The organism is Streptomyces sp. NPDC050546 (genome assembly GCF_044457425.1).
Taxonomy (GTDB): Bacteria; Actinomycetota; Actinomycetes; order Streptomycetales; family Streptomycetaceae; genus Streptomyces.
The window spans coordinates 210766-324979 of record NZ_JBITGX010000006.1 but is presented as its reverse complement, the minus strand read 5'-3'; the positions used below and the strand labels follow the sequence as shown (position 1 = coordinate 324979).

Below are 114214 nucleotides of genomic sequence, written 5' to 3'. Positions count from 1 at the left end.
CTGCTGCGCCTGGAGGTCGGGGCGCGCCCGCAGCGCGGCGGCGACCTCAGCGGCCTTGCCGGGGGCGGCGCTCACCCACCACTCCGTGGGCGCGAGCGCGGCGCTGCCCCGCTGGGCGAGCACGGCGTCGACGGCCCGCAGATCGAGCAGCAGCGCCCCGCCGGTCACGGCTTCTCCCGCCAGGCCGGTGGCGGCGGTCGGCAGTTCCTCGACCGACCGCACGATCCGCACCCGCAGCTCTTCCCCGGACAGCGGTACGTCGACGGTGTCGCCGAGTCCGGCCCCCGAGGCCCGCAGGAAGTCCCGGGTGGCGACGGCGGAGAGACTCCGCGGCGCCTCGGCCCCGGCGGTGTCGAGGCGGACGGTGTAGATCGGCGAGACGCCGTACCCCTCGTCGGCGTAGACACCGGTGCCGTACGACACGGACAGCGGCGCGGACCCCGTGGGCTTCGCGGCCGTACGGGCGAGGACCTCACCGTTCTGCGTCACGGTCCGGCCGCCCCGCCAGCGCGTGCCGTCGGGCAGCGGAACGGGCCGCGCTGAGCCGTCGCGGCCGGTGGCCAGCAGGCGTTCGACGGCGAACCGGTGCTGTTCGGAGCGGCCGGCCGGGGAGGTGTCGTCCAGCTGCAGCCCCGTCAGCCGCAGCGGCCCGGCCGGGGCGGCGCGGCGTCCTGTCGTCGTGGTGTCCAGGTCGAGCGTGACCCGGTGGGCCCGCCCGTCCACCGGGACGTTCCCGGCGCCCAGCCGGTAGGCGATGCCGTACCGGTCCTCGACGACCACCGTGAGCAGGGGCGCCCGGCCGGAAGGGGAGCGGCCCGTCCGGGCCTTCGTGTCGGTGATCCGTACGTCGAGGGCGACCCGCCGGGTGCCGTCGGGCAGCCGTACCGCCCGGTTCTCGTCCTCCGTGGGCGGGGCCAGTGACCGCAGCAGCTTCACCGGGGGCTCCTCGGCGAGATCGCCGCGCATCAGCATCCCGTCCCCGGCGTGGGCCGTGTCCAGGGCGAGGACCGTGGCCTGACGGCCGCCGGACAGGGCGAGGGCGGCGCGGTGCGCGGGAGCGGCCTCCCGGGCCCCGGGCAGCGCGGCGTAGAGACCGGTCTGCCCGGGGCTGCCCGGCCGGTGGTCGAGGACCCGGACGGCGGCGCCCGTCCTGAAGTCGGCCTGGTCGTCCTGTGACCGGTCCCAGGACGCGCCGTGCCCGATCGCCAGCATTCCGGTCGCCACGGCGATGACCAGCAGCAGCACCGGACCCGCCCCGCGCAGCGGACGCCGGCTGAACTGCCACCCCGCCAGTGCCGAGGGCAGCCCGCGCCCGCTCGCGGACCGCCGCTCCGCGAGCCGGGCCGCGAGCGGCAGCAGACGCAGCGTCAGAACCGTGCCCGCCAGCAGCGCCAGCGCGGGCGCCGCGACCAGCAGCGGATCGATGCCCAGCTCCCCGGCCCGGTCCCGGCTCAGCACTCCGCCGCCGGTCGCGTCGGTCTGCCGGCCGAGCTGCCAGTACGCCACACCCGCGATCAGCAGCAGCGCGACATCCGCTCCGGCGCGCACGGGCGCGGCCGACGTCGCGGCCCGGACGCGCCGCAGCCGTACGGGCGTGCCCGCCGTCGCCGCCAGCGCGGGTGCCACGACCGCCACCGCGCACGCCGCCGCGACCCCGGCCGCGACCAGCCAGACCCGGCCCGCCGGGACGGCGTCGAGCCGCAGCCCGATCCGGTCGAGCGAGGACCACCGGGCCAGCAGCCGGGCCAGCGGGCCGGACAGCAGCGCGGCACAGACGGCGGCCGGCACCGCGAGCAGCAGCGCCTCCAGCCCGGCGAGTCCCGCGATCCGGCCGCGTGATCCGCCCCGGGCCCGCAGCAGTTCCGTCTCGCCCGCCCGCTCGGAGTCCAGCAGCCGGGCCACCAGCAGCAGCGCGTACCCGGCCAGCAGCACCAGCTGCACGGAGACGATCAGCAGCGTCGACCGGGCCACCAGCAGGGCCCGCCCGGTCCGGTCGAGCAGCTCGGGCAGCTCGGTGCGCACGTCCGCGTCGCCCCCGAGTGCCGGGTCCTCGCGCAGCGCCCCGGCCGCGCGCACGGCGGCCGCGCGGAGCGCGCCGATGCCGTCGGTGGTGACGGTCCGGTAGTCGGCCGTCGCCACCCAGCCGGTGCCGTCCTCGGAGACGCGGCCGGAGGCGAGCACCGAGGCGTCGGCCAGCAGCGGCCCGTACGTGGTGAAGGCGACGGTCCGCACGCCCTGGCCGCCGAGGACGTCCGCCTGCCAGTAGGGATCGGAGCCGTCGGCCGCCCGGTACACGCCGGTCACCCGTATCCGCAGCGGCTCGCCGCCCAGCCGGTCGGTGAGCGTGACGCGCGCTCCGGCCCGCAGTCTCAGCCGGTCGGCCGCCGGCTCGGGCAGGGCGACCGGCACGGCTTCACCGCGAGCCACCGGCTCGGGGCCCGGCAGGCTGCCCGAGACCAGCCTGATCCGCGACCGGTCCAGCGCGGCGAGGTGCGTGAGGTCGGGCTCCCCGGCGCGGGTGTCGGCGTCCTGGAGGGAACGGGGCAGCGCGTACGGCCCGGACCGCTCCAGCGTCCGCACGGTCACCGGCAGCCCGCCGAAGGCCTCCCGCGCCCCGCGCGCCACCGTCCGCCGCGCCGCGTCCCGCCCCTCCCGGGGCACGTCCGCCTCGATGACGAGGGAGGCGGGGGCCGCGGCCCGTCCGCCCAGGGTGCCGCGCAGCGCCGCGTCCCCGACGGAGTCGGAGTAGGCCGTGAGGGCGGCGAGCACCGAGGTGGTCAGCAGGACGGCGAGCAGGGCGGCGGTGAGGAGCAGCCGATGCGCACGCAGGCGCAGCAGCAGTAAGCCCGTCACGCTTCACCCACCCCCGTGGCCCAACCGCTTTTCCCAACGCGGCATGCATATCACGGAGTTACCTGCCAGGCACATGCGTTCGAGCGTGGGTTGTTCCACTCTTGACCATCCGGGCCGGTTCCGTATGAGATGCGGTGATGACCGAGAACACCAGCCCGGGGCCCGGTGCCGCCCTCGCCGACGACCCGTCGGGCGAGCCGATGCTGCGGGTGGCGGACCTGCACCATTCCTACGGCACGGGTGCCGCGACCGTGCACGCGCTGCGCGGGGCCTCCTTCACCGTCCGGCGTGGTGAACTGGTCGCCCTCAAGGGCCGTTCGGGCTCCGGCAAGACGACGCTGCTCCATATGATCGGCGGACTCGACTCCCCGCGGAGCGGCCGTGTCGTCGTCGACGGCACCGACCTGTCGGCGCTGAGCGGGAGCGAGCTGCTGGAACTGCGCCGGGACCGGATCGGCTTCGTCTTCCAGTCCTTCGGGCTGATCCCCATCCTCACCGCCGCCGAGAACGTGGGCGTGCCGCTGCGGCTGCGCCGGGCCGAGCCGCGGGAACGCGAGGAACGGGTGGCACTCCTCCTGGCCCTGGTGGGCCTAGCCGGCCACGAGACACAGCGGCCCGCCGAGCTCTCCGGCGGGCAGCAGCAGCGGGTCGCCATCGCCCGGGCCCTCGCCAACCGCCCGGCCCTGCTGCTCGCCGACGAACCGACCGGCCAGCTCGACGCGGCGACCGGTCTGGCGGTGATGGAACTGCTGCGGGCCGTGGTCCGCAGCGAGGGCGTCACGGCCCTCGTCGCCACCCATGACCCCCAACTCCTCGGCCTGGCCGACCGGGTGCTGGAACTGAGCGACGGAGTGGTCGTCGAGGAGTGAGGGCTCCGCCGGAAGTGGGAGGGTAGGGCCATGGTCGCGATCAGTCTGAGCAAGGTCCAGGAGACCGCTCCCGCGCTGGTGAACCTCTACAAGAGCGCCGGCGTCTCCCTCACGAAACACGGCCTCGACGGGCTGCGGGCCGCGGTCTACCTCGTGGTCGACTACTCCGGCTCGATGCGGCCGTACTACCAGGACGGCAGCGTGCAGGCGCTCGCCGACCGGGTGCTCGGGCTGTCGGCGCACCTGGACGACGACGGCACCGTGCCGGTCGTCTTCTTCTCCACCGATGTCGACGCCGAGACCGGGATCGCCCTGGCCGACCACCAGGGGCGGATCGACCGGATCGTGGCCGGGCTCGGGCACATGGGCAAGACCAGCTACCACCTGGCCATGGACGCCGTCATCGACCACTATCTCGACAGCGGGGCGACGCAGCCCGCCCTGGTGATCTTCCAGACCGACGGCGGCCCCGTCAGCAAGCTCGCCGCCGAGCGGTACCTGTGCAAGGCGGCGAGGCTTCCGCTGTTCTGGCAGTTCATCGGCTTCGGTGACCCGGACAGCAAGCAGTTCGACTTCCTGCGCAAGCTGGACGAGCTGGCCGTGCCGGGCAGGCGGATCGTCGACAACGCCGGGTTCTTCCACGCCGGTGAGGATCCACGGCGGGTGCCGGACGCCGAGCTGTACGACCGGCTGGTGGGCGAGTTCCCGAAGTGGCTGGTGGCGGCCCGGGCGCAGGGGATCGTGCGGCCGGGCTGAGGCCGGCCCGGGCACCCGCTCGTCCCCTTGGCCTATCCGTCGTTACGTCCCATTTGCACCGGCGCGATGCCGTGCCACTCTGGGAAGGATCCGACGGGGAGGCGACGACGTATGGGCGACGACGGCGCACGACGGGTGTACGGGACGGCCTCCGCTCGCAGGAGACCTCCCGCCGGCAAGGGCGAGCAGCTCGCCGACTGGGCGGACGGACGGCTCGGGCTCTACGGGCTGGCCAAGGCCAACATGCGCAAGGTCTTCCCCGACCACTGGTCCTTCATGCTGGGCGAGGTCACCCTCTACAGCTTCATCGTGCTGATCCTCACGGGCGTCTACCTCACCCTGTTCTTCGAGCCCAGCATGCAGGAGGTCGTCTACAACGGCTCCTACACGGAGCTCAACGGCGTGCTCATGAGCAAGGCTTTCGAGTCCACGCTGGACATCAGCTTCGATGTGCGCGGCGGCCTGCTGATCCGGCAGATCCACCACTGGGCGGCGCTGGTCTTCATCACCGGCATGCTGGTGCACATGATGCGGGTGTTCTTCACGGGCGCCTTCCGCAAGCCGCGCGAGCTCAACTGGGTCTTCGGCTGGACCTTGCTGATGCTCGGCATCATCACCGGCCTCACCGGCTACTCGCTCCCCGACGACCTGCTCTCCGGCACCGGCATCCGCTTCGCGCAGGGCGCGATCCTGTCGATCCCGATCGTCGGGACGTATCTGTCGTTCTTCCTCTTCGGCGGGGAGTTCCCGGGCGAGGACATCATCTCGCGGCTGTACCCGGTCCATGTCCTGCTGCTGCCCGGGATCATGCTGGGCCTGGTCGCCGCCCATCTGATCCTGGTCTTCTACCACAAGCACACCCAGTTCCCCGGCCCCGGCCGCAAGGAGCGGTCGGTCGTCGGGATGCCCTTCCTGCCGGTCTACATGGCCAAGGCGGGCGGCTTCTTCTTCCTCGTCTTCGGCGTCCTGACGGTGATGGGCGCGCTCGCCCAGATCAACCCCGTGTGGGCCTTCGGCCCCTACCGCCCCGACCTCGTCACCACGGGCGCCCAGCCCGACTGGTACCTCGGGTTCTCCGAGGGCCTGATCCGGGTGATGCCGGGATGGGAGATCAACCTCTGGGGGCACACGCTCGTCCTCGGCGTGTTCATCCCCTTCTCGCTCTTCCCGCTGATCCTGCTCGCCCTCGGTCTCTATCCCTTCATCGAGGCGTGGATCACCGGCGACAAACGCGAGCACCACATCCTGGACCGGCCGCGCAACGCGCCCGTGCGCACCGGCCTGGGCGTGGCCTGGCTGACCCTGTACGCGGTGCTGCTGATCGGCGGCGGCAACGACATCGTGGCCACCCATCTGCATCTGTCCATCAACGTGATCACCTGGTTCGTGCGGATCGGTGCCTTCGTGCTGCCGGTCGTCGCCTTCATCGTCACGAAGAAGATCTGTATGGGCCTCCAGCGCCGCGACCGCGCCAAAGTGCTGCACGGCAGGGAGACCGGCACGATCAAACGGCTGGCCAACGGCGAGTACATCGAGATCCACGAGCCCCTCTCGCAGAGCGAGCTGTTCACCCTCACCCAGCACGAGCAGAACCCGCCGTACGAGATCGGGCGGGAGGTCGACGCGGGAGGCGTCCGCCGCAAGGTCAAACGGTCCGAGCGGCTGCGGGCCCGGCTCGCGAAGGCCATGTTCGGGATGGACGCGCGGATCGAGAAGCCGACGGTGGAGGAGTACCGGGAGATCACCAGCGGCGATCACCAGCCGCACTGACGACCAGGGCCCGGCACTCCCCGGGGTCGCCCCAGGCGGTGCGCAGGGCCCGGGCCTTGGTCAGCCACAGCGACAGGTCGTACTCCGCCGTGTAGCCGATCGCGCCGTGCAGCTGCAGCGCGGTACGCGCGGTGCCGTACGCCGCCTCGCAGGCGGCGACCTTGGCGGCGGCGACAGCGGCCGGCCGCATGGTCAGCGCGGCGCCGAACACCAGCGGGCGCGCGAACTCCAGGGCGATCTTCGCGTCGGCCAGCCGATGCCGGACCGCCTGGAACGAGCCGACCGGCACCCCGAACTGGCTGCGCTGCTTGACGTAGGCGACGGTTCTGTCGAGCAGTGCGAGGCCCACGCCGAGGGCCTGGGCGGCGGTGGCGAGCCGGGCCCAGACGAGGGCGTGGTCCGTGGCGGTGTCGAGGACTTCGCCGCCGGGTGCGAGGGGGGTGAGGCGGCGGGCCGGGTCGAGGGAGCGACGGACGGGGCCGTGGCCGGGGGAGATCCGTATGTGGTCGTCCGCCCAGGAGAGACGGAGGGTGGCTGCGTCGCCGTCCAGGGCGTCAGCACCCTCTGGCGCCACCGTCGCCATCGTCTCCCCGGACGCCAGTCCCGGCAGCAGCCGCTTGGCGATCCCCGGCCCGGCCCCCGCGAGCAGCACCGCCGCCGTGATCGTCTCGACCAGCGGTCCCGGTACCGCGTGGCGGCCCAGCTCCACGAACGCGACGGCCGATTCGACCGGGCGCGGCCCCAGTCCCTCGTACGCCTCCGGGATCGCCAGCGCGAACACCCCCGCCTCCGCGATCCGGGACCACAGCACCCGCCCGCCCACATGGTCGCCCCGGCTCCAGTCCCGCACCACCGCCGGTGTGTTTGCCGCCGTCAGCAGGGCGTCCAGGGAGGCGGCGAAGGCGCGTTGCTCGGGATCGAGGAGGAAACGCATGGGTGCCCTTTCGGTGTCCCGGGTCAGTGGATTCGGCCTGGTCAGCCGCTCCGGCAGGGCCCGCGGCTCCTCCGGTGCCCTCGGCGTCGGCCGGTCTCGGCCCAGGCGGAGCCCCCGGCCCAGGCGGAGCCCCCGGCCCCGGCGGAGCCCCCGGCCCCGGCGGAGCCCCCGGCCCCGGCGGAGCCCCCGGCATCAGTGGAGCCCCCGGCATCAGCGGCGCCCCTTCGGCAGGCCGAGCAGGCGCTCGGCGATGATGTCGCGCTGGATCTCGTTCGTGCCCGCGTAGAGGGGACCGGCGAGTGCGAAGACGTACCGCTCCGCCCAGTCGGTGTCCGCCATCTCACCCTCCGGGCCGAGGAGGTCGAGGGCCGTCTCCTGCAGGGCGATGTCCAGTTCGGACCAGAAGACCTTGTTGAGGCTCGACTCCGGGCCGACCGCCTCGCCGTCCAGGAAGCGGGAGGCCGCCGCGTAGGTGAAGAGCTGGTAGGCCCGCGCGCCGATCAGGGCGTCGGCCACCCGGTCCCGCGCGGCAACCGGGCCGCCCCGCTCCCGCCACAGTCCGTCCAGCCGCCGCGCGGTGGCGAGGAAACGGCCGGGGGAGCGGAGCATCAGCCCGCGCTCGTTGCCCGCCGTCGACATCGCGATCCGCCAGCCCTGGCCGGGGGCGCCGATCACGTCCTCGTCGGGCACGAAGACCTCGTCCAGGAACAGCTCGGCGAAGGCCGGCTTGCCGTCGAGACGGGCGATCGGGCGGACCGTGACACCGGGGGCGCGCAGGCCGAACATGAGATACGTCAGGCCCTGGTGGGGCTTCGGGGCCTCCGGGTCGCTGCGGAACAGGCCGAACGCGCGGTCGGCGAACGCGGCGCGCGAGGACCAGGTCTTCTGGCCGCTCAGCAACCAGCCGCCGTCCGTGCGCACCGCCCTCGCCCGCAGCGACGCCAGGTCCGAACCGGCCTCGGGCTCCGACCAGGCCTGTGCCCAGATCACCTCGCCGGAGGCCATCGCGGGCAGCACCCGGGCCCGCTGCTCCTGCGTGCCGTGGTCGAGGAGGGTCGGGGCGAGCAGCTGGATGCCGTTCTGACTGACCCGCCCCGGGGCGCCCACCGCGTAGTACTCCTCCTCGAAGAGCAGCCACCGCAGCAGACCGGAGTCCCGTCCGCCGTACACCGACGGCCAGTTGACCACCGACCAGCGGTCCGCGGCCAGCTCCGCCTCCCAGGCGCGGTGCGCGGCGAAACCCTCCGCCGTCTCCAGCGAGGGCAGCGGCTCGCGCGGCACACGCGCGTGCAGCCACTCCCGCGCCTCGGTGCGGAATTCCTCGTCCGCTGGGGAAAACGCGAGGTCCACGATCGCCCTCCTTCCCTAACAAGTGTTTGGTAGGTTAGCGTGAGCCCATGACAGACGTCGAGAGTCCGGCGTACGTGCCCGGTCACGGCCTGCTGACGGGCCGGAGCGCCGTCGTCACCGCGGCGGCCGGCGCGGGGATCGGCGGGGCCACGGCCCGGCGCCTCCTGGAGGAGGGCGCGCGTGTGCTGATCAGCGACGCGCACGTGCGGCGGCTCAAGGAGCACGAGGCGGAGCTGGCCGCCGAGTTCGGCACGGCGTCGGTCGCCGCCGTGCCCTGCGACGTCACCGACGAGACGCAGGTGCGCACCCTCTTCGAGACGGCCGTGCGGGAGCACGGGCACCTCGACGTCGTGGTCAACAACGCCGGTCTCGGCGGCACCGCGGATCTCGTCGACATGACCGACGACCAGTGGACCCGCGTCCTGGACGTGACGCTGAACGGCACGTTCCGGTGTGTGCGGGCAGCCCTCCGCCACATGAAGGGCACCGGCGGCGGCGTGATCGTCAACAACGCCTCCGTCGTCGGCTGGCGCGCCCAGGCCGGGCAGGCCCACTACGCCGCCGCCAAGGCCGGGGTGATGGCGCTGACCCGCTGCGCGGCGGTCGAGGCGGCCGGGTACGGGGTCCGGGTCAACGCCGTGGCACCCAGCCTCGCCCTGCATCCGCACCTGGTGAAGGTGACCACGCCCGAGCTGCTCGCCGAGCTGACCGCACGCGAGGCCTACGGCCGGTACGCCGAGCCCTGGGAGGTGGCCAACGTGATCGTGTTCCTGGCCTCCGGCTACTCCTCGTACATGACGGGAGAAGTGGTGTCCGTCAGCAGCCGGCACGCCTAGGACGACAATGGACCCGTGCCTCCTACGAAGAAGAAGCCCCAGGTGACCGCCGAAGAGCCCCCCGCGACCGCCGCCGCTCGCGACCGCCGCGGCGAACTCCTCGGCACCGCCGCCGAGGTCTTCGCCGAGCAGGGCTACAACGCCACCACCGTCCGCAAGATCGCGGACCACGCGGGCCTGCTCGCGGGCAGCCTCTACTACCACTTCGACTCCAAGGAGTCGATGCTGGAGGAGATCCTGCGCACCTTCCTCGACGAGCTCTGGGACGGCTACGACACCGTCCTGGACGCCGGACTCGGCCCCCGCGAGACGCTTCAGGCCCTGGTCACGGAGTCGTTCCGGGAGATCGACCGGCATCGCCCGGCCGTCGCGATCTACCAGAAGGAGAGCAAGCAACTCGTGGCACAGGAACGGTTCGCGTTCCTCGCCGAGTCACAGCGCAGATTCGAGAAGGCGTGGCTGTCCACCCTGGAGCGCGGCGTCGCCGAGCGGGCCTTCCGCGCCGACCTCGACGTCCGGCTCACCTACCGGTTCGTGCGCGACACGGTGTGGGTCGCCGCGTCCTGGTACCGCCCGGGCGGACAGCACAGCCCGGAGGAGATCGCCCGGCAGTACCTGTCGATGGTGCTGGACGGGATCGCCGTACGCCAATAGCCCATTGTCTGCGAGGGAGTTGTCATGGCCGAGGCCTACATCGTCGAAGCGGTGCGGACGCCCGTCGGGCGACGCGGGGGAGGACTGAGCGCGGTCCATCCCGCCGACCTCGGCGCGCATGCCCTCAAGGAGCTGATGAGCCGCTCGGGCGTCGACCCGGCCGCCGTGGAGGACGTCGTCCTCGGCTGTCTGGACACCGTGGGCCCCCAGGCCGGGGACATCGCCCGGACCTGCTGGCTGGCGGCCGGACTGCCCGAGGAGGTGCCGGGCGTGACCGTCGACCGGCAGTGCGGCTCCTCGCAGCAGGCCGTGCACTTCGCGGCACAGGCCGTGCTCTCCGGCACGCAGGACCTGGTGGTCGCCGGCGGCGTGCAGAACATGTCGATGATCCCCATCGCCTTCGCCACCCGGCAGGCCGCCGAACCCCTGGGGCTGACCCAGGGACCGTTCGCCGGCAGCGCGGGCTGGCGGGCACGGTACGGGGACAAGCCGGTGAACCAGTTCGTGGGTGCCGAGATGATCGCCGCGAAGTGGGGGATCAGCAGGCGCGACCAGGAGGAGTTCGCGCTGCGGTCCCATCAGCGGGCGGCGCGGGCGATCGACGAGGGCCGCTTCGATCGCGAGACCGTGCCGTACGGGGAGGTCACGGCCGACGAGGGCCCCCGCCGGGACACCTCTCTGGAAAAGATGGCCGGGCTCAAACCGGTCCTCGACGGCGGCACGATAACGGCCGCCTGCTCCTCGCAGGTCTCCGACGGAGCGGCGGCGATGCTGCTGGCCTCCGAGCGGGCCGTGCGCGACCACGGCCTCACCCCACGCGCACGCGTGCATCATCTCTCGGTGCGTGGCGAGGACCCGATCCGGATGCTCACCGCCCCGATCCCGGCCACCGCCCACGCCCTGAAGAAGACCGGCATGGCCATCGACGACATCGACCTGGTCGAGATCAACGAGGCCTTCGCCCCGGTCGTCCTGGCCTGGCAGAAGGAGACCGGCGCGGACCCGGACAAGGTCAACGTCAACGGCGGTGCCATCGCCCTGGGCCATCCGCTGGGTGCCACGGGCGTGAAGCTGATGACCACCCTGCTGCACGAACTGGAGCGCACCGGCGGCCGGTTCGGCCTTCAGACCATGTGCGAGGGCGGCGGACAGGCCAATGTGACGATCATCGAGAGGCCCTGAGCCGCGTCAGCGTCTCGTCCGCCTCCTTCATGATCCGCTCCACCAGCTCCGCGCACGACGGCAGGTCGTCGATCACCCCGGCGACCTGCCCGGACGCCATCACGCCCAGGTCCGTACGGCCGTCCACCATCGCGGACCTCAGCAGCATCGGCGTGTTCGCGGCAAGCAGCACCTGACTCCACGACAGGTCCTTGCCGTGCCTCATGGCGAGGCCGTCCCTCAGCATCCCGCGCCAGGTCGTGCCCGACAGCCGGCGGAATCCGGACGCGTGGCGCAGCGCCCGCAGCAACGCGTGTGCCCGCCCCGCCTGCTCCAGGGCGCCGACGAACTCCGTCCGCAGCATGCGGTGCGGCAGCCCGTCGACGGCTCTCGTCACCGTCACATCCCGCACCGTCGCCGCCAGATACCGCGCCTTCACCGCGTCCGGCACGGTCGAGTCGGAGGTGAGCAGGAACCGCGTGCCCATCGCCACACCGGCCGCCCCGTAGGCCAGGGCCGCCACCAGTCCACGTCCGTCGAAGAACCCGCCCGCCGCCACGACCGGTATGTCCACGGCGTCCACCACCTGCGGCAGCAGCACCGTGGTGGCCACCTCGCCGGTGTGCCCGCCGCCCTCCGTGCCCTGCACGAGCACCGCGTCCGCACCCCAGCCCGCGACCTTCTCGGCGTGCCGCCGCGCCCCCACGGTCGGTATGACGATCACCCCGGCCTCCTTCAGCTCGCCGATCAGCTCCCGGGAGGGGGCCAGGGCGAAGGAGGCGACACGAACGCCCTCGTCGATCAGGATCCGGACGCGGTCGCCCGCGTCCGCCGCGTCGGCACGCAGGTTCACCCCGAACGGCGCGTCGGTACGGGCCCGGACCTCCCGTACGGCCGCGCGCAGCTGGTCGGGCGTCATCGTCGCGGAGGCCAGGATGCCGAGGGCACCCGCGTTCGCCGTGGCGCCGACCAGGCGCGGGCCCGCCACCCAGCCCATCCCGGTCTGCACGATCGGATGACGGACGCCGGTCAGCCGGGTCAGCGCCGTCTCCATCACGAGGCGACCTCCCGGGCACGGGTGCCGGCCGGGTCGACGACCTCACGGATCAGCCGCAGCTCCTCGGCGGTCGGTTCACGCGTAGGCGGCACCTCGTCCGGGACGGTCAGCTCGAAACCCGTCGCCTCCCTGACCTGCTCCACCGTGACACCCGGGTGCAGCGAGGCCAGCCGCATCGAGCGGCCGGGGGTGGCGAAGTCGAAGACGCCCAGGTCGGAGACGACCCGTGGGATGCGGTGGTGCCGCGCACCGGCCGCACGGTCGTATCCGACGCCGCAGACCATGTCGACCCGCTCGACGAAGACCCGCCGGGAGTGCCTCGGGATCCAGTAACTGGTCGGGTTGTTGAGCGTGTTGACCGGTGCGCCGCGCACTCCGAGCAGCTGCCGCTTCGGCCGCTCCCAGTCGCCGACGCAGGAGATGTTCTGATTGCCGAACCGGTCGATCTGGCTCGCGCCCATCATCACGTGCCGCCGCCCGCCGGTGACCCAGGCCAGGTGCTGCCGGTACGGCAGCCAGCCCTCCGCCGTCCCGTCCGGGCGGACGAGTGTCGCCTCGCCGTCGGTCAGCAGCAGGTCGGGCGCGAAGGTGAGCCGGGCGAGCCGGGCGCCGACGGAGGGGATCAGCCCCATGGGACTGGCGAGCACCTCGCCGTCGCCCCGCCAGGCCTCGGCGCAGGCGATCACGCAGTACTCGGCGCGGGTGGGCGCCGTCACGGCCCGGGTGGGTTCCGTCATGTCCCGTCCTCCACGGCCGACCGGTACGCCCGCTCGTCCCCGGTGAGGAAGCGGTCCGCGAACTCCGGCCAGGGAGTGGTCGCGTAGGTCTTCTGGAAGGCCTCGTCCCGGCCGTAGTCGGGCGCGCAGGACGTGAAGTGCGCGCCGTTCGGAGCCTCGACGACCCCGGTGACCGTGTGCCGCTTGACCAGCAGGGTCTGAGGCGGGCCCGCCTTCGTCAGCTCGGCCGTGTCGACGATCCGTTCGCAGCTCATGTACGCCGTGTCCGCCGCCTCGCAGAACAGGTCGTCGAAGTAGGGGTCCGGGCCCAGGTACTGGCCGTTGCCCAGCCGGTCGGCGCGGCTCAGGTGCACCAGGGCCGCGTCGAGCCGCAGGGCGGGCATCGCGACGAACGTCTCACCGTCCTCGTACGGCGAAGTGACCGTCCGCAGGTCCGGGTTGACCCGCATCACGTCCGAACCGAGCCCGGCCCGCACCGGCAGGAACGGCAGCCGGTTCGCCGCCGCGCGCAGCCCCCACATGAACATCGCCTCGTCGATCTCCGTCAGGTCGAAGGCGCCCCGCTCGCGGGCCGCGCGGTAGTGGGGCTCCAGGGGGATCGAGTCGAGGGTGACGAAGGCCGCGACCAGCTTCCGGATCCGCCCGGCGGCGGCCAGCATGCCCACGTCCGGGCCGCCGTACGAGACGACGGTGAGATCGGTGATCTCCGACCGCAGCAGCGCTCTGACCAGGGCCATCGGCTTGCGGCGCGATCCCCAGCCGCCGATGCCGAGGGTCATGCCGCTGTGCAGACGGGAGACGGCCTCGTCAGCTGTCATCGTCTTGTCGCTCACCTACGCACCCTCCTTCTCCTTCCCGAAGCCGGCCCGCACCCGGTCGGCCACCCCGCTGAGGCCCGCCTCGAAGGTGAAGCCCTGCTCGAAGCGGTAGCTGCGGCGCACGTCGACCGGATCGATGCCGTTGATGGCCGCCTTGGCCAGGCGCAGCAGCTGCCCGTCCTTCGCGGCGATCTCGCGCGCCAACTCCAGTGCGGCGGACGTCAGTTCCTCGCTCGGTACGACCCGCCACACCGAGCCGTGCGCGTGCAGCTCGGCCGCGCTCGCCGTGCGCGAGGTGTAGTACAGGACGCGCATCAGGTGCTGCGGGACCAGCCGGGCCAGATGCGTGGCCGCGCCCAGGGCGCCCCGGTCCAGCTCGGGCAGCCCGAACACCGCGTCCTCGCTCGCCACGATCGCGTCCGCGTTCCCCACGAGGCCGATACCGCCGCCCAGGCAGAAGCCCCGTACCGCCGCCACGACCGGCACCGCGCAGTCGTACACCGCCGAGAAGGCCTCCCCGCAGGCGCGGTTGGCGCCGATCAGCGCACTGTTCCCGTCCCGCTGTATCTCCTTGATGTCCACGCCCGCGTTGAACCCCCGCCCCTCAGCCGTGAGCAGCACGCACCGGACCTCCGGGTCGCGTCCCGCCGCCCGCACCGCCTCGGCCAGCGCGAACCAGCCGGCCACCGGCAGTGCGTTCACCGGCGGGAAGTCGACCGTGACAACGGCAATGCCCCTTTCCACGCACGAGGTGGAGACACCCATGGCCGCATCAGCTACCTTTCCACCAAACGTTTGTTAGGTGGAAAGGTAGCAGCGAATGGAGCTGGACGGGAAGGTCGCCGTCGTCACGGGTGGCACCCGGGGCGTCGGTGCCGGTATCGCGCGTGCCTTGGCGCGGGCGGGCGCGGAGGTCGTGGTGTGCGCCCGCCGAGCCCCGGAAGTACCACGGCCCGGGACCGAGTTCGTGCCCCTGGACGTCCGTGACCCCGAGGCCGTCCGCCGCGTCCTCGCCGACCTGCCCCGGATGGACGTCCTGGTCAACAACGCGGGCGGCGCACCGCACCGGCTGCTCACCGCGGCCGACGCCGAGCGGCACGCGCGCGTGGTGGAGCTCAACCTGGTGGCTCCGCTGACCGTGTCCCTCGCCGCGTACGAGCATCTGCGGCGCGCCAAGGGCTCGATCATCATGATCGGCAGTGTCAGCGGGGGCCGCCCCTCGCCCGGCACCGCCGCCTACGGTGCCGCCAAGGCGGGCCTGGAGAGCCTCGCCCGCTCGATGGCCGTGGAGTGGGCGCCCGACGTACGGGTCAACACCCTCGTCGTGGGCATGGTCCGCACCGAGCTTTCCCACCTCCACTACGGCGACCAGGACGGCGTCGCCGCCGTCTCCCGCACCGTCCCGCTCGGCCGTCTCGCCGAGCCGTCCGACGTCGGCGCGGCCGCGGTGTTCCTCGCCTCCGACGCGGCCGCCTACATCAGCGGGGCGAGCCTGCTCGTCCACGGGGGCGGGGAGCGCCCCGCCTTCCTGGACGCCGTGACCGCGAACAAGGAGCTGTGAGATGAGCGCGATCCGCGACGGACGTGTCGTCGTCGTCACCGGCGCCGGACGGGGGCTCGGCCGCGCGCACGCCCTCGCGTTCGCCGCCGAGGGCGCCCGGCTCGTCGTCAACGACCTCGGCGTCGGTCTCGACGGCACACCTGGAGCCGACGGCACATCCGGAGTTGACGGCCCATCCGGAGTTGGCGGCACACCTGAAGCCCACGGCACACCTGGAGCCCAGGGCACACCCGGCCCCGGCGACCCGGCCTCCCGGGTCGCCGAGGAGATCCGCGCGGCGGGCGGCGAGGCCGTGCCGCACACCGGTGACATCGCCACGACCGAGGGCGCCGCCTCGCTGATCCGCACCGCCCTGGAGACGTACGGCCGACTCGACACCCTCGTCAACAACGCGGGCTTCCTGCGCGACCGGATGCTGGTCAACCTCGACGAGGACGACTTCGACGCCGTCGTACGCGTCCACCTCAAGGGCCACTTCCTGCCCCTGCGGCACGCCGCCGCGCACTGGCGGACCGAGGCCAAGGCGGGCCGCCGGCCCGAGGCCCGCATCGTCAACACCAGCAGCGGCGCCGGTCTCGTCGGCTCGGTCGGACAGGGCAACTACAGCGCAGCGAAGGCCGGGATCGTCGCCCTGACACTCGTCGCGGCGGCCGAACTGCGCCGCTACGGCGTCCAGGTCAACGCGATCGCCCCCGCCGCCCGGACCCGGATGACGGAGCGCACCTTCGCCGACACCATGGCGGTACCCGGCTCGGGCTTCGACACGATGGCCCCGGAGAACGTCTCGCCCCTGGTCGTCTGGCTCGGCTCGGCCGCGAGCGCCGGGGTGACGGGCCGGGTCTTCGAGGCGGAGGGCGGCCGGATCACGGTGATGGAGGGGTGGCGGCCGGGGCCGAGTGCGGACAAGGGCGGGCGGTGGAGTCCGGCGGAGGCGGGGGAGGTGGCACGCGAGCTGCTGGCGGAGGCAGGAGAGCCCGGGGCCGTCTACGGGGCGTAGGAAGGGCGAGCGTTCCTCCTGCCCCACCGATTCGGCCGGTGGGTGGGCACAGGCCGGGGGTCCGGGGGCGGAACCCCCAGCACACACCCGCGCACCCGCACATCCGCGCATCCGCGCACCCCTACGTGTCGCACTCCAGCACACTCCGGCACAACGCACACCGCGCCCGAACCCGCCCCCGAACCGGCACCCGAATCCGCTGATGACAGACGGGGCACGGGAACGACACCCGCAACCGCCCACCCCCGTCGGGAGAGAACTGGTACCGCACACCCGGCTGCGGCGCAGGCCCCGCCGGCGCGTGCCGCCGGTCCCGGGCGTACCGCCGCCGCCCCGCCCACCCCGCCGCCGTCAGCGGCGGCTGCTGCTCGTCCCGCCGCGCCAGCTCCATCCCCTTCACATACGCCGTGTACGCCTGAGCGCTGGTGAACCACACCGACGGGTCCTCCCCGAAGACCAGCGCCCGCTTGGCCAGCACGTACCCGAACTCCTCCGGCGTCAGATAGCCCAGCTTCTGCGACGACGCCCCGTCCTCCCGGAACGCGTCCAGCAGCAGCCAGCCCGCGCCCAGATACGTCGTCGCCGTGTCCGTCAGGATCTCGTTGTCCCGCACGCCCGGGAAGGACAGGTCGAGGCGGTGCAGATACACATGCATCACCTCATGGGCGAGCGCCGCCCCGATGTCCCGCCGATGCGTACGGAACCGGTCGTTCAGCTCCACGAAGTACTCCGGCCCGGCCGCGAGCTCGACGTTCGCCGCGTGCCGCATCTCCCGGAAGCTCACGATCAGCCTGGCGTCCGGAAGCCGGTAGTGCCGCACCAGCTCGTGCGCCACCCGCTGCGCCCCCAGATACAGGTCGTCGGTGTCGCAGAACGCCACATCGGCGGGGACCACACTGGTCTCGAACGTCTGGACGGTGTCGTACGACAGGCGCTTGTACAACGCCGTGATGGCGGCCCGCACCGTCTCCAGATGCGGGTAGCCGTGCTCGACCGGCCCGTCGTTCGCCACGCCTCACCCCCAAGACGCCCCTGAACCCGGTTCCACTGTACGAAAGTGTGACGGCCACGGGGCCGCGCCGCCGCCGCGAAAACCGGTCGTCCCGCCCGGGCCCCGCTGGCAGAATCCGGGCCGTGACCAGCGAACAGCGCACCGTGGCCGCCGAGCTCCGGGTGGGCGGCCAGGACGACGACCTCGAAGAGCGGCTCGACGAGGAGCTGACCGCCTTCAACACCGCCGCCGCCGACGGCGTCACCACCGAGCCCCTCTCGGTCCGCGCCACGGACGAGACCGGCGAGCTGATCGGCGGCCTCACCGCCTGGACCTGGGGCAGCCTGTGCTCCGTGGACATGCTCTGGGTGCGGGAGGACCAGCGGCACGCAGGCTGGGGCGGCCGCCTGATGCGCGCGGCGGAGGCCGAGGCGGCCCGGCGCGGCTGCACCGACATGATCGTCTCCACATACAGCTTCCAGGCGCCCGGCTTCTACCCGCGGCTCGGCTACCGGGAACGGGCCCGTATCCAGGGCGTGCCCGGCGGACACGAGGACGTCTACTTCCACAAGCGCCTCAGCCCGGCCGAGGAGTGAGACGACGTACGGCCGCCCGGCGTGATCCCCGTAGGCTGACGCCCCATGACCACCAGCAACACCGGCACCGGTGACGTCGACGCCGCCGTCCGCGAGGAACTCGGCCGGCTGCGCGACAGCATCGACAACATCGACGCGGCCGTCGTCCACATGCTCGCCGAGCGCTTCAAGTGCACCCAGCAGGTCGGCCACCTCAAGGCCAGGCACCAGCTGCCGCCCGCCGACCCGGCCCGTGAGTCCCGCCAGATCGACCGGCTGCGCACGCTCGCCGAGAACGCCAAACTGGACCCGGCCTTCGCCGAGAAGTTCCTGAACTTCATCGTCGCCGAGGTCATCCGCCACCACGAGCGCATCGCCGACGAGACGCTCAACGGCTCCGCGCCCGGCGGCAACTGACCCCGGACGACCGCTCCCAGGGGAGTGACACGGCCCTCCGCGCGGGGCATGCTGCGCTGTGCACAGCATGTCAGCTGACGAGCACTGCGCGTCAGTGTCCCGGACTTACTCTGGTCCTCCACGAGGGAGGGGCGTCGGGTCATGCCGTCGGATACCAGGATCCTCATCGTCGACGACCACGAGGACACGCTCTACGCACTGGAAAGCGCCCTGGCCCCCCTGGGCTATCTGCTCGGCCGGGCCACCAGCGGCGACGAGGCGCTCAAGCAGGTGCTCCGCGGCCAGGTGGGCCTGCTGCTGCTCGACGTGCGCATGCCCGGAGTCAGCGGCCTCGAGGTGGTGCGCTACATGCGACGCGTCGAACAGACCCAGCACATCCCCGTCATCCTGCTCACCGGCTTCGGCGCCGACCACGAACTGACCACCGCCGCCTTCCGCCTCGGCGTCGCCGACCTCGTCATGAAGCCCGTGGACCCCTGGGCCCTGCGCACCAAGGTCCGCTACCTCTACGACGCCCAGCAGCGGCACCTCGCCCTGGAGCGGGAAGTGCGCCGGCTGCGCGCCCTCGTACGGGAGCACACCGAGGCCGTGGCGCACCCCCCGCGCCCCGCCCTGCCGCATCCCGACGCGCGCGTACCGACCCAGCGACCCGTGGGGGCGCACGCCGGGGAGCTGGAAAAAGACCGCACCTAGACCGGACATTGGGCACGTACCGATCCGCCTCTGTGCCTTGCCAGTGCCATCAGGCAGCATGTCACGCATGTCCGTACTGACGCGCGACGAAGCGCAGACCCGAGCAGAGCTCCTCGACGTGCACCGCTACACGATCGAACTCGACCTGACCACCGGCGACGAGACCTTCGACTCCCGCACCCTGATCAGGTTCAGCGCCCGCTCCGACGGAGACAGCTTCGTCGAGGTCAGGCCGGACGAGCTGCGCTCCGTCACCCTCGACGGACACCCCCTGGACCCGGAAGCCCTCGACGGCAACCGGCTCCCCCTGAGGAACCTCACCGCCGGCGAGCACGAACTGCGCGTGCACGCGCTCATGCGCTACTCCCGCACCGGCGAGGGCATGCACCGCTTCACCGACCCCACCGACGGCGAGACGTACGTCTACACCCAGCTGTTCCTCGACGACGTCCAGCGCGTCTTCGCAGCCTTCGACCAGCCCGACCTCAAGGCCGTCTTCGAGCTGTCCGTCCAGGCCCCCGAGGGCTGGAACGTCCTCGCCAACGGCATCACCGAACAGACCGAAGGCGTCTGGAAGGCCGCGCCCACGCCGCTGATCTCGACCTACCTCGTCGCCGTCGCCGCCGGCCCCTGGCACTCCGTACGCACCGAGCACCGCGGCCTGCCCTTCGGCCTGCACTGCCGCCGCTCCCTCGCCCCCTACCTGGACGCCGACGCCGACGAACTCCTCGACGTCACGCGCGCGTGCTACGACCGCTACCACGAGAAGTTCGACGAGCCCTACCCCTTCGACTCCTACGACCAGGCCTTCGTCCCCGAGTTCAACGCGGGCGCCATGGAGAACCCCGGCCTGGTCACCTTCCGCGACGAGTTCGTCTACCGCTCCGCCGTCACCGACACCGAGCGGCAGACCCGCGCCATGGTCATCGCCCACGAGATGGCCCACATGTGGTTCGGCGACCTCGTCACCCTCAAGTGGTGGGACGACATCTGGCTGAACGAGTCCTTCGCCGAGTACATGGGCTACCAGACCCTCGCCGAAGCCACCCTCGGGGGCCCTGGGGGGACTCCCACGAGGGAGTGGGGCGCCGACACCTGGACCGACTTCGGCATCACCCGCAAGTCCTGGGGCTACGACGCCGACCAGCGCCCCTCCACCCACCCCGTCGCCCCCGAGGCCGTCGACGACACCGCCTCCGCGCTCCTCAACTTCGACGGCATCTCCTACGCCAAGGGCGCCAGCGCGCTGCGGCAACTGGTCGCCTGGCTCGGCGACAAGGACTTCCTCGCCGGCATCAACACCCACTTCGCCCGGCACAAGTTCGGCAACGCCACCCTCGCCGACTTCATCGACTCCCTCGCCGGCGCCACCGAACGCGACGTCCACGCCTGGGCCGACGCCTGGCTGCGCACCACCGGCGTCGACACCCTCACCCCCCGGATCGCCCCCGGCGAGAACGGCACCTGCGCCCTCACCGTCGACCAGGCGGGCAGCCGCCCCCACCACATCGCCGTCGGCCTCTACGACCGGGACCTCGGCGACGACGGCGGGCACCTCGTCCTGCGCGAACGCCTCCACCTGGACCTGCCGCGGGACGGCGCCCAGCCCCTCGGCAAGCGCCCGGCCCTGCTCCTCCTCAACGACGGCGACCTGACCTACGCCAAGGTCCGCTTCGACCCCGAGTCCTTCGAGACCATCCGCAAGGAGCTGTCCGGCCTGCCCGAACCGCTCACCCGCGCGGTCGTCTGGAACGCCCTGCGCGACGCCGTCCGCGACGGCGAACTGGCCCCCGCCGCCTACCTGGAGACCGCCCGCGCCCATCTCCCGCTCGAGACGGACCTCGCCGTCGTCCAGGGCGTCCTCGCCTTCGCGTCCACGTACATCACGGACCACTACCTCACGCCCGAGGAGCGGCCCGCCGCGCTCGCCACCCTCTCCGACCTGTGCCGCGACCTCATCCGCCGCACCGAGGACGGCGACAACCCCGGCCTGCGTCTGATCGCCGTACGCCACCGCATCGACGTCGCGGCCCACCCCGACACCATCGCCGCCTGGCTCGCCGACGGCACCGTCCCCGGCGGCCCGGAGCTCGACCCCGAGCTGCGCTGGCGCGTCCTCGCCCGGCTCGCCGTCCTCGGCGCCACCGACGAGGCCGCCATCGCCGCCGAACTCGAACGCGACCCCAGCGCCACCGGCCAGGAGGGCGCCGCCCACTGCCGGGCCGCGCTGCCCGACCCGGAGGCCAAGGCCCGCGCCTGGCAGGCGATGTTCGGCTCCGACGACCTGTCCAACTACCTCTTCACCGCCACCGCCGCGGGCTTCTGGCAGCCTGAGCAGGCCGATCTGGTCCGTGCGTACGTGCCGCGCTACTACCCCGACGCGGTGGCTGTCGCCGACCGCCGCGGCCCCGCCATCGCCACGGCCGTCGGCCGCTCGGCCTTCCCCGCCCACGCGGTCGACGCCGAGCACCTCCGCCTCGGCGAGGAGTGCCTGCGCGACGCCGCCCCGATCCCGGCCCTGCGCCGCAAACTCGTCGACCAACTGGACGACCTGGCACGGGCGTTGCGAGTCCGACAGGGCAAGGAGAACTAGGACCGGCGACGTAGGGCACGGGCAGGGCGGCTGGTTCCTTTCGCCGATGCGGCGGGACCGCCGCCCTTCCTAGCCTCGGGGAGGCAAGAACGATCAAGCCCGAGGAGCCCTTCGTGATCGCAGTGACCGGTCCCACCGGAAACGTCGGCCGTGCCCTGGTCGAACGCCTCGTCGCCACCGGACGGCCCGTGCGGGCACTCACCCGAGACCCGCGACGCGCCCGCCTGCCCACCGGCGCCGAAGCCGTACGGTTCAGCCTCGACGAGCCGGCCGCCCTGTTCGACGGCACGACCGAACTGTTCCTGTACGTCCAGGCAGGCGGCGACCACACACCCCGTCTCCTGGCGGCGGCCCGTGCCGCCGGAGTACGTCATGTGGTCCTGCTGTCCTCCGGGATCATCGACTCGGGCGCCGACGAGACCCACCCCATCCACGTCATGCACGCCACCGCCGAGCAGCAGGTCCGCGACAGCGGCCTGGCGTGGACCTTCCTGCGCCCCAACGCGTTCGCCGCCAACGCCTTCCAGTGGGCCCCGCAGATCCGTACCGGTGACACCGTCCGCGGCGTCTTCGCCGACGGGCAGTCCGCCCCGGTCCACGAGGACGACATCGCCGCCGTCGCCGAACGCGCCCTCCTCGACGACGGCCACGAGAACACCGCCCACCGCCTGACCGGTCCGGAGGCGATCAGCAACGCCGGGCAGGTCGAGGCGATCGGCCGGGCCCTCGGCCGCGACCTGCGCTTCGCCGAACTGTCACCCGACGCGGCAGGACCCGAACTGTTCCCGCACGTGCCACCGGACATGCTCCAGGCTCTCCTCAGGAGCTTCGCCGAGTCGGTCGGCACACCACCCGAAATCACCGACACGGTAGGGGAGATCACCGGCCGGCCCGCCCGTCCCTTCACCCTCTGGGCCGAGGACCACGTGGACGACTTCAAGGGCTGAGGCGCTCCGGACCCCAACAGGTTCTCCCCGTACGGAAGTACCTCCACCCGGCTCCGGTCGTTGGGCTTCACGGGCGCGTCGCCCCGCTCCCCGGAGGACGCCCATGAGCACGCCGCCCCTCGCCTCAGGTCCCGAAGGCCCCCGCGCCCTGCGCCCGTTGCTCGACACCGTGCTCGAAGCGCTGGACACCGGCGCCCGGGCACGCGGCGGGCCACTGCCCGCGGGCGGGCCGGACGCGGTCGCGGCGCGGGTACGGGAGGCGGTGGGGGAGCTCCTCCCCGACCAGGGCGACCCGCACGCCCTGCGCGCCCTGATCCACGCGTTCGCCGAGGGCGCCGCCGACCCGGCACACCCCCTGTGCGCCGCCCACCTGCACTGCCCACCCCTGGCCGTGGCCACCGCCGCCGACCTCGCCGCCTCCGCCCTCAACCCCTCCCTCGACTCCTGGGACCAGGCCCCGGCGGCATCGGAACTGGAGACACTGGTCGCGAGGACACTGGCCGGGGAGATCTACGGCGACGGCCGGCAGCAAGCGTCCCGAAGCCCCGACTCCCTCGTCACCACCGGCGGTACCGAGTCCAACCAGGTCGCCCTGCTCCTCGCGCGGGAGACGTACGGCAGGTCCGTGCGGCTGGTGTGCGGGGCCAACGCCCATCACTCGCTCGCGCGGGCCGCCTGGCTGCTCGGCCTGCCCGAACCCGTCGTCGTACCCGCCCCGGCCGGGACGCTCGACCCCGCCGCGCTCCACCAGACCCTCACCCGCCTGCCCGGCCCGCTGCTCGTCGCCGCCACCGCCGGCACCACCGACGCCGGTCTCATCGACCCGCTGCCCGAGATCGCCGCCCGCTGCGCGGCCCACGGCGCCCGGCTGCACATCGACGCCGCCTACGGCGGAGGCCTCCTGTTCAGCACCCGGCACCGCCCCGCGCTCACGGGGCTCGACACCGCCGACACCGTCACCCTCGACCTGCACAAACTCGGCTGGCAGCCCATCGCCGCAGGCCTCCTAGCCGTCAAAGAGCCCCGCGACCTCACCGCCCTGCGGCAGCGCGCCGACTACCTCAACGCCCCCGACGACACCGAAGCCGGCCTGCCGGACCTGCTCGGCAGGTCCCTGCGCACCACCCGCCGCCCCGACGTCCTCAAACTCGCCGTCACCCTCAAGACCCTCGGCCGCCGCGGCCTCGGCACACTGGTCGACCAGATCTGCGCCCGCGCCCGGGAGTTCGCCGCCCTCGTCCACGACCACCCCGGCTTCGAACTCCACGCCCCGCCCGCCATCAGCACAGTGCTGTTCCGGCCCGCGGGCGCCACCGACGCCGGCGTGGCCGCCGTACGCCGCGCGCTCCTCACCGACGGCCGTGCCGTCCTCGGCCGGACCCGCCTCGACGGCCGGCTCTGGCTCAAGGCCACCCTCCTCAACCCCGCCACCGGGCCCGACGACCTGGCCGCCCTGCTGCACCTCGTGGCAGCACGCCGAGCCACCCTCGTGGAAGGACACACCCCCCGATGAACCCCGCGCCCACCCCCGACCCCGCCCCGACGCCCCACCCGCACCACCAGCCCGACGCCCCCCGCGACCTGGTCGGCATCGGCATCGGCCCCGCCAACCTCTCCCTCGCCGCCCTCGCCCACCCGCTCGGCGAACTCGACACCGTCTTCTACGACCAGCGCCCCGCCTTCGACTGGCACTCCGGCCTGCTCATCGAGGGCGCGACCATCCAGGTCCCGTTCCTCGCCGACCTGGTGAGCCTCGCCGACCCCACCAGCCCCTGGACCTTCCTCAACTACCTCAGGTCCCGCGAGCGGCTCTTCCCCTTCTACTTCGCCGAACGCTTCCACATCCAGCGCGCCGAATACGACGCCTACTGCCGCTGGGTCGGCGAGAGCCTCCCCGACCTCCACTTCGGCCACCAGGTCGACGCCGTCCGCTGGAACCCCGAACGCGACGTCTTCGAGGTCGACTTCACCCAGCTAGACGCCGACGGGGAAGCCGAGGCCCTCGGCCGCACCTACGCCCGCAACGTCGTCCTCGGCATCGGCACCGAACCGTACGTCCCCGAACCCCTCAAGCCCCTCGCCCAGGCACCCGGCGTCCCCGTCGTGCACGCCGCCGACTACCTCGACCACCGCGCCACCCTGCTCGCCGCCGAGCACATCACGGTCGTCGGCATCGGACAGTCCGGCGCCGAGATCTTCCTCGACCTGCTGCGGAACAGGCCCGCGGGCCAAGAGAAACTCCACTGGCTCGGCCGCACCGAGGCCTTCGCACCCATGGAGTACTCCAAGCTCGGCCTGGAGCACTTCACCCCCGACCACACCCGCTACTTCCACGCCCTGCCCGAATCCGCCCGCGACCGGCTCCTCACCGGCCAATGGCAACTGCACAAGGGCATCGACACCGCCACCGTCGCCGCCATCCACGACGAGCTCTACCGCCGCACCCTGCACGGCGGCTGGCCCGACGCCGTCCTCACCCCCGGCGTCCACGTCCGCACCGCGGGCCGCGTCGCCACGACCAAGGTGGAACTGCACCTGGAACACGGCAGACAGGACAGCCGCTCCCGGCTCACCACCGACGCCGTCGTCCTCGCCACCGGCTACCGCGAACGCCCCCTCGACCGCGTCCTCGCAGGCCTCGACCCCTACCTGCGCCGCGACAGCCGGGAACGCCCGCGCATCGACGAGGAGTACCGCCTCGTCCTCGACCCGTCCGTCACCGGCACGGCATACGTCCAGAACGCCGAGACCCACACCCACGGCGTCGGCGCCCCCGACCTCGGGCTCGCCGCCTGGCGCAGCGCGATCATCCTCAACTCCCTGACGGGCAGGGAGGCGTACTCCCTGCCGCGCCGCACCGCCTTCACCACCTTCGGCCTCACACAGCGGCAGCAGGTCCCGCCGCCCCGTGAAGCACCGGCACTGACCCCGCTGGTGGACCGAAGGTGATGAAGCTCAAGGCGCTCAGAAGACGGGCGTGCCGTTCCGCGTGAGCTTCCAGTCCACCGCCGCGAACTCGGCCGGGTCGACGGACCCCTTCGCCTTCACCCAGGCGATCATGGTGTTGCGGATCTCGTCCGAGTTCGACCACAGCAGCTTCGACGCGGCGACATGCGGGAAGTTCCCGCCGCCGTTGGCCCGGTAGTTGTTCACCGCGAACACGAACTGCGCGTCGTCCGCGAGCGGCTGCCCCTCGAACCGCACATTCGTCACCCGCGAACCCGCCGGCTTCGCGATGTCGATCTCATAGGCCAGACCGCTCACCACGTCATAGTTGTAGTCCGGCGTGCCGTTCGCGTTCGTCAGCTTCGCCGGATCCACCTGCGCGTCCGGCGCCGTCTGCACGAAGTAGTTCGCCGAGAACTCCAGATACGCCTTCATCTGCGCACCCGTCATCAGACGCGCCTCCAGCGTGTTCTCGAAGACATACAGCCCCGCCACATCCCGGATCGTCACCTCGCCCGCCGGGATCCGGGCACTGCGCGAGAAACACGCCGCCTGCGACAGCACCGGCAGCGAGGCATGCTCCGTGCCCGCCAGCGCCTGCCTCACCGTGTCCGCCTGGATGTGGTTGATCAGATCGATGATCGGCACGTCCTTGTACGGCGCCTCGGCCGACGTCATCTCCGCCGCGTTCGTGCCGATGACCTGGTTGACGTACGCCACGACCTTCTCGTGCTCGTCCGACAGCAGCCGCACGATCTTCCGGTTCTCCTCCACCGTGTTGGAGTTCAGGACCTTCGCACCCACCTTCGCGACCTTCCAGCAGCCCTTCGCCCACACCAGCTCGAAGTCGAACAGCGTCAGCCGCTGCCCCCACTTCAGCGGCTCCGACAGCACGACCCGCTTGCCGGTCTTCTTGTTGGTGACGAAGTACTCGGCGATCTCCGTGTGCGCGTGCCCCACCAGGATCGCGTCGATCCCCGGCACCTGCTCCGCCACCAGACCGGCCGCGTTCTCGATGTACGGCAACTGGTCACCGTAGGACGACGTCCCCGACGAACCGCTGTGCGCCGACACGATGACGACGTCCGCGCCCATCGACCGCAGCTTCGGCACCCACTTCGCCGCCTGCTCCTCCAGACCCGGGAACGTCATCTTGCCCTGCACGTTCGCCTTGTCCCAGATCGCGATCCCCGGGTTGGTCAGACCCAGCACCGCCACCTTCACATCCCGCCCGAACGGCGTACGCAGCCGGTGCATGCTGTACGGCGCGAACGCCGGCCGCAGCGTCTTCGCGTCCAGCGCGTTCGCGCCCAGCAGCGGGAAACGGCACTGCTCCTCGAACTTCCGCAGCACCGGAATGCCGTAGTTGAACTCGTGGTTGCCGAGCGCCGCCGCGTCGTAGGCCATGGCGTTCATGGCCTGCGCCATCGGGTGCACCGGGCCGCCCTTGGCGGTGATCGGGTCGACCTTGGCGTAGTAGTACGACAGCTGCGTGCCCTGGATCGTGTCGCCCGCGTCGATGAGCAGCGTGTTGCGGCGGCCCTTCTCCTCGCGGATCCGGTTCACCAGGGTGGAGACCTTCGCGAGACCGATGTCGTTGTGGTCCTTGTCGTCGAACTCCTTGTCCGTGAAGTAGTCCCAGTTGAAGACGTTGCCGTGCAGGTCCGTCGTCCCCATCACGGTGAACGCGTACCGCTTCTCGCGCCGCTTGCCGCCGCGCCCCTCGGCCGCCTGAGCACCCGGCGCCGTGACCGCACCGGCCAGCGCCACCCCCGCCCCGGTCACGGCGGACTTCCCCAGGAACTTCCGGCGGTTCAACGGCATGTCTGGCTCCCCTTGCGGAATCTGTGAACGACGCGCGTAGATAACGCGCGTAGATTCTGACCCGGTCATGACCGACCGCAACAGCCCCGGCAGGTTGCGATTAGATGACTCAGAACCCCCACTCCACGCCTCCGGCCAGCCACAACATGACAGAGTGGGGCGTATGACCGCGCCCACCGGAGACGCCTCCCAGCCCGCAGTCCCCTACGGAACACCCGACGCACCCCGCATCGCCGTCCGCGGCGAGGCCCGCCTCGAAGTCGACCCGGAGATCGCCCGCATCGGCATCACCGTCGCCGCCCGGGGCCGCGACCGCCGCTCCGCCCTCGACGACCTCACCCGCCGCAACACAGGCGTCCTCGACCTGGTCAAGTCCTACGGCGACGCCGTCGAACGCCTGGAGACCGGCGCCTTCTCCATCACGCCCGAACTCACCAAGCACGGACGCGGCGAGCGCATCCGCACCTACCACGGCCGCGTCCACGTCACCGCCGAACTCACCGACTTCACCGCCCTCGGCGAACTCACCACCCGCCTCGCCGACCTCGAACTCACCCGCGTCGACGGCCCCTGGTGGGCCCTGCGCCCCGACTCGCCCGCCCACCGCGAGGCCAGGAAGAAGGCCGTACGGGAAGCCGTCCAGCGCGCCCGCGAATACGCCGAGGCACTCGACACCACCCTCTCCGCCCTCGTCGAACTCGCCGACATCGGCGCCGAGAACGCCCCGCCGGCCTACCCCCAGGCCCCCGGCCGCATGCGCTCCGCCGCCTACGCCGGCGCCGAGGACACCGCGGCGGCACCCCTCGACCTCGAACCCCAACGCCAGCGCGTCCACGCCCAGATCAACGCCCGCTTCACGATGGTGCCGCCGCGGCTGTAGCCGGATATCCGGAGGCCATTTCGAAAACGCGACCGAAAGATTCCTGCCACCGAGATTCCTGTCGCGGATTCCTGGCGCTCATCGGAGCGCCCTGCCGCACAATTCAACACTTGGCCATAGCGCTTCATTCAAAGTCTGTTGAGTAGTCACCCACGACCAATTCTCTACCGGTCAGTAACTCATAGGCTCACCCTTATGCGCCGAGCAAAGATCGTCTGCACACTGGGGCCCGCCACCGACTCGTACGACCAGATCAAAGACCTGGTCGACGCCGGAATGGACGTCGCCCGATTCAACCTCAGCCACGGCGGCCACGCCGAGCACGAGGAGCGCTACCACCGGGTACGGAAGGTCGCCGACGAGACCGGCCGCAGCGTCGGCGTCCTCGCCGACCTTCAAGGCCCGAAAATCCGGCTCGGCCGCTTCACCGAAGGCCCCGTACTCCTTGAACGCGGCGACACCTTCACCATCACCGTCGAAGAAGGCATCGAAGGCGACGGTCGCATCTGCGGCACCACCTACGCCGGCCTTGCCACCGACGTCACCCCGGGCGAACGCATCCTCGTCGACGACGGCAAGGTCTGCCTCGAAGTCACCGAGATCGACGGCCCCCGCGTCCGCACCACGGTCATCGAGGGTGGCGTCATCTCCGACCACAAGGGCCTCAACCTCCCCGGCGTCGCCGTCTCCGTCCCCGCCCTCTCCAAGAAGGACGAGGACGACCTCCGCTGGGCCCTGCGCACCGGCGCCGACGTCATCGCCCTCTCCTTCGTCCGCAGCGGCCGCGACATCCAGGACGTCCACCGCATCATGGACGAGGAAGGCCGCCGCCTCCCCGTCATCGCCAAAGTCGAGAAACCCCAGGCCGTCGAGAACATCGAAGAAATCGTCGCCGCGTTCGACGGCATCATGGTCGCCCGCGGAGACCTCGGCGTCGAAATGCCACTGGAACAGGTCCCTATCGTCCAGAAGCGCGCGATCAAACTGGCCAAGCGCAACGCCAAACCCGTCATCGTCGCCACCCAGATGCTCGACTCGATGATCGAAAACGCCCGCCCCACGCGCGCGGAAGCCTCCGACGTCGCCAACGCCGTCATCGACGGCACCGACGCGGTGATGCTCTCCGGCGAAACGAGCGTCGGCAAACACCCCGTCGAAACGGTCAGCACCATGGCCCGCATCGTCGAAGCGGCGGAGGAGGACATCCTGGCGAAAGGCCTCCCGCCGCTCACCGAACACAACAAGCCCCGCACCCAGGGCGGAGCGGTGGCCCGGGCGGCAGCGGAGATGGGCGACTTCCTCGGCGCCCGCTTCCTGGTCGCCTTCACCCAGTCCGGCGACACGGCCCGCCGCCTCTCCCGCTACCGCTCCCCGATCCCCCTCCTCGCCTTCACCCCCGACCAGGCCACCCGCTCCCAGCTCAGCCTGACCTGGGGCGTCGAAACCTTCCTCGGCCCCTGCGTCGACTCCACCGACGCGATGGTCGACCAGGTCGACGAACTCCTCCTCCGCTACGGCCGCTGCCGCAAGGGCGACACGGTCGTCATCACAGCAGGCTCCCCTCCCGGCGTCTCCGGCTCCACGAACCTGGTCCGCGTCCACCACATCGCCGAGTAGCCGTCAGTACTTGGGCCCGACGTGGGCGTCCATGAGGGTTACGGAGGCCTTGCGGGCGACGGAGATGTTGCGTGCGTTGGTCTGCTTCCAGTCGACACCCACCTGGTCCAGTGTCGTGGTGAAGAGGCGGATGATGTCGGCCGAGAGGTTGGTGAAGAAGTACCGCGGATACTCGTAGCGCTTCCGCTCACCGCCGACGATCCGGGTCGTCCAGTTGATGATCCGGCAGCCGTCGGAGTGGATGAGCCCGCGGATGAACTCCCAGGGGTGGGCGTCGACGATGGCTTGTTGCCATGGCTCGAGCGCGATCCGGCGTTCGTGTTTCACGCCGGGGCCATGCTGCGGGAAGAGTCTTGGCCAGTGCCTGCTGTAGCTGACCACCGAGACGTATCCCTGAGCCTGCGTGCGGGAAGCGCACCCCGTCGGGTTGATGGCGCGCATCGCGATCTCGCAGGCGTCGATCAGGCCAGGCCATGAGTTCGCGCACGCGATCCTCAGGTAGTACCCGGTGCTGCGAGGGTGGCCGCTGATGCAGCCATCGCCGAGATAGAGGCCGAGCAGGTAGGCATACGCGCACTCATCTGCAGGGGGCCCGGCGTCTGGAAGCGTCATTCGGGGCAGCGGCTCAAGGCGGTCCTGCCAGGAACGGATCGCGGCCCGTGAGATGCCCGTTTCGTGGCTCACTGAGTTCAGGCTGCGGCCCTGGGCCACCAGTGCGAGTGCCCGCTTGCGCGTGCGGAGGTCGTACATGAAAGCCACTGTGAGAGTGCGGTCATGGCGACACACAGCAAAAAGCGGATGTTCACGAGAACGTGGACATCCGCTTGCAAATGGTGACCTTGGAAAAGAAGGAAAAGTGCCCCGGGTCGGACTCGAACCGACACTGTATGGGTTTTGAATCCATTGCCTGCTGCCAATTGGGCTACCGGGGCCCAGGGAATCGAAGGATTACCTCGACCCACTGCCTGACCACCATACCGCAGCTAGGTACGCTCTTGGGAGCAGTACCGGCCTGCCCCGTACCAAGGAGCCCACGTGAGCGCCCCCGAGTCGCCCCAGCCTGTTGACGTGCCCGATGACGACAAGTCGCACGTGCCTCCGCTGACGACCCGTGTCGTCATCGCCGAGGACGAGGCCCTGATCCGGCTCGATCTCAAGGAGATGCTGGAGGAGGAGGGGTACACCGTCGTCGGTGAGGCCGGGGACGGGGAGCAGGCCGTGGAGCTGGCCCGCGAGCACCGGCCGGACCTCGTGATTCTCGATGTGAAGATGCCGAAGATGGACGGTATCTCCGCGGCCGAGAAGATCGCCGAGGAGAGCATCGCGCCGGTGCTGATGCTGACCGCGTTCTCGCAGCGCGACCTCGTGGAGCGGGCCCGGGACGCCGGTGCGATGGCCTACCTGGTGAAGCCGTTCAGCAAGACCGACGTCGTACCGGCGATCGAGATGGCCGTCTCGCGGTTCACGGAGCTGAAGGAGCTGGAGAAGGAGGTCGCGGACCTCACGCTGCGGCTGGAGACGCGCAAGCTGGTGGACCGGGCGAAGTCGATCCTTCAGACGGAGTACGGGCTGACGGAGCCGAACGCGTTCCGGTGGATCCAGAAGACGTCGATGGACCGGCGCATGTCGATGCAGCAGGTCGCGGAGGCGGTCATCGAGGACGCCGAGGAGAAGAAGTCCGGCAAGGGCTGATCAACCCCGCGCAGCACACGAGGCCCGCACCCCATCCGGGGTGCGGGCCTCGTCGTGTGACCGGCTCGTCAGTCCTCGCCGAGGTACGCCTTGCGGACGGACTCGTCGTGGAGCAGGTCCTGCCCGGTGCCGGACAGGACGATGTTGCCGACCTCCATGACGTGGCCTTGGTCGGCCAGGGAGAGCGCCGCCTGGGCGTTCTGCTCGACGAGGAGGATCGTCGTGCCCTGGGACTTGAGCTCGGTGATCGTGGCCATGATCTTCTGCATCATGATCGGGGAGAGGCCCATGGAGGGCTCGTCGAGCATGAGCAGCTTGGGCTGGGACATCAGGGCGCGGCCCATGGCGAGCATCTGCTGTTCGCCGCCGGAGAGGGTTCCGGCGGCCTGCTTGCGGCGTTCCCCGAGGATGGGGAAGAGGTCGTAGGCGCGCTGGATGTCCTTTTCGATGCCTTCCTTGTCCTTGCGGAGGAACGCTCCGAGCTGGAGGTTCTCCGCGATGGTGAGGCGGGGGAAGATGTGCCGGCCTTCGGGGGAGTGGGCGAGGCCGAGGGCGACGATCTTGTGGGCGGGGACCCCGCTCAACGGCTTGCCGTCGAAGAGGACCTTTCCGGATGTCGGCTTCAGCAGTCCCGAGAGGGTGCGCAGTGTGGTGGTCTTGCCGGCGCCGTTGGTGCCGATGAGGGTGACGACCTGGCCGGCTTCGACGCTGAAGGAGATGCCTTTGACGGCTTCGATCTTGCCGTAGGAGACCCGGAGGTCTTCGACCTCGAGGAGTGCGGTCACTTGGCTTCTCCCTTGGTGCTGCTGGTGGTGCTGGGTGCTGCCTCCGCGGCGGCTTCTGCGGCTTCGACCTCGGCGACTTCGGCCTCCCCGGGGTCGCCTTCGAAGGGTTCGCCCAGGTAGGCGGCGATGACGCGTTCGTCGGCCTGGACGACTTCGGAGGTGCCCTCGACGAGCTTTTCGCCCTGGACGAGGACGGCGACGCGGTCGCTGAGGTTGAAGACGAAGCGCATGTCGTGCTCGATGAGGAGGACGGCGATGCCCTTGTCGCGGATGGCGAAGACCAGTTCCTCGGTTGCCCGGGTCTCCTGGGGGTTCATGCCGGCGGTCGGCTCGTCGAGCAGCAGCAGACCCGGCTCGCTTGCCATGGCCCGCGCGATCTCCAGCTTGCGCTGTTCGCCGTAGGGGAGGTTGCGCGCCAGGTGGTCGCGCTTGTGGGCGAGGCCGATGAACTCGAGGAGTTCCATGGCTCGTTCCTCGCTGGCGCGTTCGGCTTTCTTGAAGCCGGGGCCGCGCAGCAGGGCGGACCACAGGCCTTCCTTGGTCCGCGTGTGGCGGCCGACGAGGACGTTTTCCAGGACCGTCATGTTGGAGAACAGGCGGATGTTCTGGAAGGTGCGGGCGATGCCGGCCTGGGTGACCAGGTGGGGCTTCGGGGGGAGGACGGTGCCCTTGTAGGAGACCGTTCCCTCCGTCGGGACGTAGAGGCCGGTGAGGCAGTTGAAGAAGGTGGTCTTGCCGGCGCCGTTGGGGCCGATGAGTCCGACGATCTCGCCGGCGTTGACCGTGAAGTCGACGGAGCGGACGGCGGTGAGGCCGCCGAAGCGCATCGTGACGTCGCGTGCTTCGAGTACAGGTGTGGTCATGGTTCTTACGCCCCCGCCTTGGTGACGGCCGGTTCGTCGGTCAGCGTGGTCTGTTTGGGTACGTCGAGTTGGCCGGTCTCGTGGAATTCGAGCTGGCGCCGGCGGTTGGCGATGATGCCTTCGGGGCGGAAGCGCATCAGGAGGATGAGCGCGATACCGAAGGCGAGGAGCGACTTGTCCTGGAGGAACACCAGCTTCTCGGGCAGCAGGTAGAGCAGGGCCGCGCCGAGGAGGGGGCCGGCGACGGTGCCCATGCCGCCGAGGACGACCGCGGCCAGGAGGAACGCGGAGTTGGGCGGGGTGGAGCCGGCGAACTGGTACGGCGTGGGGACCACGCTGTAGGTGACGTGGGCGCTGACGGTGCCGGCGAGGCCGGCGAGGGCGGCGCCGAGGGCGAAGGCGATGAGCTTGACGCGGAAGCCGTTGATGCCCATGGCGGTGGCGGCGGTCTCGTCCTCGCGGATGGCGATCCAGGAGCGGCCGATGCGGGAGTCCGCCGCACGCGTGTAGACCAGGACCACGATGGCCATGATCAGCACCATGAGCAGGTAGTAGTTGGCGAACCGGCCGAGGGTGAATCCGCCGATGTCGTGGGCCTGGCCGAAGTTGAACCCGAAGAGGTTCAGGTCGGGGATGGCGGGGATGCCGTTGGGGCCGTTGGTGACGTCGGGTCCGGAGTCGCCGTCCATGTTGTTGACGGCGATACGGAAGATCTCACCGAAGCCCAGCGTCACGATCGCCAGGTAGTCGCCGCGCAGGCGGAGGGTCGGGGCGCCGATGAGGACGCCGAAGACCAGGGAGGCGGCGGCGCCGGCCAGGGCGGAGGCCCAGAACGGCAGGTGGACGCCGGAGATGGTGGAGAACTCGGAGCCGGAGACGAGGGCGGCGGTGTAGGCGCCGACGCCGAGGAAGGCGACGTATCCGAGGTCGAGGAGGCCTGCGAGGCCGACGACGATGTTCAGGCCGAGGGCCACGGTCCCGAAGATCAGGATGTTGACGCCGATGTTGGCGTAGTGGTCGTCGGTCTGGGTGAAGGGGAAGGCGATGGCCGCGGCGAAGCCCATGGCGAGGGTGAAGCTGCGGTTGGCCGCGATCAGCGACGAGAACCGGTCCATGAGGCCCGCGGTGTGCACGGCCCACGTGGCGAAGGTGACGACGAAGAGGTAGCCGATGAAGAGTTCGCCGTATTCGGTGTCGATGCCGTAGGTGAAGACGCCGAGGCCGATGATGGTGACGACCGTGATCACGGCTCGCTGGATCCAGGGCGCGGTGGCCTGGGCGGCGGGGATGCGGTCGGGCTTGGCGACGTAGGCCTTGAGGGCCTCCTTGGTGCCGTCGGTGCCGCTCTTCTCCTGGGGGAGGGCGAGGGCGCCGAGGACGGGCAGGAGGGAGGCTATGGCCGCGATCCAGCCGCCGGGTTCGAGGTTGACGACGCCGCCGAGCTTGGCGCTGATGGCGATGACGGTGAACCAGGTGACGGTGAAGCCGCCGAGTGCGGTGAGGACGAGCGGCGCGTTGTTACGGGCGGGCAGCAGCCAGCCGAGTCCGCGGATGCCGTAGGAGGCGAGGGCGAACAGGGCGGTGAGGACACCGGCGGTGAAGGTGAGCCACTGCAGGCCGCCGGGGTAGCCGTTGAAGGTGAGGTCGCCGGGGAACTCGTCGGTCCAGGTCCAGGCGAGGTACGCGGAGGCCGCGGTGGCGATGCCGCCGGCGAGGAGCAGGGCGCGGGCGGCCGTGGTGGGCAGCGGGATGAGGCCTCGGAGTGCGGGCGCCGGGGTGGGGGCGGCGTCCGGGGCGGGGGTCTTGGTCGTCTCGGTCATGTCGTCACGCCCTGTCCGCGACGCGCTCGCCGAGCAGGCCTTGTGGTCTGAAGAGGAGCACGAGGATGAGGAGGCCGAAGGCCCAGACGTTGGCCCAGCTCTGACCGCCGAGCTGCTGCATGCCGGGGATCTCGTCGATGTAGGCGGAGGCGAGGGTTTCGGCGATGCCGAGGACGACGCCGCCGAGCATGGCGCCGTAGATGTTGCCGATGCCGCCGAGGACGGCCGCGGTGAAGGCCTTGAGGCCCATCAGGAAGCCCATGCGGTAGTCGACGTTGCCGTACTTGAGTCCGTAGGCGACGGCGGCGACGGCGGCGAAGAAGCCGCCGATGGCGAAGGCGATGACGATGATGCGGTTGGTGTCGATGCCCATGAGCTGTGCGGTGTCGGGGTCCTGCGCGGTGGCCTGCATGGCCCGGCCGGTCCGGCTGCGGCGCACGAAGATCGCGAGGGCGGCCATGCAGACGACGGCGGCCAGGATCAGGAAGATGTCGGCGTCCTTGATGGTGATGGAGCCGATGTCGTGGGTGGCGTCGAGCCCGGGGAAGGCGCGGGCGCGGTCGGCGCCGGGGTAGAAGTTGCGGACGACTTCCTGGAGGGCCAGGGAGAGGCCGATGGCGGTGATGAGCGGTGCCAGGCGTGGTGCTCCGCGCAGTGGCCGGTAGGCGAACCGTTCCGCTCCGACGGCGATGAGGATGGCCACGAGGGCGCCGCCGATGAGCATCATCGGTACGGCGATGGCCATCGAGGTGCCGTCGGGCAGGATGTAGAAGTAGACCGTGAGGGCGCCGAAGGCCCCGGTCATGAAGATCTCGCCGTGCGCGAAGTTGATGAGCTGGACGATGCCGTACACCATCGTGTAGCCGATGGCGATCAGCCCGTACATCGAGCCGAGAAGCAGCCCGTTGGCCAGCTGCTGCGGCAGGGTGTTCACCGCATGGCCTCCATGTCGCTGGTGGTCGTGTGCACTGGATGTGTGCGTGGTCGTGTGCTGTGGGGGGTGTGGAAACGGGCCGCGCGGTCGGGGTCTTCCTTCCGCGCGGCCCGTGGTGCGGCGTTGTGGCGGGCCGGACTACTTCAGGTCGGCGGTGCCGGTCTCCACGTCCTTCCAGGCACCCTTCTCGACCTGGTAGACCGTCAGCTGCTTGTTGGTGGTGTCGCCGTACTCGTCGAAGGAGATCTTGCCGGTGAGGCCTTCGAAGTCGGACTTCTGGACACCGTCGACGACCTTGGAGCGCAGGTCGTTGATGTCGGTGGGCACCTTGCCGCCGTTGGCGTCGGCCGCGGCCTTGACGGCCTTGATGATGGCGGTGGTGGCGTCGTAGGCGTAGGCGCCGTAGGCGCCGTAGTCGCCCTTGTAGCCCTTGTCCTTGTACGTCTGGATGAACTGCTTGGCGGCGGGCAGGGTGTCGGCGGGGACACCGATCGCCGTGGCGAGGTCGCCTTCGGAGGACTTGCCGGCGGCCTCGATGTAGGTGGAGGCGAACATGCCGTCGCCGCCGAACAGCGGGATCTTGGCGCCGGTGTCCTTGAGCTGCTTGGTGATCAGCGCGGACTCGTCGTACTGGCCGCCGTAGTAGACCAGGTCGGCACCGGAGTTCTTGATCTTCGTGGCGAGCGAGCCGAAGTCCTTGTCACCGGTGTTGACGTGGTCGGTCGCGACGACCTTGCCGCCCATCTTCTTGTACTGCTCGGCGAAGATCTTCGCGAGGCCGGCGCCGTAGGTCTGCTTGTCGTCGACGACGAAGGCCTTCTTTTTCTTCATGCCGTTGTACGCGTAGCCGGCGGCGAAGCTGCCCTGCAGTTCGTCGGTGGTGGCGGTGCGGAAGTACGTCTTGTAGGGACGCTTCTTGTCCGTCTGCCAGTTCTTGCCCTGGGTCAGCTCGGGGTTGGTGTTGGCCGGGGAGATCTGGACCATGTTGGCCGAGGCGAACACCTGCTGCATCGTCTGGGCGACGCCGGAGTTCAGGGGGCCGACGGCGCCGACGGCGGTCTTGTCGCCGACGATGCTGGTGGCGTTGGACTGGCCGGTGGCGGGCTGCGCCTTGTCGTCCAGGGCCTTGAGCTTGAACTTCACGCCCGGGACCCAGTTGTTCTTGTTGGCGTCGTCGACGGCAATCTGGGCGCCGTACTGGATGCCGAGGCCGGTGGTGGAGTTCTCACCGGACAGGGGGGCGTCGACGCCGATGGTCAGCGTGGTGCCGTCGCCGCTGTCTCCGCTCTTGTCGCCGCTGTCGTCTCGGGACCCGCAGGCGGTGAGAGTCAGAGCTCCGGTCGTCAGAACGGAGGTAAGAATCACCAAGGAACGCTGTCGCACGATCAGTCCTTTCACAGGCAGGCCCGCCCTTGGTCGGGGGGTAGTGCCGCGCTGGTACCGAACTCCCGATGGAGCGGTGACTGGCCGTGACTCTAAGCCCGGTGTGGAGGCAGGGTCAGCGGCGTGGGACGGCTTGTGACTTTCTTGTTATGACGCGGTGGATGCCCGGCTTCTCCGGTGGGCTATCTCAGCGGATTTGGCCGTTTTTCTCCGAAGTCCGCATTCTGAGAACCCGCACTTCCGGTTGGCCATGGCCGAGATCGTGCGGTCGGCGGGGCGCAGGTGGCGAGGGCGGGATCGGCAGGGTTCCGGGGGTGGGCGGGGCCGAAGAGGAGGCCGCGGTGTTGTATTGCGCGCGCGTTACGGAGCGTTACGCAAAGAAAGGCGCGGCTCGTGTCCAGGGGGAGTTCCGAACAATTGGAAACAGTTAATTCCACGGTGTCGCAGGGGGTGAACCGGAACCTGCCTGCTTTTCGGGGAAGTTGAGGGGTCCGGCTGTGTGTCTACGCGCGGACGCCGCCGCGTGGGTGTTCCCTCGCGGCGGCGTCGGGCCGAACGGGTCTGCGGGCTGAAACGTGTCTGCGGGTGGATCGGCGCTCGGTGCGGATCAGTGCGCGGCGCGGATCAGTGCCTCGTCGCCCGGGTTCACGTCGCGCAGCATGCAGGTGAGTCGGGCAGTGCACACCCTTTTGTCGCTTTCGTCCGTGATGACGATTTCATAGGTGGCGGTCGAGCGTCCCCGGTGCACGGGCGTGGCCACGCCCGTGACGAGGCCGGAGCGGGCCCCGCGGTGGTGGGTGCAGTTCAGGTCGACGCCCACGGCGATCTTGGAGCTGCCGCCGTGCAGCATGGACCCGACCGAGCCGAGCGTCTCGGCGAGTACCGCGGAGGCCCCGCCGTGCAGCAGTCCGTAGGGCTGGGTGTTGCCCTCCACCGGCATCGTCCCGACGACCCGGTCCGCCGACGCCTCGAGGATCTGGACGCCCATCCGGGTCCCGAGGTGGCCCGCGGAGAACAGGGCCAGGAGGTCCACGCCGAGCGCGGCGTACTCGTCGATGACCTCTTGCGGGAACTTCACATGCTGCTGCTCACCCATGGGGCCGGGCTCCGTTCGTCCTGGTCACTGCGGCTGGCTCTGTGACTGAGCAAACGCTCAGTCGGTGGCCGATTGTTCCAGACGCACCACGACGGACTTGCTGGCCGGGGTGTTGCTGGTGTCCGCGGTGGCGTCCAGCGGTACCAGCACGTTGGTCTCCGGGTAGTACGCGGCGGCGCAGCCCCGGGCGGTCGGATAGTGCACGACCCGGAAGCCCGGCGCCCGGCGCTCCACGCCGTCCTTCCACTCACTGACCAGGTCGACGTAGGAGCCGTCCGCCAGCTTCAGCTTCGCCGCGTCCTCGGGGTTGACCAGCACCACCCGGCGGCCGTTCTTGATGCCCCGGTAGCGGTCGTCGAGGCCGTAGATCGTGGTGTTGTACTGGTCGTGCGAGCGCAGCGTCTGGAGCAGCAGGCGGCCCTCGGGCAGTTCCGGGAACTCCACGGGCGCGGCGGTGAAGTTGGCCTTGCCGGTGGCGGTGGGGAAGCGGCGCTCGTCACGCGGGGCGTGGGGGAGGGCGAAGCCGCGGGCGGAACCCGTCACGCGCGCGTTGAAGTCCTCGAAGCCGGGGATCACCCGCGCGATCCGGTCCCGGATCGTCGCGTAGTCCTTCTCGAACTCCTCCCACGGCGTGGAGCTGTTCTCGCCCAGCACACCGCGGGCCAGGCGGCAGACGATGGCCGGCTCGGACAGCAGGTGCGCGCTCGCGGGCTCCAGCCGGCCCTGGGAGGCGTGCACCATGCCCATCGAGTCCTCGACCGTCACGAACTGCTCGCCGCTGCCCTGGAGGTCGCGTTCGGTACGGCCGAGCGTCGGGAGGATCAGGGCACGCGCGCCCGTGATCACGTGCGAGCGGTTCAGCTTCGTCGACACGTGCACGGTCAGCCGGGCCCGCCGCATCGCCGCCTCGGTGACCTCCGTGTCGGGGGACGCCGAGACGAAGTTGCCGCCCATGGCGAAGAAGACCTTCGCCTCACCGTCGCGCAGCGCGCGGATCGCCCGTACGACGTCGTAGCCGTGCTCGCGCGGCGGTGCGAAGCCGAACTCCTTCTCCAGGGCGTCCAGGAAAGCCGGGGCGGGGCGCTCGAAGATGCCCATCGTGCGGTCGCCCTGCACGTTCGAATGGCCGCGCACCGGGCAGACGCCCGCGCCCGGGCGGCCGATGTTGCCGCGCAGGAGGAGGAAGTTGACCACTTCCCTGATCGTGGGGACCGAGTGCTTGTGCTGGGTGAGACCCATCGCCCAGCACACGATGGTGCGTTCGGAGGCGAGGATCATGCGCAGCGCGTCCTCGATCTCCTTCCGGGTCAGCCCGGTGGCCGCGAGCGTCGCGTCCCAGTCGGCGGCGCGGGCGGCCTCGGCGAACTCCTCGTAGCCGTGCGTGTGCTCCCGGACGAACGCCTCGTCGACCGCGCCCTCCCTTTCGAGGATCAGCTTGTTGAGGATGCGGAAGAGGGCCTGGTCTCCGCCGATGCGGATCTGGAGGAACAGGTCGGTGAGGGAGGCACCCTTGAGCATGCCCTGCGGGGTCTGCGGGTTCTTGAAGCGTTCCAGGCCCGCCTCGGGAAGCGGGTTGACGCTGATGATCCTCGCGCCGTTGGTCTTGGCCTTCTCCAGCGCGGACAGCATGCGCGGGTGGTTGGTGCCCGGGTTCTGGCCGGCGACGATGATCAGGTCGGCCTTGTACAGGTCCTCCAGCAGGACGCTGCCCTTGCCGATGCCGATCGTCTCCGAAAGGGCCGAGCCGGACGACTCATGGCACATGTTCGAGCAGTCGGGGAGGTTGTTCGTGCCGAGCTCGCGGGCGAACAGCTGGTACAGGAACGCTGCCTCGTTGCTGGTGCGCCCTGAGGTGTAGAAGAGGGCCTCGTCCGGTGAGGCGAGGGCGGCGACCTCCTCGGCGATGATGCCGAAGGCGCGCTCCCAGGTGACCGGCTCGTAGTGCGTGCCCCCTTCTGGGAGATACATGGGGTGGGTGAGGCGCCCCTGCTGCCCCAGCCAGTAGCCGCTGCGGCCGGCGAGATCGGCGACCGGGTGCGCGGCGAAGAACTCGGGCGTGACCCGGCGCAGCGTGGCCTCCTCGGCTACCGCCTTCGCGCCGTTCTCACAGAACTCCGCCTTGTGCCGGTGCTCCGGCTCGGGCCAGGCGCAGCCCGGGCAGTCGAAGCCCTCCCTCTGGTTCACGCTCAGCAGCGTCAGCGCCGTGCGCTTCACGCCCATCTGCTGCTGGGCCATGCGCAGTGTGTGCCCGATCGCGGGGAGGCCCGCTGCCGCGTGCTTCGGCCCGGCGACCTGCGGCGCGTCCTGAACCGGATCACTCTTGGGCGGCTTCGTGGCCATCGCACGCTCCCCTTCCACTGCGCTGTGAGCTACCTCTCCGATCCTCCCACGCGGTGCTGACATCGGGTGAGGGCGGGCCCGGGGCGACGCCCCGCGCGGTCGGAGGCGACGCCCGCCCGGTGCCCGCGCGGTCGGGGGTGACGCCCGCCCGGTGCCCGCGCGGTCGGTCGGGGGCGGGGCCGAGTGTCAGTGGGGCGTGGCAGGATCGGGGGCGTGGCAGAGACAGCATCGAAGACGACCGACAAGACCTCCGGCGGCAGCCGCCCGCGACTGATGCTCATGGACGGGCACTCGCTGGCCTACCGCGCGTTCTTCGCGCTGCCCGCGGAGAACTTCACCACCGCGACGGGCCAGCCGACGAACGCGATCTACGGCTTCGCGTCGATGCTGGCCAACACGCTGCGCGACGAGGAACCCACGCACTTCGCGGTCGCCTTCGACGTCTCCCGCAAGACCTGGCGGTCCCAGGAGTTCACGGAGTACAAGGCGAACCGCTCCAAGACCCCGGACGAGTTCAAGGGCCAGGTCGAGCTGATCGGCGAGCTCCTCGACGCGATGGGCGCCGCCCGCTTCGCGGTGGACGGCTTCGAGGCGGACGACGTCATCGCCACCCTCGCCACCCAGGCCGAGGCCGAAGGCTTCGAGGTGCTGATCGTCACGGGCGACCGTGACTCGTTCCAGCTGGTCAGCGAGCACACCACGGTGCTGTACCCGACCAAGGGCGTCTCCGAGCTGACCCGCTTCACCCCGGAGAAGGTGTTCGAGAAGTACGGGTTGACGCCCGCGCAGTACCCCGACTTCGCGGCCCTGCGCGGCGACCCCTCCGACAACCTCCCCGGCATCCCCGGCGTCGGCGAGAAGACCGCCGCGAAGTGGATCAACCAGTTCGGCTCCTTCGCGGACCTCGTCGAGCGCGTCGAGGAGGTCAAGGGCAAGGCCGGCCAGAACCTCCGCGACCACCTCGAGGCGGTCAAGCTCAACCGCCGGCTCACCGAGCTGGAGCGACAGGTGGAGCTCCCCAAGGGCGTCGCCGACCTGGAGCGGGCCGCCTACGACCGCACGGCCGTCGCGGTGGTCCTGGACACCCTGGAGATCCGCAACCCCTCGCTGCGCGAGCGGCTCTTCGCCGTCGACCCCGGCGCCGAGGAGGCCGAGACCACGCCGGTCAGCACCGAGGGCGTGCAGCTGGACGGCACCGTGCTGGCCACCGGCGAGCTGACCGGCTGGCTCACCGAGCACGCCACCGGGCCCCTCGGTATCGCCACGGTCGACACCTGGGCGCTCGGCACCGGCTCGGTCGCCGAGGTCGCGCTCGCCGCGCCCGGCGGACCGGCCGCCTGGTTCGACCCCTCCCAGCTGGACGAGGCCGACGAGACGGCCTTCGCCACCTGGCTCGCCGACGCCGACCGGCTCAAGACCTTCCACAACGCCAAGGGCGCCATGCGGGTCTTCGCCGAGCACGGCTGGAGCGTCGAGGGCGTCACCATGGACACCGCGCTCGCCGCCTATCTGGTCAAGCCGGGCCGCCGCTCCTTCGACCTGGACGCGCTGTCCCTCGAGTACCTGCACCGCGAGCTGACCCCCGCCGCCGCTGCCGACGGCCAGCTCGCCTTCGGAGCGGACGAGGGCGCCGAGGCCGAGGCCCTGATGATCCAGGCCCGTGCCGTCCTCGACCTGGGCCAGGCCTTCGAGGGCCGTCTGGAGGAGGTCGGCGCCGCCGATCTCCTGCGCGACATGGAGCTGCCCACCTCCGCGCTGCTCGCCCGCATGGAGCGGCATGGCATCGCGGCCGACCGTGCTCACCTGGAGGCCATGGAGCAGATGTTCGCCGGCGCCGTCCAGCAGGCCGTGAAGGAGGCCCACGCGGCGGCCGGGCGTGAATTCAACCTGGGCTCGCCCAAGCAGCTCCAGGAAGTCCTCTTCGGCGAGCTGGCCCTGCCCAAGACGAAGCGGACGAAGACCGGCTACACCACGGACGCCGACGCCCTCGCCTGGCTCGCCGGCCAGACGGACAACGAGCTGCCGGTGATCATGCTCCGCCACCGTGAGCAGGCCAAGCTCCGCGTCACCGTCGAGGGCCTGATCAAGACGATCGCCGCGGACGGCCGGATCCACACCACCTTCAACCAGACGGTCGCCGCCACCGGCCGGCTGTCCTCGACGGACCCGAACCTGCAGAACATCCCGGTCCGCACCGACGAGGGCCGCGCCATCCGCCGCGGCTTCGTCGTCGGCGAGGGCTTCGAGTCCCTGATGACGGCCGACTACAGCCAGATCGAGCTGCGCGTGATGGCCCACCTCTCCGAGGACGAGGGCCTGATCGAGGCCTTCACCTCGGGCGAGGACCTGCACACCACGGCCGCCTCCCAGGTCTTCGCGGTCGAGCCGACCGCGGTGGACGCCGAGATGCGCCGCAAGATCAAGGCCATGTCCTACGGCCTGGCCTACGGGCTGTCCGCCTTCGGCCTCTCCCAGCAGCTGAACATCGAGGCGGCGGAGGCCCGCGCCCTGATGGACGCCTACTTCGAGCGGTTCGGCGGCGTACGGGACTATCTGCGCCGCGCGGTCGACGAGGCCCGGGCCACGGGCTACACGGCGACGCTCTTCGGGCGCCGCCGCTACCTCCCCGACCTCAACAGCGACAACCGCCAGCGCCGTGAGGCGGCGGAGCGGATGGCCCTCAACGCGCCCATCCAGGGCACTGCGGCCGACATCGTGAAGATCGCCATGCTCAAGGTGGGCGGCGCGCTGAAGGAGGCCGGACTGGAGTCCCGGATGCTGCTCCAGGTGCACGACGAAGTCGTGCTGGAGATCGCCCCGGGGGAGCGCGCGGCAGCTGAGGAACTCGTCCGCCGCGAGATGGCGAACGCGGTTCACCTCCGCGTACCGCTGGGCGTCTCGGTGGGCGCGGGCGCGGACTGGGAGTCGGCGGCGCACTAGGCGCTGCGCTGCTTGGACCGGGCTGGGTCGGGTCGCGTCGGGCCGGGCCGGGTCGCGTCGGGCCGGGCAGGGAGCAGGGGTGGGGTGGTGCTTCGGGGCCGGGGCTCTTCGGGCGGCCGGAGAAGGCCGCCCCGGCTCCGTCCCGCCTCCGCCGAGGTATCGGCCCTGGCTCGGTCCCACCCCGGTCCCCACCCCGGTCCCACCGGTCCCGACCTCATCCGGGCACCCGCCCCAGCCGAGCCCGGCCCGCCCTGGGCCCACCCTCACCAAGACCATCACTCGCGTGGCCCCCGTGAAGGCGCCCCCGCTCACGACCGTCGCCAAGATGCGGGCATGGGTATACGCACGCTCCTCGGCCGCACGGCACCAGGCGTGGCACTTCCGCCGGTCCGGGTCTACGCGGCCGACTCAAGCACGCTCCGCGTCCCCGCGACCCTCGCCACGGCCCTGCGCCGGACGACGGCGGATCTCCGTAACCGCCTGGCCTTCGGACGCCGGTCCACCGGCTCCGCCGGCCTGCCTACTGTTCTCTCGGAGCCCGGCGACCTGCCCGGCGGTCCCGGGACACCCGGCGAAACCGGCGGAGCCACCCCTCTCCGGGCCTGGTCCGACCGGGCCCGCGGTTACCTGACCCTCGTCCTCACCCTGCTGCCACGGCCGCGCCCCGCGCACACCACCATCACGGTGTACATCGCGACCACCGAGCCCCTCAGCGAGCGGCCGGACGGCTCGGCTCCGTATCGCCGGCACGGTCAGGACCGCCGGGGTCCGGAACCGGGCGCCGCGCCCTGACCGCCACGGCGTACAGCAGCAGCGCCGGGACGAGGCCCGCCCCCGCACCGAAGCACACCGTCGGAATGATCTCCCACGGCTTCGCGGCCGACCCCCAGTAGGCCCACCACCGCGCCGCCCGCTGCACCGCCCCCAGCAGCGCGAAGCCGCCGATCACGGCACCGGCCGCCCAGCGGTCCCGTGCCGCCAGCACCGGGATCCCCACCGGCTCACGCACCGGCGCCCCTCGCAGCGCGCGCACCACGAACACGGCGATCACCACAGCCGCCACCGCCGAACCGCCGTACTGCAGGTACCAGTACAGCGGCGAGCCCGCCACCTCACGGCCCAGCACCGGAAACAGCCGCATCCCCCACCGGTCGAGGTGTGTGAAGGCGTCCCACACGACGTGCGTCAGCGCGCCGAGCACCGCCGACACGTACCACCGCGCCACCAGTGAGGGCGTCACACGCGCGCGTGGCGCCCCGCATCGCACCAGGGCCGCCACCCGCCCCTGCCGAGCCCGCGGCAGCAGCGCCACCAGCGGTTCGCGCATCAGCAGCCAGAGCCCCACCAGCGCCCAGGCGATGAGCACATCGACCGTGAACACCCCCCAGAACGCGTGCGTGACGTCACCGAACTCCATCGCACCGGACAGCACACTCGCCGCGTAGTAGGTCATGTCGGGCGCGAAGGAACCCGCCACGAGGACGGCGGGCACCAGCGGGCCCCGGCCGGTCCCGTCGGTGCGTACGGCGGGCAGTACGGCTGCCGCGTGGCTCAGCGTGAACGGCAACTCTGCTCCTAGTGACGGTCGTTGCCAGGCGATCGGACCGCCCAGTATGCGGGATGCCGAACATCGGCAGCCCGCCACGCTCGCCGCATGACCAACCGGTGAAAACCGGGCACGAACGGGTGCCCGAGCAAAGCAAGTTGCCGTAGGGTCGCCAGGGTCACCGTGCCGGGGCGAGAGACATGACAGCCGGAGGGCAACCACTCGGGCCGGTCGATCGTCACAACAGAGCGAACGCAACAGAAGAGCGCGAACGCAACAGAAGTGCGCGACAGGCAGAGACGGGCGCTGGGGCGTCCACGGGAGGGGTTCACTCTATGGCGGCGCAATTCGGCAGGAGGCTGCGCAAGGGGGCGGCAACCACCGCCGTGGCCGCGGTAGCGGTCGCGGCGCTGTCCGCCTCCCAGGCTCCGGGCGTGAACGACCACGGCAGACAGACCGCGGCGGACGCCACGCCCTCACCCGACGCGAGTGCTTCCGACGGCAGCGCCACCGGCAACTCGCCGTACTACACGGACCTGCCGCCGCTCAAGAGCCCGAACCCGTCCCCGAGCGCCGGCACCGGCCCCGCGGCCCCCGGCGCCACCGAGGCGGGCATCCCCGCGACCGTCCTCGACGCCTACAAGAAGGCCGAGACCGCGCTGAACGAGGCCAAGCCGGGCTGCAACCTGCCCTGGCAACTCCTCGCCGCCATCGGCAAGGTGGAGTCGGGCCAGGCCCGCGGCGGCCGTGTCGCCGCCGACGGCACGACCCTCTCGCCCATCCTCGGCCCGCAGCTCGACGGCAACGGCTTCGCCCTCATCAGGGACACCGACGACGGGGCCTACGACGGCAACAGCTCCTACGACCAGGCCGTCGGGCCCATGCAGTTCATCCCGTCCACCTGGAAGTGGGCGGGCCGTGACGGCAACGCCGACGGCGAGAAGGACCCCAACAACATCTACGACGCGGCGCTCGCCGCCGGCCACTACCTGTGCCGTTTCGACTGGGACCTGTCCGACCAGAACGACCTCGACCGCGCGATCCTCAGCTACAACAACTCGCGGGACTACCTGAACCTGGTCATGCGCTGGGTGGAGTACTACCGCAAGGGCACGCACGAGATCCCCGACGGCACCGGCACGCTGCCCGGCAACCGCAGCGACGACGGGGCCGGGGCGAGCCCCTCGCCCTCCACGCCGAGCACACCGAGCACGCCGACCACCCCGGCTCCGGGCGGCTCGAAGCCCAAGCCCAGCCCCAAGCCCGAGAAGCCCGGCGGCGGCTCGACGACCCCGAAGCCGCCCACCGACCCCGGCGGCACCCCGACCACGCCCCCCTCGACGCCTCCCACGAACACCGACACGGTGGACCACCTGGAGGACGCCGGAACCGCCAAGCTCACCGCCATGGCCGGTGACGCGTTCACCAAGCGGATCAGCACCCGCGCCGAGACGAAGGCCGGCAAGGCCGTCGGCAAGGTAAGGGTCCGCTTCACGATCATCGGCGGTACGGACACCACCTTCACCGGCGGCGAGAACGTGGCCACGGTCGCCACCAACAGCTCCGGCGTCGCCGTCGCACCCGCTCTCCAGGCGGGGGAGAAGACGGGTGAGATCACCGTCCGCGCCACCGTCGTGGGCCGCACGGTCGCCGGCCTCGACTACACGGCCACCGTCACCGAACGCGCAGCCGACGCCCTCGCCCGCACCGGTGACGCCGCGCTGACCTGCGCCCCGGGCGGCGAGTTCGCCGACCAGGTCGAGGTGAAGGCCACATACAAGGGCGCCGTCGCCGACGGCGTCGCGGCCACCGCCACACTGATCAAGTCGGCGGACGACCCGACCGCCGCCGACAAGGGCCCCTACTTCAAGGACGCCGACGGCAAGGCCGTCCGCACCCTGAAGGCCCTCAAGACGGACGCGAAGGGCCTGCTGAAGCTGCCGAAGCTGTACGCGGACGACACCACCGGCACGTTCCTGCTGCGCATCAGCACCGCGGGCGGAGCGACACTCACCGTCGAACTGACCGTGGCGGCGGCCGAGACGTCCTCGCCGAGCCCGTCCGCGAGCCCCAGCGCCTAGTTCTCAGGTAGTACGGACGACGCCCCTCTTGAAGGAGGGGCGTCGTTGTGTGTGCAACGTGTTCTCATCTCCGCCGCGCGTTGCTACGGTGCCGAGAAACCTGACGGTGTATCAGCTCGACGGTGGGGAGGCCCCCGTATGCGCACTCTTGTCGCGGCCGCCACCGGTCTCGCCGTCGCGTTCGCCGTGGTCCTGACGCTGACCGCCCTCGGCTCCCCCTCGGGCGGGACGTCCCCGAAGCCGCTGCTGACGACGGTGCCCGCACACCCCTGACCGCCCGCCCGGGACGGAGGCCGAGATGCGTCGCAAGGCCGCTCTGATCCTGCTCGCCCTCGCCGTGTTCTGCACGGCGTTGTCCCCGCTGCTGCGCTGGTACGCCTTCCCGCGCCTCGCCAAGGTCCCCGCGAACCAGTACCAGGACATGGTCCTGGAGGCCCGCGACGCCACCCTCCTGGACTACGGCACGATGCGGGCGAAGAAGGTCCCCAAGGTCACCATCGTGCAGACCCTCAAGGGCAATGTGGAGGCCTCCGAGAGGATCGAGGAGTCGGCGGGCCGGGACGTCGTCGTCTGGGACGGCCTGTCCTACGTCGTCGGCCCCGACGGCGAGATGGTGTCGAAGATCCCCGAGCGCTACATCTTCGACGCCCACACCCAGGAGCCCGTCCACGCCACCGGCGAGTCGGTCGACGGCGACCCGGTGCGCCGCGAGGGCATCGAGTTCAAATGGCCCTTCCTCACGGAGAAACGGGCCTATCAGTACTTCGACGCCCAGGCCCGCGTCACCGCCCCCATCCACTACCAGGACACCCGCACCTTCCGTGGCCTGGAGGTCTACTACTTCGAGCAGACCATCCCCTGGACCAAGGTGAAGATCCCGAAGACGCTGCCCGTCAAGGGCCTCACCCCGGAGTCGGTCGCCCAGACGGGCACGACCCGCTGGTACACCACGGTCCGCAAGTTCTGGGTCGAGCCCCTAACCGGCGCCCCCGTCTACGGCGAGGAGCTCCACAAGGAGGAACTGCGCGGCGGCGCCCTCCTCGGCGACCGCGACAAGGTGACGGCGTTCGCCGGCCACGTGAAGATGCGCGAGGACTACATCACGCACACGGTCGACCTGGTGAAGTCCCAGCGCCTGCTCATCCTGCTGATGACGTCCTACCTGCCGTGGGGCTCCCTCACCCTCGGCGTCCTTCTGCTGGCCCTCGCGCTGTACCTGGAGGCCCGCGGCCGCCGCCCCGCCGGCCCGGCCCCGGCAGCGGCCGAGGAGCCGTCACAGGTCAGCGCCTGAGCCGGGAGTTGGTGTACCGGGTCGGCTCGGCACCCGCCGGGTCCTCGGGCCACGGATGCTTCGGATACCGCCCGCGCAGCTCCGCCCGCACGCCCTTGTAGCCGTCCCGCCAGAACGAGGCGAGGTCAGCGGTGACGGCGGCCGGCCGCCCGGCCGGGGACAGCAGATGCACGAGCAGCGGCACCCCGGCGACCCGGGGCGACTCCTGAAGCCCGAACATCTCCTGCAACTTCACCGCGAGCACGGGCTGCTCGGGCCGGGAGTAGTCGACGCGGATCCTCGACCCGCTCGGCACGGCCATCCGCTCCGGGGCGAGCTCGTCCAGCCGCCCGGCCTCGCCGGAGGCCCAGGGCAGCAGCCGGGCGAGCGCCTGGCCGGCATCGATCCGTCCCAGATCGGCCCGCCGCCGCGCCCGGCTCAGCTCCGGCTCCAGCCACTCCTCCGCGCGCGCGTGGAGCGCTTCGTCGCAGACATCGGGCCAGGGCTCACCGAGGTGCAGCCGCAGAAAGGCGAGCCGCTGCCGCAGGACCTCGGCATCCGCCGACCACCGCAGCAACCCGAGCCCCTCCCGCCGCAGCCCGTCCAGCAGCGCGCCCCGTACGAGCCCGGGATCGGCGTCCTTCAGCGACCGCACGGCCAACTCCACGGCCCCCAGCCGCTCCACCCGCCGCGCCACGACGTCCCCACCGTCCCAGCACACCTCGTCCCCCTCGTCCAGCAGCGCCCCCGCGGCGAGCCGGGCGATCCCCTCGTCGACCACGGCGCCCGACTGCACACGCGCGTGCCCCTTGCCGACGGGCCGGTCCGCCACGGCGACGGCGACCCAGCCGGCCCCTCGCAGCGCGCTGCCCTCGCCCATCTCGGCCCGGGTCCCGGACACCATGAGGCACGACCCACCGTCGGCCCTTGCGACGCGCTCGGGATAGGCGAGAGCGGCGACGAGCCCGACCCGCCGGTCCTCCGAGGCATCCGCCCACGCCTCGGCCTCCGTCTTTCCCTCTGCCTCTGGAGGGCGGTTACGCGTGGGTGGGTGGGACATCTCAGAGCCGACGGCCCGCAGCCGCCGGACCTCGCGACGCCACCGCGTGGCATAGGCGTCACCCTCACGCCGCGCACGACGCAACGCACTCGCCAGATCGTCGCCGTACTCCCGAGGCGCCTCCTCGCTCAGCAAGGCGACCACCTCCGAGGCCCGATCGACCCCCACGAACGGCACGGAGTCGAGCAACGCCCGCCCCAGCCGCGGATGCAGCCCCAGCCGCGACAGGGCGACTCCCCGCTCAGTCGCCCGCCCGACGGAGTCGACGGCCCCGACAACGCCCAGTACCTCACGCGCCGCCGCCATACCCCCGGAGGGCGGCGCATCCAGCAACGCAAGCCCGGACGCGTCAGGATCCCCCCAGCACGCCACCTGAAGCGCGAACGCCGTCAGGTCGGCCACCTTGATCTCCGGCGAAGGAAAACGCGGCAGCCGCCCGTCCTCGGCCTCCGTCCAGCAGCGGTACACCGCCCCCGGCGCCTCACGCCCGGCCCGCCCCGCCCGCTGCCGCCCGGCGGCCTGCGACGCCCGTACCGTCGTCAGCGCGCTCAACCCGCGCGCGTGGTCGACCCGCGGCTCACGCGCCAGCCCCGAGTCCACGACGACCCGCACGCCCGGCACCGTCAACGACGACTCCGCCACGGACGTGGCCAGCACGACCCGCCGCCGTTCACCCGGGGCGAGCACCGCGTCCTGCACGGCGGCCGGCGCCCGCCCGTGCACCTGCAGCACATCGACGTCCCCAAGGCCCCCGAGCTGCCCGGCCACCCGGGCGATCTCGCCCACGCCCGGCAGAAAACACAGCACGTCCCCGTCCCGCTCGGCCAGTGCCCGCCGCACCACCGACGCCACATGCGTCAGCAGCGCCGGATCGACACGCATACCGTGCGGCGGCCGTACGGGCCGCACCGGCGGCGTCCACACCACCTCCACCGGATATGCCGCCCCCCGGGCCTCCACCACCGGCGCGTCGCCCAGCAGCGCGGCCCACCCCTGCGCGTCGGTCGTCGCCGAGGCGGCCACCAGCCGCAGCCCGGGCCGCAGCGTCTGCCGTACGTCCCACAGGAACGCCGCCGCCGTGTCCGCGTCCAGATGACGCTCGTGGCACTCGTCGAGCACCACCACGTCGACACCGGTCAGCTCCTGGTCCCGCTGCAACCGCTGCACCAGCACACCAGTCGTCACGACCTCCACGCGCGTGTGCCGCCCGACGACCCGTTCCCCGCGCACGGTGTAGCCGACACTCCCGCCGGGCTTCTCACCCAGCAGCCACGCCATCCGCCGCGCCGCCGCCCGGGCCGCGATCCGCCGCGGCTCGGCCACGATCACCCGCCGCTCGGGGCCCTCGTCGAGCAGCCCCGCGAGGGCCAATGGCACCAGGGTCGTCTTGCCGGTGCCGGGCGGCGCCACGAGGACGGCGGTGCCGTGCCCCTCCAGCGCGTCGCCGAGGGCGGGCAGGGCACCACGTACGGGCAGGGCGTCCAGAGCGTCGTAGCGGATCACGCACTCAGTCTCTCCCTCAGCCTCCGGCCGGGGGTGCCCCCGTCTCGCTTCGCTCGCACACGAAGATCGCCGTCCCCGGGATCAGGTTCCCGCGCAGCGGCGACCAACCGCCCCACTCGGACGTGTTCCAGGCCGGCCACTCCGGCTCCACAAGGTCCACCAGGCGGAAGCCCGACGCCGCGACGTCCCGGACCCGGTCGCCGAGCGTCCGGTGGTGCTCGACGTAGACCGCGCGGCCCTTCTCGTCCTGCTCGACGTAGGGCGTGCGGTCGAAGTACGACCCCGACACCGACAGCCCCTCCGGCCCCGGCTCGTCCGGGAAGGCCCAGCGGATCGGATGCGTCACCGAGAAGACGAGACGTCCCCCGGGCCGCAGCACCCGGTGCACCTCCCGCAGGACCAGACGCGGGTCGGCCACGAAGGGCAGGGCTCCGTACGCCGAGCAGACGAGGTCGAACGAGCCGTCCGCGAACGGCAGCGCACCGGCGTCGGCGCACACCAGGGGGAACGGCCCGCCGATGCGCAGCGCGTGCTGCAACTGCCGGTGCGAGATGTCCAGGGCGACCGGCCGGGCACCCTGGCCGGCCAGCCAGCGCGCGCACTGCGCCGCGCCCGCGCCGATCTCCAGGACGTCCTTGCCCTTCAGATCCTCCGGCGGGCCGAGCAACTCGGCCTCCACCTCGTCGAGGCCCTCGGGCCCCCACACGAACCGGTCGTCGCCGAGGAACGTGCCGTGCTCGACCTGGTACTCGTCCGCGTTGCGGTCCCACCACCCACGATTCGCGCGGGAGCTCTCCGTGACCCCGGCGGCACGCCGGGTCGCCTCGGATTCGGACGCTTCGGGCTCTTGGATGATCGGCTCCCTCGTCGTACTCTTCCGTCCAGCCCGCTCCGGCGGCTTCACGAGGGGTCCCGTAGGGCCCGCGTGGCCTCGGAAGACTGGACTTGTGCCGGTTATGCGGCGATCCGCCCCCGGTGGGAGGCTTCGCGCATTGACCCTGCCCGGCTGCCCCCGTATGCTACAAGTTGCGCTGCGGGCCTGCGCACCTCAGACGTAGCAGGCTGCGCTCGCATCTGTATGTATGTCCCCTCGGTTGTCGAGGCGCCACCAGTTGTTCGGTGTGGCGCTTCCTAGGCTGTCCGGCTTCTGCAGAGCGAAACGGGCTCCGGCGTAGCAGTACCTACGACTTCAATGTCCGTACCGGAGCCCTTTCCCACATGACGAGCAGCACCGAGACCACCGCAACGACCCCGCAGGTTGCGGTCAACGACATCGGTAACGAGGAAGCCTTCCTCGCCGCGATCGACGAGACGATCAAGTACTTCAACGACGGCGACATCGTCGACGGCGTCATCGTGAAGGTCGACCGGGACGAGGTCCTGCTCGACATCGGTTACAAGACCGAAGGCGTTATCCCGAGCCGCGAGCTCTCGATCAAGCACGACGTCGACCCCAACGAGGTCGTCGCCGTCGGTGACGAGATCGAGGCCCTTGTTCTCCAGAAGGAGGACAAGGAAGGCCGCCTGATCCTCTCGAAGAAGCGCGCCCAGTACGAGCGTGCCTGGGGCACCATCGAGAAGATCAAGGAAGAGGACGGGATCGTCACCGGTACCGTCATCGAGGTCGTCAAGGGTGGTCTCATCCTCGACATCGGCCTCCGTGGCTTCCTCCCGGCCTCCCTGGTCGAGATGCGCCGCGTCCGCGACCTCCAGCCCTACGTGGGCAAGGAGCTCGAGGCCAAGATCATCGAGCTGGACAAGAACCGCAACAACGTGGTCCTGTCCCGCCGTGCCTGGCTGGAGCAGACCCAGTCCGAGGTCCGCCAGACGTTCCTCACGACCCTCCAGAAGGGCCAGGTCCGTTCCGGCGTCGTCTCCTCGATCGTCAACTTCGGTGCCTTCGTGGACCTGGGTGGCGTCGACGGTCTGGTCCACGTCTCCGAGCTGTCCTGGAAGCACATCGACCACCCCTCCGAGGTTGTCGAGGTCGGCCAGGAGGTCACCGTCGAGGTTCTCGACGTCGACATGGACCGCGAGCGTGTCTCCCTGTCGCTGAAGGCGACCCAGGAAGACCCGTGGCAGCAGTTCGCCCGCACCCACCAGATCGGCCAGGTCGTGCCCGGCAAGGTCACGAAGCTGGTTCCGTTCGGTGCGTTCGTCCGCGTGGACGAGGGCATCGAGGGTCTGGTCCACATCTCCGAGCTGGCCGAGCGCCACGTGGAGATCCCGGAGCAGGTCGTCCAGGTCAACGACGAGATCTTCGTCAAGGTCATCGACATCGACCTCGAGCGTCGCCGCATCAGCCTCTCGCTGAAGCAGGCCAACGAGGCCTTCGGTGCCGACCCGGCCACGGTCGAGTTCGACCCGACCCTGTACGGCATGGCCGCGTCCTACGACGACCAGGGCAACTACATCTACCCCGAGGGCTTCGACCCCGAGACCAACGACTGGCTCGAGGGCTACGAGACCCAGCGCGAGGCGTGGGAGGGCCAGTACGCCGAGGCGCAGCAGCGCTTCGAGCAGCACCAGGCCCAGGTCATCAAGTCCCGCGAGGCCGACGCCGCTGCCGCGGCCGAGGGCGGGGACACCGCGGGTGCGGCTCCGGCCGCGAGCGGTGGTGGCGGTTCGTACTCCTCCGAGGGCCCGGACAACTCCGGCGCGCTGGCTTCGGACGAGGCGCTTGCCGCGCTTCGCGAGAAGCTGGCCGGTGGGCAGAGCTGAACGCCCAATGAGCTGTAGCTCCTGACTGAGGGCCCGCACCCTTCGAGGTGCGGGCCCTCAGTGTTTTCCGGGCGATCGGTCGGCTGCCGGCCTGTGGGGGCTTGTCGCGCGGTTCCCCGCGCCCCTCAGGGCGGTTCCCCGAGCCCTTCAGGGAGGGTGTTGACCCGGCTGCCAAGATCAATGTTCTCCTCCTGCGGGAATGCCCACGGGCGTAAGGGCGTTGTGGAGTACGAACACGAGGAGGAGCGGTCACTGTGCTTGATCCGCAAGGTTTGTACGCATGGGAGCCGAAGGGGCTGGCTGTCGTCGACATGGCGCTCGCCCAGGAGTCGGCCGGTCTTGTCATGCTCTACCACTTCGACGGATACATCGACGCGGGGGAGGCGGGCGACCAGATCGTCGACCGGCTGCTCGACTCGCTGCCCCACCAGGTCGTCGCCCGCTTCGACCACGACCGGCTCGTGGACTACCGGGCCCGCCGCCCGCTGCTGACGTTCAAGCGCGACCGCTGGAGCGACTACGAGGATCCCGCCATCGAGGTGCGGCTCGTGCAGGACGCCACCGGCGCGCCGTTCCTGCTGCTGTCCGGCCCGGAGCCGGACGTGGAGTGGGAGCGCTTCGCCGCCGCCGTGAAGCAGATCGTGGAGCGGCTCGGCGTCCGCCTGTCCGTGAACTTCCACGGCATCCCCATGGGCGTCCCGCACACCCGGCCCGTCGGCCTCACCCCGCACGGCAACCGCACCGACCTGGTCCCGGGCCACCGCAGCCCGTTCGAGGAGGCGCAGGTGCCCGGCAGCGCCGAGTCCCTCATCGAGTACCGCCTGCTCCAGGCAGGGCACGATGTCCTCGGTGTCGCCGCGCATGTCCCGCACTACATCGCCCGCTCGCCCTACCCGGACGCGGCCCTGACGGTCCTGGAGGCCATCACGGCGGCGACCGGACTGGTGCTGCCCGGTATCGCCCACGCCCTGCGCTCCGACGCCCACCGCACCCAGACGGAGATCGACCGGCAGATCCGCGAGGGCGACGACGACCTCACCGCGCTCGTGGACGGCCTTGAGCACCAGTACGACGCCGTCGCGGGCGCCGAGACCCGTGGCAACATGCTCGCCGAGCCGGTGGACATCCCGTCGGCCGACGAGATCGGCAAGGAGTTCGAAAAGTTCCTGGCGGAACGAGAAGGCGACAACTGACCAGGGAGAACGGCGCCCCGAAAGGGGCGCGGGGAACTGCGCGACAAGCCCCCACCGGCCCGCACTGCTCGCACTGCCCGCACCGCCCGTACGGCCTCCAAGCGGAGCGTCTAGGCTGCAAGGCATGCTGAAGGTGGGCCTGACCGGCGGCATCGGTGCCGGCAAGAGTGAGGTGTCCCGGCTGCTCGTCGCATGCGGGGCCGTGCTGATCGACGCGGACCGCATCGCACGGGAGGTCGTCGCGCCGGGAACCCCTGGTCTCGCCGCGGTCGTGGAGGCGTTCGGCGAGCAGGTGCTCGCCCCCGACGGCGGTCTTGACCGGCCCAAGCTGGGCTCCATCGTCTTCGCCGACCCGGAGAGACTCGCCGCCCTCAACTCGATCGTGCACCCTCTGGTGGGCGCCCGCTCCCGAGAGCTGGAGGAGGCCGCCGCCGAGGACGCGGTCGTCGTCCACGACGTCCCGCTCCTCACCGAGAACGGCCTCGCGCCGCTGTACGACCTCGTCATCGTCGTCGACGCGACCCCCGAGACCCAACTCGACCGGCTCGTACGGCTGCGCGGCATGACCGAGGATGACGCACGCGCGCGGATGGCCGCCCAGGCGACGCGCGAGCAGCGCCGGGAGATCGCGGACATCGTCGTCGACAACGGCGTCCCGCTGGAGGAACTGGAGCGCCGAGTGAAGGACGTGTGGGCCGAGCTCGCACGCAGGTCCCACGCGCCCCGGCCGGACCCTCAGGACCGGCCCGCCCCTCAGGAATAGCGGCACCCCGAGGGGGCGTTGAACCCTTCCAGTGAGGGAAGGACTCTGCCGTGCCCGAGACCAGCGGTTCCATCGGACGTACCCCGGAGACGCACGTCATCGACTTCCGCGCCGCCGAGCATCTGCTCGCCGCGCGGGACCCGCGGGGCGCGGTGAAGCTGCTCGACGGAGTCATCGCCGCGCACCCGGAGAACACCGCCGCGCGACTGCTGCGCGCCCGTGCCTTCTTCGCGGCGGCGCAGCTGCGGCCGGCCGAGCTCGAGTTCTCGATCGTCCTGGAGCGCGAGCCGGACAACGCGTTCGCGCACTTCGCGCTCGCCCGCACCTATGAGCGGCAGAACCGCCCCGACCAGGCGAAACGCCATTTCCGTCTGGCGGCAGCGCTGGACCCGAACCCGCAGTTCCAGAAGGCCGCGCGCTTCGACTCGTGAGCGGCTGTTCCGGTCCGTCTCGTCCGTCTCGTCCGCCTCGTCTGTCTCCCCGGCCTCAGGGGTGGTCCTCGGGTGGCCGGTAGGGCGGGATGTCGGGGCCCGGCTGCCAGTGCGGGCCCTGGCGGATGTGTCTGAGGACGACGGCCAGGTCGATCGTGACGACCAGCAGCAGCACACCGCAGGCGATCGCCCAGCCGGGCCGCCCGGCGAGCGTGAACGCGACCGTCCCGAAGAGCGCCCAGACCAGCCCCCACACACTCAGCCAGAAGCGCGCCCGCAGGGCACTGCGCGCGGTCGCCGGTTCACTGCCTGTACGCAACGCGATCTCCACTCCTGCTTGCAACGTACTCTCCGCCGCGGCTACGGACCACCAGGGGCGCCGGTGCCCGCCCGGGCCGAAGCCGGGCCCCGTGCGGGACAACGTTCACCCGGTCGGGTGAAGGCGGCCGGGAGAGGAACTGGCGTGCGGGCGTGGTCCGTTGGACCGGCATGGAGATGAAAATGCGTGAGGGGTACGAGGGGACGGGACCCGGGGCCATCACCCCGGACGGCTGCGCGGTGGAGCTCTACTCGCGACTGCCTGTCGGAGACGAACCCGACATCATCGCGGCGGCGGTGCCCAAGGGCGCGCGCATCCTGGAGCTGGGCAGCGGGGTCGGGCGCATGACCCATGGACTGCTGGAGCGCGGGTTCACGGTCACGGCGGTGGACGAGTCGGCAGAGATGCTGGAGCGCGTGCGCGGGGCGCGGACGATATGCAGCCCCATCGAGGACCTGGAGCTGGGCGAGACCTTCGACGTGGTGCTGCTCGCGTCGTTCCTTGTGCACGCGGGGGACGTCGAGGTGCGGCGGGGCATGCTGCGCACCTGTGTACGCCATGTCGCGGAGGGCGGCAGCGTGCTGATCCAGCGGGAGGGCGCGGACTACCACACGAACGTGCCGCGCGAGCGCGTGGACCCCTGCGGCTTCACCGTGCGGATCGTGTCGGCGGAGCCGGTCGGCGACGGCGTCAACTCGGTGCGCGCGGAGTACGACTTCCCGGACGCGGTCTGGACACAGACGTTCCGCGCACGACCGCTGACCAAGGAGCAGTTCGAGGAGGCGCTGGAGGAAGCGGGCCTGAAGGTGGACCGGTATCTGACGGACGACGGGACATGGGTGAAGGCGGTGCGGGCGGCCTAGGAGCGGGGCGTGCGTAGTGAAGCGGATGCCCCTGGCGGACCTGGAGCGGCGGCCGGAGCATGTCCGGTCCACGGCCAACGTGTTCGGGCTGCCGATGGTCTGCCAGTACGGCGTCGGCGGACCCGGGTTCGGGGCGTGGCGGGAGGCCGGCGTCAAACCGCACCTACGACCGCTGCTACACGGCCAGTTGGCTCGTGAACTGGCTGATCACCGCCCTGTACGCCGGCGACTGGGAGGAACGTGGGTCACTGATACAGGCGTGGGCCGAAGGGCGACAGCCCACCGGTGCGCCGCCCGGGACGGCGGAGATCCTCAGCCGCAACGCCCGGGTCGCCGCCGTGATGACGGACTTCTACCGCGGGGTCCAGGAGGTGAGCAGGACGACGCCCTACCCGGGGGAGAGACTCCGGCGGCTCTGCCCGTGACGGGCGGGGCCGAGCGGGCTTCGGGGGGGCGAACTGGGGGTGCAGAAATTCCGCTGGGCGGCGATGAGTTCGAGGGCGAGCCGCGGTCTACCTCTTCGACACCACCATGGACCGCTTCCACAGGAGACCTTCATGTCCGAGACCGCTGCTCCCGGCACCACCGTTCCCGTCACCGCCGCTTCCGCCTCTGCCGGCGCCGTCGTCGCCGAGTCCGCGACCGCACGCGGGCGGCGTGCCCGGATCGCCCTGCGCGGCCTTCAGGTGCTGCTCGCCCTCTTCTACGCGATCCCGAGTGCCCTGCCCAAGCTGATCGCGCACCCGTCCGCCGCCGAGTCCTTCGAGAAGCTCGGCTGGGGCAGCGCGGGGATGTACACCATCGGAGTGCTCGAACTGGCCGGGGCGGTGGCCCTGTTGATCCCGGTGCTCCAGTCGGTGGCGGCGGTGGCGCTGAGCGCGTTGATGGTGGGCGCGTTCGTTGTGCAGGTAGCCGTGTTCGACGGGCAGTACGCGGCGACGCCGCTCATCCTGATCGTGCCGCTCGCCCTCATCGCCTGGGCGCGGCGGGGGCACAACGCGGATCTGATGCGACTGCTGCGGCGACGGGCGTGACCGGGTGACACCGGGTCGAGTGCGATGCCGGCGGCGTCCGGGAGGGCCGAGGGGCTCGTCCCGGGCGTCGCTGTCGGGTGCTGTGGCCTCTCGTGTCCGTCGGGAGCGGCCATCGGGGCTTGGTCTGGTTCAGAGGCAGTTGTGCTGTCGGAGCCGGGTTCGTCGGAGCCGTGTTCCTCGAGTCCCTGTCCGCCGCGACCGTCGGCTCACGGCGTGGGTTCGCCGATGTCGGTGCCAAGACCGTCACCGGGGCCCGGCAGTCCGCGCAGGCGCTCCATTTCGCGGCGGTCCCGCTTCGTCGGGCGGCCCGCGCCGCGGTCGCGCATGCCGGCCGGGGCGACGGCCTCGCGGGGCGGGGGCGGCGGGGAGTTGTCGATGAAGCACTGGACTGCCACGGGGGCGCCGACCCGCTTGCGGATCAGCCGCGTGACGACGACCACTCGCTCCCGGCCGTCGTGCCGCAGGCGTACCTCGTCGCCGACGCGCACGGCGTGTGCGGGTTTCACGCGGTCACCGTTGACGCGGACGTGCCCGCCGCGGCAGGCGGTGGCTCCCATGGAACGGGTTTTGACGAGACGTACGGACCAGATCCAGCTGTCGACGCGGACGGTCTCGCCGCTCTGTGGCCCGGCCGCGTCGGCGGCGGCGATCGCCTCGGCGACCTTGGGGTCGAGGGCCTTCGCCGCTCCGTCGCCGGAGCTGTTCGCCGCACCTTGTGAAGCCATGTCCCCGACCTTAGTCCTCCGAGTGGTCCGATCGAGCGGGTAATCGGCCTCCGGCAGCATCTACAAAACAAGTTTTGCAAAATGTCTTTTGCTGAATGGCCGCGGCGGCCTACTCTCCCCGGCATGGACAGCGACGAGCACAAACGCGTACTCGACCCTGAGCACGACACCGCAGCCCTGAAGGCCCTCACCCACCCCCTGCGCATTCGGCTGCTCGGGCTGCTGCGGCAGGACGGGCCCGCCACGGCCAGTGAGCTCGCCGCGCGGACGGGGGAGTCGTCGGCGTCGGCCAGTTACCACCTCCGGGTGCTGGCGAAGTACGCCTTCATCGCCGAGGCCGAGCATCGTGACGGGCGGGAGCGGCGCTGGCGGGCGCTGCACACCGTCACGTCCTGGAGCAACGAGGCGATGGAGTCCTCCGAGGCGGGCCGGGCCTTCGTCAGCCTGGCGCGGCGGCGGCAGCTGGAGCACCTGGAGTCGTCCCTCGCCCGGCATGAGGCGGACATGGCCGACGGGCGGCTCGGCCAGGAGTGGGTGGAGGTGTCCGGGATCAGCGACCTCATGCCCCGCCTGACGCCCGGGTCGCTCACCGAGCTCTGGGAAACGATCGCCGGGAAGCTGGAGGAACTGACCGCCCGGGACGCGGACGACCCGCGCGCCGAACACGTGGTGCTCCTCACCGCGGGCCTGCCGCTCGCCCCGCGCGACCACGAGGACGGCGACCACGAGGACGGCGACCACGAGGACGGCGACCACGACGGCACCGGCCACCAGGGCAGCTCATGACGTACCGCACGGACATGAGGCACCGTGCGGACGAGGCGCTCGGTATACGGACGGTTCGCCGCCGTTACGTCACCGTCTGCGTTCTCTTATGGCTGCCGCCGGGCCTCGGTCTCGCCTCGATGGTCCTGCTCCTCGGCGAGCGCGGTATGTCCCTGGCCGCGATCGCGGGGCTCTTCGCCGCCCACTCACTGACCGTGGCCGCGCTGGAGCTGCCCACAGGTGGTCTCTCCGACGTCGTCGGGCGGCGCCCGGTCCTGGTCACGGCCGGTGTGCTGAACATGATCGCCTGCTGTCTGGTCGGCCTCGGCACCACCGTCGGGGTGCTCACCGCCGGCATGGTCCTCATGGGGGTTTCCCGCGCGTTGGCCAGCGGTACCGCCGAAGCCTGGTACGTCGACACCGTCCAGGCGAGTGCGGGACCCGACGCCGAACTGCGGACGGGACTGGCCCGGGGCGGATCCGCGACCTCCGCCGCGCTCGCGGCCGGCCTGCTGCTCGGCGGGGCCCTGCCTTGGCTGCTCGGCACGGGCACCGGCCTCGGTGCCGGGCTGAGCGAAGCGACATCCGGGGTGGTGCTGCCCCTGTCCGTTCCCCTGCTGCTGGGAGCCGCCGTCAGGGTCGTGCTCGTCTGCTACGTGCTGGCCGTCCTGCGGGAGCCGCCGCGCCCCCGGGCCACCCTGCGTTCCGTGCTGCGTGGCGTCCCGGTCACCGTCCTGGACGGGCTGCGGCTGGGCGGACGGGACGCGCTGGTCCGCCGGGTCGTGCTCAGCGCGGCCGCCGCCGGAGGCGCCCTCGGCGTCGTCGAGTTGCTCGTACCCGGCCGTGCCGTCGAGCTGACCGGGGCGAGCGACTCCGGGGCACTGGCCTATGCCGCCCTCGCCTGCGCGGGCTTCGTCTGCTGCGGTGTCGGCAGCCATCTCGCCCCGTTCGCCGCCCGGGTCGCGGGCGGCGGCGAGCGGGCCGTGCTGCTCTGTCTCGGAACGGGGACGATCGGCGTGCTGCTGCTCGCGGTCACCGCCTCCTCCGCCCACGTGCTCGCCACAACCTTCGCGGTCACGGGCTTCTGCGTCTTCTACGTCGGCATCGGCGCCGTGACGCCGAACCAGAACGACCTGCTGCACCGCCGCGTCCCCCGCGAGCGCCGCGCCACCGCCCTGTCCGTCCAGTCCCTCGCCCAGCAACTGGTCGGCGCCCTCACCGGCCTGGTCGTCGGGGTGATGCGGCCGGGCCCGCTGCCCTGGCTGCTGACGGGTGCCGTGCTGCTGTCCGGGGCGCTGCTGTGGCTCCGCCGCGGAGAGGAGCGGGCCGCGCAGGTCACCGCCACCCGCCCGGCCCCTACCGTGGAGTGATGGACAGCAGCGGTCTTCCTCTCCTCGACCGGCGCATCGCGGACTGCCGGGCCTGCCCGCGGCTGGTCTCCTGGCGTGAGGAGGTGGCCCGTGCCAAGCGGGCCGCCTACGCGGACTGGACGTACTGGGGCCGGCCGGTGCCCGGGTTCGGTCCCGCGGACGCCCGGCTGCTGATCGTGGGGCTCGCCCCCGCCGCCCACGGCGGCAACCGCACCGGGCGGATGTTCACCGGCGACCGCTCCGGGGACGTCCTGTACGAGGCCCTGTATGACGTCGGCCTCGCCTCCCAGCCCACGGCCGTGCACGCCCACGACGGCCTTGAGCTGTACGGCGTACGCGTCACCTCGCCCGTGCACTGCGCTCCGCCCGCAAACAAGCCCACCCCTGAGGAGCGGGACACCTGCCGTCCCTGGCTCGTGCGGGAACTGGGGCTGCTGCGTCCGACGCTGCGGGCCGTCGTCGTGCTCGGCGCCTTCGGCTGGCAGGCCGCGCTGCCCGCGTTCGCCGAGGCGGGCTGGTCCGTGCCCCGGCCCCGCCCCGCCTTCGGCCACGGTGTCCGTTACGGCCTCGACGGTCTGGAGCTCTTCGGCTGCTTCCACGTCAGCCAGCGCAACACCTTCACCGGCCGCCTCACCCCCGCGATGCTGCGCGACGTCCTGCGGACAGCCGGGCGGGCAGCGGGCCTCCCCACCGATGGCGGCTAGGGAGCCTCTTCACCGAACAGGTGGCGGACCGTGGAGCTGTAGTTGGTCCGTACGTGCGTGAGCGCGTGCGCACGGGCCCGGTCCGGGTCGCCCGAGGCGATCGCCTCGTACAGCTCGCGGTGCTCGACGAGGAGCTGGGGCCACTCCTCGTTGCGCCGGGTCATCCAGCGCAGCCGGCCGGCGACCGGTTCCAGGGCCTCGGTCAGCAGGCTGTTGCCCGCCATCGCCACGAGGCGGTCGTGCAGCCGGCTGTTGACGTCCGTGATCACCTCGGCGTCCTCGGCCTCGGTCGCGGCGGCGGCGCGGTCGAGGAGCTCCTGGACCTCGGCCAGGTCCTGCGGGGTCGCGCGGGTGGCGGCGAGTCCGGCGGCGTAGACCTCCAGGGCTTCTCGCAGTTCGAACAGTTCCTTGACGTCGGTCGGGGTGAGGCGGCGTACTACCGTGCGTCGGGGTGTCTCGAAGTGGACGAAGCCCTCTGCGACCAGGGCCCGGATCGCTTCCCGGACCGGAACGCGCGAGACACCGAAACGCTCCGCCAGTTCGCGTTCCACCAGGCGGTCGCCGGGACGGAGGCTGCCCGCGATGATCTCCTGGCGCAGCTCGGCCGTGACGCGTTCGCGTACCGCGCCGAGGGGTTCGATCTTCGTCATGGAGCCCATCTTCGTCGACGCGAGGTGTCTTTTACGCAGCGTTAACAAGAGCGACATCGGTCAGAACGGTTGACGGGGAGACCATGGCGCAGTTTGGTATACCAAACACCTCGCAGGGTGGCCCCCCGTCCTGCGGAGCAGTCCTCCGTCGTCCCCTTGCTCGTGGAGGCCCCCGTGTCCCTCGCCGACCGTGCCGCAGAGACCGGCACCCCAGCGTTCGTCCCTGATCCCCGGCTCACCAACGAAGACCTCGCGCCCGCCAAGAAGCGCAACTGGAAGGTCTTCGACCTCTTCGCCATGTGGATGTCCGACGTCCACAACCTCGGCAACTACACCTTCGCCGCCGGACTGCTCTTCCTCGGCATGAACGTCTGGCAGATCTTCACGTCCCTGCTCGTCGGCTTCGTGATCATCTACATCGGCATGAACTGGATGGGGAAGATCGGGCAGCGCCACGGCGTCCCCTTCCCCGTGGTCAGCCGGATCGCCTTCGGCGTCTGGGGCGCCAACATCCCGGCGCTGATCAGGGCCGTGATCGCCATCATGTGGTACGGCATCCAGACCTACCTGGCCTCCGTCGCCGTCAACGTGATGCTGCTGGCCGCCTGGCCGAGCCTGGAGTCGTGGACGCACAGCTCCTTCCTCGGCCTCGACGCACTCGGCTGGGTCTCCTTCATCGCCCTCTGGCTGGTGCAGGCGGCGATCATCAGCCGGGGCATGGAATCGGTCCGCAAGTTCCAGGACTTCTGCGGCCCGGCGATCTGGCTCGTGATGATCGCCCTGGCCGGGTGGATCCTCTACAAGGCCGACTGGACGATCTCCCTGACCTCCACCCCGCACCCGGTCTCCGTCGGTGAGCAGTGGCGCCAGTGGTTCGGCGCGATCGGCCTGGTCCTCGCCACGTACGGCACGCTGATGCTCAACTTCTGCGACTTCTCCCGCTTCTCGCCCGACTACAGGACGGTCAAGCGCGGCAACTTCTGGGGCCTGCCCATCAACTCCACGGCCTTCGTGATCGTGTCGGTCATCGTCACCGCGGGCGCCTTCGAGGTCTTCGGCAAGGAGATCACCGACCCGGCCTACCTGGTCGCCGAGATCGGCAACACCTGGGTGCTGGTGGTGGGCGCGCTGACCTTCGCCATCGCCACCATGGGCGTCAACATCGTCGCCAACTTCGTCTCGCCGGCGTACGACCTCGCCAACGTCTGGCCGCAGAAGATCACCTTCAAGGTCGGCGGCATGATCAGCACGGTCGCGGCGCTGCTCGTCACCCCCTGGAACCTCTTCTCCAACCCGACCGTCGTGAACTACTTCCTCGGCGGCCTCGGCGCCTTCCTCGGCCCGCTGTTCGGCGTGATCATGGTCGACTACTACTGGGTCAAGCGCGGCCGTGTGAACGTGGCGGAACTGTTCGACGCGACGCCCGGCTCCCGCTTCTACTACCGCAAGGGCGTCAACCCCAGGGCGCTGTGGGCGTTCCTGCCCGCGGCCGGTGTCGCCGCCGTCCTCGCGCTGGTGAAGACCTTCAGCGATGTGGCGCCGTACTCCTGGTTCATCGGCACGGCACTCGCGGCCGGGCTGTACCTGGTCCTGTGCCGTAGCGAACGCGCGGCCGGATACACCGCCGAGCGCCCTGCCATGGAGGTCTGAGAGACGTGCGGATCGTCGTCACCAACTGCAACACCACGCAGGAGATGACCGAGGAGATCGTACGAGGTGCCCGGGCCGCCGCAGGCCCGGGCACCACCGTGACCGGACTGACCCCCGTCTGGGGGCCCGAGTCCGCGGAGGGCTGGCTCGACAGCTACCTGTCCGCCGCGGCCGTCCTGGACACACTGCGGACCTACGACGGACCGCCGTACGACGCCGTGGTCATGGCGGGTTTCGGGGAGCACGGGAGGGAGGGCGTGCGGGAGCTGGTGGACGTACCCGTCGTCGACATCACCGAGGCGGCGGCCCATCTGGCCTGCCTCCTCGGCCGCCGCTACGGGGTCGTCACCACGCTGGAGCGGTCGCGCGGCCAGATCGAGGACAGCCTGGAGACGGCGGGCGTGGCGCGGAACTGCGCCGCGGTCGTCGGCACGGGTCTGAACGTGCTCGACCTCGGCGACGAGGAGCGCACGGAGACGGCGTTCCTCGCCGCCGCCGAGCGGGCCTGTGCGGCCGGGGCGGAGGTGCTGGTGCTCGGCTGCGCCGGGATGACCGGGTTGCAGCGGGCGGTCGGGGAGAAGCTGGGCCTGCCGGTCGTCGACGGAGTCGCAGCGGCGGTCAAACTGGCGGAGTCGCTGGTGGCGCTCGGGCTGACGACGAGCCGGGTGGGGAGCTATGCGGAGGCGCTGCCGAAGCGGAGGGTGTGGGGGAGGCCCGAACGGCAGTAGCTCATGACGGGCCGTCGAGGGTGACGTCGTCGCCATGGGCTCCGTAGAACGCCACCTGGCGGGCCATGACCTCCCGCATCGACGTGCCGCGCGGGATGCCGTACACCGTGCCGGGGAAGTCCAGCGCCTCCTGGATCTGCCACAGTTCGTCGTGCTCGCCGGGGGCGAAGAGCCGGGCCCGGGGCGCCCCGGCCGCGATCCAGCCGATGGGCAGGACCGTGCCGGGCGGCAGTACGGAGTTGACGTGCAGCACGCTGTGGATCCGCAGCTCGGAGCCGGTGCTCGCGACGGCCCCCGGGAAGACACAGGCGCCGGTGGCCACGAAGACCTCGTCCTCGAGGGTCGCCCCGTTGACATGGGCGTGCGGTCCGACGAGCACGGCGTCACCGATCACCGCGGGATGCCGGGCACGTCCACGGACCAGCGCGTTCTCCATCACCACGACGTCCGAGCCGACCCGCACCTCCCCGTCCTCGGCGGTGAGCACGGCCCCGTGCAGCACACGGCTGCGCTCCCCGAGGACGACCGCCCCGCACAGGACCGCTGTCGGGGCGACGTACGCGGACTCGGGGACCACCGGGCGCCGCCCGCGGTGCTCGATCAGCATGGAGTTCTCCTCAGGTCGGCGTCCCGTCGGGGACGACGGCTGTCGCCGTAATCTCCACCAGCTGCCCCGTGTACCCGAGGCACGCCACGCCGATCAGCGTCGACGAGTGCGGACCGGTGCTGAGCCCGGACGCCTCGACGATCTCCCAGACGGCGGACAGCACGGCCGTCTCACTGCCCACGACGTACACGTCGGTCGCCACGACATGCGCCAGATCGCTCCCCACGGCGCTCAGTTGCTCCTTCAGGTTGGCGATCACCTGCTCGGCCTGCCGCACCGGATCCCCGGGGCCGACGAGCTCCCCCCTGGCATCCAGCGGCACAGCCCCCGCCAGGAAGGCCAGCTTGGTGCCGGCTTCCACGACGGACGCGTGGGAGTAGGTGGGCGGCGGAAAGAGGCTCGGGACGGTGACGCGCTGGATCACGGATTCTTCCGATCTACGGGCGGCGACAGGACAACCCACCGATCATGCGAGGCCCAGGCAGGTGAGCGCACCCGTATTTCGTTTCACGACGGCCGAACGGTTCCCCTACGCTGCCCAGCCCAGCCCAGCCCAGCCCAGCCCAGCCCAGCCCAGCCCAGCCCAGCCCAGCCCCGCACCCTCCGCCCGCCCGGGAGCCGTCTCGTGCCCACCTTCCTCGACACCGCCGCCGACCGGCTCGCCGCCCTCCCCGCCGTCGAGGCCGTCACCCTCGGCGGTTCCCGGGCCCAGGGCACCGAACGCCCCGACAGCGACTGGGACCTGGCGGTCTACTACCGCGGCGCCTTCGACCCGGCCGATCTCCGCGCGGTCGGCTGGGAGGGCGAGGTGTCCGAGATCGGCGCATGGGGTGGCGGTGTCTTCAACGGGGGTGCCTGGCTGACGATCGAGGGCCGGCGCGTGGACGTCCACTACCGCGATCTGGACGTCGTCGAACACGAGCGGGCGGAGGCCGAGGCAGGCCGTTTCCGCGTCGAGCCGCTGATGTTCCATCTGGCGGGCATCCCGACGTATCTGCTCGTCGCCGAACTGGCGATCAACAAGGTGCTGCGGGGCGAGCTACCGCGTCCCGCCTCCTACCCGAGGGCCCTGCGCGAGCGCGCCCCCGGGCACTGGCACGGCATGGCCACGGCCACCCTCGGCTACGCCAAGGCCGGCCACGCGCCGAAGGGCGCCCTCACCCAGGTCGCGGGCGCGATCGCCCTCGCCGCGACGCAGACGGCGCACGCGGTGCTGGCGGCGCGTGGCGAATGGGTCACGAACGAGAAGGGGCTCGTCGCGCGGGCGGGCCTGCGTGGGGTGGACGAGCTGGTGAGGAGCCTGACGGACGAGCCGGGCGCGCTCGCCCGGACGATCGCTGACGCGGAGACACTCCTGGCCCGGGCCGTGGAGGCGGCGCGGGGCTGACCGTCGCCGCCGTTCGCGTCCCCGATTGCGTTCATAAAGATCCCGGCCCTCCCGCACTCCGTCACGTTCCGGAAACCTTTCTTCCAGGAACCCCCCTTACCGTGGACAGCCACACCCCGCCCGGCCACCGTCGCCCGAAGGCCCACCCCTGCCCTCGACGAGACGACAGGAGCCCCGTGTCCCGGTCCCGCCGTTTTTCCCTCGCGCTGCCGCCCTGGCTCGCGCACGCCCTGCGCGCTCAGCGGGGGCCGGTGCCCTGGAGCGCGGTGACGCGGGGGGCCCTGTCCGCCGGGCCGTTGTTGCTGGTGGCCGTGGAGACGGGGCACACATCGCTCGGTGTCGTCGCCGCCATCGCCGCCATGCTCGCCGGGATCAACGACCGGCCGGGCAGCCGGCGGGTCTCGGTCAAGCGGCTCGGGGTGCCCGCGCTGGGCGGTGCCCTGGGGCTGGTGATCGGGACGTATGCCGGGGACGAGACCGGCGCGGTCGTGCTGACCGTGATCCTCACGCTCGTCGGGCTCGTCGCGGGCGGCATCAGTGCCATCGGGCCCGTGGCGTCCGCCGTCGGTACGCAGTTGCTCGTCGGCGCGGCGATCGGCGCGGGGATGCCCCTGCCCGAGTCGGGGTGGCAGCGCGCGCTGGCCTTCCTCGCCGGGGCGGGCTGGCTGCTCGTGCTCCGGCTCGTGCTGCCGACGCCCGGCTCCCTCGCCGGTGACTTCCGCTTCGACGGGGAGCGGGCGGCCGTGGCCGGTGTGTACGACGCCGTCGCCGGACTTCTCGACGCCGTCGGCGGACCGAACGCCATCCGCCGCCGCGCCGCGCTCACCGCCGCCCTCGACCACGCCCAGGACGCGCTCGCCGGGCCCCGGCTGCGACGGTACGCCTCCTCCTCCACCGAGCGGCGGCTGCACGCGCAGTACGCCGCCGCGCTGCCCCTCGCCGAGGCCGCCACCGCGCTGGCCTGGGCCGAAGAGGCCATATCCGAACGGGCGTCCGAAGGCCCCCGGCGCCTCGCCGCAGCCGTACGCGACAACACCCACACCGGGCCGCTGCCCGCCCCCTCCCGCTCGGCGCCCGCCCTGCGCGCCCTCGACGACGCCCTCCTGCAGGCCGCCGAGGTGTTCGACCAGGGCCGGGGCGGCGATCTGCACACCCGGCCCCGTACCGCCAGGGACCGGTTGCGCGCCGCCTTCGGTACCGCCGGACGCGAGTACGGACTGCGCGTCGCCCTGTGCTTCGGGGCCAGTGCGGCGGTCGCCCAGGCCCTGCACCGGACCCAGTGGTACGGGGAGCACGAGCACTGGTACTGGCTGCCCGCCACCGCCGTCTTCCTCGTCAAGCCCGACCTGGGGCCGCTGGCCTCACGGGTGCTGAACCGGGCCGCCGGGACCGTCCTCGGCGCTCTCCTCTTCGCCGGGTTCGCCGTCGTCCTGCCCCGGCCTGAAGGACTCATCGCGCTGGTCGCTCTCAGCGGGGCGCTGATACCCGTCGCCACCCGGCACTTCGCCGCCCAGACCGCCGTCGTCACCGTCCTGGTCCTCGCCCTGGTCATGGTCGGCGGCGAGGCACAGGCCTCCGCGGGGCGGATCGGCGAAACACTGCTGGCCTGCGCGATCGTGCTGATCGTCGGGCACCTGCCGATGCCCGGACAGCGCGGCGGGGGAGTGCGCGCCCGGCTCGCGGCGGCGAGCCGAGCCGCGTACGCCTATCTCACCCACGTCCTCGACGAGGCCGACGCCCCGCGCATCGGCGGCTCCGGCACCCCCTCCGACCACCGCGCCACCCGCTGGACCCTGCGCCGTGAGGCCTACCGCACCCTGGCCGAGGCCCGCACGGCCATCTCCCTGTCCGCGCACGAACTGCCCGCCCTCGCCCGGCACACCGAGGGCGCGGACGAGGTGGCCGACCTCCTCGAACGCCTCGTCGACACCACCACCGCCTGCGCCGTGCACCTCGACGACACCGGCCGGATCGGCCCCCGCCACACGGAACGCCTCGCCGCCGTCCTCGACGAACTCAACGGACCCGGGGAGCGGGCGGGGATCCGACTGCCCCGGACACCCCTCGCCGGGTAGCGCTCTCGTCGTACGTTGGCGTGATGACGCCTTCTGCCGCGGACGGTCCCGCCGACCTGATCATCAGCGCCTGTACCGTCCTCGTCCACGACGACCGAGAGCGGATCGGCTTCGAGGAGGACGCCGCGATCGTCGTACGGAACGGGATCGTCCAGGCCGTCACGAGCACCGCGGCGGCCGCGGACATGGCCGCTGCCGAGCGGCTCGACGCCCGGGGCCAGGTCGCCCTGCCCGGCCTGATCAACTGTCACACGCACGCGCCGATGGTCGCGCTGCGCGGCCTCGCCGAGGACCTGCCCACCGAGGAGTGGTTCAACGACGTCGTCTGGCCCGTCGAGTCCAACCTGACGGCGAAGGACGTCGAGCTGGGCGCGCGGCTCGCCTGCGCCGAGATGATCCGCGCCGGCGTCACCTGCTTCGCCGACCACTACTTCGCCATGGACGAGGTCGCCGCGGTGGTCGCCGAGTGCGGCATGCGGGCGCTGCTGGGCGAGGCCTACTTCTCCTCGCAGGGTCCCGAGGGCCGGGAGCGGTCACTGGAGTTCGCGCTGCGCCACCGTGGTTCCGCGGACGGCCGTATCACCACCGCGCTCGCGCCCCACGCTCCCTACACGGTCGATGAAACCGACCTCGCGGCCACCGCCGAGCTGGCCCGCGCGCACGGCCTGCCCGTGCACATCCACGCCGCGGAGAACCGCGACCAGACGGACACCAGCCTCGCCCGCCACGGCGTCACCCCGATCGAGGTCCTGGCCCGCACCGGCATCCTCGACACGGACGTGCTCCTCGCCCACGGCACCGGCATCACCGACCTCGACCTGCCGGTCCTGGAGCGGGCGGATGGTCGTACGGCCGTCGCCACCGCGCCCCGCGGCTACCTCAAGTTCGCCTGGCCCGACACCACACCCGTCCGCGCCCTGCGCGACATCGGCGTCGACGTCGGACTCGCCACCGACGGCGCCGCCTCCAACAACTCCCTCGACGTGTGGGAGTCCATGGCCCTCACCTCGCTGGTCCAGAAGTCGGCCGAGGGCGACCCCCGCCGGCTGACCTCCCGCCAGGCCCTGCACCACGCCACCCTGCAGAGCGCCCGTGCCGTGGGACTGGGGGACAGCGTCGGCAGCATCGCGCCCGGCCGGAGGGCGGACATCGTCCTGGTCGACCTCACCGGCCCGCACACCCGGCCCGTCCACGACCTCGCCGCCACCCTCGTGCACAGCGCCCGCTCCTCCGACGTTCGCACCACGATCGTCGACGGACGGATCCTGATGCGCGACCGGCAACTGCTGACGATCGATGTGCCCGCGGTGGCGGGGGAGTTGGAGGAGCGCCTGCCCGCGCTCGTCGACCGGAGCCACGGCCGGCGCATCCAGGAGTACGACACCTGATTCCCTAGGCTGGCCCGCATGGATCCAGCCCACGGCCTCCTCGAGAACCCCCACGACGTGTACCGGCGGCTGCGCGAGAGCGCCCCGGTGCACCGCACAGCCGGCCCCGACGGCAGCCCCGCCTGGCTCGTGACCAGGTACGAGGACGTCCGCGCGGCCCTCGCCGACCCTCGGCTGTCCCTGGACAAGGCGCATGCGAAGGAGGGGAGTTACCGGGGACTCTCCCTGCCGCCGGCCCTGGACGCCAACCTCCTCAACATGGACCCGCCGGACCACACCCGCATCCGCCGCCTGGTCGCACGGGCCTTCACCACGCGCCGCGTCGAACACCTCCGCGCCCCCATACGCCGGACCGCCGACCGCCTCCTCGACGCGCTCGGCCCGCACGGCACCACCGACCTGATCGCCGTCTACGCCGCGCCCCTGCCGATCACCGTGATCTGCGACCTCCTCGGCGTCCCCGACGGCCACCGCCAGGACTTCCGCGCGTGGACCGACGCGCTCGTCGCCCCCGACCCGGCCCGCCCGGCGGCCGCCAAGGAGGCGGTCGTGGCGATGCTCGGCTTCTTCACCGGGCTGATCGCGGCCAAGCGCGCGGAGCCCGCCGACGATCTGCTCTCCGACCTGATCGCGGTCCGCGACGAGGGTGACCGGCTCACCGAGGACGAGCTGATGTCCCTGGCCTTCCTCATCCTGCTCGCGGGGTACGAGAACACCGTCCAGCTCATCGGCAACGCCGTGCTGGGCCTGCTGGAGCACCCCGAGCAGCTCGCGGCCCTGCGCAGCGACCCGGCGCGCATCCCGGCCGCCGTCGAGGAGTTCGCCCGCCACGAGGGGCCCGCCCTGCTCGCCATCCGGCGCTTCCCGACCGAGGACATGACGATCGGGGACGTCACCGTGCCCGCCGGCGAGACCGTCCTGTTGTCCCTGGCCGCCGCCAACCGCGACCCGGCCCGTTTCCCCGACCCCGACCGGCTCGACCTCGGCCGGGACACCTCGGGTCAGCTCGCCCTCGGCCATGGCATCCACCACTGCCTGGGCGCGCCGCTGGCCCGTGCCGAGACCGAAATCGCCCTGGCCGCGCTGCTGGAGCGGTTCCCGGACCTCGCCCTCGCGTCCGACGCCCCGCGGTGGCGCCGCTCCCTGCGCGCCCGGGGTCTGGTCGCGCTGCCGGTGACGTACGCGGAAAAAACTTCCTGAGCCGGCGATGAGTTCCGCCCCTCCCTCCGGTCACCACCCCGGACGGACCGTTGCCGCAGGAGGGTACAGGAGGGGTTCATGTCGTTGCCGGAGATCGTCTCGCGCGACCAGTGGCGCGCGGCGCGCGCGGAACTGCTGGTCAAGGAGAAGGCCGCCACCCGCGCGCGGGACGCGCTGGGCGCCGAGCGGCGCGGACTGCCCATGGTGGAGGTCGACGAGGAGTACGTGTTCGAGGGCGGGGACGGCAAGGCCACCCTGCTCGACCTGTTCGAGGGGCGGCACCAGCTCGTCGTCTACCACTTCATGTTCGCGCCCGAGTGGGACGCCGGCTGTCGCAGTTGCTCGGGATTCCTGGACCAAATAGGGCATCTCGCCCATCTCAAGGCTCGTGGCACGTCGTTCGCGGCCGTCTCCCGGGCGCCCTTCCCGAAGATCCTGCCCTTCAAGGCCCGGATGGGCTGGACGGTGCCCTGGTACTCGTCGCACGGCAGTGACTTCAACCGCGACTTCGAGGTGACGCTCGAGCATGAGGGGGAGGTCGTCGAGAGGCCCGGCCTCAGCTGCTTCCTGCGGGACCGCGAGCGGGTCTTCCACACCTACTCGACGTACGAGCGTGGTCTCGACGGCCTCGGCTCGACGACCAGTCTGCTGGACCTCACCGCGCTGGGCAGGCAGGAGGTGTGGGAGGAGCCCAAGGGGAGGGCGTCGACTCTCGGGGCGCCTGCGGGAAGCGAGCGCATCCGCTATCACGACGAGTACGACGATTGATACGCAAAGTGAGCACATCCGCCAAGAGGCTGAGAGGTTGGTCACACTTGGCGGTGAACGAGTGTCAACTACGTCTCAGAACCGTCACTTCGCGAGCCGTTCACCCCATGGTTGGCGTTTAACTCTACGAGTACAGCGCTACATGGAGGTGCAGGGTGGTGAACGGGCGAACGGTGCTCGAGCGCTTTCCCGCCGGTGGGCCGCGTGGCTCCTGGCCGGCGGAGGAGTTCGCGCAGGCGCGGCGTCTGGAAGGCCTGCCTGCCGAGGTTGTCATGGACCTCGCTACGGACATGTTCCTGGTGATCGTGCGCAGCGGCGACAGCGCCGACGCCACGGCCTGACGGACGGCCCGCGAAAGGCGCGGCTCAGCCCGCCTTCGGCGCCGGCACCTTCGTGACCGGCACGACCTGCGGAGCCGTCGTGGGTGGCGTGACCGTCGTGGGCGGCTTGGTGAACTGCTCCGCCTGGAGCGCGTACAGCTCGGCGTAGAGCCCACCGGTGGCCAGCAGCTCGTCCGGCGTCCCGGACTCCACGAGCCGGCCCTGGTCCAGCACATGCACCAGGTCGGCATGGCGTACGGACGCCAGCCGGTGCGTGATCAGCACGACCGTCTGACCGCTGTCGGCCAGGGCGCGGATCCGCTCGAACACCTCCAGCTCGGCCCGTGCGTCCAGGGCCGCAGTCGGCTCGTCCACGATCAGGATGCGGCCCCTGCGATAGGCCGCCCGGGCGATGCCTAGCCGCTGCCACTGGCCGCCCGACAGCTCGTGCCCGCCGCTGAAGTTGCGGGCGAGCAGCGTGTCGAGGCCGCGCGGCAGATCCGCGACCACCGTCTCCGCTCCGGCCTCGGCGATCGACGCGGCCAGCCGCTCCTCGCACACGGGCGCCGACGTCCGCCCCAGGGCGACGTTCACCCGGGCCGTGAACGGCCATCGCTTGAAGTCCTGCGCCACCATCGCGATCCGCTCGGCCAGCAGGTTCCGGTCGGCGGTCGCCGCGTCCACGCCGTCCCACAGGATCCGCCCCCGCTCCGGGGTGTACAGCCCGGCGAGCAGCTTGACCAGGGTCGTCTTGCCGGAGCCGTTCTCGCCGACCAGCGCCACGATCCGGCCCAGCGGGAGGGCGAGCGTCACGTCGTCGAGAGCGGGGCGGGCCGAGTCGCCCGGGTAGCGGAACGTGACGTTCTCGAAGCGGATCTCGCGCGGGTCCTCCGGCAGTGGCTGCCCGCCCGCGGGGATCGCGCGCTGCGCCGCCTCCGTGTACAGCCGTTGCAGGTCGCCGACGAAGAGCGCCTCCTCGTGCAGCGCGTTGACCTCCACCACGAGCGTGTCGAGGCTCTGCGAGCCGGTCCGGATGGCGATCACGGCCGTACCCGCCACCGACAGCGCCATCGAACCCGCCATCAGCAGTCCGCCGAGCGTCGCGTACGTCGCCGCCGTCGCCAGGCCCGTCCACGCCGCCGCGATCAGGCCGGTGCGGGCGGCGAGCCCGGCCAGGCGGGCCTGCTCGGCCTCGGCCGTCTCCGACATCGCGCGGAAGTGCCGCAGCAGGAACGCGCCCACACCGTGCACCCGGATCTCGGGGGCCGCCTCGGGCTCGATCAGCAGGTTGCCCAGCAGCCGGCCCGCGCGGGCGTGCTGCACCCAGGCGTGGAAGGACTCGTAGCGCCGCCGGGCCACGGTCAGCGCGCTCCAGGCGCTCGGCAGCGTCATGGTCACCAGCAGCGGCAGCAGGGCCGGATGCAGCACGGTCAGCACACCGGCCGCCGCGACCAGCGAGATCATCGCGTTGATCACACGCGTCCCGTACATGATCATCCGGCGGGCGGAGGCGGCGCCGTACTGCGCGGTGTCCAGCAGTTTGTGGAAGGCGTGGTCCTCGATCGCGGCCAGCTCCACGGCCGCGGCCCGCTCCAGGTACCGCTCGGTCGCCACCCGCTCCACCTTGGGCTCCAGGCGGCCGGTGGCGTAGGTGCTCGCGGCCCGCAGCAGCGCCGCGAGCAGCATCACGAGAGCCACCGTGACCAGCGCGGGGACGGCGCCGCGCAGCCGGTCGTCGACCGGCCCGCCGCCCATCAGCCGGGCCAGCACGCTGTTGACCGCCAGCAGGCTCACCGCCTGTGCCACGCCCCGGCCCGCCTCGGAGGCCAGTACGATCCGCGCGGCGCCCCGGTCGGCCTGCCGGGCGAGCCGCAGGCTGGACGTCAGCAGGGACGGCAGCCGGGTGATCATGGCGCGGAAGTTCAGCTCCAGGAACGCGTCGGCGTGCTGGCTCCAGCCCATGTCGTAGCGCAGCGGCCCGCCGAAGAGCAGCCGCTCCGACTCGGACACCTCCGGCGCGGTCCGCTTCTTCCCCACCGTCGACCGACCTCCCCGCTCAGGCCCCGCTCGTGAACGAACGGCCACTATCGCGGGGGCGGAGCCCGCCCGGGCAGGGCGCAGCCTGGGGCGCCGGATGCGCGCGGGCGCACGACCGGACCTGGGGAGGTGTGGGGCGGCGCGGGATCGTCGGGGTGGTGCGTATCCCCCGACCGGGAGGTGCTCGGCGGGTTACGCGCCGGACGAGTCATGTGGGGCCGGCTCTGTGCGTGGGCCGGGGCGTCGTGGGCCGGGGCGCGCAGGGCTGGCTCCGTGCGTGGGCCGGGGCGCGCAGGGCTGGCTCCGTGCGTGGGCCGGGGCGTGCAGGGCTGGCTCTGTGTGTGGGCCGGGGTGTGCTCGGTGAGTGCTGTGCGTTGTCCGACGGGGGCTCGGCCGAGCTGGCAAGTCCTGCTCGGCAGGTCCTACGCGCTGACCGGCCGTGACCACGCCGGAGCCGTCCCCGTCACGCGGCACAGGGCGAGGTACAGCGGTATCGGCGGGGTGTACGGAAGCTTGCCGTCCGGGCGGTGGATCAGCCGGGGGAGTTCCGGAGCGTCCGGGATTACCGCGCCGGTGGCGTACCGCACGGGGGCCGGCCACTCCAGGGCGTGGTCGGAGTCGGCCGGCACCAGCCACCACCAGTGCGTGCCGTCGGCGTAGACGCAGCCCGCGCGGGGCAGCCGGGGCATGACCAGCCGGCCGAGACGGGCGGGAACCGCGACCGCGTCGCAGCCGAGCGGCGCGGTCATGCCGTCGGGCACGGGCAGGCGCAGGGCCGGACCCGGCGTACGCAGTCCGCGCCGGAGGCGGGCGAGTGTGTCCAGGTTCAGTACGCGGCCACCGTGCCCGGACGTCATGCCGCCCCCTGCTCTCGGCGTCGCCCCTGCGCGGGGACCTCCGGCGCGCTTCCCGTGTGACGCGCCTGGCGGACTCCGTCCCCGTCGCCCGAGTCCTCGGACGGACCAGGCTTCGGGCGGGCGCCCCAGCCCAGGTCGTTCCGGGGCTCCGACGGGTCACTCGGGGTGTCCGCCGTGCGCGGCAGCTCGGCCCAGACCAGCATCCCGGGGCCGTGCTCATGGGCACCCCAGGCTGCGCAGAGCGCGTCGACGAGAAGCAGTCCCCTCCCGTGCTCCTCCTCGGGCCGCGTCCGGCCGGCCGCGTGGGGCTGGCCAGGGGCGCAGCCCTCGTCACGCACCGCTATCCGCACCAGGTCGTCGCCGTCGTTCAGCTCGCACACTATGTGCGTGCTCGCCGTGTGCACGATGGCGTTGGTGACCAGCTCGGAAACCACCAGGGCCGCGCTGTCGCACGTGTCCTCGCACACCGACCAGCCGGTCAGCCGAGCCCGCGTCAGGCGTCTGGCCTGAGCGGGAGAACCCGGATGTGCGGCCAGCTCGAAACGGAACCGGCGCTCGGCAGCGGCCTTCTCGGGGCCGACTCCGGCGGCACCGAGGCCGAGAGGGCCTGCGGCGGCGTCTGTTCCTAAGGGCGCGGACGGAATCACGCTTGCCACTATCGCCGCGCCGTGAACACTTGGCAAGTGTCACTCTGAAAAATGCAGAGTGCGCTGTGACGGTCTGGAAGGCCGTGGCACACTGCATCGCAACAGCACCCCGCGCGGCGCCAGTTGAGATCGTCGAAGATTCGTTCGAAACCTTGGTTCGGATCAGCTCTTCGAAAGGGTCTTCGAATGGCGCCGCCGGGCTGTCAGCGTTCTTTTGTGGCCGGCTCGTCAGAACCCTTCATGGAGGTGGAGCGTGAGCGAACCGCGGTCCGCGCCGACGGTCGGTCAGGTCGTCCTCGGCCGACGCCTGTTGGACCTGCGGGAACGCGCCGGGATGAAGCGCGAGGAGGCCGCCCGCATCCTCCGCGTCGCCCCCGCCACGGTCCGTCGTATGGAGATGGCCGAGGTCGCGCTCAAGATCCCGTACCTGCAACTGCTCCTGAAGGCCTACGGAATCTCCGACGAAGAGGCCGGCGCCTTCGTCCAGCTGGCCGAGGACGCGAACAAGCCCGGTTGGTGGCAGCGTTTTCACGACATCCTGCCCGGCTGGTTCTCGATGTACGTGAGCCTGGAGGGCGCGGCAGGCGTCATCCGCAGCTACGAACCCCATTTCGTCCCCGGCCTGTTGCAGACCGAGGACTACGCGCGCGGAGTGCTCCGCTCCGGCGCCATCGGCCAGACCCGGCCCGACGACATCGAGCGCCATGTCGCCCTGCGCATGCAGCGCCAGGACCTGCTCACCCGCGAGGACGCGCCCCGGCTGTGGGTCGTGATGGAAGAGACCGCGCTGCGGCGCCCGGTCGGCGGCCCGGAGGTGATGCGTGCCCAGATCGACAGACTGCTCGAGGCCACGAAGCTGCCCAACGTGACGCTCCAGGTCGCCCCGTTCGCCAATGGGCCGCACCCGGGGACGTACGGGCCGTTCGTGCTGTTCCGATTCGCCATGCCCGAACTGCCGGACATGGTCTACAGCGAGTACCTGACCGGCGCGGTCTATCTCGACGCGCGCGCAGAGGTGGCGACCCATCTCGAGGTCATGGACCGCATGGCGGCGCAGGCCGCTACGGCACATCGCACGAAGGAGATCCTCCGGGATCTCCGCAAGGAGCTGTGAATGGATCGCATCAAGCCGCGCAAACAGGTCTACAACGGCATGCCCGCGCGTGACTTGGGCAGCGAAGGCTGGCACAAACCGTGGAGCGGCGGGAACGGCGGGAACTGCCTGGAGGCGATGAAGCTCGCCGACGGCCGGATCGCCGTCCGTCAGTCCACCGATCCCGACGGTCCGGCGCTGATCTACACCACCGACGAGATGACGGCCTTCATCGAAGGGGCCAAGGAGGGGAAGGCGGACTTCCTGCTGTCCTGACGCGATCTCCTTTGCCGACACTCGACTTTCTGATGTTCGATCTTCTGACGCTCGATCTTCTGATGCTCGACTTTTAGACGCTGGTGCTGAATTGACCACCCTTTGTGCTTTACGGAGTGCCTCATGACCGGGCAGGACCCCACGACGGCCGTCCAGATCGACACGACCAGACCCCATCCCGCGCGGATGTACGACTGGTACCTCGGCGGGAAGGACAACTACCCGGTCGACGAGGAGATGGGCAGGCAGATGCTCACCCTCGATCCGCGGGTGCCGGTGATGGCGCGCGTCAACCGCGCCTTCATGCACCGGGCCACGCGCTGGCTGGCCCGTAACGGCGTACGGCAGTTCCTGGACATCGGCACCGGCATACCGACCGAGCCCAACCTCCACCAGGTCGCCCAGGAGATCGCCCCCGACGCCCGGGTCGTCTACTGCGACAACGATCCCATCGTCCTGGCCCACGCGGCCGCCCTGCTGCGCGGCACGGACGAGGGCGCCACCGAGTACCTCCAGGCCGACGTGCGCGACCCGGACGCCATCCTGGAGGGCGCGCGGAAGGTCCTGGACTTCACCCGGCCCGTCGCGCTGTCTCTCATCGCGCTGCTGCACTTCGTCTCCGACGAGGACGGCGGGCACGAGCTGGTCCGCCGCCTGCTCGCCGAACTGCCCTCGGGCAGCTACCTGGTGATCACCCACGCCACCGCCGACTTCACACCGGAGGAGTCCAGGGCGGCGACCGAGAAGCTCCGCGCCGCAGGCGTCACCCTGGCCCTGCGCTCCCGCGAGGAGTTCACCCGCTTCTTCGCCGGCCTCGACCTCGTCGAACCCGGCGTCGAGGTACCCCACCACTGGCACCCCGAGCTGGGCGAGCCCGTGCCCGGGCAGGACGACGGGGTGATCCCGGGGTACGGGGCGGTGGCGCGCAAGCCGTAGCCCCGGGGGCCTTCGCGCTGCTCGACTGCCGGATCGACCGCCCGGCGTCGCCGATCAGGGCTCCTCGCCGTGGAAGGGATTGGGGAACATCACCCACTTGATTCCGTCGTCGGTGTCAGCGGTATCGGCATCAGAGAGAGGCGGCGAGTCCGAGAGAGGCGGCGAGTCCGAGAGAGGCGGCGAGTCGGAGAGCTCGAAGAGGTCGGTGAGCTCTCCGGGGAGCTGCGCGGGAAGCTCCACTGGTGCCCAATGCGCTTCGTGAGCGAAATCAAGGTCCGGTGGCAGTGATTCAGCGTCACCGAGGTCGATCAACAGCTCATCGAGCATCGCGAAGATGTCATCCATCGGCCCCTCCGCCCGCGGGGAGGGACGGTGGACTCTTGCGCTCGTCAGCCACTTGCCTGGCAGCCGAAATGCGCTGTGTCACGTTTTCGTGGACGCGCTTCACGGACTGGTTCACGTTGGCGTACGCAGTGACAGCCTTGGTCTTCTGCAGCGCATAGACGCTCTTGGCGATTTCCTTGGCCTGCGGATCAATGCCGGCGTAGGAGGCGAGGTCCTCCTGTGTGACGTTGGAGAGAGCCTCGAGATAGGCCTTGTGGCGTGCGGTGACGGTCGCCAGCTCCGGGTCTTCGTAGATCAGGTCGCTGAGTGTGAGCCAGCCGAGAGAGAAGTCGCTGTCGATCGCGGCCCGGGCGGACGACCGCGCGTTCTCCTTGTCCCCCAGGGCCTGATAAGCCCTGCTCATGGTGTAGAAGATCGGCCCGGACTCGCCCGGGGTGTCCCGGCAGACTCCCAGCAGGGCCGGCTTCAGACATCCCTGCGGATTACGCTTCGCAAGGTAGACGCGGGAGATGATGTGCAGCGATGCCGGCTGGCCGGGGTGCGAGCGCAGCTGGGTCATCGCCATGCCGTAGGCCCGCTTCAGCAGCTTGTCGACCAGGGGTAATTCATTCGCCCTGTTCAACGCGCCTGCGGTATTCATGCTTTCCCGCATCAGCAAGGCCACCGGAGACAAGGTGACCGCGGTGCGCACCGCGGTCAGAGCCAATATCTCCCGCTGCATGCGCGCGATGGATTCCGCAAGGACCAGGTTGACGAAAGGGTCGTCAGGAGATTCCCGCAGCCTCTCGGAAAGGCAGTTGATGCCGTTCCGCTCATTGAAGACATCCGAAGGCAGAGAGAGCACGGGCAGGGTGCTCATGGTGCTGCCCAGCCTGGCCATCCCGCGCCCGGTGGCCGTACCCAGCGAGGTGGCGGCGAAGCGCAGCGTCAACTCACTGCGCCTGCGCGAAGCCGTGCGGCCGAGTTCCCTGGCGCGCTGAGCGGCCTTGGCACGTGCGTCCTTCATCCGCTGTACGTACTCCGGATTCGCTGTCTCGGCACGGGACACCCCGGCCGAGACGGCGTCACTCGTCAGCTTGCGCGCTTCGCGCCAGGCCGCGCCAAGAGAGTTCTTGTGATGTGGAGCCATGATCCTCTTCCGGACTTCAGGATTGCGGTGTGCCCAGGTCTCCCGTACCGCTGTCCGGGTCGTGCAGCCTCGCCTTTCCCATCAGGTCCCACATCTTGAAGCCGAGTTCGTCCAGCCGGCCGGAGACATCCTGGGGAAATCCGGAGACAGCGGCCAGGTTCGCGTTGGTGACCACCTTCTCGTAGCCGCCGCTGCGGAGCTTTTCGGCCGCGGCGCTGTACATGTCCTGCTCGGTGGCCGGCCTCGCGGGATCGTTCGCGTACGAATCGAAAAGCTCGGCCATGGACTGCGTGTTCGCCGTCACATTCTTGTCCAGGGCGCTCACGGAACTGACATTGCGCCAGCCCTCCAGCGCTTTGTTGTCCACCAGGTAGAGCTGTCCGTCCTTCTGGACGACGATATCGATTCCGCCCTGATTCGTGCCCGCGATATCAGGTTTGTAGTACAGCACGTCGTAACCCTCGCGCCCCAACGCCTCAGCAGCAGCCTTCTCTCCCGCCAGTCCCTTGGCGAGCCGCTGAGTGGTCTCGTACGCGGACTGCTCCGCCGTTCCGTTCTGGTCCCACTCGGTGAAAGCGCGATCCACTTCCAGGTCCTGCCGGCGCGCCGCGTCCGCGGCTTGGTCGTCCAGACGCTGTTGCCGCAAGAGGTCCTCGGTCGCGTTGGCCTCGATGACGGCCTTGTCCGCCTGGGCCGCGGCGGCCAGTTCATTGGCCGCGGTGGCTCCTTGCCCTGCGGCTGCACCCAGTTGCTGCTCCACTCGTTGCGCTTCGTCCCGCGCGTCGAGTGCCGCTCTGTCTCCCGGATCCGGCTGCTGCGGCGGATCAGGAGCCCTCGCCGGCTCCGGAGGCTCCCAGGCGTCCGGAGGTTCCCAGGCATCGACGGCCGGTCCGGCCGGTTCACTGACAGGAGAGGGGAGATCCGCAACGGGCGGCGGATCGGGCACCTGGGGCGGCTCAGGCGCCGGGAGAGGCGCCGGCTGAGGAGGATCCGGCAGGGGAGGTGGGGGCGGAGGGGGATCCGGCAAGGGAGGCGGGGGCGGGGGCGGAGGTGGTGGGGGTGGAGGCGGAGGCGGGTCAGGCGGGTCAGGCGGGTCAAAAACAAAGTCCGTCACGGATGTCCCCCCGCTTCACGACCGCTCCACGCCACGGGCCGACGCCGTCGCTGTCGTGGGCCCGCGGTTCTGAACAGCAAGCAGGATCCCGTTGCCCGTGATCCGTGACAAGGCGAAACCTCCCTTTCCTAGGAGTGGTCGGGGCGCGTGCTCCACGGCGTACGACTGCCGCGGAACAGCTTGGCGACCGGGCTCCCCCGGGTTGCCCTGCACACTTCGCCGGTGCCGAGGGCATGACGGCGGGACACACCGGGAGGTGAACGCGGTCCGGTGCGCGACGTCAGTACGACTCCCCGTACGCATCAGAGCCCGCACCCGGCGTCGCGGATGACCATGTGACCGGGGCCCGCTTGCGCACGCCGCCGAGCCCGTTGCCGTACGAACGACCGCCGTTCACGGCCTCGCTCACCTCGTGGCAGGCGGGGGCAGCGCGCCGCACAGTGCCTCCAGGGCCGGCCCGTAGGCATGCTCGGACGGAGTCGCGTATCCCACGACGAGGCCGTCGCTCACCGGCATGTCCGTGTCCGGGTGCCGGAACGCGGCGAGGCCGTCGAGGGCGATGCCCCGCCAGGCGGCCGCCTTGACCACGGACGCCTCGGTGCCGGGCGGCAGCCGCAGCACCGCGTGCAGCCCGGCCGCGACGCCCGTGACCTCGACCTGCGGCGCCTGCTCCGCGAGCGCCGCGACGAGCCGGTCCCGGCGGCTCCGGTACCGCTGCCGCATCCGCCGTACATGACGGTCGTACGACCCGGAGACGACGAAGTCGGCGAGGCTCAGTTGGTCGAGGACGCTCACCCACGCCTCGCGCTCGCCCTTCACGGCGAGTACGTCCTCGACATACCGCTCCGGGAGCACCATCCAGCCCAGCCGCACCGCCGGTGACAGGCTCTTGCTCACCGAGCCGATGTGGATCACCCGCTCGGGGTCGAGCCCCTGGACGGCGCCGACCGGCCGGCGGTCGTAGCGGAACTCCCCGTCGTAGTCGTCCTCCAGAACCAGCCCGCCACGCGCGCGTGCCCAGTCGATCACGGCGGCCCGGCGCGCGGGATGCAGCGGCCCGCCGGTCGGGAACTGGTGCGCCGGCGTGAGCAGCACGGCACGCTCCCGCCCCAACCGGTCGACCCGGGCGCCGTGTTCGTCGAGGGGGAGCGGCACGGTTCGCACCCCGGCGCCCGCGAGGACCTCCCGGTGGAATCCGAGTCCGTACGCCTCCACCGCCAGGGGCCCGCGCAGGACACCGCCTCCGAACAGCAGCCGCAGCGCGTGCGCGAAGCCGGAGCAGATCACGATCCGGCCGGGCTCGGTCCGCACGCCACGCGCGCGGGCCAGGTACTCCGTGAGCGCCTCCCGCAGTTCGGCCCGGCCCGCGGGGTCGCCGGGACCGAACACCTCGTTGGGCGCCTGCTGGAGCGCCCTCCGGTAGGAGGCCAGCCAGGCCGCGCGCGGGAACGCCGAGATGTCCGGCGTGCCCTGCAGCAGGTTGTGCCGGGGGCCACGTGCGCGTTCAGGTGTCTTCTTCGGTACGCGAGCGGCCGGACGCAGCGGCTCAGCACGCTCCGCGACCCGGGTGCCCGAGCCCTGACGGGCGGTGAGCCAGCCCTCCGCGACGAGTTCCGCGTAAGCGTCGGCCACGGTGTTGCGGGCGACACCGAGGTCGGCCGCGAGCGAGCGGTACGGCGGCAGCCGCGTGCCCGGAGCGAGCCGTCCGTCGCGTACGGCCTCGCGCAGCGCGCGGATCAGCGCCGTGCGCCGGCCGCCCGGCCCGGACAGCTCCAGATGCAGGTCGGATCCGATCCGTTCCGCGGAATTGACCCACGAATTCGCCATGGGAATGCACCCTACAGCGGGTCTTTGCCGCTCGTAGGTTGATGGACATGACGACGAACACGCACACGACGCGGGCGCACTCCACGGACACGGCACGGCTGGAGTTCGCCCAGTCCGCCCCGAAGGCCTTCCGGGCCCTCATCGCCTTCGACGCCGCCGCCCGTGAGGGCCTGGACCCGGCCCTCGTCGAACTGATCCAGATCCGCGCCTCGCACCTCAACCACTGTGCGTACTGCCTCCACATGCACACCAACGACGCCCGCAAGGCCGGCGAGAGCGAGGACCGGCTGCACATGGTCGCCGTCTGGCGCGAGGCCCGCCACTTCTTCACCGAGCGGGAGCAGGCGGCCCTCGCCCTCACGGAGGCGATGACCCTCGTCGCCGACGCCGGCGTCCCGGACGACGTCTACGCGCGGGCCGCGTCCCTCTTCGAGGAACGGGAACTGGCCCAGGTCCTCGCCGTGATCTGCACGATCAACACCTGGAACCGGGTGGCCCTGTCCACAGCGAAGGTGGCGGGCACGGACGAGCGGTGATCGCCTTCCGGGCGGTCGTCCCTCCAGCCCACCATGGGCCGTTCCTTCCAGCCCGCCATGGGCCGTTACTGCTAGACCACCATGGGCCGGTCGTACGGCCCGATCGGTGACGGCAGCCGCGAACTGCCCGTCAGGTGACGGTCGACCGCTGCTGCCACGGCCCGCCCCTCGGCGATCGCCCAGACGATGAGCGACTGCCCCCGCGCGGCGTCACCCGCGGCGAACACGCCGGGCACGTTCGTGGCGAAACCGGCGTCACGCGCGACGGTGCCCCGGGGCTCCATCGCCAGCCCCAGCTGGTCGACGAGACCGTCCTGCCGGTCGGGCCCTGAGAAACCGAGGGCGAGCAGCACGAGGTCGGCGGGGAGCGTCCGCCCGGTGCCTTCCACCGGGCGGCGCCGCGCGTCCACCTCGACGAGGTGCAGCGACCGCACATGGCCCTCCGCGTCGCCGTCGAAGCGCAGCGTGGACGCCGCGAACAGCCGCGCGTCCGCGTCGGCGACCGGAGCGGTCCGCAGGTCACGGGCCTCCTCGTGCGCGGCGGACAGCCGGTAGATCCGCATCGGATACGTCGGCCAGGGCTCGGCGTCCTCGTCGCGCTCCGCCTCCGGAAGCGCGTAGATGTCCAGCTGGGTCACCGACGCGGCGCCCTCCCGGACGGCCGTGCCCAGGCAGTCCGCCCCGGTGTCGCCGCCGCCGACGATGACGACGTGCTTGCCGGCTGCCGACAGCGGGGAGGCCTCCAGCTCGCCCGCGCACACTCGGTTGGAGAGCGGCAGGTACTCCATCGCCTGGTGAACCCCCCTCAGCTCCCGCCCCGGCACGGTCAGTTCACGCCACGCGGTCGCCCCCGTGGCGAGCACCACGGCGTCGTACCGGGTCCGCAGCTCATCGGCCCCGATGTCCCGCCCGACCGACGTCGACGTACGGAACTTGGTCCCCTCGGCCCGCATCTGCTCCAGCCGCCGCTCCAGATGGTGCTTCTCCATCTTGAACTCGGGGATGCCGTACCGCATCAGCCCGCCGGGCCGGTCCGCCCTCTCGTACACCGCGACCGTGTGCCCGGCCCGGGTCAGCTGCTGGGCCGCGGCCAGCCCGGTGGGCCCCGAACCGATCACCGCGACCGTCTTGCCGGACAGTCGCTCCGGCGGCCTCGGCGGTGCGAAGCCCTCCTCCCACGCCCGGTCGGCGATCGCGCACTCGACGTTCTTGATGGTGACGGCCGGCTGGTTGATCGCCAGCACACACCCCGCCTCACACGGCGCCGGGCACAGCCGGCCGGTGAACTCCGGGAAATTGTTCGTCGCGTGCAGCCGGTCGGCGGCCGCCCGCCAGTCCTCTCTCGACACCAGGTCGTTCCACTCGGGGATCAGATTGCCCAGCGGGCAGGCGTCGTGGCAGAAGGGGATGCCGCAGTCCATGCACCGATCGGCCTGCTTGCTGATGATCGGCAGCAGCGCCCCGGGGACGTACACCTCGTCCCAGTCCCGCACCCGCTCCTCGACCGGCCGCCGCGGCCACTCCTGGCGGGGCGTGGTCATGAAACCCTTGGGATCGGCCATGGCCGTCTTCCTTGCGTGCGCGTCTGGCAGGCCGTGCGTCGTCGGGCGGTACTCCTCCGGCCACGATACGTCCGCCTCCGGGCGGGTGCCTGTCGCCGCGAGCCGTCGGACGAGTGCGATCAGACGAGTGCGATCAGACGAGCGCCGTCACACGAGCGCCGTCACCCGAGCGCCGTCAGACGAGTGCCAGCACGTACGCCAGCGCGGCCCCGGCCGAGGCGGCCGTGCGGATGTGGTTCCACATAGTCCACTCGCGCACATACACCGGCCAGTACGCGGCCGCCTCCGACGTGCCCGGCTCCAGCTTGAGCAGCGCGTCGTTGCGCGGCACGTTCGCGACCATGGTGAGCCCGAACGAGCCGAACAGATACAGCGCGCTGCCCACCAGCAGCTCCACCGTCCCCTCCTCCGGCCACAGCACGAACGTCACCACGGCGATCACCGCGCACAGCACCGCCGACCCGAGGAACACGACCATGAAGGGCGGCGTCACCGCGGCCACGTTGATCGCGTTCATCGCGGCGACCCCCTGCGCGGGCGGCAGCGTGGCGAGGCCCCGCATGACGAAGGTCGAGAAGCCGCAGAACACACCGGCCACCAGGCCGGTCCCGAGCACACCCAGCACCGTCAGTACGAAGTACGGTCCGTCGATCATGTCAGCCTCTCCCACCCGTCGAGCCGGGATCCTGCCCGGCACCCTTCCTCACCACAAGTGCATTCCCGTACGAGCACAGTGACCATGGCCGAGCGGCGCGGGGCCATAAGCGAACGTCCACGATCCCCCGAACGGCCGTGTCCACCGGACCACACGGGGCAGCCGGCCGCCTCGTCGCTTCACGGCCTCGCCGTCGCGACGATCGCGGAGCAAGCGAACCCCCGGCCGGGTCACCCGGCGGAACCGAACCCGGCCTCGGTCCACCCCCTCAGCACCGTCACCACGGCCGCCGCGATCCGCCGCCGCGCCTCGTGTCTCGGTACCCCGCTCATCAGCAGCCGGTCGTACGGCGTGTCGAGATGCCGCACGGACGCCACGACCGCCGAGGTCACCGCACTCTCGGTCAGCGCCCGTCCTGCCGCACTGCGGCCCACCCGCCCGCTGCCCCGCTCCGAGGCGTGTGCGGCGATGGCGTGCGCCCGGCCGGCGGGGCATCCGGGATACAGCCGCCGTATCTCCGCCGCGAAGGCCAGAGCGAACAACTCGTCCTGAGCCGCCCGCCGCCGCGCGTCCCGCACCCGGCGCCGCCGCCGTGCCTCGGCGTCCGCGAGGCACCGCCGCTCGGCCCTCGCCAGCGCCGCCTCCTCGACCAGAACGCCCTGCCGTTCATAACGGCTCTTGCGCCGGTTGAACCGCACGACCACCGCGGACAGCGTGCTCTCCTCCCGTGATCTGCGCGTCAACGCGGTGTCGCCGCTCGGCAGGAACACCAGATGCCCGAGGTCGGCACAGTCGAGGCAGCGCGGTGCGCCGTCCTCCAGGACGAGCAGCGGCAGCGGCCCTCGCCGGCACTCGGCGCAGTACCTGCGCTTGAGAGGCTGGAAGACGAAGAGCCCGGTGAGGGGCGGAAGCATCGCGCGGGGGACCATAGGTGGTTCATTCCCCCTGACGACGGGACGAACTACGTTCGCCACGACCGACCCCGGCCATCTCGACGCCTCCCCGAGGCCTGTCCCTCGCCGGCGCCCGAGGAGCCCGCGGGGGTGGCAGTTCCTGCTCCGGCCTGACGCATCATGGGCCGTGTGCGACTCGAAGCGATCACCTGGGACCGGCTCGGCGACCTGCTCGCCGAACGCCTCCTCGACCTGAAGCCCGCCGACGGCTCTCCCTGGCCCCGCATCGCCCTCGACGGCGCCCCTGCCGCCTGCCCGGGGGATCTCGCCCAGCGTGTCTCCGAGGCGCTGCGCATACGCGGCCGCTCGTCGCTCGTCGTGGGCACGGAGGGCTTTCTGCGTCCCGCCTCGGTGCGACTGGAGTACGGCCACCGGGACGTGGAGGCCTATTACAGCGGCTGGTACGACACCGGCGCCCTGTGGCGCGAGGTGTTCGGCCCTCTCGAAGCCGACGGCGACGGCCGCGTCCTGCCGGACCTGTGGGACCCGGCCGCCGACCGCGCCACACGCAGCCCCTACACCCAACTCCCGCCCGGCGGCGTCCTGTTGCTGCACGGACCCTTCCTCCTTCGGCACTGGTTCCCCTTCGACCTGAGCGTTCATGTCCTGCTCTCCCCGGGCGCCCTGCGCCGCCGCACGCCCGAGGCCGAGCACTGGACCCTGCCGGCCTTCGAGCGCTACGAGCACGAGACGGACCCGGCCGGCGCGGCCGACGTCCTGGTACGCGCCGACGATCCGCGCCATCCGGCGTGGAGCGGTTGAACGGCTGCTCGCCATCGGGTGGACGCCATCGGGTGGACGCCGCCGGGTGGACGCCGTCGGTTGGACACCCTCGGGCGGGCGCCGCCGGGTGGACGCCATAGGGCCTGCGCCTGGGTTCTCTGTGTGGTAGCGACTGGACGGGTTCCGTGTGCGGGCATCCGGTGGCGCGGCGAGAATGAAGGGCGTCGGGACTCGCGGTGCGTCCCGCGCCGCGCCGGCCGTCCGGCATCGGGAGGTACTCCATGACCACCGCCGGAGACATCATGCACCGCGGCGCCCAGTGGATCCCCGCTCACGAAACCCTCGACCGCGCCGCCCAGCTCATGCGCGAACTGAACGTCGGGGCCCTGCCCATCAGTGACGAGAACGAGCGGCTCTGCGGCATCCTCACCGACCGCGACATCGTCGTCGGCTGCGTCGCCGTAGGGCACGACCCCGCCAGGATCACCGCGGGTGAGATGGCCAAGGGCACCCCGCGATGGATCGACGCGAACGCCGATGTCGGCGAGGTGCTCCGTGAGATGCGGGAGCACCAGATCCGCAGGCTGCCCGTGATCCAGGACAAGCGCCTGGTCGGCATGATCAGCGAAGCCGACCTCGCCCGGCACCTGGCGGACGACCAGATCGCCTCCTGGGCCGAGAGCGTCTACTCCACCACCACACGCTGACCCCGCGGGTCACACCCCGCGCGTCACACCCCAAGCGTCACGGCCCGCGTCACAGCCAGCCGCTGCGCCGGAAGGCCCGGTACAGCGTCATGCACGCGACGGATATGACGCCGATGACCATGCCGTAGCCGTACCGCCAGTGCAGCTCCGGCATGTGCTCGAAGTTCATGCCGTACACGCCGCAGACCATCGTCGGCACGGCGATGATCGCGGCCCACGCCGTGATCTTCCGCATGTCCTCGTTCTGCGCGACCGTGACCTGCGCGAGGTGCGCCTGCAGGATGGAGTTGAGCAGTTCGTCGAAGGCGGCGATCTGCTCCTTCGCGCGCAGCAGATGGTCCGAGACGTCGCGGAAGTACGCCTGTATCTCCGGGTCGACCGCTCGGATCGGCCGGGTGGCGAGATCCTCCAGCGGGCGGCTGAGCGGCACCACGGCCCGCTTCAGCTCGAGGAGTTCACGCTTGAGCTGGTAGATGCGCCCCGGGTCGGCGCGCGCACCCGTCTCCGCGAAGACATCCGTCTCGACCTGGTCGATGTCCGCCTGCACCGAGTCCGTGACGGTCAGGTAGTCGTCGACCACGTGGTCCGCGATCGCGTGCAGCACCGCGGAGGGGCCCTTTGCCAGCTGGCCGGGATCGGACTCCAGCTCCTCGCGCAGCGGACCCAGCGAGCCGTGCCGGCCGTGCCGCACCGTGATCACGAAGTCCTCGCCGACGAACACCATGATCTCGCCGGTGTTCACCACCTCACTCGTGGCCGTGAGTTCCTCGTGCTCGACGTAGCAGACCGTCTTGAACACCGCGAAGAGCGTCTCTCCGTACCGCTCCAGCTTGGGGCGCTGGTGGGCCTCGACGGCGTCCTCCACGGCCAGCGGGTGCAGATCGAAGAGCTCTGCGATGCCCGCGAACTCCTGGTCGGTCGGCTCGTGCAGGCCGAGCCAGACGAAGCCCTCCCGGCTCTTGCGCACCCGCTCCACGACATCCACCAGATCGCCGCGCGCGGGGGTGCGGACGCCGTCCCGGTACGTCACGCAGTTCACCACCGAGGAGCCCAGCGGGGAGCGGGCCGGGTGACTCAGGTCGACGCGCGGGCGCCGCCGGGCCAGCCGAGCCACCTTGCGAAGGCCGCCGACCCCGCCGAGGCTCGTGACCTTCCGCAGATTCCCTGCCATGGACATCCGGATCTCCTTGCGTGGAACTCCTCGCGCCGTTCCTGCGCCTTGCCGCGCCAGTCTGCCAGGCCCACGTGAGCTGCGGGTAAGCCTGTGGAAACGACCCATTCCGCTTTGTTCCCGGCTGTGGACGAACGACGCTCCGGTGCCGTTGTTCTGAGACATCGACGCGTGCCGGTGGGGTGCGGTTCTCCTTCCCGGAGCGTCGACGATTAAGAACAAGTCAGACAAATGGGATGATCGCGGCATGACGCGAACCGATGGGCACGTCCTCGACAACGGGCAGACCGAGGCGGCAGAGCACTTCAGCGCATTCTCCGCTCTCTTCGACCCCACGACGTTCCGGCATCTCGAAGCACTCGGCGTCGGATCCGGCTGGCGGTGCTGGGAGGTCGGCGCCGGCGGCCCGTCCGTGGTGTCCTGGCTGGCGAAGAAGGTCGGCCCGACCGGACGCGTCGTCGCGACCGACGCCGACACCTCACGGCTCGCCCGGGGAGCCCGGCCGCCCGTCGAGGTCCGAGTCCACGACCTGGGCACGCAGAACCCGCCGGGGGAGGGCTTCGACCTGGTGCACGCCCGCCTCGCCCTGGTCCACGTCCCCGACCGGCGACGGGCGTTGCGGTCCATGGCCGGCGCTCTGCGCCCCGGCGGGCGCCTCCTCGTCGAAGACGTCGACCCCGCCCTCCAGCCCCTGCTCTGTCCCGACGAGTACGGCCCCGAGCAACAGCTCGCGAACCGGCTGCGGCAGAGCTTCCGCAAGTTGCTCGCCGACCGCGGGACCGACCTCCCCTGCGGCCGCACCCTCCCGCGCCTGCTCCGGGAGGCCGGCCTGACCCGCGTCCAGGCCGACGCCTACTTCCCCATCGCATCACCTGCCTGTGCGGCCCTGGAGTCCGCCACGGTCCGCCAGATCCGCGACCAGCTGGTCACCGCGGGCCTTGCCACGGACCAGGACATCCAGCGGCACCTCATGAACGTCACGTCCGGCGCGCTCGACCTCACGACGCCACCGATGATCTCGGCGTGGGGACGCAAGCGGTAGCCAGGGGTGCTCGCCCGGCGGGTCCCGGCACACCAGGTCGGCCCGTAGCCAGGGGTGCTCGCCCGGCGGGTCCCGGCACACCACGTCGGCCCGTAGCCAGGGGTACTCGCCCGGCGAGTCCCGACACAACAGGCCAGCGCGGGCGCGTGGGACGTCAGCCGGGCAGGGGCGGACCGCAGAGGGCCTTCTGCGCGTCAGCCGGGCAGAGGCGGCCTGCCACCCACCCGCTCCACTGCCCGCGCACCCGCCCGACAGCCCTCCTCCGCTGCCTTCTCCGGCCCGGCGCCCACGAGCAGGGCGCCGAGGAACGTGCCGGTGAAGGCATCACCGGCGCCCGTGGTGTCCCGCGGCGTCGCCGGCACGGCGGGAATGCGGGCGCACACCTTCCCCGCACGGGCCACGAGTGCTCCCTCGCGCCCCTGCTTGGCGACGACCAGCGGGATGCGCAAGCTGAGCTCGGCCGCGGCGGCGGCCACGTCGGCCAGTCCCGTGAGCAGGCACGCCTCGTCGCGGCTGGGCAGCAGTACGTCCACGCCGTCGACGAGCGCCAGGAAACGCTCGACGCCCAGATCGGTGAGGAATCCGGCCGACGCCGGGTCCAGACTCACCGGCACGCCACGCGCGCGTGCGGCCTTCAGAGCCACCGTCACCAGGGCGCGACCCGGCTCGGAGAACAGGAGGTACCCCGACAGATGCAGCCGGGTCACCCCGTCGAGCAGCGCGTCCGACCAGTCGGCGGGTTCGAGCCGCAACGACGCGCCGCTGTCGGTGAGGAATGTCCGCTCCGCCGAAGCGTCCCGGTCCACCAGGCAGATCACCATGCCGGTCGAAGCCAGTGGGTCGATCACGAGGCGCGGGCGCACGCCGTGGGCGGCCAGTTCACGCTCGTGCCAGGCGGCCGCATCCGCGCCCACGCGCCCGAACAGCCGTACCTCCGCCTCACCCCGGTGCGCCGCCCAGCACGCCACGTTGGCGCCCGCCCCGCCCGGCACCGTCCGGATCGAGGCAACCGTGTCCGTGCCCGCCGCGAGCGACCCTCGGTGCCGTGCGACGACATCGGTGATCACATCCCCGACGACCAGCAGCGCCGCGCCCTCCACGGAGCGCTCGTCACGTCCCGTGGAGCGACCAGGGCCGAGACCGGTCCCGGTCTTGATCCCGGCCCTGGTCCCCGCCTCGATCCCGGTCACCGCCGGGCCCAGGCTGCCGCGATCCGCGCCGCCAGGCGCACATTGCCGCGGACCGCCGCCAGGTTGGCGCTCAGCGAGGCCCCGTCGGTGTGCCGCACCAGATAGTCGAGCAGGAACGGCGTGACCGCCTGGCCGGTGACCCCCTCCTCCTCGCACGCCTGCAGCGCGTCCGCGAGCACCCGTGAGTGCAGCTCCGGATCGAGCTGCTCCCCCTCGGGGACGGGATTGGCGACGATCAGCGCCGCCTCCGGCTCCGTGAGCGCGTCCTGGGCCCGCATGACGTCCGCCACCTGCTCCGGCGTCCGCAGCGTCCAGTCCACCGGATGCCCCGAGTCGGACAGATAGAAGCCCGGGAATCTCCCGGTGCCGTATCCGGCCACCGCGACACCCAGCGTCTCCAGCCGCTGCAGGGTCGCCGGCACGTCCAGGATCGACTTCACCCCGGCACACACCACGGTGATCCGGGTCCGCGCCAGCAGACCGAGGTCCGCCGACTCGTCCTGCGTCACCGTCCACTCCCGGTGCACTCCGCCGAGCCCGCCCGTCGCGAACACTCGCACACCCGCCCGCGCCGCCAGCAGCGCGGTCGCCGACACCGTGGTCGCCCCGCTCGCCCCGGAGGCCAGCGCGAGCGGCAGATCGCGATGGCCCAGCTTGCGGATCCCGTCCTCGTTCGCGACCCGCTCCAGCTGCTCCTTGTCCAGTCCGACATGCGGCCGCCCGTCCAGCACGGCGATCGTCGCGGGCACCGCGCCCTCCTGCCGCACGGCCGCCTCCAGCTCCAGGGCCACCTGGAGATTGCGCGGCCGCGGCAGCCCGTGGGCGATGATCGTGGACTCCAGGGCCACCACGGGCTGCCGCGCCTCGAGCGCCGCCCGCACCTCTTCCGACATCACCAGCACCACGCGCCTGCCTCCTGTCAGTCGGTCCTCCCTCATCTCTGGCGGGCGGCGCGCCGGGCCAAACCCTTGCGGGCCGTCGCGGACATCACGAGCCTGGAGTGCATGACGGACCACACAGCACGTCTCGACCACGTCGTCCTCTGGGTGCGCGACCCGGTCGCCGCCGCCGACTTCTACGAGAAGACCGTCGGCATGGAGACGCTCAGGCTCACCGAGTTCACCGCGGGCAAGGTGCCGTTCCCCTCCGTGCGCGTCAACGACGAGACCATCCTCGACCTCATGCCGCTGACCTTCGCGGAACGCATGAAAATGCTGCCCGGAGCCGCCGACAGCGCCGGCCACCCCGTCAACCACGTCTGCCTGTCCCTGCCCCGCGGCGACTTCGACGCCCTTCTCGGCCGCATCGAGGAAGGCGCCGTACCGGTGTCGGAGCTCTCCTACGACTCCTTCGGAGCCCGGGGCAAGGCCACCCGCAGCTTCTACTTCCGGGACCCGGACGGCAACGTCTTCGAGGCGCGGCACTACGACTGACCAGGCCCAAGACCTCAGAAGAGAGGCTCGGGCAGGACTCCCTCCAGGGCGAGCAGCTTCCGCTTGGTCTCCAGGCCGCCCCCGAAGCCGCCGATGCCGCCGCCGCTCTCGACGACCCTGTGGCAGGGCACCACCACCGGCAGCGGATTGGCGCCCATCGCCATGCCCACGGCCTGCGCGGCGCCCGGCTGACCGACCCGCCCGGCCAGATCGCCGTACCCGACGACCGTGCCGAACGGCACGCCCGAGGCCAGTTCCCGCAGGACCTCCCGGTTGAAGCCGGAGATCAGCGACCAGTCCAGCGGCAGGTCGAAGTCGCGTCGCTCACCCGCGAAGTACGCCGCGACCTGACGTATCGCCTCGGCCAGCAGCGGCGAGCCGGGCGCCTCGACGGGCTCGGTGCCGAGGCGCGACGCCAGCCGCTCGACCGCCCGGTCCCGCACCGCGTCCGTGGCATGGAACACGACGCTGACCAGACCCTCGCGGGTCGCGGCCAGCAGCAGCGGACCGATGCCGGTGTCGACGACGCCCCATACGACCCGCTGCTCAACCTGCCCATGGCTGTCCATGCGCCCACCGTACGACCCACCACTGACAACGCCGCCGCGGCGGGAGGGCCGGCAGGTGGCTGCCGGCCGCCGGGGCGGCGGATCACCCGCCCACGGCCTCCCGCACCACGTCCGGCTTGTTGGTGATGATCCCGTCGACGCCGTACCGGGCGACCCGCTGGGCCGTGGCCGCGTCGTCGACCGTCCAGGTGAAGACCTCCATGGGCGCGCCGTGCGGTCCGTCGAACCCCTGGACGGCGGAGACGTACGCCCTGGAGAGCGAGCCGTACGACGGGTTGATCTGGTCGGCGAAACCGGCGTAGGAGGACAGCTCCGACACCGGAGGCGTCCCCAGGAAGCCGGTCTTCACCCCGGGCTTCAGCTTGTGGACCGTCCGCACGCTGTCCGCGCTGAAGCTCTGCACGATCAGCCGGCCCGCCAGATGCGACTTGTCGAGCCAGCCTTCGTTGCTGAGCACCTTGAGCGTCTGGCGCTCTATGCCCGGATACAGCTCCGGGTTCTTGATCTCCAGGAGAAGCTTCTGGCGGTGCCGCTCGACGCGGTCCACGAACTGCTCCAGTGTCGGCACGCGCGCGCCCGCGTGGGCGGGGCCGAACCAACTGCCCGCGTCGAGCCGGGCGATCTCGGCGGCGGTGAAGTCCTTCACCTTCCACGGGGCCCGCCCGGGGAAGACCTCCTCGACGTCAGTGGTGCGCCGCAGGTTGTCGTCGTGGACGACGACGAGCTCGCCGTCCCTGGTCTGCTGGACGTCGTTCTCCACCCACGGGATGCCCAGCTCGGCCGCCTTGTCCACGGCGGCCAGCGTGTTCTCGGGCGCGTACGCGGAAGCGCCCCGGTGGGCGATGACCAGCGGCACCACCCCGGCGTCCGCTGCCCCGGCGGGGGAGACGGGGACGAGGAGAGCGGCGGTCCCCAGGAGTGCGGTGGTGGAGGCGGCGACAGCGCGCGCGTGCATGCGGACTCCTCGCGTGAGCGTTCGGCGACATCACAGACAGATCAACTGTGACAGCAGAGGGTCAACGCGAGAGGGGTGCAGGATGGCCACAGGTTGAACGCAGATGACCCAAGTCCGCTCACTGGTGCCGCACAACTGGGGCAAGGCCGTGTTTCTTTGCCGGAAAGTCGTTCGACCATTCCGGTGGGAGTCATACTCTCTGCGTCAACCCTGACCGCTCGTGCGGTCCTGGGAGGGGGCACGTCAGGAATTCCGGGACGCAAAGGGCGGGAAGGACAGCCGCGCATGCAGGGCACGGTCGACGGATTCAGCTACGGCCTGGTCACACCCCTGGTGGCCTACCTCATGGCCTGCCTCGGGGGCGCCCTGGGGCTGCGGTGCACCACCAGATCCATGCTCGTCGCCCAGTCGTGGCGCCCCGGCTGGCTCGTCCTCGGCTCCGCCGCCATCGGCTCCGGCATATGGACCATGCACTTCGTCGCGATGATGGGGTTCACGGTCCAGGAAACCCCGATCCACTACGACAAGGCCATGACCTTCGCGAGCCTCGCCGTGGCGATCGTCATGGTGGGCGTCGGGGTCTTCATCGTGGGCTACAAGGGCGCCCGGGGAACGGCCCTGTTCACCGGAGGCACCATCACCGGCCTGGGCATCGCGTCGATGCACTACCTCGGTATGGCCAGCATGCGGCTTGACGGGAAGCTCGAGTACAACACCGTCACCGTCGGCATCTCCGTCGCGATCGCCATGTGTGCCGCCACCGCAGCACTGTGGGCGGCCGGCCAGGTCAGGGGATTCCTGTGGAGCGTGGGCGCCAGCCTCGTCATGGGGCTCGCCGTCAGCGGCATGCACTACACCGGCATGGCCGCCCTGGACGTCCACCTCCACGGCACGGGCGAACCCACATCGGGAGAGTCGCCGGCGGCCCTCCTCGCGCCCATGCTGATCGGCCCGCTCGCCTTCCTCCTGCTCGCGGGCGTCGTGGTGATGTTCGACCCGCTGATGGTCATGGGGAAGCCCACCGTCGCCCCCGTCGAGCAGAAGCCCGGCATCCCCGCCCACACCCGCAGCGCCGTCCAGCACTCCGCGCACCGGCTGCGGTTCCGCCCTCGCCGCCCCGTGGAGCACAGCCGACCCCGAACCCCGCAGAAGCGCTGATCGGAGCCCGTTGTCAGTGCGGGGTCGTACGGTGGATTCCATGCGGCCCGTTTCCCAGATCGAACGCACGGTGGCGCCCTTCGAGGTCGTCAGCCCCTACCAGCCGAACGGCGACCAGCCGACGGCCATCGCCGATCTCGCCCGGCGCGTCCAGGCAGGCGAGAAGGACGTCGTCCTGCTCGGCGCGACCGGCACCGGCAAGTCCGCCACCACCGCGTGGATGATCGAGAAGCTTCAGCGCCCCACACTCGTGATGGCGCCGAACAAGACGCTGGCCGCCCAGCTGGCGAACGAGTTCCGCGAGCTGCTCCCGAACAACGCCGTCGAGTACTTCGTCTCGTACTACGACTACTACCAGCCCGAGGCATACGTCCCGCAGTCGGACACCTACATCGAGAAGGACTCCTCGATCAACGAGGAGGTCGAGCGCCTGCGCCACTCCGCGACCAACTCGCTGCTCACCCGCCGCGACGTCGTGGTGGTCGCCTCGGTCTCCTGCATCTACGGCCTCGGTACGCCGCAGGAGTACGTGGACCGCATGGTCCCCCTCAGGGTCGGCGACGAGTTCGACCGGGACGAGCTGCTGCGCCGCTTCGTGGACATCCAGTACACGCGCAACGACATGGCCTTCACGCGCGGCACCTTCCGCGTCCGCGGCGACACCATCGAGATCTTCCCGGTCTACGAGGAGCTGGCCGTCCGCATCGAGATGTTCGGCGACGAGATCGAGGCGCTCTCGACCCTCCATCCGCTCACCGGCGAGATCATCAGCGACGACCAGCAGCTGTACGTCTTCCCTGCCTCCCACTACGTCGCGGGGCCCGAGCGCCTGGAGCGGGCGGTCAACGACATCGAGAAGGAGCTGGGCGAGCGCCTCTCGGAGCTGGAGAAGCAGGGCAAGCTCCTGGAGGCCCAGCGCCTCAGGATGCGCACCACCTACGACATCGAGATGCTCCGCCAGATCGGCTCCTGCTCCGGCGTCGAGAACTACTCGATGCACTTCGACGGCCGCCTGCCCGGCTCCCCGCCCAACACCCTGCTGGACTACTTCCCGGACGACTTCCTCCTCGTCATCGACGAGTCGCACGTCACGGTGCCCCAGATCGGCGCCATGTACGAGGGCGACGCCTCCCGCAAGCGCACCCTCGTCGACCACGGCTTCCGGCTGCCCTCCGCCCTGGACAACCGCCCCCTGAAGTGGGAGGAGTTCCAGGAGCGCACCGGCCAGACGGTCTACCTGTCGGCGACCCCCGGAAACTACGAGCTCTCCCGCGGGGACGGCGTCGTCGAGCAGATCATCCGCCCCACCGGCCTGATCGACCCGGAGGTCGTCGTCAAGCCCACCGAGGGCCAGATCGACGACCTGGTGCACGAGATCCGGACGCGCACCGACAAGGACGAGCGCGTCCTGGTCACCACGCTCACCAAGAAGATGGCCGAGGACCTCACGGACTACTTCCTGGAGCTGGGCATCCAGGTGCGCTATCTGCACAGCGACGTCGACACCCTGCGCCGCGTAGAGCTGCTGCGTGAGCTGCGCTCCGGCGAGTACGACGTGCTCGTCGGCATCAACCTCCTGCGGGAGGGCCTCGACCTGCCCGAGGTGTCCCTGGTGGCGATCCTCGACGCCGACAAGGAGGGCTTCCTGCGCTCCGGCACCTCCCTGATCCAGACCATCGGCCGCGCCGCGCGCAACGTCTCGGGTCAGGTCCACATGTACGCCGACAAGATCACCCCGGCGATGGAGAAGGCCATCGACGAGACCAACCGGCGCCGCGAGAAGCAGATCGCGTACAACACGGAACAGGGCATCGACCCCCAGCCCCTCCGCAAGAAGATCAACGACATCGTCGCCCAGATCGCCCGCGAGGACATCGACACCGAGCAGCTGCTCGGCTCGGGTTACCGCAAGGGGCGCAAGGACGGCGGGGGCGCCAAGGCACCCGTGCCCTCCCTGGGCGGCAAGGCCGCCGACGGGGCCAAGCCGGCCAAGGGCAGGGGCAAGGCCAAGGAGACGGTCCCGACCGACCGCCCCGCGGCCGAACTCACCGAGCAGATCGAGGAGCTCACCACGCGCATGCGGGCCGCCGCCGCGGACCTCCAGTTCGAGATCGCGGCCCGGCTGCGCGACGAGGTCTCCGAGATGAAGAAGGAACTGCGCCAGATGAAGGAGGCGGGTCTGGCCTGACAGCGGGCCGCGTACGCGCAGTGTTGCAACACCGACACAAAGCGCGGACCGGGCTACGTCACTGTCAGTGCCCCTGCGTAGGGTTCTGGGCAACCGCGAATGCGCGGCAACAGGGGACGTTCGAGAGGGGAATCAGCGCGTGACCGTCAACATGACCAAGGGTCAGGCCATCAGTCTGCAGAAGAACGACGGCGGCAGCCTGACCGCGGTGCGGATGGGTCTCGGCTGGCAGGCGGCTCCCCGGCGCGGCCTGTTCGGCTCGCGGACGCGTGAGGTCGACCTCGACGCCTCCGCAGTCCTGTTCGCGGACAAGCAGCCGGTCGACGTCGTCTTCTTCCGCCACCTGGTGAGCGACGACGGCTCGGTGCGCCACACCGGCGACAACCTCGTCGGCGGTGTCGGCCAGGGCGGCGACGACGAGGCCATCCTCGTCGACCTCTCCCGGGTCCCGGTCCACATCGACCAGATCGTCTTCACCGTGAACTCCTTCACGGGCCAGACGTTCCAGGAGGTGCAGAACGCGTTCTGCCGCCTGGTCGACGAGACCAACGGCCAGGAGCTCGCCCGCTACACGCTGGCCGGCGGCGGCCAGTACACGGCCCAGATCATGGCGAAGGTGCACCGCTCGGGCCCGGGCTGGTCGATGACGGCCCTGGGCAACCCGGCCAACGGCCGCACCTTCCAGGACCTCATGCCGACGATCCTGCCCGTCCTCTAAGGCATCAGGAGGCAGCCGCTCGGGGGCGGGCCGGCGAGCGGCACACGACAGCACACAACGACACAGGGGGGACGAAGGCGATGACGGCCGAGCTGGTGCGGGGGCAGAACCACCCGCTCTCCCAGGCCCGTCTCGAGATCCGGGTCTCGGCCGGCACACCGATCGTGACCGCCGCCGCGCTCAGCGACGAGAGCGGCAGGATCCACGACGTGGAATGGGTGGCCCATCCGGGCGCACCCACTCAGCCCGGTCTCGAGGTCTCCCGGCAGGCCGCCGCCGACCACCGCCTCGCGGTAGATCTGGACGCTCTGCCGGAGGCCGTCCACCGTGTCGGTGTGCTGCTCGCCCTGCCCGCGGGCGGGGCGGGCCCGGTCCGCTTCGGTGCCGTCGCCGCCCCGTTCGTCGCCGTCACCGGCCTCGACGGCGGCGAGATCGCGAGTTACACCCTCACCGGCCTGGACACCGAGTCGGCCGTGGTCGCCCTGGAGCTCTACCGCCGGCAGGGCGCCTGGAAGGTGCGCGCCGTCGGCCAGGGCTATGCGGGCGGCCTCGCCGAACTCCTCACCGACCAGGGCCTGCCCCAGGCCCGGCAGCTCGCGGGAGGCATCGACGAGGCGGTGGCCCGAGGGCTGGCCCGCTCGGTGCAGGCACCCCCGCCGCGCACCACGGACGGCGACCGTTCCCGCCAGACAGCGGCCCCGGCCCTCGGCCCGGACCAGGGCGGCACCGCGCCACAGGGCGCCCCCGGCCCCGTACCGCCCGCGTCCCCGTACGGCGCGCAGCCGCCCAGCGTCCCGGGACAGCCCGCACCGCAGTCGCCGTACTCCGGCCCAGCACCGGATCCTTCCGCCGTCACCCAGCCGTCCGGGCCCACCGCGGGGGCCCCGATCGACTACAGCCATCCGCGCCGCCAGAACGCCGCTCCGCCCCCGCCGCCGCCCACCGCACCCCCTGCCGCCCCCGGGCAGCCCGCCCAGCCCGTCGCGGGCGACGCGACCGGCTGGTCCATGGAGGAGCGGCTCTACAACCAGGTGTGGGGCATGTTCGAGGACCTGGCCCGCACCACCGCCGCCTACCGAAGCGCCGTCGACTTCGCCGAGTCCCGTATGGACAAGGAGCTCGAGCAGGTCCTGTCCGACCCGCGCAGCCGGATCGGAGGGCAGGGCGACGCTGCCCGTGAGGCGGCCCACGCCCGGCACGCACAGCTCGTCGCCCAGGCCAGGGAGGCCCTCGACCGGGATCTCTCCCAGCTCACGGCCGAGGCCGACGTCGTCGAACCGGCCCTGCCGCCGGCGTATGCCCGCTGGGACAACCCGGTGTGGCATGCCTACCGGCCGCCGATGGAGATCCCCATGGCGCTGCGCCTGGGCGACCTCCATCTCCCCGAGGCCGACCGGATCCGTATCCCGATGCTGGTCCGGCTGCCGCTGGAGCGCGGCCTGTGGATCGACAGCGGCCACAGCGGATCGTCCGACGGTTCGTTCACCGACTCGCACGCCATGAGGCGTCTCGCCATGGAGACGGCGGTCGCGCACGCGGCCCGGCTGCTCGCCGTCTATCCGGCTGGCGAGTTCACCGTCCATGTCATCGACCCGGCCGGCTCCGGGGCGCAGCCCCTGGCACCTCTCGTGCGGACCGGTGTGCTCGCGGCCCCGCCCGCGCTCGGCGCCGCAGGAGTGGCGGACGTACTGGGGCGGCTCACCCAGCGGGTCGACCTGGTGCAGATGGCGGTACGGGGAGGTGCCGCCGACTCCCTGCCGCCCGGCTTCGACACCTCGCAGCAGCTGCTGATCGTCAACGACTTCCCGCACGGCTTCGACGACCGTGCCGTGAACCAACTGCGCTACCTCGCCGACGAGGGTCCCGCCTTCGGCGTCCATCTGATGATGGTGGCCGACCGTGAGGAGTCCTCCGGATACGGTCCTTTGCTCGACCCGCTGTGGCGTTCGCTGTTGCGATTGACGCCCGTCCCCGACGACCACCTCGCCGACCCGTGGGTCGGTCATGCCTGGACGTATGAGCCGTCACTGGTGCCGCCCGGCAGTGAGGTCCTCCAGCAGGTGCTCAGTCAGGTCGCGGCGGCCCGCACCAAGTACTTGTAAAGCCTCCTGACCTGGGATTTTGATCCTTCTTTTGCCAAGCGCTTTACCTGTTCTTGGTGATTGCGGTACTGTTGTCGGCACGGAGGGGAGTACTCCCTGTCTGCTGCGGCGTACCCGTCAATACGGATCAGGCCAGATCCCGGGGCGTCGGCCCATCCTTGGGTGGAAGAGACCTCCGGCAGCGACGACGCTGACATTTGCCGTTAACGACTGCCGGAGGCGCAGTGGATGTTTCCGTGACCCTATGGGTCCTGACGATCGTGGGCCTCGCCGCCCTGATCGCGGTCGACTTCTTCATCGGCCGCAAACCGCACGACGTGTCGATCAAGGAAGCCGGGATCTGGACGGTCGTCTGGATCGTGCTGGCCGCGCTCTTCGGCCTCGGTCTGCTCATGTTCGGCGGCGGCCAGCCCGCCGGCGAGTTCTTCGCGGGCTTCATCACCGAGAAGTCGCTGAGCGTCGACAACCTCTTCGTCTTCGTCCTGATCATGGCGAAGTTCGCGGTGCCCTCGCAGTACCAGCAGCGTGTTCTCCTGATCGGTGTCCTCATAGCCCTGGTCCTGCGGGCCATCTTCATCGCCGCGGGCGCAGCGATCCTCGCCAGCTTCGCCTGGGTGTTCTACATCTTCGGCGCCTTCCTGATCTGGACCGCCTGGAAGCTCATCCAGGAGGCCCGGGCCGACGAGGAGGACGAGGAGTTCGAGGAGAACAAGCTGCTCAAGGCCGTCGAGCGCCGGTTCGGTGTGGCCGACCGCTACCACGGCACCAAGCTGTGGATCCAGGAGAACGGCAAGCGGGTCATGACCCCGATGCTGGTCGTGATGCTCGCGATCGGCTCCACCGACGTGCTGTTCGCCCTCGACTCCATCCCCGCGATCTTCGGCCTGACCCAGGACCCGTACATCGTGTTCACGGCCAACGCGTTCGCCCTGATGGGTCTGCGCCAGCTGTACTTCCTCATCGGCGGCCTGCTGAAGAAGCTGGTCCACCTCAGCTACGGCTTGTCGATCATCCTGGGCTTCATCGGCGTGAAGCTGGTGCTGCACGCCCTGCACGAGTCCGGGGTGCACGTCCCCGAGATCAGCATTCCGGTCTCGCTCGGTGTGATCTGCTCCGTCCTGATCGTCACCACGATCACCAGTCTGCGGGCTTCCAAGAAGCAGGAGGCGGCCGAGGCGGCGCAGACGCAGAGCGGAAGCGCTCCGAAGGACAGCATCGACGTCTGACCCCGTCCGACGTAGGAGCAACCATCACCGGGACCGGTGGTCGGCGAATTGCCGACCACCGGTCCCGGTGCTTGCTTGTCTCCTGAGCGTGTTCCCCGCTCCGGGGGCGCCGTGGCCGGCTGGAGGTGCCATGAGGTTCGTGCAGATCATCGACTTCGAGACCGAGCGCTTGGACGAGATGGAGCAGGTGTTCGAGGAGGCGGGGCAGCGATTCACCGGCCGGACGGGCGGCCCCTCGCACCGCACCCTTCTGAAGGACCGCGACAACCCCCGCCGCTATCTGGCGCTGATCGAGTTCGAGTCGTTCGACGAGGCCATGCGCAACAGCGACGACCCCGAGACCAGCAGGATGGCGGAGCAGCTGGGCGCGCTCTGCATCGGCGAGCGGGTCTACACCAACTGCGACCTCCTGGACGCGAGCGAGCTCAAGTAGCCCCCGGCACGGGCCCCGCGCGACCGGAGTGCGGGGCCCCCGCACCTCTGCGACGATCACTTCATGATCGCTCGGCGCAGGCCGCTCACGGCACAGTGGACGACCTTTGTGCCCGTGCTTGCGGCGGTGCTGCTGGTCCTCACCTGGGGGCGCGATCTGCCGGCGGCTGTCGTCGCGCTGGTGACCCTGGTCCTGGCGGGGGCTGTTCTGTCCGCCGTCCACCACGCCGAGGTGGTCGCCCACCGGGTCGGTGAACCGTTCGGCTCCCTCGTTCTAGCCGTCGCCGTCACGATCATCGAGGTCGCCCTCATCGTCACTCTGATGGTCGACGGCGGGGACAAGAGCGCGACACTGGCCCGCGACACGGTCTTCGCGGCCGTGATGATCACCTGCAACGGCATCGTCGGCGTGTGCCTCCTGGTCGCCTCGCTGCGGCACGGCACGGCCGTCTTCAACCCCGAGGGCACCGGGGCCGCACTCGCGACCGTTGCGACCCTGGCCACGCTCAGCCTGGTCCTGCCGACGTTCACCACGAGCAAGCCGGGCCCGGAGTTCTCCACCGTCCAGCTGACCTTCGCGGCGCTTTCCTCGCTGATCCTGTACGGCCTGTTCGTCGCGACGCAGACCGTGCGGCACCGGGACTACTTCCTGCCGATCACCCGGCAGGGCGACGTGATCACCGCCGAGGAGCACGCCGCGGCGCCGACCGCCCGTACCGCCCTGATCAGCCTGGGACTGCTGGGCCTGGCGCTGATCGGCGTCGTCGGGCTGGCCAAGGGCGTGTCGCCCACCATCGAGTCGGGAGTGGAGGCCGCCGGGCTGCACCAGGCCGTGGTCGGTGTGATCATCGCGCTGCTGGTGCTGCTCCCGGAGACCATCGCCGCGCTGCGCTCCGCACGCCGCGACCGTGTGCAGACCAGCCTGAACCTCGCCCTCGGCTCGGCCATGGCCAGCATCGGCCTGACCATCCCCGCCGTCGCGCTCGCGTCCGTATGGCTGTCCGGCCCGCTGGTGCTCGGCCTCGGCGCCACGCACATGGTGCTGCTCGCCCTGACCGTGGTGGTGGCCTCCCTGACGGTGGTCCCGGGCCGGGCCACACCGCTCCAGGGCGGGGTCCATCTGGTGCTGTTCGCGGCGTACCTGGAGCTGGCGATCAACCCGTAGGCGCCTCAGCCTCCGCCCCGGCCTCAGCCTTCGCCCCCGCCTTCACCGGCACCGGACGCGTCTCCGGCAGCAGCGCGAAGCACCCCAGGCTGAACAGTGCGATCGCCGTCAGATACGCGGCCACGCCCCAGGGCACCCGCCCGCCCTGCTCGGCGAGCGCGGTCGCCACGATCGGCGTGAGCGCGCCTCCGAGTACACCGCCGAGGTTGTAGCCGACGGCGGCGCCGGTGCAGCGCACCCGCGGCTCGTACAGCTCCGGCAGATACGCGGCGATCACGGCGAACATCGTGATGAACGAGAGCATCGCCCCGAGGAAGCCGAGGAACATCGGCAGCGGCGTGCCGGTGGCGAGGAGCGCGACCATCGGGAACATCCACAGGGCGGCTGCCGCGCACCCGGCCAGGCACATGGGCCGTCGGCCGTAGCGGTCCCCGAGCATCGCCACCAGCGGTGTGAGCGCGCCCTTCACCAGCACCGCGCCCATGATGCAGGTCAGCATGACGCTTCGGCTCACCCCGAGCCGTTCGGTGCCGTAGGCGAGGGACCAGGTCGTCACGGCGTAGAAGATCGCGTAGCCGATCGCGAGCGCCCCGCCGGTCAGCAGGAGGAGGCGCCAGTGGTCGCGCAGGACCTCGACCAGCGGCACGCGCGCGTGGTCGTCGAGTTCGAGGAAGCTGGGGCTCTCGGCGAGCGACGAGCGCAGCCACAGCCCCACGATCGCCAGCACCCCCGCCGCCCAGAACGGCACCCGCCACCCCCATGCGGCGAACTCTGCCTCGGACAGTGTCGTCGACAGCCCCAGCACCACACCGTTGGCGAGCAGGAACCCCAGGGCGGGCCCGACCTGCGGGAAGCTCGACCACAACCCGCGCCGGTCGGCGGGCGCGTGCTCCACCGTCAGCAGCACCGCCCCGCCCCACTCCCCGCCGAGCCCCAGCCCCTGCAGGAAGCGCAGCACCAGGAGCAGCAGGGGAGCGGCCACGCCGATCGTGTCGTACGTCGGCACACAGCCGACCGCGACCGTGGAGGCGCCGGTCAGCAGCAGGGAGGCGACGAGGACCGGCCGTCGTCCGCGCCGGTCCCCGATGTGCCCGAACAGCACCGACCCCAGCGGCCGCGCCACGAAGCCCACGCCGAAGGTGGCGAAGGCGGCCAGCGTCCCGGCCACCGGCGAGAAGGTCGGGAAGAACAGCGGCCCCAGGATGAGGGCCGCCGCGGTCCCGTAGACGAAGAAGTCGTAGAACTCGATGGCCGTGCCGGCGAGCGAGGCGGCCGCGAGGCGCGGCATGGAGGGTGCCCTTACGGTGCGTACGTCGTGCATGCCGCGTCAACTACCCACGGTGACGGCCGGTTACGGGGGCGCGCGGGGGCTCGGGGGCCCTCAGTAGGTGACCGTGATGCGCCGGGCCGGTCCGTCCACGCGCACGGTGCCCCCGTAGGGGATCACCAGTTGCGGGTCGGTGTGCCCGAAGTCCACGTCGAAGACGATCGTGGTGCCGGGAGCGTAGGTCCGCATGGCGCGCAGGACCGCCTCACGCTGGTCGGAGGCGTAACGAGTGGCCTCCTCCGGGGTGTTGGGCCGCTCCAAGGACCAGGTCTTCGGGCGGCCCATCAGCAGCGCCGGGAAGCGCTGGAGCAGCCCCCGCTCGCCCATGTTGCGCAGGGTGCTGAAAACCTCCATGGCGCTCGGCATGTCCTCCGAGGTCTCCAGCAGCAGCACCCCGCCGTCGTACTCGGACGGGTCGTGCGCGATCTCGCGATCGGCCATCAGCAGCCACCCGATGATCTCCAGGCACCCGCCCCAACTGCGGCCCTCCACCACGCGGTCGGCGTTGATCCAGGTCCAGCCGGTCCCGGGCCGGGTCTCCGGTTCGGCGTCGAAGGTCGCCGGATCCGCCCAGTCACGATCGACGTCACGCCACCGCTCGGCGGGCTTCAGTTCGTACGGGCCGGAGCTGAACAGCGCCGCCCGCAGGGAGTCGGCGGTCTGCGGGTGCATGGCACCGGGACGCCCCAGCTCGCACATGACGCTCCCGCCGTGGTAGCCGACGATGCCGCTGTTGCGCAGGAAGGCGAGCAGGTTGGTGTTGTCGCTCATCCCGAAGAAGGGCTTCGGGTTCGCCCGGATCAACTCCCGGTCCAGCAGCGGCAGCACGGTGATCTGGTCGTCCCCGCCGATCGACGCGACCACCGCCTTGATGTCCGGGTCGGCGAAGGCGGCGTGGATGTCGTCGGCCCGCTCCCGGGGTGAGGAGCCCATACTGCGAGTCGCCGGATACTCGACCGGCTCCAGCCCGAACTCCTTGCGCAGCCGCTCCAGACCCAGCTCGTAGGGGAGCGGGAAGAGCCCCGGCAGACCGGAGGAGGGCGAGATCACGGCGATACGGTCACCGGGCGACGGCTTGGGCGGGTAGGAGAGGCTCGTCATGGCCGGAGGCTACGGCCCGGCGCGATGTCGGCGCACCGTGATAAACCGGGTCCGAGCAGCGGTCCGTCACGGGCCGCCCGACCCTGAACGGACCGGAGGAACCGTGCCCCGCACCCTGGCCAACGCCCCGATCATGATCCTCAACGGCCCCAATCTGAACCTGCTCGGCCAGCGTCAGCCGGAGATCTACGGCTCCGACACCCTCGCCGACGTGGAGGCCCTGTGCGCCAAGGCGGCGGCCGCCCACGGCGGTACGGTCGACTTCCGCCAGTCCAACCACGAGGGCGAACTGGTGGACTGGATCCACGAGGCGCGGCTGAACCACTGCGGCATCGTGATCAACCCGGGGGCCTACTCGCACACCTCCGTCGCCATCCTGGACGCCCTCAACACCTGTGACGGCATGCCGGTGCTGGAGGTCCACATCTCCAACATCCACAAGCGCGAGTCGTTCCGGCACCACTCCTACGTCTCGCTGCGCGCCGACGGAGTCATCGCGGGCTGCGGAGTCCAGGGCTATGTGTTCGGGGTGGAGCGCGTCGCCGCGCTGGCGGGAGCGGGACAGGCCGACACCTAGACCCTGCCCGCGATGTAAGCCCCGAACGCCATGGCGGGCGCCCCTTACACCCGCCTCGCTCCGACTACACCCGCCTCGCCCCGACTACAGCCGCCCCGCCTCCACGATCCGCCGCAGGAAGCGCTGTGTGCGCTCCTGCCGCGGTTCCCCGAAGACCTGCTCGGCGGTGCCGCGCTCCAGCACCACGCCGCCCTCCAGGAAGCACACCTGGTCGGCGACCTCCCGTGCGAAGCCCATCTCGTGCGTGGCCAGCACCATGGTCATGCCCTCGTCCTTCAGGTCCCGGACGACGGTGAGGACCTCGCCCACCAGCTCGGGATCGAGGGCGGCGGTGATCTCGTCGAGGAGCAGCAGCCTGGGGCGTACGGCCAGGGCACGCACGATCGCCACCCGTTGCTGCTGCCCGCCGCTCAGCCGGTCCGGGTACTCGCCCGCCTTCCCGCCCAGACCCAGCCGCTCCAGCAGCTCACGCGCGCGTGCCTCGGCCTCGGCACGGGGCAGGCCGTGCACCCGGCGCGGAGCGAGTGTGATGTTCTCCAGGACCGTCATGTGCGGGAAGAGGTTGTACGACTGGAAGACCACGCCGATCCGGCGGCGTACGGCGTCCTGGTCGATGCGCGGGTCGGTGATCTCCTCGTCGTCCAGCCAGATCGCCCCGTCGTCGATCTCCTCCAGCAGGTTCGCGCATCGCAGCAGCGTGGACTTGCCGGAGCCGGAGGCGCCGATCAGCGCGGTGACCGTGTGCGGGGCCAGCTCCAGATCGACGTCCCGCAGGACGACCGAGCCGCCGAAGGTCTTGCGGACGGACTCCATGCGCAGCACGGGCGTCTCGCTCATGTGGTTCCTCCCTGGGCCCGCCGGCGGTCCATCCGTGCCGTCACCCAGTCCGTGAAGCGGGTCATGGGGATGGTCAGCGCGACGAAGACCAGACCCGCGACGATGTACGGCGTGTAGTTGAGGCTGCGGCCCACGATGATGTCGGCGGCCCGTACGGCGTCCACCGCACCGCCGATCGAGACGAGCCCGGTGTCCTTCTGGAGCGACGCCAGGTCGTTCAGCAGCGGCGGCACCTGACGCCGTACCGCCTGCGGCAGTACCACGTGGCGCAGCGCCTGCCGGTTGCTGAGCCCGAGCGAGCGGGCCGCGGCGCGCTGCGAGGGATGCACGGACTCGATGCCGGCGCGGAACACCTCGGCGACGTACGCCGAGTACGTCAGGGTGAGCGCGGTGCCGCCCAGGAGGACCGGGTCGACGGTCACCCCCTGGAGCCGCAGCGCCGGGACGCCGAGGACCACGATCATCAGGTTGATGATGAGCGGCAGCCCCCGGAAGAAGTCCGTGTAGGCGGCGGCCAGGAAGCGCAGCGGAAAGAACACCGGGCCGCGCAAAGTACGCGCGACGGCGATCAGCATGCCGAGGACGAGCACCGCGGCACCGCAGACCAGCAGCAGCCGGACGTTCAGCCACAGCCCCTCGAGGACCTTCGGGAACGCCTCACGCGCGTACCCCCAGTCGAAGAAGGTCTCCTTGGTGCGCGGCCAGCCCGGGGCGTTGACGACGACCAGGTAGAGGACCGCTCCGGTGACGAGGGTCGAGAGCGCGCCGATCGCGGTGGCACGCCGGGCGCGGGCGCGCTTGTAGCGCTCACGGTCCAGGCGCCGCCGCGACGGGACGTACCCGTCCGGCGCGTCGTGCTCGCCGGAGCCCTCCGCCGGCTCCGCCTTGTTCAACGTCACTTGAGCACCGGGGCGTCGACGGCGTCAGACAGCCACCGCTGCTCGAGCTTCGCGAGTGTGCCGTCCTCGCGCAGTGCGTCCACGGCCCGCGAGACGCAGGGGGTGAGCGCGCTGCCCTTGTCGAGCACGAGGCCGAACTGCTCCGGCGTACCGCCCTGGTTCTCGAACTGGCCGACGATCGTCGCGTCCGTGATCTCGGCTCCGGTGATGTAGAAGGCGGTCGGCAGGTCCACGACGATGGCGCCGACCTGGCCGTTCTTCAGCGCGGACTTGGCCTGGTCGTTCTTGCCGAAGACGGCCGCCGCCTGCTTCGGCTTCACCACGTCGTCGATGTAGTCGAGGCTGGTGGTGCCTACCTGGGCGCCCAGCTTCACGTCCTTCAGGTCGGCGACGCTCTTCGCCTTCGCGGCCTTGGAGCCCTTCAGCGCGACGACGGCCTGGCGGACGTCGTAGTAGCCGGACGAGAAGTCCACGGCCCTCTTGCGTTCCGCGCTGACGGACACCTGGTTGATGTCGAAGTCGAAGGTCTTCTCGCCAGGTGCGAAGGCCTTGTTGAACGGGACGGTCTGCCAGGCGACCTTGTCCTTGCCGTACCCGAGCCGCTCGGCGACGGCGTACGCGACCGCCGACTCGAAGCCCTTGCCACTCGCGGGGTCGTCATCCTTGAACCAGGGCTCGTAGGCAGGCTCGTCGGTGGCGATGGTCAGCTTGCCCGAGTTCTCGGTGGCCAACTTGCCCTTCTCGCAGGTGTCTCCGCCGGACGCCGACGGCCGGTCCGATGCCTCCGGCTGCGGAGCACAGCTCACGGCGGCGGCGAGAAGAGCGACGACGGCGGCAGCGCGGCGCAGGGCGCGCGGGGCAGGATGCATGGCGGGAGATTGGCAGCCGACAGACCCGTTTGTCGAGGTCACGGCGACATGTTCCGCATGGTGGGAACGGGTGTTGCAATCTCGTGAACAGCCGGGGCCGCCGGCCGAGGGCGGGGATCGACAGGCCGGCGGCCCATCCGCCCAGGAGTCGTCATCCTGCGCGGGGCTCCCACCAGTTGACTGCGCAGCTACGCGCACCGGGAGCGCGCGCACGGCACCGGCGTGTGTGAAGCGTTCACACGGGGCGCGTGCGCGGCTCACGCGCCCCGACGTGGCACTTCATTGCCCCGACGCGGCACTTCACCACCCGCGCGCGTGCCACTCCGGAAGCTGCGGGCGCTCCGTGCCCAGTGTCGTGTCGTTGCCGTGCCCCGGGTAGACCCACGTCTCGTCCGGGAGGACGTCGAAGATCCTGGTCTCGACATCGTGGAGGAGGCTGGCGAACGCCTTGGGGTCCTTGTGGGTGTTGCCCACACCGCCGGGGAACAGGCAGTCCCCGGTGAACACATGGGGATGCCCGTGCGGGTCGTCGTAGACGAGGGCGATCGAGCCGGGCGTGTGCCCGACCAGGTGGCGCGCGGTGAGTTCCACGCGCCCCACCCGGATCGTGTCGCCGTCGTCGACCAGCACGTCGGTCCGTACGGGGATGCCCTCGGCGTCGTCCCGGCCCGCGTACGTGCGGGCGCCGGTGGCCGCCACGACCTCGGCGAGCGCCTGCCAGTGGTCGCCGTGCTGGTGGGTGGTGACGACGGACGCGATGCCGTCGCCACCGATCATGCCGAGCAGCGTGTCCGCCTCGTTCGCGGCGTCGATCAGCAACTGCTCGTCCGTGGCCCGGCAGCGCAGCAGATAGGCATTGTTGTTCATGGGACCGACCGCGATCTTGGTGATCATCAGGTCCTTGAGCTCATGGACGTCGGCGGGCCCGCCGACCGTCACCTCTCCGCTGTACGTCATGTCCGCCAGCCTATAGCGGGGGAGTGGCCACGGTCCCGGAGCTCCGGGACCTAGAGCGGGGGCAGCGCCGGAAGCGGGCCGCCGGCCACCGTCAGGCCGGATCCGGCACGGCGGCCCGCGAGCCAGCCCAGCAGATCGGCCGGGGGACCGGTGACGGTCACCTCGGGTCCGTCTCCGGACCGCCGCCCGGTGCTCCACGCGCGCGTGCCGTCCGTGAGGCGCGTGGGCGGTACGTCGGGATGCCCGGCGAACCGGTCGGCCAGGAAGACGATCTCCCGCTCGGCGAACTCCGCCGGCAGATCCTCCAGCTCGTATCCGATGCCCAGGTCCGCGTGATGCAGCTCCACCTCCACCCAGCGCCGGAACGGCACCCGGGACGCGGAGTCCGTGACCCCGTTGCGCAGCTCCACCGTGCGCGACCAGTCCGCCGGAGCGGCCCCGGTCTCCTGGAAGCGGGCCGCGCTGTCGCGCAGGTCGGCCAGCTGGATGTCGAGGGCGCGCGGGGCGTCCCGCTCGATGTCGGTGTCCCGGGCCTCGCCGGAGACGTACATGGGACGCCCCTCGAGGACGTTCACGAGGGCGTCCGCGTTGCGGGCGAGGTGGGCGAGGACATGGCCCCGGGTCCAGCCGGGAAGCCGTGACGGCTGCGTCACAGACGCGTTGTCCAGTTTGCCGACTGCGATGAGCAGCCGTTCCGTAGCGTCATGTACAGACGCCAGGTCATGACCGTGATCAATCATGGTGCTGACCCTAGCTCCGCCACACCTTTGGGTGAAGGTGGTGAACGAGTGCCGTAAATCGAATGCACGTGCTATATGGTCGGACGTGACGTCGGGCATGCTGGAGAGCCGGGGTTTGTTGGCAACCCGTGAATCCGACCGGCGTTGTCAGTGGCTCCCCCTAGTCTGAGAAAGACGGGGGCCCCGCCCCTGTCACTTCTCTCAAGAAAGGTGCGGACCGGCGTGGCCGACCGTCTCATCGTTCGTGGAGCGCGCGAGCACAACCTCAAGAACGTCTCGCTCGACCTCCCGCGCGACTCGCTCATCGTCTTCACGGGCCTGTCGGGGTCGGGCAAGTCCTCGCTGGCCTTCGACACCATCTTCGCCGAGGGACAGCGGCGCTACGTGGAGTCGCTCTCCTCCTACGCCCGGCAGTTCCTCGGCCAGATGGACAAGCCGGACGTCGACTTCATCGAGGGCCTCTCCCCGGCGGTCTCCATCGACCAGAAGTCGACCTCGCGCAACCCGCGCTCCACGGTCGGCACCATCACCGAGGTCTACGACTACCTGCGCCTGCTCTTCGCGCGCATCGGCAAGCCGCACTGCCCCGAGTGCAGCCGCCCGATCTCCCGCCAGTCGCCGCAGGCCATCGTCGACAAGGTCCTGGAGCTGCCGGAGGGCAGCCGCTTCCAGGTGCTGTCGCCGCTGGTGCGCGAGCGCAAGGGGGAGTTCGTCGATCTCTTCGCCGAGCTCCAGACCAAGGGCTACTCCCGCGCGCGTGTGGACGGCGAGACCATCCAGCTGTCGAACCCGCCGACGCTGAAGAAGCAGGAGAAGCACACCATCGAGGTGGTCGTCGACCGCCTCACGGTCAAGGACGGTGCCAAGCGCCGCCTCACCGACTCCGTGGAGACCGCCCTCGGCCTGTCCGGCGGCATGGTCGTGCTCGACTTCGTCGACCTCCCCGAGGACGACCCCGAGCGCGAGCGCATGTACTCGGAGCACCTGTACTGCCCGTACGACGACCTCTCGTTCGAGGAGCTGGAGCCCCGCTCCTTCTCCTTCAACTCGCCCTTCGGTGCCTGCCCGGACTGCTCCGGCATCGGCACGCGCATGGAGGTCGACGCGGAGCTGATCGTCCCGGACGAGGACAAGAGCCTCGACGAAGGCGCCATCCACCCCTGGTCGCACGGCCACACCAAGGACTACTTCGGCCGCCTCATCGGCGCCCTGGCCGACGCGCTGGGCTTCCGTACGGACATTCCCTTCGCGGGTCTGCCGCAGCGCGCCAAGAAGGCCCTGCTCCACGGCCACAAGACCCAGGTCGAGGTCCGCTACCGCAACCGCTACGGACGCGAGCGCCGGTACACCACGGCCTTCGAGGGCGCCATCCCCTTCGTCAAGCGCCGGCACAGCGAGGCCGAGAGCGACTCCAGCCGTGAGCGCTTCGAGGGCTATATGCGCGAGGTGCCCTGCCCCACCTGTGAGGGCACGCGTCTGAAGCCGATCGTCCTCGCGGTCACGATCATGGACAGGTCCATCGCCGAGGTCTCCGCGATGTCGATCAGCGACTGCGCGGACTTCCTGGGCGAGCTGAAGCTCACCGCCCGCGACAAGAAGATCGCCGAGCGCGTGCTGAAGGAGGTCAACGAACGGCTGCGGTTCCTCGTCGACGTCGGCCTGGACTACCTCTCGCTGAACCGCGCGGCCGGCACCCTCTCCGGCGGCGAGGCCCAGCGCATCCGCCTGGCCACCCAGATCGGCTCCGGCCTTGTCGGCGTCCTGTACGTCCTCGACGAGCCGTCCATCGGTCTGCACCAGCGCGACAACCACCGCCTGATCGAGACCCTGGTCCGGCTGCGCGACATGGGCAACACGCTCATCGTCGTCGAGCACGACGAGGACACCATCAAGACCGCCGACTGGATCGTCGACATCGGCCCCGGCGCCGGTGAGCACGGCGGCAAGGTCGTGCACAGCGGATCCCTGAAGGAACTGCTCGCCAACGCCGACTCCCAGACCGGTCTGTACCTGTCCGGCAAGAAGGCCATCCCGTTGCCCGACATCCGGCGCCCGCTGGACCCGTCCCGGCAGCTCACGGTGCACGGCGCCCGGGAGAACAACCTCCAGGACATCGACGTGTCCTTCCCGCTGGGCGTGCTCACCGCCGTCACCGGTGTGTCCGGCTCCGGCAAGTCGACCCTGGTCAACGACATCCTGTACACGCACCTGGCCCGTGAGCTGAACGGCGCGAGGAACGTGCCCGGGCGGCACACACGCGTGGACGGCGACGATCTCGTCGACAAGGTCGTGCACGTCGACCAGTCGCCCATCGGCCGCACCCCGCGCTCCAACCCGGCCACCTACACCGGCGTCTTCGACCACATCCGCAAGCTGTTCGCCGAGACCACCGAGGCGAAGGTCCGCGGCTACCTGCCCGGCCGCTTCTCCTTCAACGTCAAGGGCGGCCGCTGCGAGAACTGCTCGGGCGACGGCACCATCAAGATCGAGATGAACTTCCTCCCGGACGTGTACGTCCCGTGCGAGGTCTGCCACGGCGCCCGGTACAACCGGGAGACCCTGGAGGTCCACTACAAGGGCAAGTCCATCGCCGACGTCCTGAACATGCCGATCGAGGAGGCCACGGAGTTCTTCGAGGCGGTCCCCGCGATCTCCCGCCATATGAAGACCCTGAAGGACGTCGGCCTCGGCTACGTCCGGCTCGGCCAGTCCGCGACCACCCTGTCCGGCGGTGAGGCCCAGCGCGTCAAGCTCGCCAGCGAGCTCCAGCGCCGCTCCACCGGCCGCACGGTCTACGTCCTGGACGAGCCGACCACCGGTCTGCACTTCGAGGACATCAGCAAGCTGCTGACGGTCCTGTCCGGACTGGTCGACAAGGGCAACACGGTCATCGTCATCGAGCACAACCTCGACGTGATCAAGACCGCCGACTGGATCGTCGACATGGGCCCCGAGGGCGGCGCCGGCGGTGGCCTGGTGGTCGCCGAGGGCACGCCCGAGCAGGTCGCCGCGGTCCCGACCAGCCACACCGGCAAGTTCCTCCAGGAGGTCCTGGGCGCCGACCGCATCAGCGACGCGTCTTCGGTGCCGGCACCGCGCCGGACGGCGGCGAAGAAGACGGTCGCGGCGCAGGCCCCGGCGAAGAAGACCGCCACCAAGAGGGTCAACAGCACCGCCACAAAGAAGGCGGCGACCAAGACCACCAAGGCCACCAAGACCACGAAGGCCGCCGCGAAGAAGACGACGCGGACGACCAAGGACTGAGGGCCGCGGCCGCCCGGCGGGGGGGGGGGGGGCCGGCGCGGGGGGGGGGGGGGGGGGGGGGGGGGGGGGGCCGGGGGGGCCGGGGGG

At 71.1% G+C, this 114214-nt stretch carries 105 protein-coding genes and 1 tRNA gene (1 of these 106 cut by a window edge); 58 read left to right on the top strand and 48 right to left on the bottom strand.

The genetic code is table 11. The annotated features are described in order from the left end of the window. On the bottom strand, window positions 1–2853 hold the 5' portion of the coding sequence (locus tag ACIBK5_RS17540) for an FtsX-like permease family protein (RefSeq protein WP_399020549.1). Its footprint begins 477 nt before the window's first position; only the first 2853 of its 3330 coding nucleotides appear in the window; it begins with the start codon at window positions 2851–2853; its stop codon lies off the left edge, out of view. A gap of 137 nt (window positions 2854–2990) precedes the next feature. Between ACIBK5_RS17540 and ACIBK5_RS17535 the strand changes: the two genes are divergently transcribed. The 3 genes from ACIBK5_RS17535 to ACIBK5_RS17525 all read left to right on the top strand — a co-directional run bounded on the left by ACIBK5_RS17535 (window position 2991) and on the right by ACIBK5_RS17525 (window position 6248). Continuing rightward, complete coding sequence (locus tag ACIBK5_RS17535; RefSeq protein ID WP_399020546.1) at window positions 2991–3722, top strand: ABC transporter ATP-binding protein; 732 nt, start codon at window positions 2991–2993, stop codon at window positions 3720–3722. A gap of 30 nt (window positions 3723–3752) precedes the next feature. Next, a complete protein-coding gene (locus ACIBK5_RS17530; RefSeq protein WP_399020545.1) occupies window positions 3753–4478 on the top strand; it encodes a vWA domain-containing protein in 726 nt (241 codons plus the stop codon). A 111-nt stretch (window positions 4479–4589) separates the two neighbouring features. Further along, complete coding sequence (locus ACIBK5_RS17525) at window positions 4590–6248, top strand: cytochrome bc complex cytochrome b subunit (RefSeq protein ID WP_399020543.1); 1659 nt, start codon at window positions 4590–4592, stop codon at window positions 6246–6248. Here the strand turns inward: ACIBK5_RS17525 and ACIBK5_RS17520 are convergent. Together ACIBK5_RS17520 and ACIBK5_RS17515 are read right to left on the bottom strand one after the other, a co-directional pair. Beyond that, entirely contained in the window at window positions 6220–7182 is a 963-nt protein-coding gene (locus tag ACIBK5_RS17520; protein WP_399020541.1) for an acyl-CoA dehydrogenase family protein, read from the bottom strand. The genes ACIBK5_RS17525 and ACIBK5_RS17520 overlap by 29 nt on opposite strands. A 210-nt stretch (window positions 7183–7392) precedes the next feature. Next, window positions 7393–8532: an acyl-CoA dehydrogenase family protein gene (locus tag ACIBK5_RS17515; protein ID WP_399020539.1), complete on the bottom strand. Its 1140-nt coding sequence runs from the start codon at window positions 8530–8532 to the stop codon at window positions 7393–7395. Between the two features lie 47 nt (window positions 8533–8579). Between ACIBK5_RS17515 and ACIBK5_RS17510 the strand changes: the two genes are divergently transcribed. Genes ACIBK5_RS17510 through ACIBK5_RS17500 form a run of 3 tightly spaced genes read left to right on the top strand, consistent with a single transcriptional unit; the run spans window position 8580 to window position 11204 of the window. Further along, window positions 8580–9368, top strand: a complete 789-nt coding sequence (locus ACIBK5_RS17510; RefSeq protein WP_399020537.1) for an SDR family oxidoreductase — start codon at window positions 8580–8582, stop codon at window positions 9366–9368. A gap of 15 nt (window positions 9369–9383) precedes the next feature. Next, window positions 9384–10022: a TetR/AcrR family transcriptional regulator gene (locus ACIBK5_RS17505; RefSeq protein WP_399020535.1), complete on the top strand. Its 639-nt coding sequence runs from the start codon at window positions 9384–9386 to the stop codon at window positions 10020–10022. A 24-nt stretch (window positions 10023–10046) separates the two neighbouring features. After that, window positions 10047–11204 (top strand): acetyl-CoA C-acetyltransferase, encoded by a 1158-nt coding sequence (locus ACIBK5_RS17500; protein WP_399020533.1) that lies wholly within the window; start codon window positions 10047–10049, stop codon window positions 11202–11204. Here ACIBK5_RS17500 and ACIBK5_RS17495 read toward each other — a convergent pair. The 4 genes from ACIBK5_RS17495 to ACIBK5_RS17480 are packed head-to-tail and all read right to left on the bottom strand — an operon-like array spanning window position 11188 to window position 14560. Beyond that, window positions 11188–12237, bottom strand: a complete 1050-nt coding sequence (locus ACIBK5_RS17495) for an NAD(P)H-dependent flavin oxidoreductase (protein ID WP_399020531.1) — start codon at window positions 12235–12237, stop codon at window positions 11188–11190. The genes ACIBK5_RS17500 and ACIBK5_RS17495 overlap by 17 nt on opposite strands. Next, window positions 12237–12977 (bottom strand): CoA-transferase subunit beta, encoded by a 741-nt coding sequence (locus ACIBK5_RS17490; protein WP_399020529.1) that lies wholly within the window; start codon window positions 12975–12977, stop codon window positions 12237–12239. The genes ACIBK5_RS17495 and ACIBK5_RS17490 overlap by 1 nt, the downstream gene beginning before the upstream one ends. Beyond that, window positions 12974–13810, bottom strand: a complete 837-nt coding sequence (locus tag ACIBK5_RS17485) for a CoA transferase subunit A (RefSeq protein WP_399020527.1) — start codon at window positions 13808–13810, stop codon at window positions 12974–12976. The genes ACIBK5_RS17490 and ACIBK5_RS17485 overlap by 4 nt, the downstream gene beginning before the upstream one ends. Further along, a complete protein-coding gene (locus ACIBK5_RS17480) occupies window positions 13811–14560 on the bottom strand; it encodes an enoyl-CoA hydratase family protein (RefSeq protein ID WP_399020525.1) in 750 nt (249 codons plus the stop codon). A gap of 55 nt (window positions 14561–14615) precedes the next feature. On the opposite strand from ACIBK5_RS17480, the gene ACIBK5_RS17475 reads away from it, so the two are divergent. Together ACIBK5_RS17475 and ACIBK5_RS17470 are read left to right on the top strand one after the other, a co-directional pair. Beyond that, the gene (locus ACIBK5_RS17475; protein WP_399020523.1) at window positions 14616–15356 is read left to right on the top strand and encodes an SDR family oxidoreductase; all 741 of its coding nucleotides are present in this window, start codon (window positions 14616–14618) and stop codon (window positions 15354–15356) included. A gap of 1 nt (window position 15357) precedes the next feature. Continuing rightward, the gene (locus tag ACIBK5_RS17470) at window positions 15358–16353 is read left to right on the top strand and encodes an SDR family oxidoreductase (RefSeq protein WP_399020521.1); all 996 of its coding nucleotides are present in this window, start codon (window positions 15358–15360) and stop codon (window positions 16351–16353) included. 121 nt (window positions 16354–16474) lie between these two features. Here the strand turns inward: ACIBK5_RS17470 and ACIBK5_RS17465 are convergent, their stop codons facing one another. Beyond that, window positions 16475–17365 (bottom strand): hypothetical protein, encoded by an 891-nt coding sequence (locus tag ACIBK5_RS17465; RefSeq protein WP_399020519.1) that lies wholly within the window; start codon window positions 17363–17365, stop codon window positions 16475–16477. Between the two features lie 122 nt (window positions 17366–17487). Between ACIBK5_RS17465 and ACIBK5_RS17460 the strand changes: the two genes are divergently transcribed. The 7 genes from ACIBK5_RS17460 (at window position 17488) to ACIBK5_RS17430 (ending at window position 25518) form a co-directional block, all read left to right on the top strand. After that, window positions 17488–17940: a GNAT family N-acetyltransferase gene (locus ACIBK5_RS17460; protein WP_399020517.1), complete on the top strand. Its 453-nt coding sequence runs from the start codon at window positions 17488–17490 to the stop codon at window positions 17938–17940. A gap of 45 nt (window positions 17941–17985) precedes the next feature. Continuing rightward, window positions 17986–18336, top strand: coding sequence for a chorismate mutase (locus ACIBK5_RS17455; protein ID WP_399020515.1), 351 nt, complete (start codon window positions 17986–17988; stop codon window positions 18334–18336). Window positions 18337–18477: 141 nt separating this feature from the next. Beyond that, entirely contained in the window at window positions 18478–19029 is a 552-nt protein-coding gene (locus ACIBK5_RS17450) for a two-component system response regulator (RefSeq protein ID WP_399020513.1), read from the top strand. 67 nt (window positions 19030–19096) lie between these two features. Then, entirely contained in the window at window positions 19097–21622 is a 2526-nt protein-coding gene (gene pepN, locus ACIBK5_RS17445) for an aminopeptidase N (protein WP_399020511.1), read from the top strand. A gap of 113 nt (window positions 21623–21735) precedes the next feature. Beyond that, window positions 21736–22569, top strand: coding sequence for an NAD(P)H-binding protein (locus ACIBK5_RS17440; RefSeq protein WP_399020509.1), 834 nt, complete (start codon window positions 21736–21738; stop codon window positions 22567–22569). A gap of 103 nt (window positions 22570–22672) precedes the next feature. Beyond that, on the top strand, window positions 22673–24082 hold the full coding sequence (locus ACIBK5_RS17435; protein ID WP_399020507.1) for a pyridoxal phosphate-dependent decarboxylase family protein: 1410 nt from the start codon (window positions 22673–22675) through the stop codon (window positions 24080–24082). Beyond that, entirely contained in the window at window positions 24079–25518 is a 1440-nt protein-coding gene (locus ACIBK5_RS17430) for a lysine N(6)-hydroxylase/L-ornithine N(5)-oxygenase family protein (RefSeq protein WP_399020505.1), read from the top strand. Before ACIBK5_RS17435 ends, ACIBK5_RS17430 begins: the two co-directional genes overlap by 4 nt. A 15-nt stretch (window positions 25519–25533) precedes the next feature. Here ACIBK5_RS17430 and ACIBK5_RS17425 read toward each other — a convergent pair whose 3' ends face one another. Then, window positions 25534–27339: a bifunctional metallophosphatase/5'-nucleotidase gene (locus tag ACIBK5_RS17425; protein ID WP_399020503.1), complete on the bottom strand. Its 1806-nt coding sequence runs from the start codon at window positions 27337–27339 to the stop codon at window positions 25534–25536. A 163-nt stretch (window positions 27340–27502) separates the two neighbouring features. Here ACIBK5_RS17425 and ACIBK5_RS17420 point away from each other — a divergent pair, with 163 nt between their 5' ends. Further along, window positions 27503–28219 (top strand): SIMPL domain-containing protein, encoded by a 717-nt coding sequence (locus tag ACIBK5_RS17420; RefSeq protein ID WP_399020501.1) that lies wholly within the window; start codon window positions 27503–27505, stop codon window positions 28217–28219. Window positions 28220–28414: 195 nt separating this feature from the next. Further along, complete coding sequence (pyk, locus tag ACIBK5_RS17415; RefSeq protein WP_399020499.1) at window positions 28415–29836, top strand: pyruvate kinase; 1422 nt, start codon at window positions 28415–28417, stop codon at window positions 29834–29836. 3 nt (window positions 29837–29839) lie between these two features. Here the strand turns inward: pyk and ACIBK5_RS17410 are convergent, their stop codons facing one another. Together ACIBK5_RS17410 and ACIBK5_RS17405 are read right to left on the bottom strand one after the other, a co-directional pair. Then, entirely contained in the window at window positions 29840–30586 is a 747-nt protein-coding gene (locus ACIBK5_RS17410; RefSeq protein WP_399020497.1) for a transcriptional regulator, read from the bottom strand. Window positions 30587–30693: 107 nt separating this feature from the next. Beyond that, window positions 30694–30768, bottom strand: a tRNA-Leu gene (locus tag ACIBK5_RS17405). Window positions 30769–30871: 103 nt separating this feature from the next. Between ACIBK5_RS17405 and ACIBK5_RS17400 the strand changes: the two genes are divergently transcribed. Then, on the top strand, window positions 30872–31528 hold the full coding sequence (locus tag ACIBK5_RS17400; RefSeq protein WP_399020495.1) for an ANTAR domain-containing response regulator: 657 nt from the start codon (window positions 30872–30874) through the stop codon (window positions 31526–31528). Window positions 31529–31596: 68 nt separating this feature from the next. Here the strand turns inward: ACIBK5_RS17400 and ACIBK5_RS17395 are convergent, their stop codons facing one another. The 7 genes from ACIBK5_RS17395 to ACIBK5_RS17365 form a co-directional block, all read right to left on the bottom strand. Then, complete coding sequence (locus ACIBK5_RS17395) at window positions 31597–32313, bottom strand: ABC transporter ATP-binding protein (protein ID WP_399020493.1); 717 nt, start codon at window positions 32311–32313, stop codon at window positions 31597–31599. Further along, window positions 32310–33176: an ABC transporter ATP-binding protein gene (locus ACIBK5_RS17390; RefSeq protein ID WP_215122117.1), complete on the bottom strand. Its 867-nt coding sequence runs from the start codon at window positions 33174–33176 to the stop codon at window positions 32310–32312. The genes ACIBK5_RS17395 and ACIBK5_RS17390 overlap by 4 nt, the downstream gene beginning before the upstream one ends. 5 nt (window positions 33177–33181) lie before the next feature. Next, window positions 33182–34996, bottom strand: coding sequence for a branched-chain amino acid ABC transporter permease (locus ACIBK5_RS17385; RefSeq protein WP_399020491.1), 1815 nt, complete (start codon window positions 34994–34996; stop codon window positions 33182–33184). Window positions 34997–35000: 4 nt separating this feature from the next. Then, the gene (locus ACIBK5_RS17380; protein ID WP_399020489.1) at window positions 35001–35930 is read right to left on the bottom strand and encodes a branched-chain amino acid ABC transporter permease; all 930 of its coding nucleotides are present in this window, start codon (window positions 35928–35930) and stop codon (window positions 35001–35003) included. A gap of 138 nt (window positions 35931–36068) precedes the next feature. Further along, the gene (locus tag ACIBK5_RS17375) at window positions 36069–37298 is read right to left on the bottom strand and encodes a branched-chain amino acid ABC transporter substrate-binding protein (RefSeq protein ID WP_399020820.1); all 1230 of its coding nucleotides are present in this window, start codon (window positions 37296–37298) and stop codon (window positions 36069–36071) included. A 622-nt stretch (window positions 37299–37920) separates the two neighbouring features. Beyond that, window positions 37921–38409, bottom strand: coding sequence for a PaaI family thioesterase (locus ACIBK5_RS17370; protein WP_399020487.1), 489 nt, complete (start codon window positions 38407–38409; stop codon window positions 37921–37923). 57 nt (window positions 38410–38466) lie between these two features. Beyond that, on the bottom strand, window positions 38467–40749 hold the full coding sequence (locus ACIBK5_RS17365) for an FdhF/YdeP family oxidoreductase (RefSeq protein ID WP_399020485.1): 2283 nt from the start codon (window positions 40747–40749) through the stop codon (window positions 38467–38469). A gap of 213 nt (window positions 40750–40962) precedes the next feature. On the opposite strand from ACIBK5_RS17365, the gene polA reads away from it, so the two are divergent. Together polA and ACIBK5_RS17355 are read left to right on the top strand one after the other, a co-directional pair. Continuing rightward, window positions 40963–43689 (top strand): DNA polymerase I, encoded by a 2727-nt coding sequence (gene polA / locus ACIBK5_RS17360; RefSeq protein ID WP_399020483.1) that lies wholly within the window; start codon window positions 40963–40965, stop codon window positions 43687–43689. A gap of 333 nt (window positions 43690–44022) precedes the next feature. Further along, window positions 44023–44481 carry a hypothetical protein gene (locus tag ACIBK5_RS17355; protein WP_399020481.1) on the top strand — a complete coding sequence of 153 codons (459 nt, stop codon included), beginning with the start codon at window positions 44023–44025 and terminating at the stop codon, window positions 44479–44481. Here the strand turns inward: ACIBK5_RS17355 and ACIBK5_RS17350 are convergent. Then, window positions 44399–45256, bottom strand: coding sequence for a DUF4184 family protein (locus tag ACIBK5_RS17350; protein ID WP_399020478.1), 858 nt, complete (start codon window positions 45254–45256; stop codon window positions 44399–44401). The two genes, ACIBK5_RS17355 and ACIBK5_RS17350, sit on opposite strands and share 83 nt — an antisense overlap. A 314-nt stretch (window positions 45257–45570) precedes the next feature. Between ACIBK5_RS17350 and ACIBK5_RS17345 the strand changes: the two genes are divergently transcribed. From ACIBK5_RS17345 to ACIBK5_RS17335, 3 genes are all read left to right on the top strand, one after another. Continuing rightward, window positions 45571–47316 (top strand): lytic transglycosylase domain-containing protein, encoded by a 1746-nt coding sequence (locus tag ACIBK5_RS17345; RefSeq protein ID WP_399020476.1) that lies wholly within the window; start codon window positions 45571–45573, stop codon window positions 47314–47316. Window positions 47317–47454: 138 nt separating this feature from the next. Next, window positions 47455–47589, top strand: coding sequence for an SPW_0924 family protein (locus tag ACIBK5_RS17340; RefSeq protein ID WP_184596728.1), 135 nt, complete (start codon window positions 47455–47457; stop codon window positions 47587–47589). A gap of 25 nt (window positions 47590–47614) precedes the next feature. Continuing rightward, window positions 47615–48607: a DUF3068 domain-containing protein gene (locus ACIBK5_RS17335; protein WP_399020474.1), complete on the top strand. Its 993-nt coding sequence runs from the start codon at window positions 47615–47617 to the stop codon at window positions 48605–48607. Here ACIBK5_RS17335 and hrpB read toward each other — a convergent pair. Then, on the bottom strand, window positions 48597–51149 hold the full coding sequence (hrpB, locus tag ACIBK5_RS17330) for an ATP-dependent helicase HrpB (protein WP_399020472.1): 2553 nt from the start codon (window positions 51147–51149) through the stop codon (window positions 48597–48599). The genes ACIBK5_RS17335 and hrpB overlap by 11 nt on opposite strands. A 16-nt stretch (window positions 51150–51165) precedes the next feature. Continuing rightward, window positions 51166–52053: a class I SAM-dependent methyltransferase gene (locus ACIBK5_RS17325; RefSeq protein ID WP_399020470.1), complete on the bottom strand. Its 888-nt coding sequence runs from the start codon at window positions 52051–52053 to the stop codon at window positions 51166–51168. 314 nt (window positions 52054–52367) lie between these two features. Between ACIBK5_RS17325 and rpsA the strand changes: the two genes are divergently transcribed. The 4 genes from rpsA (at window position 52368) to ACIBK5_RS17305 (ending at window position 56257) form a co-directional block, all read left to right on the top strand. Beyond that, window positions 52368–53870 carry a 30S ribosomal protein S1 gene (gene rpsA, locus ACIBK5_RS17320; protein ID WP_399020468.1) on the top strand — a complete coding sequence of 501 codons (1503 nt, stop codon included), beginning with the start codon at window positions 52368–52370 and terminating at the stop codon, window positions 53868–53870. A 254-nt stretch (window positions 53871–54124) separates the two neighbouring features. Further along, window positions 54125–55063: a PAC2 family protein gene (locus ACIBK5_RS17315; RefSeq protein WP_399020466.1), complete on the top strand. Its 939-nt coding sequence runs from the start codon at window positions 54125–54127 to the stop codon at window positions 55061–55063. A 124-nt stretch (window positions 55064–55187) separates the two neighbouring features. Further along, the gene (gene coaE, locus ACIBK5_RS17310; RefSeq protein WP_399020464.1) at window positions 55188–55826 is read left to right on the top strand and encodes a dephospho-CoA kinase; all 639 of its coding nucleotides are present in this window, start codon (window positions 55188–55190) and stop codon (window positions 55824–55826) included. Window positions 55827–55876: 50 nt separating this feature from the next. Continuing rightward, entirely contained in the window at window positions 55877–56257 is a 381-nt protein-coding gene (locus ACIBK5_RS17305; protein WP_399020462.1) for a tetratricopeptide repeat protein, read from the top strand. A gap of 55 nt (window positions 56258–56312) precedes the next feature. Here the strand turns inward: ACIBK5_RS17305 and ACIBK5_RS17300 are convergent, their stop codons facing one another. After that, window positions 56313–56576: a DUF6343 family protein gene (locus ACIBK5_RS17300; protein WP_399020460.1), complete on the bottom strand. Its 264-nt coding sequence runs from the start codon at window positions 56574–56576 to the stop codon at window positions 56313–56315. Between the two features lie 182 nt (window positions 56577–56758). On the opposite strand from ACIBK5_RS17300, the gene ACIBK5_RS17295 reads away from it, so the two are divergent. From ACIBK5_RS17295 to ACIBK5_RS17285, 3 genes are all read left to right on the top strand, one after another. Beyond that, the gene (locus tag ACIBK5_RS17295) at window positions 56759–57439 is read left to right on the top strand and encodes a class I SAM-dependent methyltransferase (RefSeq protein WP_399020458.1); all 681 of its coding nucleotides are present in this window, start codon (window positions 56759–56761) and stop codon (window positions 57437–57439) included. Window positions 57440–57633: 194 nt separating this feature from the next. Beyond that, complete coding sequence (locus ACIBK5_RS17290) at window positions 57634–57864, top strand: hypothetical protein (protein WP_399020456.1); 231 nt, start codon at window positions 57634–57636, stop codon at window positions 57862–57864. A gap of 132 nt (window positions 57865–57996) precedes the next feature. Then, window positions 57997–58473, top strand: coding sequence for a DoxX family protein (locus tag ACIBK5_RS17285; protein WP_399020454.1), 477 nt, complete (start codon window positions 57997–57999; stop codon window positions 58471–58473). A gap of 206 nt (window positions 58474–58679) precedes the next feature. Here the strand turns inward: ACIBK5_RS17285 and ACIBK5_RS17280 are convergent, their stop codons facing one another. Next, window positions 58680–59198 carry an RNA-binding S4 domain-containing protein gene (locus ACIBK5_RS17280; RefSeq protein WP_399020452.1) on the bottom strand — a complete coding sequence of 173 codons (519 nt, stop codon included), beginning with the start codon at window positions 59196–59198 and terminating at the stop codon, window positions 58680–58682. A gap of 123 nt (window positions 59199–59321) precedes the next feature. On the opposite strand from ACIBK5_RS17280, the gene ACIBK5_RS17275 reads away from it, so the two are divergent. From ACIBK5_RS17275 to ACIBK5_RS17265, 3 genes are read left to right on the top strand one after another with little or no spacing between them, the layout of a single operon-like run. Beyond that, window positions 59322–59984: an ArsR/SmtB family transcription factor gene (locus ACIBK5_RS17275; RefSeq protein WP_399020450.1), complete on the top strand. Its 663-nt coding sequence runs from the start codon at window positions 59322–59324 to the stop codon at window positions 59982–59984. Between the two features lie 14 nt (window positions 59985–59998). Continuing rightward, window positions 59999–61333 carry an MFS transporter gene (locus ACIBK5_RS17270; protein WP_399020447.1) on the top strand — a complete coding sequence of 445 codons (1335 nt, stop codon included), beginning with the start codon at window positions 59999–60001 and terminating at the stop codon, window positions 61331–61333. Then, window positions 61333–62037: a uracil-DNA glycosylase gene (locus ACIBK5_RS17265; RefSeq protein WP_399020445.1), complete on the top strand. Its 705-nt coding sequence runs from the start codon at window positions 61333–61335 to the stop codon at window positions 62035–62037. Before ACIBK5_RS17270 ends, ACIBK5_RS17265 begins: the two co-directional genes overlap by 1 nt. Here the strand turns inward: ACIBK5_RS17265 and ACIBK5_RS17260 are convergent. Then, entirely contained in the window at window positions 62034–62696 is a 663-nt protein-coding gene (locus ACIBK5_RS17260; protein WP_399020443.1) for a GntR family transcriptional regulator, read from the bottom strand. The genes ACIBK5_RS17265 and ACIBK5_RS17260 overlap by 4 nt on opposite strands. 165 nt (window positions 62697–62861) lie before the next feature. On the opposite strand from ACIBK5_RS17260, the gene ACIBK5_RS17255 reads away from it, so the two are divergent. Then, a complete protein-coding gene (locus ACIBK5_RS17255) occupies window positions 62862–64337 on the top strand; it encodes an NCS1 family nucleobase:cation symporter-1 (protein ID WP_399020441.1) in 1476 nt (491 codons plus the stop codon). Between the two features lie 5 nt (window positions 64338–64342). Continuing rightward, window positions 64343–65065 carry an aspartate/glutamate racemase family protein gene (locus ACIBK5_RS17250; RefSeq protein ID WP_399020439.1) on the top strand — a complete coding sequence of 241 codons (723 nt, stop codon included), beginning with the start codon at window positions 64343–64345 and terminating at the stop codon, window positions 65063–65065. A 1-nt stretch (window position 65066) separates the two neighbouring features. Here ACIBK5_RS17250 and ACIBK5_RS17245 read toward each other — a convergent pair whose 3' ends face one another. Beyond that, a complete protein-coding gene (locus ACIBK5_RS17245; protein ID WP_399020437.1) occupies window positions 65067–65672 on the bottom strand; it encodes a gamma carbonic anhydrase family protein in 606 nt (201 codons plus the stop codon). A 10-nt stretch (window positions 65673–65682) separates the two neighbouring features. Then, window positions 65683–66096, bottom strand: a complete 414-nt coding sequence (locus tag ACIBK5_RS17240; RefSeq protein WP_399020435.1) for a RidA family protein — start codon at window positions 66094–66096, stop codon at window positions 65683–65685. A 201-nt stretch (window positions 66097–66297) separates the two neighbouring features. Here ACIBK5_RS17240 and ACIBK5_RS17235 point away from each other — a divergent pair, with 201 nt between their 5' ends. The 6 genes from ACIBK5_RS17235 to ACIBK5_RS17210 all read left to right on the top strand — a co-directional run bounded on the left by ACIBK5_RS17235 (window position 66298) and on the right by ACIBK5_RS17210 (window position 72831). Beyond that, the gene (locus tag ACIBK5_RS17235; RefSeq protein ID WP_399020433.1) at window positions 66298–67059 is read left to right on the top strand and encodes a nucleotidyltransferase family protein; all 762 of its coding nucleotides are present in this window, start codon (window positions 66298–66300) and stop codon (window positions 67057–67059) included. A 176-nt stretch (window positions 67060–67235) separates the two neighbouring features. Continuing rightward, entirely contained in the window at window positions 67236–69134 is a 1899-nt protein-coding gene (locus ACIBK5_RS17230) for an FUSC family protein (RefSeq protein ID WP_399020431.1), read from the top strand. Window positions 69135–69157: 23 nt separating this feature from the next. Then, window positions 69158–70522, top strand: a complete 1365-nt coding sequence (locus ACIBK5_RS17225) for an amidohydrolase (RefSeq protein ID WP_399020429.1) — start codon at window positions 69158–69160, stop codon at window positions 70520–70522. 18 nt (window positions 70523–70540) lie between these two features. Continuing rightward, complete coding sequence (locus tag ACIBK5_RS17220; protein ID WP_399020427.1) at window positions 70541–71722, top strand: cytochrome P450; 1182 nt, start codon at window positions 70541–70543, stop codon at window positions 71720–71722. A gap of 78 nt (window positions 71723–71800) precedes the next feature. Then, on the top strand, window positions 71801–72490 hold the full coding sequence (locus ACIBK5_RS17215) for a DUF899 domain-containing protein (protein ID WP_399020425.1): 690 nt from the start codon (window positions 71801–71803) through the stop codon (window positions 72488–72490). Between the two features lie 158 nt (window positions 72491–72648). Continuing rightward, entirely contained in the window at window positions 72649–72831 is a 183-nt protein-coding gene (locus tag ACIBK5_RS17210) for a hypothetical protein (RefSeq protein WP_189728827.1), read from the top strand. Between the two features lie 24 nt (window positions 72832–72855). Here the strand turns inward: ACIBK5_RS17210 and ACIBK5_RS17205 are convergent, their stop codons facing one another. From ACIBK5_RS17205 to ACIBK5_RS17195, 3 genes are all read right to left on the bottom strand, one after another. Further along, window positions 72856–74847: an ABC transporter ATP-binding protein gene (locus ACIBK5_RS17205; RefSeq protein WP_399020423.1), complete on the bottom strand. Its 1992-nt coding sequence runs from the start codon at window positions 74845–74847 to the stop codon at window positions 72856–72858. A 422-nt stretch (window positions 74848–75269) separates the two neighbouring features. Further along, on the bottom strand, window positions 75270–75704 hold the full coding sequence (locus ACIBK5_RS17200; protein ID WP_399020421.1) for a hypothetical protein: 435 nt from the start codon (window positions 75702–75704) through the stop codon (window positions 75270–75272). Next, entirely contained in the window at window positions 75701–76360 is a 660-nt protein-coding gene (locus ACIBK5_RS17195; RefSeq protein WP_399020420.1) for an ATP-binding protein, read from the bottom strand. Before ACIBK5_RS17195 ends, ACIBK5_RS17200 begins: the two co-directional genes overlap by 4 nt. Before the next feature lie 244 nt (window positions 76361–76604). On the opposite strand from ACIBK5_RS17195, the gene ACIBK5_RS17190 reads away from it, so the two are divergent. The 3 genes from ACIBK5_RS17190 (at window position 76605) to ACIBK5_RS17180 (ending at window position 78656) form a co-directional block, all read left to right on the top strand. Then, entirely contained in the window at window positions 76605–77465 is an 861-nt protein-coding gene (locus ACIBK5_RS17190) for a helix-turn-helix transcriptional regulator (protein ID WP_399020418.1), read from the top strand. After that, window positions 77466–77720, top strand: coding sequence for a DUF397 domain-containing protein (locus ACIBK5_RS17185; protein WP_399020417.1), 255 nt, complete (start codon window positions 77466–77468; stop codon window positions 77718–77720). Window positions 77721–77843: 123 nt separating this feature from the next. After that, complete coding sequence (locus tag ACIBK5_RS17180; RefSeq protein ID WP_399020415.1) at window positions 77844–78656, top strand: SAM-dependent methyltransferase; 813 nt, start codon at window positions 77844–77846, stop codon at window positions 78654–78656. Window positions 78657–78710: 54 nt separating this feature from the next. Here ACIBK5_RS17180 and ACIBK5_RS17175 read toward each other — a convergent pair whose 3' ends face one another. The 4 genes from ACIBK5_RS17175 to ACIBK5_RS17160 form a co-directional block, all read right to left on the bottom strand. Beyond that, window positions 78711–79001: a hypothetical protein gene (locus tag ACIBK5_RS17175; RefSeq protein WP_399020413.1), complete on the bottom strand. Its 291-nt coding sequence runs from the start codon at window positions 78999–79001 to the stop codon at window positions 78711–78713. Continuing rightward, window positions 78994–80130 carry a tetratricopeptide repeat protein gene (locus ACIBK5_RS17170; protein ID WP_399020411.1) on the bottom strand — a complete coding sequence of 379 codons (1137 nt, stop codon included), beginning with the start codon at window positions 80128–80130 and terminating at the stop codon, window positions 78994–78996. The genes ACIBK5_RS17175 and ACIBK5_RS17170 overlap by 8 nt, the downstream gene beginning before the upstream one ends. Window positions 80131–80146: 16 nt before the next feature. Continuing rightward, window positions 80147–80890, bottom strand: a complete 744-nt coding sequence (locus tag ACIBK5_RS17165; RefSeq protein ID WP_399020409.1) for a hypothetical protein — start codon at window positions 80888–80890, stop codon at window positions 80147–80149. A gap of 759 nt (window positions 80891–81649) precedes the next feature. Beyond that, entirely contained in the window at window positions 81650–83071 is a 1422-nt protein-coding gene (locus ACIBK5_RS17160) for a PLP-dependent aminotransferase family protein (RefSeq protein WP_399020407.1), read from the bottom strand. Between the two features lie 47 nt (window positions 83072–83118). Between ACIBK5_RS17160 and ACIBK5_RS17155 the strand changes: the two genes are divergently transcribed. Then, a complete protein-coding gene (locus ACIBK5_RS17155; RefSeq protein ID WP_399020406.1) occupies window positions 83119–83607 on the top strand; it encodes a carboxymuconolactone decarboxylase family protein in 489 nt (162 codons plus the stop codon). Between the two features lie 71 nt (window positions 83608–83678). Here ACIBK5_RS17155 and ACIBK5_RS17150 read toward each other — a convergent pair whose 3' ends face one another. The 3 genes from ACIBK5_RS17150 to ACIBK5_RS17140 form a co-directional block, all read right to left on the bottom strand. Beyond that, the gene (locus ACIBK5_RS17150) at window positions 83679–85169 is read right to left on the bottom strand and encodes a glutamate synthase subunit beta (RefSeq protein WP_399020404.1); all 1491 of its coding nucleotides are present in this window, start codon (window positions 85167–85169) and stop codon (window positions 83679–83681) included. 175 nt (window positions 85170–85344) lie between these two features. Further along, the gene (locus ACIBK5_RS17145) at window positions 85345–85824 is read right to left on the bottom strand and encodes a DUF1772 domain-containing protein (protein WP_399020402.1); all 480 of its coding nucleotides are present in this window, start codon (window positions 85822–85824) and stop codon (window positions 85345–85347) included. Between the two features lie 230 nt (window positions 85825–86054). Then, complete coding sequence (locus tag ACIBK5_RS17140) at window positions 86055–86738, bottom strand: DUF2293 domain-containing protein (protein WP_399020400.1); 684 nt, start codon at window positions 86736–86738, stop codon at window positions 86055–86057. Between the two features lie 168 nt (window positions 86739–86906). Between ACIBK5_RS17140 and ACIBK5_RS17135 the strand changes: the two genes are divergently transcribed. Together ACIBK5_RS17135 and ACIBK5_RS17130 are read left to right on the top strand one after the other, a co-directional pair. Beyond that, window positions 86907–87539, top strand: coding sequence for a uridine kinase (locus ACIBK5_RS17135; RefSeq protein ID WP_399020399.1), 633 nt, complete (start codon window positions 86907–86909; stop codon window positions 87537–87539). A gap of 242 nt (window positions 87540–87781) precedes the next feature. Continuing rightward, a complete protein-coding gene (locus ACIBK5_RS17130; protein WP_399020397.1) occupies window positions 87782–88207 on the top strand; it encodes a CBS domain-containing protein in 426 nt (141 codons plus the stop codon). A 49-nt stretch (window positions 88208–88256) separates the two neighbouring features. On the opposite strand, the gene ACIBK5_RS17125 is transcribed toward ACIBK5_RS17130, so the two are convergent. Then, window positions 88257–89384, bottom strand: coding sequence for a magnesium and cobalt transport protein CorA (locus ACIBK5_RS17125; RefSeq protein WP_399020395.1), 1128 nt, complete (start codon window positions 89382–89384; stop codon window positions 88257–88259). A 241-nt stretch (window positions 89385–89625) separates the two neighbouring features. Here ACIBK5_RS17125 and ACIBK5_RS17120 point away from each other — a divergent pair, with 241 nt between their 5' ends. Next, complete coding sequence (locus ACIBK5_RS17120) at window positions 89626–90420, top strand: methyltransferase domain-containing protein (protein WP_399020393.1); 795 nt, start codon at window positions 89626–89628, stop codon at window positions 90418–90420. Between the two features lie 194 nt (window positions 90421–90614). Here the strand turns inward: ACIBK5_RS17120 and ACIBK5_RS17115 are convergent, their stop codons facing one another. After that, entirely contained in the window at window positions 90615–91520 is a 906-nt protein-coding gene (locus ACIBK5_RS17115; RefSeq protein ID WP_399020817.1) for a carbohydrate kinase family protein, read from the bottom strand. An 86-nt stretch (window positions 91521–91606) separates the two neighbouring features. After that, on the bottom strand, window positions 91607–92512 hold the full coding sequence (locus ACIBK5_RS17110) for a pseudouridine-5'-phosphate glycosidase (protein WP_399020815.1): 906 nt from the start codon (window positions 92510–92512) through the stop codon (window positions 91607–91609). Between the two features lie 102 nt (window positions 92513–92614). On the opposite strand from ACIBK5_RS17110, the gene ACIBK5_RS17105 reads away from it, so the two are divergent. Next, window positions 92615–93043: a VOC family protein gene (locus ACIBK5_RS17105; protein WP_399020391.1), complete on the top strand. Its 429-nt coding sequence runs from the start codon at window positions 92615–92617 to the stop codon at window positions 93041–93043. A 14-nt stretch (window positions 93044–93057) separates the two neighbouring features. On the opposite strand, the gene ACIBK5_RS17100 is transcribed toward ACIBK5_RS17105, so the two are convergent. Together ACIBK5_RS17100 and ACIBK5_RS17095 are read right to left on the bottom strand one after the other, a co-directional pair. Then, window positions 93058–93612: a methylated-DNA--[protein]-cysteine S-methyltransferase gene (locus ACIBK5_RS17100; RefSeq protein ID WP_399020389.1), complete on the bottom strand. Its 555-nt coding sequence runs from the start codon at window positions 93610–93612 to the stop codon at window positions 93058–93060. Window positions 93613–93694: 82 nt separating this feature from the next. Then, window positions 93695–94567, bottom strand: a complete 873-nt coding sequence (locus tag ACIBK5_RS17095; protein ID WP_399020388.1) for a glycerophosphodiester phosphodiesterase — start codon at window positions 94565–94567, stop codon at window positions 93695–93697. A gap of 285 nt (window positions 94568–94852) precedes the next feature. On the opposite strand from ACIBK5_RS17095, the gene ACIBK5_RS17090 reads away from it, so the two are divergent. From ACIBK5_RS17090 to ACIBK5_RS17060, 7 genes are all read left to right on the top strand, one after another. Further along, the gene (locus tag ACIBK5_RS17090; RefSeq protein ID WP_399020387.1) at window positions 94853–95725 is read left to right on the top strand and encodes an MHYT domain-containing protein; all 873 of its coding nucleotides are present in this window, start codon (window positions 94853–94855) and stop codon (window positions 95723–95725) included. A 40-nt stretch (window positions 95726–95765) separates the two neighbouring features. After that, entirely contained in the window at window positions 95766–97913 is a 2148-nt protein-coding gene (gene uvrB / locus ACIBK5_RS17085) for an excinuclease ABC subunit UvrB (protein ID WP_399020385.1), read from the top strand. Between the two features lie 139 nt (window positions 97914–98052). Further along, complete coding sequence (locus tag ACIBK5_RS17080) at window positions 98053–98631, top strand: TerD family protein (RefSeq protein ID WP_399020383.1); 579 nt, start codon at window positions 98053–98055, stop codon at window positions 98629–98631. Window positions 98632–98711: 80 nt separating this feature from the next. Then, the gene (locus tag ACIBK5_RS17075) at window positions 98712–100733 is read left to right on the top strand and encodes a TerD family protein (RefSeq protein ID WP_399020382.1); all 2022 of its coding nucleotides are present in this window, start codon (window positions 98712–98714) and stop codon (window positions 100731–100733) included. 224 nt (window positions 100734–100957) lie between these two features. Further along, window positions 100958–101959, top strand: coding sequence for a TerC/Alx family metal homeostasis membrane protein (locus ACIBK5_RS17070; RefSeq protein WP_399020380.1), 1002 nt, complete (start codon window positions 100958–100960; stop codon window positions 101957–101959). Window positions 101960–102089: 130 nt separating this feature from the next. Next, on the top strand, window positions 102090–102392 hold the full coding sequence (locus tag ACIBK5_RS17065; protein ID WP_399020378.1) for a hypothetical protein: 303 nt from the start codon (window positions 102090–102092) through the stop codon (window positions 102390–102392). A 63-nt stretch (window positions 102393–102455) separates the two neighbouring features. Then, the gene (locus ACIBK5_RS17060; protein WP_399020376.1) at window positions 102456–103556 is read left to right on the top strand and encodes a calcium:proton antiporter; all 1101 of its coding nucleotides are present in this window, start codon (window positions 102456–102458) and stop codon (window positions 103554–103556) included. Here ACIBK5_RS17060 and ACIBK5_RS17055 read toward each other — a convergent pair. Together ACIBK5_RS17055 and ACIBK5_RS17050 are read right to left on the bottom strand one after the other, a co-directional pair. After that, window positions 103546–104844, bottom strand: coding sequence for an MFS transporter (locus ACIBK5_RS17055; RefSeq protein ID WP_399020375.1), 1299 nt, complete (start codon window positions 104842–104844; stop codon window positions 103546–103548). The two genes, ACIBK5_RS17060 and ACIBK5_RS17055, sit on opposite strands and share 11 nt — an antisense overlap. Window positions 104845–104937: 93 nt before the next feature. Further along, window positions 104938–105984: a S66 peptidase family protein gene (locus ACIBK5_RS17050; RefSeq protein WP_399020373.1), complete on the bottom strand. Its 1047-nt coding sequence runs from the start codon at window positions 105982–105984 to the stop codon at window positions 104938–104940. A gap of 103 nt (window positions 105985–106087) precedes the next feature. On the opposite strand from ACIBK5_RS17050, the gene aroQ reads away from it, so the two are divergent. Then, window positions 106088–106561, top strand: a complete 474-nt coding sequence (gene aroQ / locus ACIBK5_RS17045) for a type II 3-dehydroquinate dehydratase (protein WP_382828053.1) — start codon at window positions 106088–106090, stop codon at window positions 106559–106561. A gap of 84 nt (window positions 106562–106645) precedes the next feature. Here aroQ and ACIBK5_RS17040 read toward each other — a convergent pair whose 3' ends face one another. The 5 genes from ACIBK5_RS17040 to ACIBK5_RS17020 all read right to left on the bottom strand — a co-directional run bounded on the left by ACIBK5_RS17040 (window position 106646) and on the right by ACIBK5_RS17020 (window position 110863). Then, window positions 106646–107398, bottom strand: a complete 753-nt coding sequence (locus ACIBK5_RS17040; protein ID WP_399020371.1) for an amino acid ABC transporter ATP-binding protein — start codon at window positions 107396–107398, stop codon at window positions 106646–106648. Further along, complete coding sequence (locus ACIBK5_RS17035) at window positions 107395–108297, bottom strand: amino acid ABC transporter permease (protein ID WP_399020369.1); 903 nt, start codon at window positions 108295–108297, stop codon at window positions 107395–107397. Before ACIBK5_RS17035 ends, ACIBK5_RS17040 begins: the two co-directional genes overlap by 4 nt. Next, window positions 108294–109166, bottom strand: a complete 873-nt coding sequence (locus ACIBK5_RS17030; protein ID WP_399020367.1) for an ABC transporter substrate-binding protein — start codon at window positions 109164–109166, stop codon at window positions 108294–108296. Before ACIBK5_RS17030 ends, ACIBK5_RS17035 begins: the two co-directional genes overlap by 4 nt. Before the next feature lie 300 nt (window positions 109167–109466). Then, entirely contained in the window at window positions 109467–110123 is a 657-nt protein-coding gene (locus ACIBK5_RS17025) for an MBL fold metallo-hydrolase (RefSeq protein WP_399020365.1), read from the bottom strand. 50 nt (window positions 110124–110173) lie between these two features. Continuing rightward, complete coding sequence (locus tag ACIBK5_RS17020; protein WP_399020363.1) at window positions 110174–110863, bottom strand: maleylpyruvate isomerase family mycothiol-dependent enzyme; 690 nt, start codon at window positions 110861–110863, stop codon at window positions 110174–110176. Window positions 110864–111085: 222 nt separating this feature from the next. Between ACIBK5_RS17020 and uvrA the strand changes: the two genes are divergently transcribed. Further along, window positions 111086–114127: an excinuclease ABC subunit UvrA gene (gene uvrA / locus ACIBK5_RS17015; RefSeq protein WP_399020361.1), complete on the top strand. Its 3042-nt coding sequence runs from the start codon at window positions 111086–111088 to the stop codon at window positions 114125–114127. Window positions 114128–114214: the final 87 nt, after the last annotated feature.

Coding starts and splice junctions, on each gene's coding strand:
- ACIBK5_RS17495 (WP_399020531.1), bottom strand. CDS start 12,237: ATGGAGACGGCGCTGACCCGGCTGACCGGCGTCCGTCATCCGATCGTG.
- ACIBK5_RS17025 (WP_399020365.1), bottom strand. CDS start 110,123: ATGACGTACAGCGGAGAGGTGACGGTCGGCGGGCCCGCCGACGTCCAT.
- ACIBK5_RS17055 (WP_399020375.1), bottom strand. CDS start 104,844: ATGCCGCGCCTCGCGGCCGCCTCGCTCGCCGGCACGGCCATCGAGTTC.
- ACIBK5_RS17280 (WP_399020452.1), bottom strand. CDS start 59,198: ATGGCTTCACAAGGTGCGGCGAACAGCTCCGGCGACGGAGCGGCGAAG.
- ACIBK5_RS17500 (WP_399020533.1), top strand. CDS start 10,047: ATGGCCGAGGCCTACATCGTCGAAGCGGTGCGGACGCCCGTCGGGCGA.
- ACIBK5_RS17530 (WP_399020545.1), top strand. CDS start 3,753: ATGGTCGCGATCAGTCTGAGCAAGGTCCAGGAGACCGCTCCCGCGCTG.
- ACIBK5_RS17150 (WP_399020404.1), bottom strand. CDS start 85,169: ATGGCCGATCCCAAGGGTTTCATGACCACGCCCCGCCAGGAGTGGCCG.
- ACIBK5_RS17180 (WP_399020415.1), top strand. CDS start 77,844: ATGACCGGGCAGGACCCCACGACGGCCGTCCAGATCGACACGACCAGA.
- ACIBK5_RS17065 (WP_399020378.1), top strand. CDS start 102,090: ATGAGGTTCGTGCAGATCATCGACTTCGAGACCGAGCGCTTGGACGAG.
- ACIBK5_RS17425 (WP_399020503.1), bottom strand. CDS start 27,339: ATGCCGTTGAACCGCCGGAAGTTCCTGGGGAAGTCCGCCGTGACCGGG.
- ACIBK5_RS17450 (WP_399020513.1), top strand. CDS start 18,478: ATGCCGTCGGATACCAGGATCCTCATCGTCGACGACCACGAGGACACG.
- ACIBK5_RS17050 (WP_399020373.1), bottom strand. CDS start 105,984: ATGACGAGCCTCTCCTACCCGCCCAAGCCGTCGCCCGGTGACCGTATC.
- ACIBK5_RS17140 (WP_399020400.1), bottom strand. CDS start 86,738: ATGCTTCCGCCCCTCACCGGGCTCTTCGTCTTCCAGCCTCTCAAGCGC.
- ACIBK5_RS17095 (WP_399020388.1), bottom strand. CDS start 94,567: ATGCACGCGCGCGCTGTCGCCGCCTCCACCACCGCACTCCTGGGGACC.
- rpsA (WP_399020468.1), top strand. CDS start 52,368: ATGACGAGCAGCACCGAGACCACCGCAACGACCCCGCAGGTTGCGGTC.
- coaE (WP_399020464.1), top strand. CDS start 55,188: ATGCTGAAGGTGGGCCTGACCGGCGGCATCGGTGCCGGCAAGAGTGAG.
- ACIBK5_RS17040 (WP_399020371.1), bottom strand. CDS start 107,398: ATGAGCGAGACGCCCGTGCTGCGCATGGAGTCCGTCCGCAAGACCTTC.
- ACIBK5_RS17285 (WP_399020454.1), top strand. CDS start 57,997: ATGTCCGAGACCGCTGCTCCCGGCACCACCGTTCCCGTCACCGCCGCT.
- ACIBK5_RS17535 (WP_399020546.1), top strand. CDS start 2,991: ATGACCGAGAACACCAGCCCGGGGCCCGGTGCCGCCCTCGCCGACGAC.
- ACIBK5_RS17335 (WP_399020474.1), top strand. CDS start 47,615: ATGCGTCGCAAGGCCGCTCTGATCCTGCTCGCCCTCGCCGTGTTCTGC.
- ACIBK5_RS17225 (WP_399020429.1), top strand. CDS start 69,158: ATGACGCCTTCTGCCGCGGACGGTCCCGCCGACCTGATCATCAGCGCC.
- ACIBK5_RS17130 (WP_399020397.1), top strand. CDS start 87,782: ATGACCACCGCCGGAGACATCATGCACCGCGGCGCCCAGTGGATCCCC.
- ACIBK5_RS17385 (WP_399020491.1), bottom strand. CDS start 34,996: ATGACCGAGACGACCAAGACCCCCGCCCCGGACGCCGCCCCCACCCCG.
- ACIBK5_RS17520 (WP_399020541.1), bottom strand. CDS start 7,182: ATGCGTTTCCTCCTCGATCCCGAGCAACGCGCCTTCGCCGCCTCCCTG.
- ACIBK5_RS17345 (WP_399020476.1), top strand. CDS start 45,571: ATGGCGGCGCAATTCGGCAGGAGGCTGCGCAAGGGGGCGGCAACCACC.
- ACIBK5_RS17060 (WP_399020376.1), top strand. CDS start 102,456: ATGATCGCTCGGCGCAGGCCGCTCACGGCACAGTGGACGACCTTTGTG.
- ACIBK5_RS17030 (WP_399020367.1), bottom strand. CDS start 109,166: ATGCATCCTGCCCCGCGCGCCCTGCGCCGCGCTGCCGCCGTCGTCGCT.
- ACIBK5_RS17525 (WP_399020543.1), top strand. CDS start 4,590: ATGGGCGACGACGGCGCACGACGGGTGTACGGGACGGCCTCCGCTCGC.
- ACIBK5_RS17155 (WP_399020406.1), top strand. CDS start 83,119: ATGACGACGAACACGCACACGACGCGGGCGCACTCCACGGACACGGCA.
- ACIBK5_RS17370 (WP_399020487.1), bottom strand. CDS start 38,409: ATGGGTGAGCAGCAGCATGTGAAGTTCCCGCAAGAGGTCATCGACGAG.
- ACIBK5_RS17480 (WP_399020525.1), bottom strand. CDS start 14,560: ATGGGTGTCTCCACCTCGTGCGTGGAAAGGGGCATTGCCGTTGTCACG.
- ACIBK5_RS17365 (WP_399020485.1), bottom strand. CDS start 40,749: ATGGCCACGAAGCCGCCCAAGAGTGATCCGGTTCAGGACGCGCCGCAG.
- ACIBK5_RS17435 (WP_399020507.1), top strand. CDS start 22,673: ATGAGCACGCCGCCCCTCGCCTCAGGTCCCGAAGGCCCCCGCGCCCTG.
- ACIBK5_RS17410 (WP_399020497.1), bottom strand. CDS start 30,586: ATGTACGACCTCCGCACGCGCAAGCGGGCACTCGCACTGGTGGCCCAG.
- ACIBK5_RS17295 (WP_399020458.1), top strand. CDS start 56,759: ATGCGTGAGGGGTACGAGGGGACGGGACCCGGGGCCATCACCCCGGAC.
- ACIBK5_RS17075 (WP_399020382.1), top strand. CDS start 98,712: ATGACGGCCGAGCTGGTGCGGGGGCAGAACCACCCGCTCTCCCAGGCC.
- ACIBK5_RS17420 (WP_399020501.1), top strand. CDS start 27,503: ATGACCGCGCCCACCGGAGACGCCTCCCAGCCCGCAGTCCCCTACGGA.
- pepN (WP_399020511.1), top strand. CDS start 19,097: ATGTCCGTACTGACGCGCGACGAAGCGCAGACCCGAGCAGAGCTCCTC.
- ACIBK5_RS17100 (WP_399020389.1), bottom strand. CDS start 93,612: ATGGACAGCCATGGGCAGGTTGAGCAGCGGGTCGTATGGGGCGTCGTC.
- ACIBK5_RS17455 (WP_399020515.1), top strand. CDS start 17,986: ATGACCACCAGCAACACCGGCACCGGTGACGTCGACGCCGCCGTCCGC.
- ACIBK5_RS17430 (WP_399020505.1), top strand. CDS start 24,079: ATGAACCCCGCGCCCACCCCCGACCCCGCCCCGACGCCCCACCCGCAC.
- ACIBK5_RS17220 (WP_399020427.1), top strand. CDS start 70,541: ATGGATCCAGCCCACGGCCTCCTCGAGAACCCCCACGACGTGTACCGG.
- ACIBK5_RS17175 (WP_399020413.1), bottom strand. CDS start 79,001: ATGGATGACATCTTCGCGATGCTCGATGAGCTGTTGATCGACCTCGGT.
- ACIBK5_RS17090 (WP_399020387.1), top strand. CDS start 94,853: ATGCAGGGCACGGTCGACGGATTCAGCTACGGCCTGGTCACACCCCTG.
- ACIBK5_RS17475 (WP_399020523.1), top strand. CDS start 14,616: ATGGAGCTGGACGGGAAGGTCGCCGTCGTCACGGGTGGCACCCGGGGC.
- ACIBK5_RS17200 (WP_399020421.1), bottom strand. CDS start 75,704: ATGACGTCCGGGCACGGTGGCCGCGTACTGAACCTGGACACACTCGCC.
- ACIBK5_RS17265 (WP_399020445.1), top strand. CDS start 61,333: ATGGACAGCAGCGGTCTTCCTCTCCTCGACCGGCGCATCGCGGACTGC.
- ACIBK5_RS17125 (WP_399020395.1), bottom strand. CDS start 89,384: ATGTCCATGGCAGGGAATCTGCGGAAGGTCACGAGCCTCGGCGGGGTC.
- ACIBK5_RS17275 (WP_399020450.1), top strand. CDS start 59,322: ATGGACAGCGACGAGCACAAACGCGTACTCGACCCTGAGCACGACACC.
- ACIBK5_RS17145 (WP_399020402.1), bottom strand. CDS start 85,824: ATGATCGACGGACCGTACTTCGTACTGACGGTGCTGGGTGTGCTCGGG.
- ACIBK5_RS17185 (WP_399020417.1), top strand. CDS start 77,466: ATGGATCGCATCAAGCCGCGCAAACAGGTCTACAACGGCATGCCCGCG.
- ACIBK5_RS17160 (WP_399020407.1), bottom strand. CDS start 83,071: ATGGCGAATTCGTGGGTCAATTCCGCGGAACGGATCGGATCCGACCTG.
- ACIBK5_RS17020 (WP_399020363.1), bottom strand. CDS start 110,863: ATGATTGATCACGGTCATGACCTGGCGTCTGTACATGACGCTACGGAA.
- ACIBK5_RS17105 (WP_399020391.1), top strand. CDS start 92,615: ATGACGGACCACACAGCACGTCTCGACCACGTCGTCCTCTGGGTGCGC.
- ACIBK5_RS17170 (WP_399020411.1), bottom strand. CDS start 80,130: ATGGCTCCACATCACAAGAACTCTCTTGGCGCGGCCTGGCGCGAAGCG.
- ACIBK5_RS17245 (WP_399020437.1), bottom strand. CDS start 65,672: ATGCTGATCGAGCACCGCGGGCGGCGCCCGGTGGTCCCCGAGTCCGCG.
- ACIBK5_RS17215 (WP_399020425.1), top strand. CDS start 71,801: ATGTCGTTGCCGGAGATCGTCTCGCGCGACCAGTGGCGCGCGGCGCGC.
- pyk (WP_399020499.1), top strand. CDS start 28,415: ATGCGCCGAGCAAAGATCGTCTGCACACTGGGGCCCGCCACCGACTCG.
- ACIBK5_RS17390 (WP_215122117.1), bottom strand. CDS start 33,176: ATGACCACACCTGTACTCGAAGCACGCGACGTCACGATGCGCTTCGGC.
- ACIBK5_RS17270 (WP_399020447.1), top strand. CDS start 59,999: ATGAGGCACCGTGCGGACGAGGCGCTCGGTATACGGACGGTTCGCCGC.
- ACIBK5_RS17355 (WP_399020481.1), top strand. CDS start 44,023: ATGGGTATACGCACGCTCCTCGGCCGCACGGCACCAGGCGTGGCACTT.
- ACIBK5_RS17470 (WP_399020521.1), top strand. CDS start 15,358: ATGAGCGCGATCCGCGACGGACGTGTCGTCGTCGTCACCGGCGCCGGA.
- ACIBK5_RS17260 (WP_399020443.1), bottom strand. CDS start 62,696: ATGGGCTCCATGACGAAGATCGAACCCCTCGGCGCGGTACGCGAACGC.
- ACIBK5_RS17490 (WP_399020529.1), bottom strand. CDS start 12,977: ATGACGGAACCCACCCGGGCCGTGACGGCGCCCACCCGCGCCGAGTAC.
- uvrB (WP_399020385.1), top strand. CDS start 95,766: ATGCGGCCCGTTTCCCAGATCGAACGCACGGTGGCGCCCTTCGAGGTC.
- ACIBK5_RS17340 (WP_184596728.1), top strand. CDS start 47,455: ATGCGCACTCTTGTCGCGGCCGCCACCGGTCTCGCCGTCGCGTTCGCC.
- ACIBK5_RS17120 (WP_399020393.1), top strand. CDS start 89,626: ATGACGCGAACCGATGGGCACGTCCTCGACAACGGGCAGACCGAGGCG.
- ACIBK5_RS17510 (WP_399020537.1), top strand. CDS start 8,580: ATGACAGACGTCGAGAGTCCGGCGTACGTGCCCGGTCACGGCCTGCTG.